This is a genomic window from Bradyrhizobium sp. USDA 3311 (assembly GCF_054062495.1).
Genome location: NZ_JBSSFI010000001.1, coordinates 1,759,458 through 1,873,959, shown reverse-complemented (window position 1 = coordinate 1,873,959; position 114,502 = coordinate 1,759,458). Strand labels below are relative to the sequence as shown.

The 114,502-nt window shown below is 65.2% G+C and carries 102 protein-coding genes (2 of these 102 only partly in view); 48 read left to right on the top strand and 54 right to left on the bottom strand.

Annotation, left to right across the window (positions count from 1 at the left end; translation table 11 throughout):
- The 3 genes from ACVWW6_RS08850 to ACVWW6_RS08840 all read right to left on the bottom strand — a co-directional run.
- Positions 1-28 carry the beginning of a trehalose-6-phosphate synthase gene (locus ACVWW6_RS08850; protein WP_028175323.1) on the bottom strand. Its footprint begins 1,436 nt before the window's first position, so the window shows 28 of its 1,464 coding nt (coding positions 1-28); it begins with the start codon at positions 26-28; its stop codon lies beyond the left edge, outside the window.
- Positions 29-260: 232 nt separating this feature from the next.
- Entirely contained in the window at positions 261-1,082 is an 822-nt protein-coding gene (gene otsB / locus ACVWW6_RS08845; RefSeq protein ID WP_456680542.1) for a trehalose-phosphatase, read from the bottom strand.
- Positions 1,083-1,085: 3 nt separating this feature from the next.
- A complete protein-coding gene (locus ACVWW6_RS08840) occupies positions 1,086-2,570 on the bottom strand; it encodes an MFS transporter (protein ID WP_404525135.1) in 1,485 nt (494 codons plus the stop codon).
- Between the two features lie 182 nt (positions 2,571-2,752).
- Between ACVWW6_RS08840 and ACVWW6_RS08835 the strand changes: the two genes are divergently transcribed.
- Positions 2,753-3,112, top strand: coding sequence for a DUF3175 domain-containing protein (locus tag ACVWW6_RS08835; protein ID WP_456680541.1), 360 nt, complete (start codon positions 2,753-2,755; stop codon positions 3,110-3,112).
- A gap of 181 nt (positions 3,113-3,293) precedes the next feature.
- Here the strand turns inward: ACVWW6_RS08835 and ACVWW6_RS08830 are convergent, their stop codons facing one another.
- Both ACVWW6_RS08830 and ACVWW6_RS08825 read right to left on the bottom strand, forming a co-directional pair.
- Positions 3,294-5,327 carry a methyl-accepting chemotaxis protein gene (locus ACVWW6_RS08830; RefSeq protein WP_456680540.1) on the bottom strand — a complete coding sequence of 678 codons (2,034 nt, stop codon included), beginning with the start codon at positions 5,325-5,327 and terminating at the stop codon, positions 3,294-3,296.
- Between the two features lie 364 nt (positions 5,328-5,691).
- Complete coding sequence (locus ACVWW6_RS08825; protein ID WP_456680539.1) at positions 5,692-7,731, bottom strand: methyl-accepting chemotaxis protein; 2,040 nt, start codon at positions 7,729-7,731, stop codon at positions 5,692-5,694.
- 282 nt (positions 7,732-8,013) lie between these two features.
- Between ACVWW6_RS08825 and ACVWW6_RS08820 the strand changes: the two genes are divergently transcribed.
- Together ACVWW6_RS08820 and ACVWW6_RS08815 are read left to right on the top strand one after the other, a co-directional pair.
- A complete protein-coding gene (locus ACVWW6_RS08820; RefSeq protein WP_011083160.1) occupies positions 8,014-9,180 on the top strand; it encodes an FIST N-terminal domain-containing protein in 1,167 nt (388 codons plus the stop codon).
- 5 nt (positions 9,181-9,185) lie between these two features.
- Positions 9,186-10,535, top strand: a complete 1,350-nt coding sequence (locus tag ACVWW6_RS08815; RefSeq protein WP_456683138.1) for a hybrid sensor histidine kinase/response regulator — start codon at positions 9,186-9,188, stop codon at positions 10,533-10,535.
- A gap of 182 nt (positions 10,536-10,717) precedes the next feature.
- Here the strand turns inward: ACVWW6_RS08815 and ACVWW6_RS08810 are convergent, their stop codons facing one another.
- From ACVWW6_RS08810 to ACVWW6_RS08785, 6 genes are all read right to left on the bottom strand, one after another.
- The gene (locus ACVWW6_RS08810; RefSeq protein ID WP_049832585.1) at positions 10,718-11,413 is read right to left on the bottom strand and encodes a response regulator; all 696 of its coding nucleotides are present in this window, start codon (positions 11,411-11,413) and stop codon (positions 10,718-10,720) included.
- On the bottom strand, positions 11,413-11,541 hold the full coding sequence (locus tag ACVWW6_RS08805) for a hypothetical protein (protein WP_271556299.1): 129 nt from the start codon (positions 11,539-11,541) through the stop codon (positions 11,413-11,415). Before ACVWW6_RS08805 ends, ACVWW6_RS08810 begins: the two co-directional genes overlap by 1 nt.
- On the bottom strand, positions 11,538-12,221 hold the full coding sequence (locus tag ACVWW6_RS08800) for a response regulator transcription factor (RefSeq protein WP_011083163.1): 684 nt from the start codon (positions 12,219-12,221) through the stop codon (positions 11,538-11,540). The genes ACVWW6_RS08805 and ACVWW6_RS08800 overlap by 4 nt, the downstream gene beginning before the upstream one ends.
- Before the next feature lie 138 nt (positions 12,222-12,359).
- Positions 12,360-13,532 (bottom strand): c-type cytochrome, encoded by a 1,173-nt coding sequence (locus ACVWW6_RS08795; protein ID WP_038967450.1) that lies wholly within the window; start codon positions 13,530-13,532, stop codon positions 12,360-12,362.
- Positions 13,533-13,663: 131 nt separating this feature from the next.
- On the bottom strand, positions 13,664-15,379 hold the full coding sequence (locus tag ACVWW6_RS08790; protein WP_404525128.1) for a PQQ-dependent methanol/ethanol family dehydrogenase: 1,716 nt from the start codon (positions 15,377-15,379) through the stop codon (positions 13,664-13,666).
- Between the two features lie 405 nt (positions 15,380-15,784).
- Entirely contained in the window at positions 15,785-16,234 is a 450-nt protein-coding gene (locus ACVWW6_RS08785; RefSeq protein ID WP_028175650.1) for an SRPBCC family protein, read from the bottom strand.
- A 593-nt stretch (positions 16,235-16,827) separates the two neighbouring features.
- Here ACVWW6_RS08785 and ACVWW6_RS08780 point away from each other — a divergent pair.
- The 4 genes from ACVWW6_RS08780 (at position 16,828) to ACVWW6_RS08765 (ending at position 22,000) form a co-directional block, all read left to right on the top strand.
- Positions 16,828-17,313, top strand: a complete 486-nt coding sequence (locus tag ACVWW6_RS08780) for a (2Fe-2S)-binding protein (protein WP_028175651.1) — start codon at positions 16,828-16,830, stop codon at positions 17,311-17,313.
- An 84-nt stretch (positions 17,314-17,397) separates the two neighbouring features.
- Positions 17,398-19,740 (top strand): xanthine dehydrogenase family protein molybdopterin-binding subunit, encoded by a 2,343-nt coding sequence (locus ACVWW6_RS08775; RefSeq protein WP_011083168.1) that lies wholly within the window; start codon positions 17,398-17,400, stop codon positions 19,738-19,740.
- A gap of 139 nt (positions 19,741-19,879) precedes the next feature.
- Entirely contained in the window at positions 19,880-20,680 is an 801-nt protein-coding gene (locus tag ACVWW6_RS08770; RefSeq protein WP_011083169.1) for an FAD binding domain-containing protein, read from the top strand.
- Positions 20,681-20,887: 207 nt separating this feature from the next.
- Positions 20,888-22,000: a CaiB/BaiF CoA transferase family protein gene (locus tag ACVWW6_RS08765; RefSeq protein WP_456680538.1), complete on the top strand. Its 1,113-nt coding sequence runs from the start codon at positions 20,888-20,890 to the stop codon at positions 21,998-22,000.
- Positions 22,001-22,244: 244 nt separating this feature from the next.
- Here ACVWW6_RS08765 and hppD read toward each other — a convergent pair whose 3' ends face one another.
- Positions 22,245-23,363, bottom strand: coding sequence for a 4-hydroxyphenylpyruvate dioxygenase (gene hppD, locus ACVWW6_RS08760; protein ID WP_456680537.1), 1,119 nt, complete (start codon positions 23,361-23,363; stop codon positions 22,245-22,247).
- A 121-nt stretch (positions 23,364-23,484) separates the two neighbouring features.
- Between hppD and ACVWW6_RS08755 the strand changes: the two genes are divergently transcribed.
- Both ACVWW6_RS08755 and ACVWW6_RS08750 read left to right on the top strand, forming a co-directional pair.
- Positions 23,485-23,964, top strand: coding sequence for an Lrp/AsnC family transcriptional regulator (locus ACVWW6_RS08755; RefSeq protein ID WP_038967454.1), 480 nt, complete (start codon positions 23,485-23,487; stop codon positions 23,962-23,964).
- Between the two features lie 71 nt (positions 23,965-24,035).
- Positions 24,036-24,347: a DUF1272 domain-containing protein gene (locus ACVWW6_RS08750; RefSeq protein ID WP_011083173.1), complete on the top strand. Its 312-nt coding sequence runs from the start codon at positions 24,036-24,038 to the stop codon at positions 24,345-24,347.
- 96 nt (positions 24,348-24,443) lie between these two features.
- Here the strand turns inward: ACVWW6_RS08750 and fahA are convergent, their stop codons facing one another.
- From fahA to ACVWW6_RS08725, 5 genes are all read right to left on the bottom strand, one after another.
- The gene (gene fahA, locus ACVWW6_RS08745; protein WP_456680536.1) at positions 24,444-25,715 is read right to left on the bottom strand and encodes a fumarylacetoacetase; all 1,272 of its coding nucleotides are present in this window, start codon (positions 25,713-25,715) and stop codon (positions 24,444-24,446) included.
- Positions 25,716-25,856: 141 nt separating this feature from the next.
- Positions 25,857-27,203 (bottom strand): homogentisate 1,2-dioxygenase, encoded by a 1,347-nt coding sequence (gene hmgA / locus ACVWW6_RS08740; protein ID WP_456680535.1) that lies wholly within the window; start codon positions 27,201-27,203, stop codon positions 25,857-25,859.
- Between the two features lie 2 nt (positions 27,204-27,205).
- Positions 27,206-28,162: an MBL fold metallo-hydrolase gene (locus tag ACVWW6_RS08735; protein WP_456680534.1), complete on the bottom strand. Its 957-nt coding sequence runs from the start codon at positions 28,160-28,162 to the stop codon at positions 27,206-27,208.
- A 23-nt stretch (positions 28,163-28,185) separates the two neighbouring features.
- On the bottom strand, positions 28,186-28,413 hold the full coding sequence (locus ACVWW6_RS08730) for a DUF2783 domain-containing protein (RefSeq protein WP_060909790.1): 228 nt from the start codon (positions 28,411-28,413) through the stop codon (positions 28,186-28,188).
- An 8-nt stretch (positions 28,414-28,421) separates the two neighbouring features.
- Complete coding sequence (locus ACVWW6_RS08725; protein ID WP_456680533.1) at positions 28,422-30,050, bottom strand: FAD-dependent oxidoreductase; 1,629 nt, start codon at positions 30,048-30,050, stop codon at positions 28,422-28,424.
- Positions 30,051-30,160: 110 nt separating this feature from the next.
- On the opposite strand from ACVWW6_RS08725, the gene ACVWW6_RS08720 reads away from it, so the two are divergent.
- A complete protein-coding gene (locus ACVWW6_RS08720; RefSeq protein WP_038967447.1) occupies positions 30,161-30,703 on the top strand; it encodes a MarR family winged helix-turn-helix transcriptional regulator in 543 nt (180 codons plus the stop codon).
- Between the two features lie 216 nt (positions 30,704-30,919).
- Here ACVWW6_RS08720 and ACVWW6_RS08715 read toward each other — a convergent pair whose 3' ends face one another.
- Positions 30,920-31,219 carry a hypothetical protein gene (locus ACVWW6_RS08715; protein WP_404525116.1) on the bottom strand — a complete coding sequence of 100 codons (300 nt, stop codon included), beginning with the start codon at positions 31,217-31,219 and terminating at the stop codon, positions 30,920-30,922.
- A gap of 510 nt (positions 31,220-31,729) precedes the next feature.
- Between ACVWW6_RS08715 and ACVWW6_RS08710 the strand changes: the two genes are divergently transcribed.
- Positions 31,730-32,092, top strand: coding sequence for a hypothetical protein (locus ACVWW6_RS08710; RefSeq protein WP_060909787.1), 363 nt, complete (start codon positions 31,730-31,732; stop codon positions 32,090-32,092).
- A 29-nt stretch (positions 32,093-32,121) separates the two neighbouring features.
- A complete protein-coding gene (locus ACVWW6_RS08705; protein WP_028175664.1) occupies positions 32,122-32,583 on the top strand; it encodes a MaoC/PaaZ C-terminal domain-containing protein in 462 nt (153 codons plus the stop codon).
- Between the two features lie 416 nt (positions 32,584-32,999).
- Here the strand turns inward: ACVWW6_RS08705 and ACVWW6_RS08700 are convergent, their stop codons facing one another.
- A complete protein-coding gene (locus ACVWW6_RS08700; RefSeq protein WP_456680532.1) occupies positions 33,000-33,806 on the bottom strand; it encodes an N-acyl homoserine lactonase family protein in 807 nt (268 codons plus the stop codon).
- Positions 33,807-34,213: 407 nt separating this feature from the next.
- On the opposite strand from ACVWW6_RS08700, the gene ACVWW6_RS08695 reads away from it, so the two are divergent.
- From ACVWW6_RS08695 to ACVWW6_RS08680, 4 genes are all read left to right on the top strand, one after another.
- On the top strand, positions 34,214-35,737 hold the full coding sequence (locus tag ACVWW6_RS08695; protein WP_456680531.1) for a caspase family protein: 1,524 nt from the start codon (positions 34,214-34,216) through the stop codon (positions 35,735-35,737).
- Between the two features lie 146 nt (positions 35,738-35,883).
- Positions 35,884-36,555, top strand: coding sequence for an OmpA family protein (locus ACVWW6_RS08690; protein ID WP_028175667.1), 672 nt, complete (start codon positions 35,884-35,886; stop codon positions 36,553-36,555).
- 158 nt (positions 36,556-36,713) lie between these two features.
- On the top strand, positions 36,714-37,643 hold the full coding sequence (locus ACVWW6_RS08685; RefSeq protein ID WP_456680530.1) for an efflux RND transporter periplasmic adaptor subunit: 930 nt from the start codon (positions 36,714-36,716) through the stop codon (positions 37,641-37,643).
- Positions 37,643-40,786, top strand: a complete 3,144-nt coding sequence (locus ACVWW6_RS08680) for an efflux RND transporter permease subunit (protein WP_161532678.1) — start codon at positions 37,643-37,645, stop codon at positions 40,784-40,786. The genes ACVWW6_RS08685 and ACVWW6_RS08680 overlap by 1 nt, the downstream gene beginning before the upstream one ends.
- A 15-nt stretch (positions 40,787-40,801) precedes the next feature.
- Here ACVWW6_RS08680 and ACVWW6_RS08675 read toward each other — a convergent pair whose 3' ends face one another.
- The gene (locus ACVWW6_RS08675; RefSeq protein WP_028175670.1) at positions 40,802-41,476 is read right to left on the bottom strand and encodes a Crp/Fnr family transcriptional regulator; all 675 of its coding nucleotides are present in this window, start codon (positions 41,474-41,476) and stop codon (positions 40,802-40,804) included.
- A 236-nt stretch (positions 41,477-41,712) separates the two neighbouring features.
- Between ACVWW6_RS08675 and ACVWW6_RS08670 the strand changes: the two genes are divergently transcribed.
- From ACVWW6_RS08670 to ACVWW6_RS08660, 3 genes are all read left to right on the top strand, one after another.
- Entirely contained in the window at positions 41,713-43,776 is a 2,064-nt protein-coding gene (locus ACVWW6_RS08670; RefSeq protein WP_456680529.1) for an AsmA family protein, read from the top strand.
- Between the two features lie 248 nt (positions 43,777-44,024).
- Positions 44,025-46,472: an adenylate/guanylate cyclase domain-containing protein gene (locus ACVWW6_RS08665; protein WP_390894469.1), complete on the top strand. Its 2,448-nt coding sequence runs from the start codon at positions 44,025-44,027 to the stop codon at positions 46,470-46,472.
- 391 nt (positions 46,473-46,863) lie between these two features.
- On the top strand, positions 46,864-47,730 hold the full coding sequence (locus ACVWW6_RS08660; protein ID WP_370205217.1) for a hypothetical protein: 867 nt from the start codon (positions 46,864-46,866) through the stop codon (positions 47,728-47,730).
- Here ACVWW6_RS08660 and ACVWW6_RS08655 read toward each other — a convergent pair whose 3' ends face one another.
- A complete protein-coding gene (locus ACVWW6_RS08655) occupies positions 47,731-49,002 on the bottom strand; it encodes a Spy/CpxP family protein refolding chaperone (RefSeq protein ID WP_456680528.1) in 1,272 nt (423 codons plus the stop codon).
- 136 nt (positions 49,003-49,138) lie between these two features.
- Positions 49,139-50,164 carry a LysM peptidoglycan-binding domain-containing protein gene (locus ACVWW6_RS08650; RefSeq protein ID WP_304549528.1) on the bottom strand — a complete coding sequence of 342 codons (1,026 nt, stop codon included), beginning with the start codon at positions 50,162-50,164 and terminating at the stop codon, positions 49,139-49,141.
- Here ACVWW6_RS08650 and ACVWW6_RS08645 point away from each other — a divergent pair.
- The 6 genes from ACVWW6_RS08645 to ACVWW6_RS08620 all read left to right on the top strand — a co-directional run bounded on the left by ACVWW6_RS08645 (position 50,139) and on the right by ACVWW6_RS08620 (position 56,715).
- Positions 50,139-50,309, top strand: coding sequence for a hypothetical protein (locus ACVWW6_RS08645; protein ID WP_304549529.1), 171 nt, complete (start codon positions 50,139-50,141; stop codon positions 50,307-50,309). The two genes, ACVWW6_RS08650 and ACVWW6_RS08645, sit on opposite strands and share 26 nt — an antisense overlap.
- A gap of 40 nt (positions 50,310-50,349) precedes the next feature.
- Complete coding sequence (locus tag ACVWW6_RS08640) at positions 50,350-51,042, top strand: hypothetical protein (RefSeq protein ID WP_404525091.1); 693 nt, start codon at positions 50,350-50,352, stop codon at positions 51,040-51,042.
- Between the two features lie 233 nt (positions 51,043-51,275).
- Positions 51,276-53,939 (top strand): bifunctional diguanylate cyclase/phosphodiesterase, encoded by a 2,664-nt coding sequence (locus ACVWW6_RS08635; protein WP_456680527.1) that lies wholly within the window; start codon positions 51,276-51,278, stop codon positions 53,937-53,939.
- A gap of 279 nt (positions 53,940-54,218) precedes the next feature.
- Positions 54,219-54,497, top strand: a complete 279-nt coding sequence (gene rpsU / locus ACVWW6_RS08630; protein ID WP_011083197.1) for a 30S ribosomal protein S21 — start codon at positions 54,219-54,221, stop codon at positions 54,495-54,497.
- A gap of 103 nt (positions 54,498-54,600) precedes the next feature.
- A complete protein-coding gene (locus ACVWW6_RS08625; protein WP_038967442.1) occupies positions 54,601-54,861 on the top strand; it encodes a hypothetical protein in 261 nt (86 codons plus the stop codon).
- Positions 54,862-55,020: 159 nt separating this feature from the next.
- On the top strand, positions 55,021-56,715 hold the full coding sequence (locus tag ACVWW6_RS08620; protein ID WP_456680526.1) for a GMC family oxidoreductase: 1,695 nt from the start codon (positions 55,021-55,023) through the stop codon (positions 56,713-56,715).
- Positions 56,716-56,835: 120 nt separating this feature from the next.
- Here the strand turns inward: ACVWW6_RS08620 and ACVWW6_RS08615 are convergent, their stop codons facing one another.
- On the bottom strand, positions 56,836-56,958 hold the full coding sequence (locus tag ACVWW6_RS08615; RefSeq protein ID WP_256380414.1) for a hypothetical protein: 123 nt from the start codon (positions 56,956-56,958) through the stop codon (positions 56,836-56,838).
- Positions 56,959-57,270: 312 nt separating this feature from the next.
- Here ACVWW6_RS08615 and ACVWW6_RS08610 point away from each other — a divergent pair, with 312 nt between their 5' ends.
- The 4 genes from ACVWW6_RS08610 (at position 57,271) to ACVWW6_RS08595 (ending at position 60,014) form a co-directional block, all read left to right on the top strand.
- Complete coding sequence (locus ACVWW6_RS08610; protein WP_156149861.1) at positions 57,271-57,408, top strand: hypothetical protein; 138 nt, start codon at positions 57,271-57,273, stop codon at positions 57,406-57,408.
- A gap of 134 nt (positions 57,409-57,542) precedes the next feature.
- Positions 57,543-58,661 carry a lactonase family protein gene (locus tag ACVWW6_RS08605; protein ID WP_456680525.1) on the top strand — a complete coding sequence of 373 codons (1,119 nt, stop codon included), beginning with the start codon at positions 57,543-57,545 and terminating at the stop codon, positions 58,659-58,661.
- Positions 58,662-58,729: 68 nt separating this feature from the next.
- The gene (locus tag ACVWW6_RS08600; RefSeq protein WP_165448133.1) at positions 58,730-58,900 is read left to right on the top strand and encodes a hypothetical protein; all 171 of its coding nucleotides are present in this window, start codon (positions 58,730-58,732) and stop codon (positions 58,898-58,900) included.
- 223 nt (positions 58,901-59,123) lie between these two features.
- Complete coding sequence (locus ACVWW6_RS08595) at positions 59,124-60,014, top strand: efflux RND transporter periplasmic adaptor subunit (protein WP_028175680.1); 891 nt, start codon at positions 59,124-59,126, stop codon at positions 60,012-60,014.
- A gap of 236 nt (positions 60,015-60,250) precedes the next feature.
- Here the strand turns inward: ACVWW6_RS08595 and ACVWW6_RS08590 are convergent, their stop codons facing one another.
- A complete protein-coding gene (locus ACVWW6_RS08590) occupies positions 60,251-61,099 on the bottom strand; it encodes a caspase family protein (RefSeq protein ID WP_011083202.1) in 849 nt (282 codons plus the stop codon).
- A 422-nt stretch (positions 61,100-61,521) separates the two neighbouring features.
- Here ACVWW6_RS08590 and ACVWW6_RS08585 point away from each other — a divergent pair, with 422 nt between their 5' ends.
- From ACVWW6_RS08585 to ACVWW6_RS08575, 3 genes are all read left to right on the top strand, one after another.
- Positions 61,522-63,249 (top strand): hypothetical protein, encoded by a 1,728-nt coding sequence (locus ACVWW6_RS08585; protein WP_456680524.1) that lies wholly within the window; start codon positions 61,522-61,524, stop codon positions 63,247-63,249.
- A 149-nt stretch (positions 63,250-63,398) separates the two neighbouring features.
- On the top strand, positions 63,399-64,121 hold the full coding sequence (locus ACVWW6_RS08580; RefSeq protein ID WP_011083204.1) for a thermonuclease family protein: 723 nt from the start codon (positions 63,399-63,401) through the stop codon (positions 64,119-64,121).
- A 103-nt stretch (positions 64,122-64,224) separates the two neighbouring features.
- Entirely contained in the window at positions 64,225-65,412 is a 1,188-nt protein-coding gene (locus ACVWW6_RS08575) for a pyridoxal-phosphate-dependent aminotransferase family protein (RefSeq protein ID WP_456680523.1), read from the top strand.
- Positions 65,413-65,680: 268 nt separating this feature from the next.
- On the opposite strand, the gene ACVWW6_RS08570 is transcribed toward ACVWW6_RS08575, so the two are convergent.
- Together ACVWW6_RS08570 and ACVWW6_RS08565 are read right to left on the bottom strand one after the other, a co-directional pair.
- On the bottom strand, positions 65,681-66,790 hold the full coding sequence (locus ACVWW6_RS08570; RefSeq protein ID WP_456680522.1) for a hypothetical protein: 1,110 nt from the start codon (positions 66,788-66,790) through the stop codon (positions 65,681-65,683).
- On the bottom strand, positions 66,790-68,226 hold the full coding sequence (locus ACVWW6_RS08565) for an MBOAT family O-acyltransferase (RefSeq protein ID WP_456680521.1): 1,437 nt from the start codon (positions 68,224-68,226) through the stop codon (positions 66,790-66,792). The genes ACVWW6_RS08570 and ACVWW6_RS08565 overlap by 1 nt, the downstream gene beginning before the upstream one ends.
- Before the next feature lie 337 nt (positions 68,227-68,563).
- Here ACVWW6_RS08565 and ACVWW6_RS08560 point away from each other — a divergent pair, with 337 nt between their 5' ends.
- Positions 68,564-70,669, top strand: a complete 2,106-nt coding sequence (locus tag ACVWW6_RS08560; protein ID WP_456680520.1) for a S9 family peptidase — start codon at positions 68,564-68,566, stop codon at positions 70,667-70,669.
- Positions 70,670-70,715: 46 nt separating this feature from the next.
- Here ACVWW6_RS08560 and ACVWW6_RS08555 read toward each other — a convergent pair whose 3' ends face one another.
- From ACVWW6_RS08555 to ACVWW6_RS08535, 5 genes are all read right to left on the bottom strand, one after another.
- Positions 70,716-71,435, bottom strand: coding sequence for a ribonuclease activity regulator RraA (locus ACVWW6_RS08555; protein WP_011083209.1), 720 nt, complete (start codon positions 71,433-71,435; stop codon positions 70,716-70,718).
- 99 nt (positions 71,436-71,534) lie between these two features.
- Entirely contained in the window at positions 71,535-73,274 is a 1,740-nt protein-coding gene (araD, locus tag ACVWW6_RS08550) for an L-arabinonate dehydratase (protein ID WP_456680519.1), read from the bottom strand.
- The gene (locus ACVWW6_RS08545; RefSeq protein WP_060909772.1) at positions 73,271-74,134 is read right to left on the bottom strand and encodes an ABC transporter permease; all 864 of its coding nucleotides are present in this window, start codon (positions 74,132-74,134) and stop codon (positions 73,271-73,273) included. Before ACVWW6_RS08545 ends, araD begins: the two co-directional genes overlap by 4 nt.
- Positions 74,135-74,146: 12 nt before the next feature.
- Positions 74,147-74,908, bottom strand: a complete 762-nt coding sequence (locus ACVWW6_RS08540; RefSeq protein ID WP_161532693.1) for an ABC transporter ATP-binding protein — start codon at positions 74,906-74,908, stop codon at positions 74,147-74,149.
- Positions 74,908-75,927 (bottom strand): ABC transporter substrate-binding protein, encoded by a 1,020-nt coding sequence (locus ACVWW6_RS08535; protein WP_456680518.1) that lies wholly within the window; start codon positions 75,925-75,927, stop codon positions 74,908-74,910. The genes ACVWW6_RS08540 and ACVWW6_RS08535 overlap by 1 nt, the downstream gene beginning before the upstream one ends.
- Positions 75,928-76,021: 94 nt before the next feature.
- On the opposite strand from ACVWW6_RS08535, the gene ACVWW6_RS08530 reads away from it, so the two are divergent.
- Positions 76,022-76,750: a GntR family transcriptional regulator gene (locus ACVWW6_RS08530; RefSeq protein WP_456680517.1), complete on the top strand. Its 729-nt coding sequence runs from the start codon at positions 76,022-76,024 to the stop codon at positions 76,748-76,750.
- Here the strand turns inward: ACVWW6_RS08530 and ACVWW6_RS08525 are convergent, their stop codons facing one another.
- Positions 76,751-78,922, bottom strand: coding sequence for a HAMP domain-containing methyl-accepting chemotaxis protein (locus ACVWW6_RS08525; RefSeq protein ID WP_456680516.1), 2,172 nt, complete (start codon positions 78,920-78,922; stop codon positions 76,751-76,753). It abuts the gene before it with no gap.
- Between the two features lie 393 nt (positions 78,923-79,315).
- On the opposite strand from ACVWW6_RS08525, the gene ACVWW6_RS08520 reads away from it, so the two are divergent.
- Complete coding sequence (locus ACVWW6_RS08520; RefSeq protein ID WP_456680515.1) at positions 79,316-79,735, top strand: response regulator; 420 nt, start codon at positions 79,316-79,318, stop codon at positions 79,733-79,735.
- Complete coding sequence (locus tag ACVWW6_RS08515) at positions 79,713-83,309, top strand: PAS domain S-box protein (RefSeq protein WP_011083217.1); 3,597 nt, start codon at positions 79,713-79,715, stop codon at positions 83,307-83,309. Before ACVWW6_RS08520 ends, ACVWW6_RS08515 begins: the two co-directional genes overlap by 23 nt.
- A gap of 112 nt (positions 83,310-83,421) precedes the next feature.
- On the opposite strand, the gene ACVWW6_RS08510 is transcribed toward ACVWW6_RS08515, so the two are convergent.
- The gene (locus ACVWW6_RS08510) at positions 83,422-84,057 is read right to left on the bottom strand and encodes a response regulator transcription factor (RefSeq protein WP_011083218.1); all 636 of its coding nucleotides are present in this window, start codon (positions 84,055-84,057) and stop codon (positions 83,422-83,424) included.
- A gap of 166 nt (positions 84,058-84,223) precedes the next feature.
- On the opposite strand from ACVWW6_RS08510, the gene ACVWW6_RS08505 reads away from it, so the two are divergent.
- Positions 84,224-84,529: a hypothetical protein gene (locus ACVWW6_RS08505; RefSeq protein ID WP_028175690.1), complete on the top strand. Its 306-nt coding sequence runs from the start codon at positions 84,224-84,226 to the stop codon at positions 84,527-84,529.
- Between the two features lie 52 nt (positions 84,530-84,581).
- Here the strand turns inward: ACVWW6_RS08505 and ACVWW6_RS08500 are convergent, their stop codons facing one another.
- From ACVWW6_RS08500 to ACVWW6_RS08470, 7 genes are all read right to left on the bottom strand, one after another.
- A complete protein-coding gene (locus ACVWW6_RS08500) occupies positions 84,582-85,085 on the bottom strand; it encodes a response regulator (RefSeq protein ID WP_011083220.1) in 504 nt (167 codons plus the stop codon).
- 141 nt (positions 85,086-85,226) lie between these two features.
- Positions 85,227-85,544, bottom strand: coding sequence for a hypothetical protein (locus ACVWW6_RS08495; protein ID WP_011083221.1), 318 nt, complete (start codon positions 85,542-85,544; stop codon positions 85,227-85,229).
- A gap of 2 nt (positions 85,545-85,546) precedes the next feature.
- Positions 85,547-86,425, bottom strand: a complete 879-nt coding sequence (locus ACVWW6_RS08490) for a CheR family methyltransferase (protein WP_011083222.1) — start codon at positions 86,423-86,425, stop codon at positions 85,547-85,549.
- A 61-nt stretch (positions 86,426-86,486) separates the two neighbouring features.
- The gene (locus tag ACVWW6_RS08485) at positions 86,487-86,873 is read right to left on the bottom strand and encodes a response regulator (RefSeq protein ID WP_028143851.1); all 387 of its coding nucleotides are present in this window, start codon (positions 86,871-86,873) and stop codon (positions 86,487-86,489) included.
- A gap of 31 nt (positions 86,874-86,904) precedes the next feature.
- Positions 86,905-87,378: a chemotaxis protein CheW gene (locus ACVWW6_RS08480; RefSeq protein ID WP_011083224.1), complete on the bottom strand. Its 474-nt coding sequence runs from the start codon at positions 87,376-87,378 to the stop codon at positions 86,905-86,907.
- A gap of 81 nt (positions 87,379-87,459) precedes the next feature.
- Positions 87,460-90,306, bottom strand: coding sequence for a hybrid sensor histidine kinase/response regulator (locus tag ACVWW6_RS08475; RefSeq protein ID WP_456680514.1), 2,847 nt, complete (start codon positions 90,304-90,306; stop codon positions 87,460-87,462).
- Positions 90,307-90,715: 409 nt separating this feature from the next.
- Positions 90,716-91,195 (bottom strand): response regulator, encoded by a 480-nt coding sequence (locus ACVWW6_RS08470; protein WP_456683137.1) that lies wholly within the window; start codon positions 91,193-91,195, stop codon positions 90,716-90,718.
- A gap of 444 nt (positions 91,196-91,639) precedes the next feature.
- On the opposite strand from ACVWW6_RS08470, the gene ACVWW6_RS08465 reads away from it, so the two are divergent.
- The 4 genes from ACVWW6_RS08465 (at position 91,640) to ACVWW6_RS08450 (ending at position 94,121) form a co-directional block, all read left to right on the top strand.
- Entirely contained in the window at positions 91,640-92,350 is a 711-nt protein-coding gene (locus ACVWW6_RS08465; protein ID WP_211434417.1) for a Crp/Fnr family transcriptional regulator, read from the top strand.
- A 192-nt stretch (positions 92,351-92,542) separates the two neighbouring features.
- Entirely contained in the window at positions 92,543-93,241 is a 699-nt protein-coding gene (locus ACVWW6_RS08460; protein WP_456683136.1) for a Crp/Fnr family transcriptional regulator, read from the top strand.
- Positions 93,242-93,397: 156 nt separating this feature from the next.
- Positions 93,398-93,775 carry an Hpt domain-containing protein gene (locus ACVWW6_RS08455; RefSeq protein ID WP_456680513.1) on the top strand — a complete coding sequence of 126 codons (378 nt, stop codon included), beginning with the start codon at positions 93,398-93,400 and terminating at the stop codon, positions 93,773-93,775.
- Positions 93,776-93,872: 97 nt separating this feature from the next.
- Complete coding sequence (locus ACVWW6_RS08450; protein WP_060909763.1) at positions 93,873-94,121, top strand: hypothetical protein; 249 nt, start codon at positions 93,873-93,875, stop codon at positions 94,119-94,121.
- Positions 94,122-94,176: 55 nt separating this feature from the next.
- Here ACVWW6_RS08450 and ACVWW6_RS08445 read toward each other — a convergent pair whose 3' ends face one another.
- The gene (locus ACVWW6_RS08445) at positions 94,177-94,800 is read right to left on the bottom strand and encodes a LuxR C-terminal-related transcriptional regulator (RefSeq protein WP_456680512.1); all 624 of its coding nucleotides are present in this window, start codon (positions 94,798-94,800) and stop codon (positions 94,177-94,179) included.
- Between the two features lie 341 nt (positions 94,801-95,141).
- Here ACVWW6_RS08445 and ACVWW6_RS08440 point away from each other — a divergent pair, with 341 nt between their 5' ends.
- Together ACVWW6_RS08440 and ACVWW6_RS08435 are read left to right on the top strand one after the other, a co-directional pair.
- Positions 95,142-96,305: a hypothetical protein gene (locus ACVWW6_RS08440; RefSeq protein ID WP_456680511.1), complete on the top strand. Its 1,164-nt coding sequence runs from the start codon at positions 95,142-95,144 to the stop codon at positions 96,303-96,305.
- Between the two features lie 334 nt (positions 96,306-96,639).
- Entirely contained in the window at positions 96,640-97,065 is a 426-nt protein-coding gene (locus ACVWW6_RS08435) for a hypothetical protein (protein WP_456680510.1), read from the top strand.
- Positions 97,066-97,077: 12 nt separating this feature from the next.
- Here ACVWW6_RS08435 and ACVWW6_RS08430 read toward each other — a convergent pair whose 3' ends face one another.
- Positions 97,078-97,296 (bottom strand): hypothetical protein, encoded by a 219-nt coding sequence (locus tag ACVWW6_RS08430; RefSeq protein ID WP_131234228.1) that lies wholly within the window; start codon positions 97,294-97,296, stop codon positions 97,078-97,080.
- Between the two features lie 52 nt (positions 97,297-97,348).
- On the opposite strand from ACVWW6_RS08430, the gene ACVWW6_RS08425 reads away from it, so the two are divergent.
- Positions 97,349-98,557: an EAL domain-containing response regulator gene (locus ACVWW6_RS08425; RefSeq protein WP_028174835.1), complete on the top strand. Its 1,209-nt coding sequence runs from the start codon at positions 97,349-97,351 to the stop codon at positions 98,555-98,557.
- 158 nt (positions 98,558-98,715) lie between these two features.
- On the opposite strand, the gene ACVWW6_RS08420 is transcribed toward ACVWW6_RS08425, so the two are convergent.
- The gene (locus ACVWW6_RS08420) at positions 98,716-99,576 is read right to left on the bottom strand and encodes a DMT family transporter (RefSeq protein ID WP_456680509.1); all 861 of its coding nucleotides are present in this window, start codon (positions 99,574-99,576) and stop codon (positions 98,716-98,718) included.
- Positions 99,577-99,738: 162 nt separating this feature from the next.
- Here ACVWW6_RS08420 and ACVWW6_RS08415 point away from each other — a divergent pair, with 162 nt between their 5' ends.
- Positions 99,739-101,097 carry an aminotransferase-like domain-containing protein gene (locus tag ACVWW6_RS08415; RefSeq protein WP_456680508.1) on the top strand — a complete coding sequence of 453 codons (1,359 nt, stop codon included), beginning with the start codon at positions 99,739-99,741 and terminating at the stop codon, positions 101,095-101,097.
- A gap of 105 nt (positions 101,098-101,202) precedes the next feature.
- Here the strand turns inward: ACVWW6_RS08415 and ACVWW6_RS08410 are convergent, their stop codons facing one another.
- Entirely contained in the window at positions 101,203-101,808 is a 606-nt protein-coding gene (locus tag ACVWW6_RS08410) for a GDYXXLXY domain-containing protein (protein WP_028174838.1), read from the bottom strand.
- Positions 101,805-103,076 carry a DUF2157 domain-containing protein gene (locus ACVWW6_RS08405; protein ID WP_456680507.1) on the bottom strand — a complete coding sequence of 424 codons (1,272 nt, stop codon included), beginning with the start codon at positions 103,074-103,076 and terminating at the stop codon, positions 101,805-101,807. Before ACVWW6_RS08405 ends, ACVWW6_RS08410 begins: the two co-directional genes overlap by 4 nt.
- 397 nt (positions 103,077-103,473) lie before the next feature.
- On the opposite strand from ACVWW6_RS08405, the gene ACVWW6_RS08400 reads away from it, so the two are divergent.
- Together ACVWW6_RS08400 and ACVWW6_RS08395 are read left to right on the top strand one after the other, a co-directional pair.
- Positions 103,474-104,025, top strand: coding sequence for a Bug family tripartite tricarboxylate transporter substrate binding protein (locus ACVWW6_RS08400; protein WP_456680506.1), 552 nt, complete (start codon positions 103,474-103,476; stop codon positions 104,023-104,025).
- A complete protein-coding gene (locus ACVWW6_RS08395) occupies positions 103,952-104,578 on the top strand; it encodes a Bug family tripartite tricarboxylate transporter substrate binding protein (RefSeq protein WP_456680505.1) in 627 nt (208 codons plus the stop codon). Before ACVWW6_RS08400 ends, ACVWW6_RS08395 begins: the two co-directional genes overlap by 74 nt.
- Before the next feature lie 78 nt (positions 104,579-104,656).
- Here ACVWW6_RS08395 and ACVWW6_RS08390 read toward each other — a convergent pair whose 3' ends face one another.
- The gene (locus tag ACVWW6_RS08390) at positions 104,657-105,637 is read right to left on the bottom strand and encodes a Bug family tripartite tricarboxylate transporter substrate binding protein (RefSeq protein ID WP_028174841.1); all 981 of its coding nucleotides are present in this window, start codon (positions 105,635-105,637) and stop codon (positions 104,657-104,659) included.
- A 79-nt stretch (positions 105,638-105,716) separates the two neighbouring features.
- On the bottom strand, positions 105,717-107,357 hold the full coding sequence (locus ACVWW6_RS08385) for an FAD-dependent oxidoreductase (RefSeq protein WP_456680504.1): 1,641 nt from the start codon (positions 107,355-107,357) through the stop codon (positions 105,717-105,719).
- 117 nt (positions 107,358-107,474) lie between these two features.
- On the opposite strand from ACVWW6_RS08385, the gene ACVWW6_RS08380 reads away from it, so the two are divergent.
- The gene (locus ACVWW6_RS08380; protein WP_456680503.1) at positions 107,475-108,368 is read left to right on the top strand and encodes a LysR family transcriptional regulator; all 894 of its coding nucleotides are present in this window, start codon (positions 107,475-107,477) and stop codon (positions 108,366-108,368) included.
- 21 nt (positions 108,369-108,389) lie between these two features.
- Here the strand turns inward: ACVWW6_RS08380 and ACVWW6_RS08375 are convergent, their stop codons facing one another.
- The 7 genes from ACVWW6_RS08375 to ACVWW6_RS08345 form a co-directional block, all read right to left on the bottom strand.
- On the bottom strand, positions 108,390-109,265 hold the full coding sequence (locus ACVWW6_RS08375; RefSeq protein WP_060909755.1) for an ABC transporter permease: 876 nt from the start codon (positions 109,263-109,265) through the stop codon (positions 108,390-108,392).
- Entirely contained in the window at positions 109,262-110,047 is a 786-nt protein-coding gene (locus tag ACVWW6_RS08370; protein ID WP_456683135.1) for an ABC transporter ATP-binding protein, read from the bottom strand. Before ACVWW6_RS08370 ends, ACVWW6_RS08375 begins: the two co-directional genes overlap by 4 nt.
- A gap of 44 nt (positions 110,048-110,091) precedes the next feature.
- Positions 110,092-111,141, bottom strand: coding sequence for an ABC transporter substrate-binding protein (locus ACVWW6_RS08365; RefSeq protein ID WP_456680502.1), 1,050 nt, complete (start codon positions 111,139-111,141; stop codon positions 110,092-110,094).
- Positions 111,141-112,280, bottom strand: coding sequence for a 3-isopropylmalate dehydrogenase (leuB, locus tag ACVWW6_RS08360; protein ID WP_456680501.1), 1,140 nt, complete (start codon positions 112,278-112,280; stop codon positions 111,141-111,143). Before leuB ends, ACVWW6_RS08365 begins: the two co-directional genes overlap by 1 nt.
- Positions 112,277-112,912: a 3-isopropylmalate dehydratase small subunit gene (gene leuD, locus ACVWW6_RS08355; RefSeq protein ID WP_456680500.1), complete on the bottom strand. Its 636-nt coding sequence runs from the start codon at positions 112,910-112,912 to the stop codon at positions 112,277-112,279. Before leuD ends, leuB begins: the two co-directional genes overlap by 4 nt.
- A complete protein-coding gene (gene leuC / locus ACVWW6_RS08350; RefSeq protein WP_456683134.1) occupies positions 112,913-114,346 on the bottom strand; it encodes a 3-isopropylmalate dehydratase large subunit in 1,434 nt (477 codons plus the stop codon). It abuts the gene before it with no gap.
- Between the two features lie 152 nt (positions 114,347-114,498).
- Positions 114,499-114,502: the 3' end of a LysR family transcriptional regulator gene (locus ACVWW6_RS08345; protein WP_456680499.1), read on the bottom strand. The gene runs 950 nt beyond the window's last position; the window shows 4 of its 954 coding nt (coding positions 951-954); its start codon lies beyond the right edge, outside the window; it ends in the stop codon at positions 114,499-114,501.

Genomic DNA, 114,502 nt, shown 5'->3' with positions numbered 1-114,502 from the left:
CACGATTCGAAACGACGACTAAGTTCACAGGTCGTCCCCTCCTGTTCATTCCACCCCGTTTAACTGGCGTTCATCAATATGGTTCCTGTCATCATTTCCACGAAATGAAACCAAAGTCAGGCGCGCACGTTGGAACTGGTTTCGCTTGCGGAACCTACTGCAAAGACAGTCATTTTGGTACTATTGCACGGCATGCATCGCTGCACGCTAGGGCGCTGCGCCGACGGCCTTTATGTCTGCAGCGTGGCGCTGCCTTTGTTTCACCTCGGATCGAGCAGGCGCGCGAGAAACGCGCGCACATCGCTCGGCGCATCGAAGTGACCATTCACACCCATGGCACGGCGGCCCACCGAAAAAGCGAGCCCGTTCATGTCAGGCATGATCGCGAACACGGTCTCGTCGGTGACGTCGTCGCCGATGAACAGTGGACGCCGTCCCCTGAACGGTTCGTGCTTCATCAACTCGTGCACGCCGGTCGCCTTGGTGAAGCCGGAATGCTTGATCTCGCAGACGAACTTTCCGGGCAGCACCTCGATCGGCGCATTGGGCAGATCGGCGCGGATCAGCGAGACAGCCTCGAAGATCGCCTTCTCCGCATGCGGTGCGAGGCGATAGTGCAGCGCGAGCGAATAGCCCTTGTCCTCGAGCAGAATGCCCGGACTGAGCTTTGCGATCGCAGCGAGCCGCCGCTTCAACTCCTTGTCCAGCGGCGGCGCGTGCACATCATCCGCTTCATTGTCCACCGACAGCCGCATCTCCGCGCCGTGGCCGGCGACGGCGCGATAGACGTCGGGCGCGAAGATCAAGTCGATGTCGTTGAGCGAGCGGCCGCTGACCAGCGCCAACGCCCCGGAGGTGCGTTCCACCAGCCGCTTGAGCGTCTCCGACAGGCCCGGCGGCACCCACACTTCGCGCGGCGTCGGCATCAGGTCGAGCAGCGTGCCGTCGATGTCGAGCAGGATCGCGGTCTCGTCGAGATGTGGCACGAGCGCATGCGGCACCGGCACCGTTTCCGGCACATCGTCGTCAACGGGCATGGTGCGCTTCTGGTCCACTGCCATTTCCGCAAATTCCGATTTCATAGTCTACTCCATAAAGGCCAGCGGCCGCGCTATTTGTTCGAGCGATTTGCGTTCCGCGGAGACGGCGTAGCGCCACGCCACGATCGCGGCCGCGATCATGAGGAATGCCCCCAGCAAATAGCCGGCGAACACGCTTGTGCGTGATCCCGTGTCGATCAGCGCGCCGAACAGCGCCGGGCCGATGACGCCGCCAATACCGGTGCCGACCGCGTAAAACACCGCGATCGCCAGCGCGCGGACTTCCAAAGGAAACGTCTCGCTGACCGTGAGATAGGCCGCGCTCGCGGCGGGCGAGGCAAAGAAGAAGATCACCATCCAGGCGATGGTCTGTCCTTGCGCACTGAGCGCCCCGATCGAGAACAGATAGCCCGACAGCGCCAACAGCAGGCCCGACGCGCCATAGGTGAACATGATCATCGCGCGCCGTCCGAGCGTGTCGAACAGGCGGCCGAGCAGCAGCGGGCCGAGGAAATTGCCGGCGGCGAAGGGAAGCAGATACCATCCGACATGATCGGCGCTGATGCCGTAGAAATCGGTCAGCACCAGCGCGAAGGTGAAGAAGATGGCGTTGTAGAAGAAAGCCTGCGCGCCCATCAGGACGAGGCCGACCAGCGCGCGCTGGCGATAGACCGTGAACAGCGTGTGCATGACCTCGCGAATCGGCGTGTGATCGCGCATCTTCAGCCGGATCCTGGTGAAGCGTCGGTCGCTCGCATCCTGGTCGTGTCCGATCACCGAACGCTCGATCTCGTCGACGATGGCGTGGGCCTGATCGGGCCGCCCGTGGATCATCAGCCAGCGCGGACTTTCCGGGATCCACATCCGCATCAACAGCACGACGAGGCCGATGCTCGCGCCGATGAGATAAGCGAGGCGCCAGCCGAGATCGGGGCCGATCAAGGCGGGATCCAGCAGAACGATGGCCGCCACCGCGCCCATGGCCGCGCCGATCCAGAAGCTGCCGTTGATGACGAGATCGGTCCAGCCGCGATAGCGCGCCGGCACCAGCTCCTGGATGGTCGAATTGATCGCGGTATATTCGCCGCCGATGCCGGCGCCGGTGAGAAAACGAAACAGCGCGTAGCTCGCGATATCCCACGACAGTGCGGTCGCAGCGGTCGCGGAGAGATAAAGCGCGAGCGTGATGAAGAACAGTTTCTTGCGGCCGATGCGGTCGGTCAGCCAACCGAAACCGAGCGCGCCGAGCACCGCGCCGGCGAGATAGGCTGAATTGGCAATGCCGAGATCGAGATTGGAGAATTGCAACGAGGGACTTTGCTTCAGCGCGCCGGAAAGCGCACCGGCGAGTGTCACCTCGAGCCCGTCGAGGATCCAGGTGATGCCGAGCGCCAGCACGACCCGGGTGTGAAAGCCGCTCCACGGCAGCGCGTCGAGACGTGAGGGAATGCTGGTCTCGATGATGCGATCGGTCGCGACCACCGAGACAGCAGGTCCATAATTCAGCGCTTGGCTTTGCTGCAATTCCATCGCGTTGCTGGGTCTGACCAATAGAAGCGACCCCGGTTCACATGATGTGGCCAGGGGCGAACCGATCATCGGGGTGCGGCATTCCGCCTGCCACCTGCGACAACGTCTGCGGCAAGCGCCGGTTCCAGCAGGAACGGCCTCCAACGCCGTCCGTTTCCGAAGGAGCCGCAGGGAGTTGACGCATGGCTCACGTCAGAAAGACGACACATTCTCGCAAAACAGCTGCGCGCAGCAGGAAGACCAGCGTGCGCAAGAGCGCGAAACGCGCGACATCGAAGCGCTGGTCGCAACGTGTGACCAAGGAGAGCGACGCGCTCGATCTCAAGCGCGGCGTATTCACGCTCACGAGTCCGAAGAAGATCGCAGCCTCGCTGAAGCGCTCGGCCGAGCACAGTTCGCGCCGCAAGACCGGCACCTATCGTTCGGCGCTGTCGATGCTGACGTTCTATATCAACCGTGCCGGCAAGACGCTGCCGAAAACACAGCGAGCGCGGCTGGAGCAGGCGAAGGTGGAATTGAAGTGGGCGTTTGGAAGAGCGTGAGGCTTAGACGGCACAGCGAAAAATCAGCCGTCGTCCTGGACAAGCGAGCGGAGCGAGCGCTGATCCAGGACCCATTACCACAGGACGTGGTTTGGCGAAGACTTGTGGTTGCCGGTCTTCGCCCAACTGGCTCCCGGGATAATGGGTCCTGGCTTTCGCCAGGACGACAGCGGAGAGAGCGCTACGCCGCCCGGATGTTCCCCATGAACCGGTCGAGCTCGGCGCGGAGGCGGGTGCTTTCGCTGGAGAGGGTCTTGGCCGAATTCAACACCTCCTCCGAGGCCGAGCCGGTTTCGGCGGCGCCGCGATTGACCTCGCCGATGTCGGTGGCTGCAGCGTGGGTGCCCTGGGCGACCGTCTGGACACTGCGCGCGATCTCCTGCGTCGCGGCGCCCTGCTGCTCCACCGCGCTCGCGATCGACGTCGAGATCGACGAGATCTGGCCGATGGTGGCGCCGATCTCCTTGATCGCGGCGACCGACTCGGCGGTGGCGCCCTGCATGCCCGTGATGTGGGAGGAAATCTCGTCGGTGGCCTTCGCCGTCTGGCTGGCCAGTGACTTCACTTCGCTCGCGACCACCGCAAAGCCGCGGCCGGCTTCACCGGCGCGCGCCGCCTCGATGGTGGCATTGAGCGCCAGCAGGTTGGTCTGCTCGGCGATCGCCGTGATGAGCTTGACCACTTCGCCGATCTGCTGGGCGGCGTGCGAGAGCTTGCCGATGCGGCCGTCGGTCTCCTTGGCCTGCACCACGGCGGCCTCGGCAATGCGGCTGGAATCGCGCACCTGGCGGCCGATCTCCTCGACCGAGGCCGAGAGCTCTTCCGTCGCGGTGGCGACCGACTGCATGTTGCTGGAGGCCTGCTCCGAGACGCCGGCGACCTGGCTCGACAGGCTCTGCGTGGTCTCGGCGGTACGGGTCAGCGTGGACGCGGCCGATTCGAGCTGCACGGCCGAGGCCGAGACGTTGGAGACGATGGCGCCGACCGCGCTCTCGAAATCGTCGGCAAAGCGGATCAGCTCGGAGCGGCGGGCGGTGGCCAGTTCCTTGTTCTGGGCTTCGCTGGCAGCGGCATCGCGCTCGGCCTTGGCGACGGCCTGAACCTTGAACTCCTCGACCGCGCCGGCCATCTCGCCGATCTCGTCCTTGCGGCCGAGGCCCGGCAGCACGACGTCGAAATTGCCCGAGGCGAGCTCGCGCATCGCCTTGCACATCGCGATCATCGGACGCGAGATGCCGTTGCCGAGCATCAGGGCGAGCACGGCGCCGATCGCCAGGCCGCCCAGCGCCAGCATCAGCATCAGCCGTTCGGTCTCTCCGATCGTTGCATTGGCGCTGGCCTCGATGCGCTGCTGATCGGCGGTCAGGTCCGATCGCAGCTCACTCGAAAGCTTGAGGATGGACGCGGCCGTCTTGGTCATCTCGCCGTTCGACTTGACGATGACCTTCACGTTCTCGGTCAGCTTGGCAAAGGAGGTGCGGTACTGCTTCAGCAGGTTGCTGATCTCGGTGACGCGGTCGGTGATCTTCTGGTCGTTGGCATAGATCGAGACCAGGAGGGTCTCCAGGAACTTGATGCGGGCGATCACGCCGTCGGCGGTCTTCGGTTCGGGCTTGGCGACGAAGGCGCCGACAGAGGTGGAGACCGCAAGATATTGCGAGGTGACGTCCTTGGCCGTGGTCTGGACCGAGGCGAGCCCGGCGAGCGCCGCGGTATCGGCAAGGTCGTCGAACTTGAAGCGAATCTTGTTGCCGACGCTGTTGAGCTCATCGGCCGCGATCTTGTTGTTCTCGCGCGTCAGGGTGATGATCTCACCGAATACTTTCGTAAAGCGCTGGAACTCCGCCTCGAGCTTGCCGACCTGCTCGCGGCGCGCGGCGCCGGTCGTGGCGGACGTCGATTTGGCGATCGCCGCTTTCAGATTCTCTTCGGCCGCCTTGGCCGCGGTCTCGTCGTCTGTCGCGCCGGTCAACGTATAGGCCCGCGCCAGCCCCTGATAGGCGATCAGCTCGCGGTCGACGGTTCGCGCGAGATCCGCTTCCGCCACGCTGGTCCGGTAGGAGGCCACGGCGGCCTGGATCCGCTCGAAGCCGAAATAGGCGAAAGCCATGCTGACCGCGAGGATGGCCAGCACCGCCACGAAGCCGAGGACGATTTTTGCGCGAAAACGCAAGGTTGGCAGTTTCGATGTGTTCGGCTTGGATTTGACGGACATTCCCCCACCCCATTCCATTCGCGGAAAACCAGGCGCAGCCCGGAAGCAGCCCGCTTCCCGACTCGTGTGCACGGTAATTGGCAAAGGATAAGCGGCGGTAAATTTGCGGCGTCGCAACTTGCGGTTCGGTGACGCGGGCAAATGTTAAGGCGCGCTTTCTCGCGCCGCTACAAATTGAAGGCCGGCGCCAATCTCCGCTGTCGTCCCGGACGAGCGAGCGGAGCGAGCGCTGATCCAGACCCATTACCACAGGGCGTGGTTTGGCGATGACTTGTGGTTGCCGGTCTTTGCCCAGCTGGCTCTCGGGGTAATGGGTCCTGGCTTTCGCCAGGACGACGGTGGAGAGAGGGGAGAAGTCCGAGCCTCACGCCGCCCGGATATTCCCCATGAAGCGGTCGAGCTCGGCGCGAAGGCGGGTGCTTTCGCTGGAGAGGGTCTTGGCCGAATTCAACACCTCCTCCGAGGCCGAGCCGGTCTCGGCGGCGCCGCGGTTGACCTCGCCGATGTCGGTGGCTGCGGTCTGGGTGCCCTGGGCGACCGTCTGGACGCTGCGCGCGATCTCCTGCGTCGCGGCGCCCTGCTGCTCCACCGCGCTCGCGATCGACGTCGAGATCGACGAGATCTGGCCGATGGTGGCGCCGATCTCCTTGATCGCGGCGACCGACTCGGCGGTGGCGCCCTGCATGCCCGTGATGTGGGAGGAAATCTCGTCGGTGGCCTTCGCCGTCTGGCTGGCCAGCGACTTCACTTCGCTGGCGACCACCGCAAAGCCGCGGCCGGCTTCACCGGCGCGCGCCGCCTCGATGGTCGCATTGAGCGCCAGCAGGTTGGTCTGCTCGGCGATTGCCGTGATGAGCTTGACCACCTCGCCGATCTGCTGGGCAGCATGCGAGAGCTTGCCGATGCGGCCGTCGGTCTCCTTGGCCTGCACCACCGCAGCTTCCGCAATGCGGCTGGAATCGCGCACCTGGCGACCGATCTCCTCGACCGAGGCCGAGAGCTCTTCCGTCGCGGTGGCGACCGACTGCATGTTACTGGAGGCCTGCTCGGAGACGCCGGCGACCTGGCTCGACAGGCTCTGCGTGGTCTCGGCGGTACGGGTCAGCGTGGACGCCGCCGATTCGAGCTGCACGGCCGAGGCCGAGACGTTGGAGACGATGGCGCCGACGGCGCTCTCGAAATCGTCGGCAAAGCGAATCAGCTCGGAGCGGCGGGCGGTGGCCAGTTCCTTGTTCTGGGCTTCGCTGGCAGCGGCATCGCGCTCGGCCTTGGCGACGGCCTGAACCTTGAACTCCTCGACCGCGCCGGCCATCTCGCCGATCTCGTCCTTGCGGCCGAGGCCCGGCAGCACGACGTCGAAATTGCCCGAGGCGAGCTCGCGCATCGCCTTGCACATCGCGATCATCGGACGCGAGATGCCGGTGCCGAGCAGGAAGGCGAGGATCGCACCTAACAGCGTGCCGCCGACGGCCAGCATCAGCACCAGTTGCTCGGTCTGCCCGATGGTCGCTTCCGATTCCGTATCCAGCCGCTGCTGCTCGGCGACGAGGTCCGCCTTCATGGCGGTCGCGCCTTGCAGGATCGCACCAGCCGAGCCGCTCATCTCGGTCACGAGCTCATCGACCATCTTGGCGTTGGCGATCAGCTTCTCCAGCGCGTCGCGATAGGCCGCGAGCAGCACCTTCGCATCCTTCAAGCCGGCGACGATCTTGTCGTCCATGGAATAGACCGCGCCCAGCGAGTTCTCGACGAACTTCAGTCGCGCCAGCGCGCTTGTCGCCACCGCCTGATCGGAGTTGAGGATGAAATTGCTCGCGGCCGAACTCGCAGTCTGGAACTGGGCATTGACCTGCTTGGTGCCGAACTCGATCGCCTGCGCCTCTGCGTCGGAGGCGTTGTTGCCGATGTCGTCGAGCTTGTACTTCAGGAGGTTGGCGTTGCGCTGGAGCTGGTTCTGGACCAGCAGGGCGCTGTCGCGCTTGGCCTGCAGGATCTTTGCAAACGTCGCGGAGAAGTTGGAGAACTCCTTGGCGAGCTTGTTGAGACTCTCCTGCCGCGCCGGCCGCTTGGCGCCCTTGATCGCCTGGTCGATGGCGTTCTTCAGGCTGGCCTCGGCTTCCAGCGCCGCCTTGGCGTCATCTTCCTTGCCGGTGACGACGAAGTAGCGGGCGGACGAACGATAGGCGAGCAGCTCGCGGTCGATGTTGCGGGCGAGGTCGGCCTCCGAAACGCTGGTGCGGTAGGACCCGACCCCGGAGGAGACCCGCTCGAAGCCGAAATAGGCGAAAGCCATGCTGCCGGCGGAGATCACCAGCACTGCGGCAAAGCCCAGGATGATTTTGGCGCGGAACCTGAGGGTCGGAAATATGGTGCGCTTAGATGGCGACGCGATACGCCCGGACATTCCCACCCCCAACCTTATGTTCTTGCAACGATCACGCGGCCCGGAAGCAGCCCTTTCCGAACGCGTGCGGAAAATTAAGGCAGAAACGTCAAGGGGTGGTAAATCCGTCCGGCCTGCACCCCGGGTGGAGAGAGTTTCCGGCCCCTCGCGCGCGTCCAGCCTTGCCGGGCCGAGGGCGCCGTGTTGCGGCTAACCGGAAAACGCCTTATTCTTTGAACACTTGTCGGGCACTTATCAGGCACTTGGCGTTAGACCAGGCTGGTCCTCGAGGGGAGAAACGGAGTGGGGCAAACCGATTTTCGGTTTGGCGGTGCGTCTGGCGTTGCCGTTGCCAAATCGAAGGCTGCGAGCGTCGATGAAGCCGTGGCCGAGCTCGCCGCCCAGCTCCCATCCGACGAGCTGGCGCTGATCCTGGTCTTCCTCTCGCCCAGCTACGACCCTCATCACTTCATCGCCGAGATCACCCGGCAATTCGACGAGACTCAGGTCTGCGGTTGCACGACCGCGGGCGAGCTCGCCCCTGACGGCTGGGACGAGAACAGCGTCGTGGCGCTGGCGTTCAGCCGCGCCGACTTCTCGGCCGCGGTGCGGCCCATTCTCAACCTCGACAGCTTCCGCGTCGAGGACGGCCGCAGGATCGGCGGCGAGCTCCGGCACGAGCTGTTGCGGATCACCCCGCAAGTCGATCGCGGCAATCCCTTCGGCCTGGTGTTGATCGACGGCCTGTGCCGCCGCGAGGAGGCGGTGATGTCCGCGATCTATGCCTCGCTCGACGACATCCCGGTCGTCGGCGGGTCCGCAGGCGACGGGATGCGCTTCGAGAAGACCTGGGTGTTCTGCGACGGCAAGGCACACACCAACGCCGCCCTCCTGATCCTGTTGAACACCTCGCTGCCGTTCCGGGCTTTCAAGTGCGACAATTTCGAGCCGAGCCCGCAGAAGATGGTGGTCACCGAAGCCGACATCGAAAATCGAACGGTCAGGGAGCTGAACGCGGAGCCCGCGGCCGAGGAATATTCGCGCATGGTCGGGATCCTGGACGCCAAGCTCGATCCATTTTCCTTCGCGTCCCACCCCGTGCTGGTGCGCGTCGGCGGCGCCTATTACGCGCGGTCGATCCAGCGCGTCGAGCCGGACGGATCCTTACATTTCTTCTGCGCCATCGACGAGGGCATGGTGCTGACGGCGGCGACGTCGCGCAGCCTGGTCGGCTCGACCCGCGACACCTTCGCCGAGATCCGGGACCAGATCGGAGACGTCTCGCTCTATATCGGCTTCGAGTGCCTGCTGCGCCGGCTCGACGCCGAGCAGCATCAGCTCGCCCGCGACATGTCCGACCTGTACCGGCAGAACCGTGTCGTCGGCTTTCATACCTATGGCGAGCAGTTCGGCTCCATGCATGTGAACCAGACCTTCACCGGCGTTGCGATCGGAAGGCGCCCGTCGTGACGGACATGTTGCAGGGCCCTGATACGGTCGACCAGCTGCGGCGCGAGGCGGCGAAGCTGAAGAAGATCAATGCCGCGCTGATGTCGCGCGTCGAACGCTCGATGGACCAGCAGCTCAACGCCTTTTCATTGTTCGAAACCGCCATTGCGCTTGACCACAAGGTTCGCGACCGGACTCATCAGTTGCGCGAGGCGCTGCATTCGGTCGAGCGCGCCAATGAAGGGCTCTACCGCGCCAAGCAGCAGGCCGAAGCCGCAAGCTCGCTGAAATCATCGGTGCTGATCTCGGTGACCCACGACCTGTTGCAGCCGCTGAACGCGGCGCGCCTGACGCTGTCGGCGCTGACCGAGATGATGGAATCGCAGGAGGCGGGCCTGCTCATCGACCAGGCCGACCGCTCGCTGCTGATGCTGGAGGATTTGCTGCGGTCGCTGCTGGAGATCGCAAAGCTCGACGCCGGCGCGCTCAAGCCCGACGTGCGCGCGATTGCGCTGGCGCCCCTGTTCGAACAGCTCCGCAACGAATTCGAGCCGGTCGCGGCGCGGCAGGGTCTTTCCCTGCGCATCCGCACCTCGCCGCGCGCGGTCAGGTCGGATGCGATGATGCTGCGGCGGATCCTGCAGAACCTGCTTGCCAATGCCATCCGCTATACCCGCAACGGCGGCGTCGTCATGGGATGCCGGCTGAGAGGCGACCACATCTGCATCCAGGTCTCCGACACCGGGCCTGGAATTGCACAGGCGCAGCAGCAGGCAATCTTCCGCGAATTCCAGCGCGGCGAGGCGACCGCGACCGACCAGGCCGGCTTCGGGCTCGGCCTCTCCATCGTCCGCCGTTTCGCAACCGTGCTCGGGCACGAGGTGCGGCTGTCGTCGCAGGTCGGCCGGGGATCGACCTTCACCCTGGAGCTTGAGCCCGCCGACCTCGCCGAGGTCAGCGACGAGGTGCACGAGGTCAAGCTCGCCGAGCGGCGCTATAGCGGGCTCGAAGGCGCCAAGATCCTGCTGATCGAGAACGACCCGAACGGCTCGGAGGCGATGGCCGCGCTGCTGGAAGGATGGGGCTGCGACGTCGCGACCACGCGCTCGGCCGCGGATGCGCTGCTGCGCCTCAGCGAGCTCGGCGGCGCACCCGATGCCGTGATCGCCGACCTCCATCTCGATCACGGCGAGAGCGGCTTGTCGGCCATCGCCGACGTCCGCCAGCATCTGAAGCTCGACACGCCGGCCATGATCATCACCGCCGATTACTCCGAAAAGGCCGCGAAGGACGCGAGCCGCCACGGCCTCGAAGTGCTGAAGAAGCCGATCAAGCCCGCCGAGATGCGGGCGCTGCTGTCGTTCCTGCTGAGCTAGCCCGCGCGGATGGCCTTCGCCCCCGCCTGCGGGGCAAGCGCGCATGGCTCCCAACAAAAATGGCGAAAACAACCCCATGCACAGTAGCGGTAATATCTTACGTTTCTTCAAGGCAATGATTTACAACCGAAAACAGAAACAGAGCGCTCTCAATCTGGAGGGCAAACCAGGCGCGGATCGCCTCACTGCTGGTCCGGCCGTGGCCGCTCGCGCTCGGCCGCGGTGCCCCCGCCTGCCAGCGTCGCGAAATCGATCCTGGACATTTCGACGATGGCCTTGGTGCGGCTGATCACGTTGAGCTTGCGCAGGATGTCGGAGACGTGGACCTTCACCGTGGTCTCCGAGATCTTCAGCTCAAAGGCGATCTGCTTGTTTTGCAGCCCGCGCTTGAGCATTTCGAGCACGCGCAATTGCTGCGGCGTCAGCTCGTGCAGGCGCTTCAGGAGATCCTGCGCGGGGCCGGCCGCGCGCTGCGGGCGGACCTGCCCGCGATACGCGGCGGGAACACAGACCGCGCCGCGCAGCACCTCGCCGATCGATTGCGCCAGATCCTGCTTGGACGACGATTTGAGGATGTAGCCGGACACGCCGAGCGACAATGCGCCGGAGATGATCTGCCGATCCTGATATCCGGATACGATGACGACGGGAATTTTGGGGAACGCCTTGCGGATGCGGATGATGCCCGAAAGACCCGTGGTGCCCGGCATCGACAGATCGAGCAGGATCAGGTCGAGCTCGGTGGTCGCCGCGACCTGCTCCAGCGCGCCGTCGATCGAGGTCGCCTGAAGAATATCGGCCGCGGGCGCCACCATCCGGAGCGCGCCCTCGAGCGCCTCGCGAAACAGCGGATGGTCCTCGACGATCAGAAATCGCATCACGTATGAGCCATTCTGAAGACCTTGCCCAAGATGCCGCCGGGGCCGACGTTGAATTGCACATGCTGAGAATGGCTCAGCAGGGCCGCGCCGGCTTGATCCAGGTCAAGGACGACAGCGCGCGTCATTGCGGCCTGCCGCGATCGACCCGTGCATGAGGCCGGCTGCGCGGATCGGGCAGCTCCATCTTGCCGATCTCGATGATCGCCTTGTTGCGGCTGAACAGGCCGAGCTTGCGCAGGATCTCGGTGATATGCGCCTTCACCGTGGATTCGGCGAGCTGAAGCTCCTGGGCGATCTGCCGGTTCGGATAGCCGCGACGCAGGAGGTCGAGCACGCGAAGCTGCTGCGGCGTGAGCTCGCGCAGCTTGACCTCGAGCGCCTTGCTGGCATCGGCCCGCCGCCGCGGCGTCGCCACGAAATCCTTCGGCACCGACACCGATCCGCTCAGCACACCCTCGATCGATTGCGCCAGCTCACGCTTCGACGTCGACTTGGGCAGATAGCCGGCGGCGCCCAGCGCCAACGCCTCGCGGACGACGTGCTGATCCTCCTCGCTCGACACGATAGCGACGGGCAGGCGCGGATAGGCCTCGCGCAAGCGCAGGAAGCCGGAGAAGCCGGTCGCATCCGGCAGCGAGAGGTCGAGCAGCGCGAGGTCGATGCCCTCCCCGGCCGACAGGATATGCAGGGCATCCCCGATCGACATCGCTTCGAAGATCCGCGCCTCCGGCAAGGCCAGCCGCACCGCATTGCCGAGCGCCTCGCGAAACAGCGGATGATCGTCGATGATCAGGAAGCTGGTCATGGGGCCTTCCCAACACTGCACCGCACCCGCATCGACCGCAGCAGCGGAAGCGGCACATCCATGCGATAGCCGTCCGGCGCCGGGATGATGCCGGACGGACGCTACCACATCCTCCCGATCGCGTTCGGTCAAGATCGTTCAGTCGTTCGATTCGGACTGGACCGTCAGCAGGAAGGAAAAGATGTGGTCGAACTGCTCGTCGGTGAAGACCTCTTTCCAGGCCGGCATGCCCTTGGTCGGCCGTCCCTCATGCACGGTCGTCCAGAACTTCTCGCGCATCTCGTCGCCGTAGCGGTGACGCAGCAGCCGCAGGTCGATCTTCCGCTCGCTCTGGATCGCGTCGGGGCCGTGGCAGTGCGCACAGGTTCCGTTGAAGATCTCCTTGCCCGAGCCGACGGCCTCGGCGGCCGGCGCGGCCGCGTCCCCCTTGGTCTCGGTCGCCACCACATTGGCGGTCTGCGTCACGCCGGGTCCGGTCCCGGTCGTCGTTCCCGCCGGCATCGCCTGGGTCGCACCGAAGCGCGCCGGCTGGCCGGTCGGCAGGCCATATTTCACCGCGAGCGCGCCGATCGTGCCCTGAAGCTGCGGCAGGACGGCATCGACGCGATCACGCAGCTCGGTGGACGTCTTCGCAAAGCCGATCGCCGCATCCCATGACAGGCCTTCGCCCTCGGTGAGCTGGATCTGATAGCGATCGCCGTAACTGGTCTTGTTCAGCCAGCCGGCGACCGGCCCCCAGATGAAGGCGACGTCGGCCTTGCCCTGATCGAGCGCCTGCATACCTTGCTCGGGCGACAGCACCGTCACCTTCTGGATATCGTCGCGGCTCGCGAGCAGGTTCTGCGGCGTGCTGGCGAACTGCACGGCGACGCGCTTGCCCTTGAGGCCGTCGATGCCATCGAGCGCCTGCCCCTTGGCGGCCACGAGGGCATAGCCCTGCTTCGCGAACGCGTTGGAGAAGATCACGGCCGGTCCCATGAAATCCTCGGACCGCGGCAGCCCGATCATGGCGTCGCATTGCTTGCCGAGCAGGGTGACGCGCACGGTGCGCTTGCCGAAATAGGATTTGTACCAGTCATAGGCGATCGGCCGGCCGAGCGCCTGCGCCAGGGCCTGCCCGATCTCGACATAGAAGCCCGGTTGCGACGGACTATCGCTCGAGAATGGAAGATTGGTCGGATCGGCGCAGAGGCGGAGCGGCTGCGCCTCGTCTGCGCGCAGCGAGACCGGAACGATCAGCGCGGCACATGTGAGCAGGCCTGCGATGGCGCGATTTCGGCTCGCACCGATGCCAGAATGATTCGGACGCATCCTCGTCTCCCATAGCTTTGTTGAGCCGGAGCTCGTTGAGCCAAGCGCAGCGGCACCAGGCATCGGCCGATGCCGCAACCAAAGTCTGGAAAAAGCGCGCGCGTATCCCGCAGGGATACGCGCGCGAGTGGTCACTGGACGGAGAACACGAAGAGCGAACCGCCCTCGGGAGCTGCGGCCGTCATCTTCTTTCCTACCTCGCCCAGGAACGCAGGCAGCGCAGCCGTGCGGCCGACGACGATGGCGACATATTGCTTGCCGTCGACCTGGTAGGTCACCGGACCTGCGCCGATGCCGGAGCCGAGATTCCTGCTCCACAACACCTTGCCGGACTTCGCATCGATGGCGCGGAAATCGCCATGGATGTTGCCGGCAAACACGAGGCCACCGCCGGTGGTCAGCGTGCCGCCGTTGAACGGCAGGTCTTCCTTGATCGACCAGACCTTCTTCTGCGCGACCGGATCCCAGGCCACGAGCTCGCCGAGGAAACCGCCGGGGCCTTCCTTGGTCGGGAATTCGGCGCCGAGATAGAACACACCGCGCTTGTAGGCGACGTCGGAGACCGACCAGTCCATGCAGACATTGTTGGACGGGATGTAGACGAGGCCGGTCTGCGGGTTGAACGACATCGGCTGCCAGTTCTTGCCGCCGATCAGGTTCGGGCAGATGTCCTTGGCGGGATGGTTCGGCCCGGGACGCTTGTCGGGATCCTCGACCGCGCGCATCGTGGCGATGTCCCACTTCTTGGCCCAGTTGGAGAACACGTATTTCTCCGCCGAAAGCACCTTGCCGGTCTCGCGATTGGCGACGAAGAAGTAGCCGTTGCGATCCGCCTTCATCAGCGCCGGCACGGTGCTGCCGCCGATCTTCAGATCCGCGAGCACGGCTTCGTTGACGCCGTCATAGTCCCAGGCATCGGCCGGCGTGGTCTGGATGTGCCACTTGATCTTGCCGGTGTTGGGATCGAACGCCACCGTCGAGGCGGTGTAGAGGTTGGTCAGCTTGCCGAAATTGCCATCGCCGGTCGAGCGTACCGCCGTGTTCCAGGGGCCGGGATTGCTGGTACCCCAATAGACCGTGTCGGTCTTCGGATCGTAGGAGCCGACCAGCCAGGCCGCACCGCCGCCATGCTGGGCGGAGTCGCCCTTCCAGGTGTCGCCGCCGGGCTCATCCGGCGACGGAACGGTGTAGGTCTGCCAGAGCTGCTTGCCGGTGTTGATGTCGAAGGCCTGGAGCGAGCCGCGCACGCCGTACTCGCCGCCGCCGAAACCGGTGATGACCTTGTCGCGCACGACGAGCGGCGGCGAGGTGATGACCGAACCCTGCTTGTAATCGACCACCTTCGCCGTCCAGAGCGCCTTGCCGGTCGCGGCATCGAGCGCCGTCAGCTTGCCGTCGAGGCGGCCGACGAAGATCTTGCCGTCGGCATAGGAGACGCCGCGATTGTTCACGTCGCAGCAGGCGTATTGCAGCACGTCCTCGGGAATATCGGGTTCGTAGGTCCATTTGCGCACGCCGGTGGCGGCATCGAGCGCATAGACGTATTTCGGGCCCCAGGAGCTCGAAACGTAGAGCGTGTTGCCGACGACGATCGGCGAGGATTCGTTCGAACGGAGCGAGGCCAGCGAGAACGAATAGGCGAGCGTCAGCTTGCCGGCGTTCTCGGTGTTGATCTGCTTCAGCGGGCTGAAGCGCGTGTTGCCGTAGTCGTGGCCGGCAACGGCCCACTGGTTCGAGTCGGATTGCGCCTTGAGCAGGGAGTCGTTGGCGCGAACGCCCGACGTAGCGGTGGCCAGCATCGCAACCATCGAGATGCCAGCCAAGAAGCCCTTCGTTCCAAAGGTCATGTATTCCCTCCACGATGTTGTTGTGCACGCCATGTTAGGCGCCTGAGCGCGCCGCGCCCGTGATGCGCAGTTCGTCTGCGAGCCATCGTTCGAAATTACAGCATCGCCTTGTCGCGCTTAGTATAGGCGGAAGGTAGTAGTGCAAATCATTGGCGGCTTCTGCCGCTCATCTCGTTGTCCGGGCTTGCGTCTTGCCCTTATTTTACAGCTCGAAAAGCGCCATCGGATTTGGGCAGCATCGCGCCGTAATCCGCTTCGTCCGCCCAATCAGCGCAGTAGGTTGGGCAAAGCGAAGCGTGCCCACCTCTTCTCTCGCAATCGTGGATTGGTTAAGTGGTGGGCACGGCGCAAGAGCGCCTTTGCCACCCTACAAGTTCGCGTCAGGCGCCGAGGACGACGTGCTGATCACGATGATGGCGCTACCACAGCCGCGAAGCTTTCGAAGAAATTCGCGGCAAGCTTTCGCGACGTCGAGTCGATCAGCCGCGAGCCGAGCTGTGCGAGCTTGCCGCCGATCTGCGCGTCGGCCTCGTAGTGCAGGACGGTGACGCCAGGCGATTCTTCTTCCAGCCTGACCTTCGCGCCGCCCTTGGCAAAGCCGGCGACGCCGCCGGCGCCTTCGCCGACGATGCGGTAGCCGTTGGGCGCATCGATATCGGTCAGCGTCACCTTGCCGCTGAACGTCGCCTTCACCGGGCCGACCTTCAGCACCACGGTCGCAATCATCTCCGTCGGCGATGCCATCTCCAGCGATTGGCAGCCGGGAATGCAGCGCCTGAGAATATCGGGATCGTTGAGCGCGGCCCACACATTGGCTTTCGACGCTGGGATACGCTGACTGTCGTTCATCTGCATCGCTTCCACCCCTTTTGACCGTTGCTTGTATGGCACGACTAGGGCGGCGCCCGGCTGCGATCAATCGCCAGGAAGTACTAGGGGTGCTTTTTCTGGCGTCTCATTCACTCAATGCCACTCTGCGGCCCGATGGATTCCGGGCTCCCTCGCTCCGCTCGGGCCCCGGAGTGACGGAATGGACTGTCCGGCGAGGAACGTCAAGGTCAACATCAATGGAATCAATGACTTAACCTGCCGCCGTCTACTACCAAGATCGCGATTACAACGGCGTGGGCGCGTGCTCCTATTCGCAACAACGAACACGACATCAAAGGGAGAAACGACGCGCCAAGGGCGCCGACATCCAGGGCCAGCGCCTCGCGCCGGCGGCTGAACCCAGCCGCCATCGACGAAGCGGAGATCGTTTTCGAAAGCTCCCTGCAAGGTCGCGCCACGCACTGGCGGCGGCACGGAACATCGTGGCCGAATCGCGCACCTGCGACAACCGCCAGGATGACCTTTCCATGACGCGCAGTCCCCAAAATCCCAGTTGCAAAGTTCCGTTCGCGCTGTCTCTAATTGGAATAACTACAAACATTCGGGAGGACTTCACCGTGTCTACAGTCAAACTGACAGTGAACGGCAAGGCCGTTGCTGTCGACGTCGAGGATCGCACGCTGCTGGTCCATCTCCTGCGCGATCACCTCAACCTCACCGGCACCCATGTCGGCTGCGACACCAGCCAGTGCGGTGCCTGCGTCGTGCACATGGACGGCCGCGCGGTGAAATCCTGCACCATGCTGGCGGGACAGGCCGACGGCGCCAGCGTCACCACCATCGAGGGCATCGCCAAGGGCGACGAGCTGCATCCGATGCAGGCCGCCTTCCGCGACAATCACGGCCTGCAGTGCGGCTATTGCACGCCGGGCATGATCATGTCCGCGATCGACATCGTGCACCGCCATGGTGGCGAGCTCGACGAGGCCACCGTCCGCCAGGAGCTCGAAGGCAATATCTGCCGCTGCACCGGCTACCACAACATCGTCAAGGCCGTGCTGGATGCAGCCGGACGCATGAAGGTTGCGCAGGCGGCCGAGTAAGGCCGCCCGCCTCGAACAAAGACCACCACTTGCTGCTTTCGATGGAAAGCGCAGTCAAAATAATTCCGGTCGGGAGGACCAGACATGGGTGTTGAAGGCATCGGCGCGCGAGTCGTGCGCAAGGAAGACAAGCGTTTCATTACCGGCAAGGGCCGCTACGTCGACGACATCAAATTGGTGGGCATGACCCATGCCCATTTCATCAGAAGCCCGCACGCGCACGCCAAGGTCAAGAAGATCGACTCTTCCGCCGCGCTGAAGATGCCGGGCGTGGTCGCGGTGCTCACGGGGCAGCAGATCGTCGACGACAAGGTCGGCAACCTGATTTGCGGCTGGGCCATCACCTCCAAGGACGGCAGCCCGATGAAGATGGGCGCATGGCCGGCGATGGCGCCGGAGACGGTGCGCTTCGTCGGTCAGGCCGTCGCGGTCGTGATCGCCGACAGCAAGAACCTGGCGCGCGACGCGGCGGAAGCTGTCGTCGTCGATTACGAGGAACTTCCCGCGGTCGCCGACGTCCACGCCGCGATCAAGGCCGGCGCGCCGCAGCTTCATCCCGAGGCTCCCGGCAACCAGGTCTATGACTGGGTGATCGGCGACGAGGGCGCCACCGATGCGGCCTTCGCCAAGGCCGCCAATGTCGTGAAGCTCGACGTCACCAACAACCGCCTCGCGCCGAACGCGATGGAGCCGCGCGCGGCGATCGCCGATTACGACGCCGCGGAGGAGCATTTCACGCTCTACACGACGTCGCAGAACCCGCACGTCGCCCGCCTCGTGCTGTCGGCGTTCTACAACATCGCGCCCGAACACAAGCTGCGGGTGATCGCGCCCGACGTCGGCGGCGGCTTCGGCTCCAAGATCTTCATCTATCCGGAGGAGATGGTGGCGCTGTGGGCCTCGAAGAAGGTCGGCCGTCCCGTGAAATGGACCGGCGACCGCACCGAGGCCTTCCTCACCGACGCGCATGGCCGCGACCATGTGACCCATGCCGAGATGGCGTTCGACGCCAGCAACAAGATCACCGGCCTCAAGGTGAAGACCTACGCCAATTTCGGCGCCTACATGTCGCTGTTCTCCTCGTCGGTACCGACCTATCTCTACGCGACGCTGCTGTCGGGCCAGTACAACATCCCGGCGATCCATGCCGAGGTGATCGGGGTCTACACCAACACCACGCCGGTCGACGCCTATCGTGGCGCGGGCCGCCCCGAGGCGAGCTATTTGATCGAACGGCTGATGGAGACGGCGGCGCGGCAGTTGAAGGTCGATCCGGCCGCGCTGCGCCGGACCAACTTCATCACCCAGTTCCCGCACCAGACGCCCGTGATCATGGCCTATGACACCGGCGACTTTAACGCTTCGCTCGACGCCGCGATGAAGGCGATCGACTATGCCGGCTTCGCCGCGCGCAAGGCCAAGGCCAAGGCGGACGGCAAGCTGCGCGGCATCGGCGTGTCCTGCTACATCGAGGCCTGCGGCATCGCACCGTCGAAGGCCGTCGGCAGCCTGGGGGCGGGCGTCGGCCTTTGGGAATCCGCCGAGGTGCGCGTCAACCCGGTCGGCACCATCGAGATCCTCACGGGCTCGCACAGCCACGGCCAGGGTCACGAGACGACGTTCTGCCAGCTCGTGGCGGAGCGCCTGGGGGTTCCCATCAGCCAGGTCTCGATCGTTCATGGCGACACCGACAAGGTGCAGTTCGGCATGGGCACCTACGGCTCGCGCTCGGCGGCCGTCGGCCTCACCGCGATCCTGAAGGCCATGGAGAAGATGGAGTCCAAGGCCAAGAAGATCGCCGCGCATGCGCTGGAAGCGTCGGAAGCCGACATCGTCATCGAGAACGGCGAGTTCAAGGTGACGGGCACCGACAAGGCGATCGCCTTCCCGATGGTCGCGCTCGCAGCCTACACCGCGCACAATCTACCTGACGGGATGGAGCCGGGCCTGAAGGAGAGCGCCTTCTACGATCCGACCAACTTCACCTTCCCGGCCGGTACCTATATCTGCGAACTCGAGGTCGATCCCGGCACCGGCAAGACCTCCTTCGTCAACTTCGTCGCGGCCGACGATTTCGGCCGGCTGATCAACCCGATGATCGTCGAGGGCCAGGTCCACGGCGGCCTGGTTCAAGGCATCGGACAGGCGCTGCTCGAGCACGCGATCTACGACGCCAACGGCCAGCCGGTCACGGCCTCGTTCATGGACTATGCCATGCCGCGCGCCGACGATGTGCCCTCGTTCAACCTCTCCCACACCACGACGCTGTGCCCGGGCAATCCGCTCGGCATCAAGGGTTGCGGTGAGGCCGGCGCGATCGGGGCGTCAGCGGCCGTGATCAACGCGATCACGGATGCGATCGGCAAGAACAATCTGGAAATGCCCGCAACCCCTGATCGGGTGTGGCGCACGATCCACGCGGCTTAACCGCCTCATCATCGTCATTCCGGGGCGACGCGAAGCGTCGAACCCGGAATCTGGAGCCACGAATTAAACCTCGAGATTCCGGGTCTGCGCCTGCGGCGCATCCCGGAATGACAGAGAAAAGATTTCAGGAGCAACCAAGATGTACCAGACCACCTATCATCGCGCCTCCTCGGTCGACGAAGCCGCCAGCCTGTTCGGCAAGAGCAGCGAGGCGAAATTCCTGTCCGGCGGCCAGACGCTGCTGCCGGTGATGAAGCAGCGCCTCGCCAGCCCGTCCGACGTGATCGACCTCGGCAAGATCAAGGACATGATCGGCATCGAGGCCGCCGGCGACACGCTGACCATCAAGGCCGCCACGCCGCATTACGACGTGGCGACCAGCGATGCCGCGAAGAAGGCGATCCCCGCGCTCGCCTATCTCGCGTCGCTGATCGGCGACCCCGCCGTGCGCTACCGCGGCACGATCGGCGGCTCGCTCGCCAACAACGACCCTGCCGCGGATTATCCGGCCGCGACGCTGGCGCTCGGTGCCACCGTGAAGACCAACAAGCGTTCGATCTCGGCGGAGGATTTCTTCAAGGGCCTGTTCACGACGGCGCTCGAGGACGGCGAGATCATCACCGCCGTGTCGTTCCCGGTTCCGGGAAAAGCGGGCTACGCGAAATTCCCGCATCCGGCCTCGCGCTTTGCGCTGACCGGCGTGTTCGTCGCGCAGACGAAGTCGGGCGATGTCCGCGTTGCCGCCACGGGCGCCTCGCAGAGCGGCGTGGTGCGCATTCCCGCCATCGAAGCCGCGCTCAAGGCCAACTGGTCGCCGTCGGCGATCGACAGCGTGACTATTTCGGCGAGCGGACTTCTGTCCGACATCCACGGCACGTCGGAGTATCGTGCGAACCTCATCAAGGTGATGGCGCAGCGTGCGGTGGCCGCCGCAGGCTGACGATCCCGCTCTAGCGACTGAACACAAATTTTCCGCGGCGCGCAGAAATGCGCGCCGCTTTTATTATGCGCCCATGCATGAAAACCGCTTGCCTCGCTGGCGGGAAGGCGAGAAAAGTTAATCAGCCGATTAACTCGCCCCCAAGAGCAACGTCGGAGGCGTTTGCCGGATCACCGGCACTTGCCTGCGACCCGAGGAAACAACAACGTGCTCGACAAATCAGCCCCCACCTCGTCCGTCCGCGCCTCCGGCCCGCTCTCGGGCTTCCGCATCGTCGAATTCGCCGGCATCGGGCCCGGCCCGTTCGCCTGCATGATGCTGGCCGACATGGGTGCCGACGTCGTCACGCTCGACCGGGTCGGCGCCAAGAAGAGCATGAAGTCGGTGGCGGGCCGCGGCCGCAAGGTGATCGAGCTTGACCTCAAGGACAAGGCGGCGATCGCACAGGTGCTCGACCTGCTTGCGAGCGCCGATGCGCTGGTCGAAGGTTTTCGTCCCGGCGTGATGGAGCGGCTCGGACTGGGCCCCGACGTGGTGCTCGCGCGCAACCCAAAGCTCGTCTACGGCCGCATGACCGGCTGGGGCCAGGAAGGCCCGCTCGCGAATGCCGCCGGCCACGACATCAACTACATCTCCATCACCGGCGCGCTCGCCGCGATCGGCACGAAGGAGGCGCCGGTGCCGCCGCTCAACCTGGTCGGCGATTTCGGCGGCGGTGCACTCTATCTCGTCGTCGGCGTGCTCGCGGCCTTGCTCGAAGCCTCGAGGTCGGGCAAGGGCCAGGTGGTCGATGCCGCGATGTGCGACGGCGCCGCATCGCTGATGTCGTTCTTCTTCGACATGACCACGATCGGCCGCTGGACCGAAGGGCGCAACCAGAACTTCCTCGACGGCGGCGCGCATTTCTACGGCGTCTACGAATGCGCCTGCGGCCATTTCGTCTCGATCGGCTCGATCGAGCCGCAGTTCTACGCGCTGCTGCGCCAGCACGCGGGCCTGACCGACGCCGATTTCGACGCGCAGATGGACCGCAAGGCCTGGCCGGCGCTGAAGGAAAAGCTGAAAGCCGTGTTCAAGAGCAAGACGCGCGAGGACTGGTGCAAGATCATGGAAGGCACCGACATCTGCTTCGCGCCGGTGCTGACCATGTCGGAGGCCACGCAACATCCGCACATGGTCACCCGACAGGTGTTCGTCGAGCGCCACGGCGTGAAACAACCTGCGCCCGCACCAAGGTTCTCACGGACGCCATCAGCGGTGCGTGAGCCGGAGGGCGCGGAGATCGCGGCGGTGACGAAGGCGTGGCAGGCGGCGAAATAATCTCCGCCGTCGCAACACGCTCCGCTGTCGTCCCGGACAAGCGCAGCTCTCGACAACGCGTAGCTTTGCCTAGAGCGGAGCGCTGATCCGGGATCCATAACCACAGGCCGTTGTGGTTACGGGACTCGGAGTTACCGCTTTCGCGCCGCAACTCCTCCCTGTGGCTATGGGTCCCGGATCTGCGCTTGCGCTTGTCCGGGACGACACCTGTTATGAGGCGGCAAATGCAGGCAACAGCGAGAGCCTACGCCGCGTCATCCACCTTCAGCACCCCGCGCCGGATCTGGTCCTCCTCGATCGATTCGAACAGGGCCTTGAAGTTGCCCTCGCCGAAGCCGTCATCGCCCTTGCGCTGGATGAACTCGAAGAAGATCGGGCCGATCGCGTTGGCCGAGAAGATCTGGAGCAGCACCTTGGTCTGGCCGCCGTCCACCACGCCTTCGCCGTCGATCAGGATGCCGTTCTTCTGAAGCCGTGCGATGTCCTCGCCATGCTTCGGCAGGCGCGCGTCGATCCGCGCGAAATAGGTCTCGGGCGGCGAGGGCATGAAGGGCAGGCCGGCTTCACGCAGGCCTTCGATGGTCTGGTGGATGTCGCGGCAGCCGCAGGCGATGTGCTGGATGCCTTCGCCGCGATAGATCTTCAGATATTCCTCGATCTGGCCGGAATCGCCGGCGTCCTCGTTGATCGGAATCCGGATCTTGCCGTCGGGGCTGGTCAGCGCACGCGAGAACAGGCCGGAGGCACGGCCCTCGATGTCGAAGAAGCGGATCTGGCGGAAGTTGAACAGCCTTTCGTAGAAGCCGGTCCAGACATCCATGCGGCCGCGATGGACGTTGTGGGTGAGGTGGTCGAGATAGAACAGGCCGGCACCGACCGGCTTGGCATCGCGCGCGCCCAGCCACTCGTACTCGGAATCATAGGCCGAGCCCTTGGCGCCGTAGCGATCGACGAAATAGAGCAGGCTGCCGCCGATGCCCTTGATCGCGGGCACGTCGAGCGCCTTCTGCGCGGATGACACGTTGGCGGGCTCTGCGCCGAGCGCAATCGCGCGGTCGTAGGCCGCCTTCGCATCGACGACGCGAAACGCCATCGACGGCGCACAGGGACCGTGCGCGGCGACGAAATCGTAGCCGTGGGTGCCGGGCTCCTCGTTGACGAGATAGTTGATGTCGCCCTGGCGATAGACCGTGATCGCCTTGGTCCTGTGGCGCGCGACGGGCACATAGCCCATCAGCTTGAACAGCGCGTGCAGCTGTTCCGGATTGGGATGCGCATATTCGACGAACTCGAAGCCGTCGGTGCCCATCGGATTGTCGGCGCTGATCGTGGCCGGCGGTGCATCGTGCGGAAACGGACCCATGCTGCTCTCCCAAATGGCTGCTGGCAGGAACTATCCTTCATGGGACGCGCAAGGGGCGTGCAAACGGGACGACATTTGGCTATCATATGCACGATCCGTGCATCAAATGGACAAAGCCCGCATGATTTCGGTGGACGCCTTCGACCTCAGGATTCTCGGCGCGCTCCAGGACGACGGCCGCCTCACCAACCAGGAGCTTGCGGAGCTCGCAGGTCTCTCGGCCTCGCAATGCTCGCGGCGGCGGATGCGGCTCGAGGAGGAGAAGGTGATCGCGGGCTATCACGCCGATCTCTCCAGCGAGGCGCTCGGCTTCGGCGTGATCGCCTTCATCCAGGTGGGGCTCGCGACCCACTCGCCGGACAATTCCAAGCGCTTCCGCGCGCTGGTGAACCGCATCGACGAGATCCAGGAGGCCTACTCGCTGACGGGCGATGCCGATTACGTGCTGAAAGCCGTGCTGCGCGACCTGAAGGGCCTCTCCAACCTCGTCAACGACGTGTTGATGCCGCACCAGAGCGTGGCGCATGTGCGCTCCTCGATCGTGCTGGACCGGCTGAAGGAAAGCTCGAAGCTGCCGCTGAAGGAGCTGAAGGCTGGCTGAAATCGAGGGAACTACGGCATTCGCGCGTCACGCGCCGTCTGCGATGATCCGGCCGATCCGGAGATTCGACCATGGCCCTCCAGCTTCGACCGAACTGCGAATATTGCGACCGCGACCTGCCGCCTGACGCAACGGATGCGCGGATCTGCTCCTATGAATGCACGTTCTGTGCGGACTGCGTCGAGACCAAGCTCTCCAACGTCTGCCCGAACTGCGGCGGCGGCTTCGCCCCGCGCCCGATCCGCCCCACGCAGGAATGGCGGCCGGGCGTGTGCACGACCAGGCAGGCGCCGTCGGACAAGCGGGTGCATCTGAAATACAGCGTGGAGGACGTCGCGGCACATTGCGCGCGGATACGCGACGTGCCGCCGGAGAGGCGTTGAATTTCTAACTCGTCGTTCCGGGGCGCGCGAAGCGCGAACCCGGAACCTCGAGATTCCGGGTTCGATGCTTCGCATCGCCCCGGAATGACGACCATCTCACTCCGCCGGCAAAATCGTCCCCTCGACCTGGCCGAACCCGACGCGATAGCCGGCGCCCTGGCACCAACCCCGCATGACGAGGCTGTCGCCGTCCTCCAGGAACGAGCGCTTGATGCCGCCGGGGAGTTCGACCGGCTCGGTGCCGTTCCAGCTGATCTCGAGCAGGCTGCCGCGCTGGTTCTTCTCCGGGCCGGAGATGGTGCCGCTCCCTAAGAGATCGCCGACATTCATGGCGCAGCCAGAGGAGGCGTGGTGCATCAGCTGCTGCACCGAGGACCAGTACATGTATTTGAAATTGGTGCGGCTGATGCTGGTGGGCGCGTTGGCGCCGCCGGGCCGCAGCGAGACGTCGAGCTCGATGCTGTAGTTCTGCGGCCTGGCCTGCTTGAGATAATCGAGCGGCACCGGCTCCTGCTCCGGCCCCTTCAGCCGGAACGGCTCCAGCGCCTCGCGCGTCACCACCCACGGGCTGATCGAGGTCGCAAACGCCTTTGCCAGGAACGGACCGAGCGGCACGTACTCCCATTGCTGGATGTCGCGCGCGCTCCAGTCGTTGAGCAGCACGAAGCCGAAGATCATCTCTTCGGCCTGTTGCTCGGTGAGCATGCCGCCCATGGCTGAGGGCTGGCCGACCACCACGCCCATCTCCAACTCGAAATCGAGCCGCTTGCAGGGACCAAAGCTCGGCACGTCGACATTCGGCGGCTTCAACTGCCCGCGCGGGCGCTTCACGTTGGTACCTGACACCACGACCGTGGACGCGCGGCCGTTATAGGCGATCGGCATATGCAGCCAGTTCGGCTGCAACGCATTGTCCTTGCCGCGGAACATCACGCCGACATTGGTGGCGTGCTCCCTGGACGAATAGAAATCGGTGTAGCCGGAGACCGCGAACGGCATGTGCAGCTTGGCGTCGCGCATCGGCACCAGGGCCTGCTTGCGCAGCTCCTCATTGTCGCGCAGCTCCGGATGATCCGCGCGCAGGAGCTCGCTGATCCGCGCCCGCGTCCTTGCCCAGACCTTCGGCCCCAGCGCCATGAACGGATTGAGCGAGGCGCCCGAGAACACGCCGAGCGCGCCGACATCGAGACGCGAGTCCTGCTCGAGCTCCCAGAGATCGAGCACGTAATTGCCGATCGCAACGCCAACCCGCGGCGTCGGGCTGGCCGCGGTCGAGAACACGCCATAGGGCAGGTTCTGGATCGGGAAGTCGGAGGCCGGATCGACGTCGATGAAGGAGCGGAGGCTGGGATCGTTGGGGTGGGGCATTGGTTTCCTGCCGGATGTTCTGAGACGGTTTCTCCTCCGTCATTCCGGGGCGCGCGGAGCGCGAGCCCGGAATCCATAACCACGATCGTGAGTATGGATCCCGGGCCTGCGCCTCTGGCGCATCCCGGAATGACGAAGTCACTACGGCCTGTTCGGATCGAACCGCTTCTCCAGACCCTTCCAGCAATCCGCGTAATCGTCCTGAAGCGTGGACGCGTTCGCGGCATGCGCGGTGACGCGCTGCGGGTAGCGGGTCTCGAACATGAAGGCCATGGTGCCGGTCAGCTTCACCGGCTTCAATTCGCCGTTGCTGGCGTGCTCGAAGGCGTCACGATCCGGGCCGTGCGGCAGCATGCAATTGTGCAGGCTCATGCCGCCGGGGACGAAGCCCTGCGGCTTGGCGTCGTAGACGCCGTAGATCAGACCCATGAACTCGCTCATGATGTTCATGTGGTACCAGGGCGGCCGGAAGGTGTTGTCGGCGACCATCCAGCGCTCCGGGAAGATCACGAAATCGATGTTCGCGGTGCCCGCGGTCTCCGACGGCGAGGTCAGCACCGTGAAGATCGACGGATCGGGATGGTCGAAGCCGATCGCGCCGACCGGCGAGAAGGTGCGCAGATCGTATTTATAGGGCGCGTAATTGCCGTGCCAGGCGACGACATCGATCGGCGAATGCGGCAAGGTCGTCTTGAACAGCGCACCGCCCCATTTCACGTAGAGCTCGGTCGGCGTGTCCTTGTCCTCGTAGTTCGCGACCGGCGTCAGGAAGTCGCGCGCATTGGCGAGGCAGTTGGCACCGATCGGCCCGCGCTCCGGCAGCGTGAAGGCGCCGCCGTAGTTCTCGCAGAGATAACCGCGCGCCGGCCCGTTCGGAATCTCGACGCGGAATTTTACGCCGCGCGGGATCACCACGATCTCGCCGGGCTCGGCGTCGATGCGGCCGAACTCGGTGACGAGGCGCAGGTTCCCCTGCTGGAGCACGAACATCAGCTCGCCGTCGGCATTGTAGAAATGCTGGTCCACCATCGACTTGGTGATGAGATAGACATGCGCGGCCATGCCGGCCTGCGTATTGACGTCGCCGGCCGTCGTCATGGTCTGCACGCCCTGAACGAAGGTGACATCCTCCTGCGGCACCGGCGTCGGGTCCCAGCGCATCTGAGCGATGGGCAGATCGTATTCATGGCACGGCGCCGAGCGCCACAGGCCGGCATCGGCCTTCTCGAAGCGGCCCGAATGCTTCACCGAGGGGCGGATGCGGTAGAGCCAGGAGCGCTCATTGCTGCCGCGCGGCGCGGTGAAGGGCGAGCCCGACAGCTGCTCGGCATAGAGCCCGTAGGCGCAGCGCTGCGGCGAGTTGCGCCCGATCGGCAGCGCGCCCGGCAGCGCCTCCGTCTCAAAGCTGTTGCCGAAGCCGGACATGTAGCCCGGCGTGACCTGGGCCGAGCTGCGGATGATCTGGTCAGGCGAGGTATTGATGTTCATGACTATCCTCCTCCTTGCAAGGCGGTCCACATCTCCTGGTCGCGCTTGTCGGTCCAGATCACGGGGTCGTCGATCCCCGACGCTTCGTCATAGGCGCGCGACACGTTGAACGGCAGGCAGTGCTCGTAGATGGCGAAGCTCGAAAACTTCGGATCCATCACCTCGCGCGTCGCCGCCATCGATTCCTTCAGCGTGCGTCCTCTGGCGACCGAGATTTCGGCGGCGCCATAGAGCGAGGTGACGAAGTCCCGCGTCATCGCGATGGCCTCGCGCACGGTGGCTGTGCCCTTCAGCGCATCGCCGCGCCCCGGCGCGATCGCCTTGGGATTGAAGTTGCGGATCTCGTTCAGCGTCAGCGGCCATTCGCGCAAATGCGCATCGCCGCAATAGCAGGCCGAGTGGTACTCGATGAGATCGCCGGAGAACATCACTTCGGCATCCGGCACCCAGGCGACGATGTCGCCCGAGGTGTGGCCCGCGCCGAGCTGCATCAGCCGCACTTCACGCTTGCCGAGATAGATCGACATCTCGCCTTCGAAGGTCAGCGTCGGCCAGGTCAGGCCGGGAATGCTTTGCGCATCCTGGAACAGGCGCGGGAAGCGGCCGTATTCGGAATCCCAATCCTGCTTGCCGCGCTCCTCGATGAGACGATAGGTCTCCTGCGAGGCGACGATACCTTGCGCCTTGTAGGCGGAGGCCCCCAGCACGCGCACGGCGTGATAGTGCGACAGCACGACATATTTGATCGGCTTGTCGGTGACGGTGCGGACGCGCTCGATCACCTTGTTCGCCATCGCGGGCGTTGCCTGCGCGTCGAACACGAGGCAGCCGTCGTCGCCGACGATCACGGCCGTGTTCGGATCGCCCTCCGCGGTAAAAGCATAGAGATCGGCGCCGATCTCGGAGAAGGTGATCTTCTTCTCGGCGAGATCGCCGGTGGACGCGAAGTTCTTCGCCATCAATTCATCCTTAGGTCACAGGGTTATTGTTGTTGCTGTTGTTGCTGCTGCTGGCCGTCGATCATGCGGCGCTTGGCGAGCCCGATCGCTTCCCGCAGCACATCGATGTCGCCGATATGGTTGGCGAGGATCAGCACCAATGCCGCGTCGAAATCGGCGCTCTGCTCCTCCGTGAGGCCGCGATGCGCCTCGACGATGGCGCGAAAGGCGTCGTCCGGGCGTGCGAAGTTGGAACTGGTGGACAGCGGCATACCAAACCTCAATTCAAGCCTTCGGCGCGCGACAGCGCCGCAGCAATGGTCTCGCGCGTCGGATGACGGAACCGCGCAGCAACGTAACCATCGGGCCTGAGCAGATAGGCAGCACCCGCGTCGGCGTCGTAGCGCCTTGCGACGAGGCCCGAGGGATCAGCAAGGCCGCCCTCGCCGCCGATGCGGATATCCTTCACGCCTTCGGGCACGCCGAGCTCCGTGCCATTGCTGAACGACAGCAAGGTGAAGTCTGTTCCGCCCTTGCGGAATGCATCCGTCAGATAGGCCTGCTCACCCGCGCTTGTGGCAACCGGCGCATCCAACATGGAACAGCCGGGCCGCGGGCCAGCGCCCCACATATCCGCATCGGGCGACGACAGCGACGTATCATAGCTGCACGGCACCGAGAGCCGGCCGCCATTGACCATGCGCTTGCCGAATTCGGTCTCCTTAGCGAGCGACAGCACCGCCTTGCGCAGCCGCGCCTCCTGGTGCGAGTTCGGCGCCATGAAATCGGTCGAGCGGGTGGATTCGCGGATGTTCTCGTCGGCCGCCATGCTGCGCTCGACGTGGTAGCTCTCCAGCAGGCTCGCGGGCGAGGTGCCGCGCAGGACGCGGTCGAGCTTCCAGGACAGGTTTTCCGCGTCCTCGAGCCCTGAATTGGCGCCGCGCGCACCGAAGGGCGAGACCTGATGCGCGGAGTCGCCGGCAAAGATCACGCGACCATGGATGAAGCGGTCCATGCGCCGGCACTGGAATTTGTAGAGCGAGATCCACTCGAACTCGAACTTGTCGTGGCCCAGCATGCGCGCAATCCGCGGCCGCACGTTTTCCGGCTTCTTCTCGACGACGGGATCGGCGTAGCGATTGAGCTGGAGGTCGATGCGCCAGACATCGTCGGGCTGCCGGTGCAGCAGCGCCGAGCGTCCCGCATGGAACGGCGGATCGAACCAGAACCAGCGCTCGGTCGGGAATTCCGCCGTCATCTTGACGTCGGCGATCAGGAACTGGTCCTCGAACACCTGGCCGGCGAACTCGGCGCCAACCATCTGCCGCAGCGACGACCGCGCGCCGTCGCAGGCGACGACATATTGCGCGTGCAGGCGGTAGGCGCCCTCCGGCGTCTCGATCGTCAGCGCGACGGAATCGTTGCGCTGCTCGAGCGCGGTCACCTTGTTGCGCCAGCGCAGGTCGACCTCAGGCAGATCGCTGATGCGATCGACCAGATAGGCCTCGGCGTAATATTGCTGGAGATTGATGAAGGCCGGCCGCTTGTGACCGTCTTCCGGCAGCAGGTTGAACTGGTAGAGCTGGGACTCGCCATGGAAGATGCGACCGACGCTCCACACCACGCCCTTCCCGACCATGCGGTCGCCGACGCCAAGCCGGTCCCAGTACTCCAGCGAGCGCTTCGAGAAGCAGATCGCGCGCGAGCCTTCGCCGATGCGGTCGGCATCATCCAGAAGGACGACGCTCTGGCCGCGCTGCGCGAGGTCGATCGCCAGCGACAGTCCGACCGGGCCCGCGCCGACAACCACAACCGGATGCTCGGCCGGGCTTTGCCCGGGACGGTCCTGATCGGGGTGGCGGCGATAGCCGAATTGGGTCTTGGTCTGATGCACATTGACCTGCGCCATGCGCTAACCTCGGCTCTGGTCAGGAGAGGGCTGATCTGCTAGATAGTCTCACGTGCAACTATTTTGGACCGGAGCCGGCCGGCCGTCAACTGGAATTCGGAGCGCAAGCCTTGGCGAGGACATCCAGCGATGCGGCGCTGCAGAGACAAGAGGCGGGCGAGGCGTCGCCGCGGCAAAAAACGCGGCTCGATCTGTTCAAGTTCGTGCCGTTCCGCCTCAACCGGCTTGCCGCGGAGGTGAGTTCCGCGCTCGCGGTCGAATATCAGGAGCGTCACGGCCTCGACATTCCGGCCTGGCGCGTGATCGCGACGCTCGGTTTCCGCAACGATGCCTGTAGCGCGCAGTACATCTCGCAATGCACCCGCACGCACAAATCGACCATCAGCCGCGCCGTCACCATGCTGTTGCATGAGGGACTAATCGAGCGCGTCGAGAACGAAGCCGACCGCCGCGAATTCCGCCTGCAACTGACGAAGAAGGGCCGCGCGCTCTACGAAGAGCTGTTCCCGCAATTGCTGCGGCGTGAGGACGAGATCCTCGCCTGCCTCTCGGCGCAGGAGCGCAAGCAGCTCTCGGCTCTGCTCGGCAAGATCGAGCAGAGTCTCGACCTGATCCAGACCAGCGAAGAGGCGGATGCCAAGCAGGCGTATTAGGGTGCGGAATAGACGCTCCAGCATGTAGTTGCTGAGCCGTCTTTGTCGCGACTTTCCGCTCGGCCGACGGCGGCCCGATGCCGAAGCGACGACGCGGTCAAGACAACTGCGCTTGGCGGCGTCGGCACATTGCGGCCGGTCAGGACCGCCGCGCGGCCGATGCGGCTCACAGAACCTCAATACTCTAACGCTACGCCCGCAACTCTCAGCGGAGCCTCAGAGATCGATGCCGACCGCGATGTTACGGCCCTTCAATTCGGCAAAGGTTAGTGTGTGCGCGTACAGCTTTGTGAATGCTTCATCCTTTGCCAATGCCTCCTGCACCTTTCCGTACACTTCCCAACTGGAATAGCGCGTAGCGATAAGAAACTCCCCAGCCCACGTACCAGTGTGAAATCGGGAAAGTCGAAGAAATTCAGCGCCGTGCTTTTCGAAGATTGCCTTCGCCTGCTTGGCGGTCTTGATCATTTCCTCAGGTTTGTCGCTCTTGAAGCGTGTGAATTGTACAATAGCCATGACCTAGTCCCTCCATTGACCCTCCCATGGGTAAGTCTAGGAGTGGCCGCGGAGGTTCACAGGAAGCCCCTATGATGCGAGGTCCGGGTGTTGGGCAAAAACGCCGGTCGAGAGCCGTGCGGCCAAAGACCGGTCTAGGGTGCAGCGAACCCATGCGGCTTCCCGAACCTCTTCGCGTCGGGCCACAAGGAGCTGTCTCCGCATTTCAGAGAGACGCGCACGACAAAATTCGCGGTACAGAAAATCGAATATCGAGGGCATGGTCAAACCCCCTTGTTTGATCTTCGCTATGCACGTCCCACTTGCACTAGCTCTTGGTGTGCAACAGGCGAACTAGAACACACGAGGCTACCAAACTTTGTCGGATACTTCGCGACGTTCGGCCTCACCCCAATTTGTGAACCTCCCTTAGCCGAAAGATACCTACTCACAAGCGGTTACAGTTCGCCCGGAGGCACCATGGGGCGGCACTGCACAGCGTTGATCAAACGCGGGATTTCGCAAATCGCCATGAGCGCGGCTATCGCGATGGTGATGTCGCCGGCGCCGGCGCCGGGGCGCGATCTCGACGGACGCTACAGGAATTCACCACTTCTCGAATGGTTTGAGAGTTTGGCAAGCGGCAAAGGCCTCTGCTGTTCGCACGCCGACGGTCATGCCGTCGAAGACGTAGACTGGGAAGCCAGAGACGGCCACTACCGTGTGCGACTGCCGAAAACCGCCGACTCCAAAGTGATGATCTGGGTCGATGTGCCTGACGATGCCATCATCACCGTACCGAACAAAGTCGGACGCACCATGGTCTGGCCGATCTACAACGACCTCTATCCGGAGATATCGATCCGGTGCTTCTTGCCAGGGAGCATGACCTAGATTGGCGGGCGCTTGTAAAGGATTGACCGATGACCAGCGGCTATTTTGAAGACACCGAGATTGGCGATAGCCGCAAGGCCGGCCCCTATTTTGTCTCCAAGGACGAAATTATTCAGTTCGCCAAGCAATATGACGCACGGCCCTTCCACATCGATGAGGAAGCTGCTGCGCGCTCAGTTTTTGCGGGACTGACGGCATCCGGTGCCCACACGTTCGCGATCTTCATCTCGCTAACGAGCAAACTACAGCCTCCGCTCCGTGTCCTTGCCGGGCTCGGCTGGGATGAGGTGAGGCTGCCGAACGCGGTACGCCCCGGAGACCACCTCGATCTTGAATCGATCGTTCTGGAGAAGCGCGAGTCGAGGTCGAGCTCCGATAGGGGAATCCTTCGCAACCAAATCCACTTGCGCAACCAAAGACGCGAGACGGTGCTACAGTGCATCGGCAATGTTCTCGTTGCGAGGCGACCGGATGCGAAAGCATCGATGTAAGCCATTCAATAAGCTGCCGTCGGTTGGTTTCGCTCTGATGTCTCTTGTGCGTCACAAGGCGACATTCCGGGTTCGGGGCTGGGTGTCCGCTTTACCCTAGAAAGCAAACATCCCGGATTTACGAAGTACACGCCCCTGCATTCCTGACGACTAGTTGACCCTCATGGCGAGGAGGCGCGACGCGCGGCGCCGTCCAAAACTCAATCGTCGTCCCGGACAAGCAGTGCTCTAGACAACGCGAAGCGTTGTCTAGAGCGAAGCGCAGATCCGGGATCCATAACCACAGGACGCAGTGATCACGAAGACTCGCGGTTGCAGTGTCGCGCCAAACTCTTCCCTGGGATTATGGGTCCCGGATCTACGCGCGCTTTGGGCGCGCTTGTCCGGGACGACGAGCGTGGGGCAGGTCTCAACCGCTATTTCACGAACGACCGCGACGGCGGCAAATGCAGCGCCCAGGCGTCGACCTTGTCGCTCGCACGCGGATAGATCTCCGTCACGATCGGATCGTGGCCGGGGATGAATCTGTCAGGATGGCCGGCGAGGCGCTCGATCGTCTCCCAACCTGCCGCCATGTCACCGACATTGTAGACGATCGGGAACGGGCTGCGGCGCTGGAGATTGGCGTAGTAGTGCGCGGCGTCGGACGCCAGCACCACCGGCCCGCGCGCGGTCTCGACCTTGACCACCTGCAAGCCGTCCGAATGGCCGCCGACACGGTGCACGGTGATTCCGGGCGCGATCTCGCCGTCGCCGGAATAGAAATTGACGCGCTCGCCATAGACATGGCGCACCATCTGCGTGACGTGCTCGACCGAGAACGGATGTCGCAGCAGTCCGTTGCACATGCAGCGGCCGGTCGCGTAGGCCATCTCGCGCTCCTGGAGATGGAAGCGCGCGTTCGGGAAGCGGTCGAGATTGCCGGCATGGTCGTAATGCAAATGCGTCACGATGATGTCGCGAATCGCCGACGCCTTGACGCCAAAGCGCTCCAGCGCATCGACCGGATTGAGCGTCAGCTTGCGCGCGCGTGCGCTCGCCTCCTCGGCATTGAAGCCGGTATCGACCAGGATGTCGCGGCCGCCGCCGCGGATCAGCCAGACGAAGTAGTCGAGGTCCTGCGCCGCGCTGTCATGCGGATCCGGCGCCAGGAAGTTCATGCTGGGAGTGCGCGGCGACATGGTCGCATAGCGCAGTGCGTAGATTTCGTAGGCGTTTCCCATGATTTTTCTTTTGGTCTTGCTTCTTGTGTGGACCTTCGGGGAGGTACGAGCGCACCAAGCCATTGTCCGCCGGAAAGGTCAAACGCCATGCGTGATGCGCGGAGGCCCCCTCCAATGTGAGACCAATCACATTTTCGGCGCCAAGATTCCCCTAAAAAAGACTCCCCTAACAGGGGTGCCCCGAGATGGGCGCTGCAATGCCCAACCGGATCGCGTCGAGCACGACCATGATGGCCCGTTTATTCCCCTCGCGGCGCGCCCCTGCGTTGCGGTCAATCGTCGCGATAATGCCGAATCTCCAAGCGGTTGACGCCCCCTCTCCCCGGTTTGATAATGCACATTGCGTAAGTTAAGGTCGCCGCGGCGCAAGCTGGGAACGGCGCCCTTTTGGCTGGACCGCGCTGATTATGAAAATTCGCTTCCTTTTCCTTCTTGCCTTGCTCGTTTCGCTCGTCCCGACCGCACCGTCGCTTGCGGCCGGCGACCGTTATGCGCTGGTCATCGGCAACGCCAAATATCCGGATGCAGACGCCCCGCTGAAGGAGCCGCTCAACGACGCACGTGACGTCGCCGACGAGCTCAAGCGCGACGGCTTTTCGGTCGAGATCGGCGAGAACCTGACCGGCGACGGCATGCGCCGCGCCTTCGACAAGCTCTACGGCAAGATCAAGCCGGGCTCGGTGGCGCTGGTGTTTTTCAGCGGTTTCGGCATCCAGTCGGCGCGCCAGAGCTACATGCTGCCGATCGACGCGCAAATCTGGACCGAATCCGACGTGCGCCGCGACGGTTTCAGCCTGGAAGCCGTCCTCGGCGAGCTCAACACCCGCGGCGCCGGCGTCAAGATCGCGCTGATCGATGCCTCCAGGCGTAACCCGTTCGAGCGCCGGTTCCGCAGCTTCTCGGCCGGCCTGACCCCGGTCATCGCGCCGAACGGAACGCTGGTGATGTATTCGGCGGCGCTGGCCTCGGTGGTGTCGGACGCCGGCGGCGAGCACAGCCTGTTCGTCCAGGAACTGCTGAAGGAAATCCGCGTCCCCGACCTGATGGCCGAGGAGACGCTGAACCGCACCAAGATGGGCGTCACCCGCGCCTCGCGCGGCGAGCAGGTGCCGTGGATATCCTCTTCATTGGCCGAGGATTTCTCGTTCATTCCGGGAGCCGGCGGATCGCGTCCGACAATGGCGCCGCCGCCCGCGCCCCCCGCGCCGCCACCCGTCGTCGCCAATAACCCGCCGCCGGCACCACCGGCGCCGCCATCACCGCCTCCGCCGCCGAAGCCGGCCGACACGGCGGCCGCACCGGCTCCCGCGCCCGTCCCGGCCCCATCACCGAAGCCCCAGGTCGAGGCCGCCTTACCCCCGCCGCCGCCGGTGAAACCGGCCGACCCCGCTCCCGCGCCGAACGCGGACGCCGGGCCTAGCGCGGCCGCCCTCGCGGAGGACCCCACCATCAAGGGCCTGACGGCCAAGATCGCGGCCAATCCTGACGACGTGAACGCGCTGTACCGCCGCGGCCAGGTCTATGCCAGCAAGGGCGCCTACAACCTCGCCATCAAGGATTTCGACGACACGCTCCGGATCAACTCGAAGGACGTCGAGGCGCTCAACAACCGCTGCTGGACCCGCACGGTGGTCGGCGATCTCCAGGGCGCGCTGAAGGATTGCAACGAAGCGCTGCGGCTGCGTCCGAACTTCGTCGATGCGCTGGACAGCCGGGGGCTGGTCAATCTGAAATCGGGAGCGGTGAAGAACGCGATCGCCGATTTCGATGCGGCCCTGAGGATCAATCCCCGCCTCACCTCCTCGCTGTACGGACGGGGCATTGCGAAGCAGCGCAACGGCTCCGCCCAGGAAGGGGCGCTGGATATTGCCAATGCCAAGGCGATGGATCCGAACATCGTTCAGGAATTCGCAAGCTACGGAGTACGCTAGTATTTTTTTGAATTGAGGCGACCGACGCCTCGAACCTCGGCGGCCCAGGCAAGACTAATGGACGGATGCCGCAGGCGGCCTTTCCCGGGGGGCCTATTGCAGGAATTTTGGAACCACGCAGCTCGGCTGCGCAGGAGGGACTGGCAATGAGATCGGCTGCAAAAGGACTTACCGCAATCCTGTCCATCATGGCCATTGGTGCCGCGCTGTCGCTGCCGGCCTCCCCCGCATTCGCCGGCGACGACGGCAACAGCAAAAACGTCACCGAGGACGAGATCGTCCGCGCGCTGGCGCCGCCGCAGAAGAAGCCGCTGACCCGCGGCCTCTCGATCGCGCCGCAGGCCGACCCCGCGCCGAGCGCATCGGAGACCAAGCTGATCCAGTCCGTGCGCGGCCGCTCGACGCGCTCGCTGTCGTCGACCGAGCGCGAGGAAATCGCGTCAGTCGCCAAGGACAAGCCGAACATCGATCTCGAGATCACCTTCGACTACAACTCCGCCAACATCAGCACCAAGTCGCTGGCTTCGGTGCAGGCGCTCGGTCGCGCGCTGACCAGCCCCGACCTGAAGGGCTCGACCTTCGTGGTCGCCGGCCACACCGACGCCGCCGGTGGCGAGAGCTACAACCAGGACCTGTCTGAACGCCGCGCGGATGCGATCAAGCGCTACCTCGTCGAGAAGTACAGCATCTCCGCGACCGACCTCGTCACCGTCGGTTACGGCAAGAGCAAGCTGAAGGACCCGAGCCAGCCAATGGCCGAGGTCAACCGCCGCGTGCAGGTCGTCAACATGGAAAACAAGACCACCGCATCGAAGTGAGCACGACGCAATCCGTTGAAGTGACCGTGCGTGATGTGGTGTAAAGTCTCGCTTCCAAAGCGCGTCCCGCAGCCTTGCGGGACGCCGCTTTGTTTCAGGGAAACGCTCTCAGCAGGCCTCGTGCGGATGGCCGTGAGCCAGGCCAGGACAATCCGGCGATGAACGTCTCCGACTATCTCAAGCCTGCCGGAACCGTGGCGTTCATCGTCGCGCTCGGCATCGGCTATTATCTGTTCGAGCATCGGCGTCGCCCCGAGGCGAAGGAAACGCCGGGCGAGGCGCTCGTCATCGTGACGAAGTCGACCAATGCCTGCTTCTCCGACCTCGTCCGGGTGACCGGCTTTTTCGTGCCGCGCCGCGAGGCCGTTGTCGTCGCCGACCAGGAAGGCTCCCGGGTCACCGAACTCTTCGTCACCGAAGGCACCATGGTCACCGACAACCAGGAGCTGGCGCGCCTGACGGCGCCGCCGCAGATCCCGGGCCAGCCGCAGCGGCCCGGCCCGCAAGGCCCGATCTCGCTGAAGGCGCCGGCGCCGGGCCTCGTCACCGAAGTTCGCACCATCGTCGGCGCGCCGGCCTCGCCGCAGGCCGGCCCGATGTTCCGCATCGCCGTCAACAACGAGATCGAGCTCGACGCCCAGGTCCCGGCCGTGCACATGCCCAAGCTCAGCGCCGGCGCGACCGTGCGCATCAGCCGCGACGACGCGCCCGATCTGATCGGCCGGGTGCGGCTGGTTGCGCCCGAAATCGACCGCGCCACCCAGCTCGGCCGCGTCCGCATCAGCGTCACCAACAATCCCTCGCTGAAGGTCGGCGTGTTCGCCCGCGCCTCGATCGACGCCAAGCGAAGCTGCGGCGTCGCGGTGCCCAAGACCGCGATCGACCATCTCACCGTGCAGGTCGTCAAGGGCAACACGATCGAGACGCGCAAGGTGCGGGTCGGGCTGTCGTCCGACACCGCGACGGAAATCCTGGATGGGCTCGACGTCGGCGAAATCGTCGTGGCCGACGCCGGCTCTTCACTGCATGACGGCGACCAGATCAAGACCATGTTCGCCGATGAACTCGATCGCACGCGGGTACGCTGATGGCTCTCAATATCTCGGCATGGTCGATCCGGAATCCGCTGCCGTCGGTCGTCTTTTCGATCATCCTGCTGATCCTCGGCTGGACCTCCTTCGCCAAGCTCGCGGTGACGCGGCTGCCCTCGGCCGACATTCCCGTGATCTCGGTCGCGGTGTCGCAGTTCGGTGCGGCGCCCGCCGAGCTCGAATCCCAGGTCACCAAGACCATTGAAGACGCGGTCTCCGGCGTCGAGGGCGTGCGGCACATCACCTCCTCGATCACCGACGGCCTGTCGCTGACCACCATCCAGTTCGCGCTGGAGACCAACACCGACCGCGCGCTCAACGACGTCAAGGACGCGGTGACGCGGGTGCGCTCCAACCTGCCGCAGAACGTCACCGAACCCCTGATCCAGCGCGTCGACGTCATCGGCCTGCCGATCGTGACCTATGCGGCGATCTCGCCCGGCAAGACGCCGGAGCAGCTCTCCTATTTCGTCGACGACGTGGTCAAGCGCGCGCTCCAGGGCGTGCGCGGCGTCGCCCAGGTCGAGCGCATCGGCGGTGTCGAGCGCGAGATCCTGGTCTCGCTCGATCCCGACCGCCTTCAGGCGATGGGCCTGACCGCCGTCAATGTCAGCCAGAGCCTGCGCGGCACCAATGTCGACGTCGCCGGCGGCCGCGCCGAGATCGGCAAGAACGACCAGGCGATCCGCACCCTGGCCGGCGCCAAGACGCTGAGCGACCTCGCCGGCACCATGGTCCCGCTGTTCGGCGGCGGCGAGGTCCGGCTCGACGATCTCGGCACCGTCACCGACACCATCGCCGACCGCCGCACCTTCGCCCGCTTCAACGGCGAGCCGGTGGTCGCGCTCGGCATCAAGCGCTCCAAGGGCGCCAGCGACGTGAAGGTCGCCGACGCCGTGCAGAAGCGCATCGACGCGCTCAAGGCCGCCTATCCCGACGTCGACCTCAAGCTGATCGACACCTCGGTCGAATACACCAACGGCAATTACGAAGCGGCGATCTCGACCCTGTTCGAGGGCGCCATCCTCGCCGTCGTCATCGTGCTATTGTTCCTGCGCGATCTGCGCGCCACCATCATCGCCGCGATCTCGCTGCCGCTGTCGATCTTCCCGGCATTCTGGGCGATGGACCTCCTCGGCTTCTCGCTCAACCTCGTCAGCTTCCTCGCCATCACGCTGTCGACGGGTATTCTTGTCGACGACGCCATCGTCGAGATCGAGAACATCGTGCGGCACATGAACATGGGCAAATCGCCCTATCGTGCCGCGCTGGAAGCCGCCGACGAGATCGGCCTCGCGGTGATCGCGATCTCGCTCACCATCATCGCAATCTTCGCCCCCGCGAGCTTCATGTCGGGCATCGCCGGACAGTTCTTCAAGCAGTTCGGCATCACCGTCTCGGTGCAGGTGTTCTTCTCGCTGCTCGCGGCGCGCTTCGTCACGCCGGTGCTGGCCGCCTACTTCCTCAAACACGGCCATCACGAGGAGCCGCCGCCCGGGCGCGTGCTGCGGTCCTATCACCGGATCGTGGCCTGGTCGGTGAAGCACTATTTCATCACGGTGCTCATCGGCTTCGGCATCTTCGCCGCCTCGATCTGGAGCATCACGCTGCTGCCGCAGGGCTTCCTGCCGGCGCAGGACAGCGCGCGCTCGCTGCTTGCCCTCGAGCTGCCGCCGGGCACCCAGCTCGCCTACACCGAAAAGGTCACCGAGGACATCGTCGCGCGGCTGCGCAAGCGGCCCGAGGTGAAGAGCATCTTCGTCGACGGCGGGCGCGTCCCACCCGGCACCCAGGAAGTCCGGCGCGCCGCCCTCATCATCAACTATACGCCCAAGGGCGATCGCGACATCACCCAGCGCGAGCTGGAATTCTCGATCAGCCAGGAGCTGGAGAACATTCCCGACATCCGCTTCTGGTTCCTCGACGAAAACGGCCTGCGCGCGATCTCGCTGGTCGTGACCGGCGTCGACGCCAACATCGTCAACAACGTCGCCAGCGAGCTCGCGACGCAGATGAAGCGGATCCCGACCATCTCCAACGTGATCTCGGAAACCACGCTGGAGCGGCCCGAGCTGCGCATCGAGCCGCGCGCCGATCTCGCCGCACGCCTCGGTGTCTCCACAGAAAGCCTGTCGCAGACCATCCGCGTCGCCACCATCGGCGACGTCGGGCCTGCGCTTGCCAAATTCGACGTCGGCGACCGCCTGGTGCCGATCCGGGTGCAGCTCGAGGACGCCGCGCGCGGCAACCTCAAGACGCTCGAACAGTTGCGCGTGCCGCTCGGTGAGCACGGCGAGAAGGGCGGCGTGCCGCTCTCGGTCATCGCCGACGTCAAGCTCGACCAGGGTCCGACCAGCATCAACCGTTACGACCGGGACCGCCAGGCCACCGTTGCCGCCGACCTCGTCGGCTCCGCGGCGCTCGGCGATGCCACCAAGAAGATCAACGAGCTGCCGGTGATGAAGAGCCTGCCGAAGGGCGTGAAGGTCTCACCGTCCGGCGACGCTGAAAGCCTGAACGAGCTGTCCGACGGTTTCGCCACCGCGATCACCGCGGGCCTGATGATGGTCTATGCCGTGCTGGTGCTGCTGTTCGGCACCTTCCTGCAGCCGATCACCATCCTGTTCTCGCTGCCGCTGTCGATCGGCGGCGCCATCGCGGCCCTGCTCGTCACCGGCAAGCAGCTCACCACGCCGGTCTGGATCGGCATCCTGATGCTGATGGGCATCGTCACCAAGAACGCGATCATGCTGGTGGAGTTCGCCATCGAGGCGATCCGCGACGGCAAGCCGCGCGACGAAGCCATGATCGACGCCGGCATGAAGCGCGCCCGCCCGATCGTGATGACCACGATCGCGATGGCCGCCGGCATGATGCCGAGCGCGCTCGCGGTCGGCGCGGGCGGCGAATTCCGCTCGCCGATGGCGCTCGCGGTGATCGGCGGCCTGATCTTCTCGACCATCCTGTCGCTGGTGTTCGTGCCCGCGATGTTCATGGTGATGGACGATCTCGGCGCCCTGATCTGGCGCTTCGGCAAGCGGCTGATCGTGCACAGCGAGGATACCGAGGCCCCCGGTCATCACGAAGCTTCGCCGGCACAGCCGGCACCGAAGAGCATCGTGCATCCGGCGGCGGAGTAAGGTTCGCGAGAGCCCCTACTCGTTCCGCGCGATCGCCGTCAGCTTGGTCATGTTCCTCAGCAGGATACGGCCACGCTGGAGATCGAGGATCGCGTCCTTGCGCCAGGCCTGAAGCTGGCGGTTGACGCTTTCGCGGGCGGCGCCGACGAAGACGCCGAGCTGCTCCTGCGAGATGTGCACCTCCGAGCCGAAATCGGCGGCGAGCGCGCAGAGCCGCCGCGCGAGGCGAACCGGCAGCGGCTGCAGCATGGACTCTTCCATGCGCTCGCTCTGCCAGCGGATGCGCTGGCACAGCAGCGCGATGATCTTGATCGCGACCTTCGGCTCGCGCTCGAGGAAGGAGAGAAAGTCTTCGCGCCGCAGCACGAACAATTCGCTGGCTTCGCCCGCGGTCGCGTCCGCGGTGCGGTTCTGGCCGTCCAGCACCGCGACCTCGCCGAACAGGTCGCCCGGCCCCATGAAATTCAGCGTCAGCCGGCTGCCGTCGGCGGCGCCGGTCTCGATACGGACCTGGCCGCGGCGCATGCCGAACAGCGCGTCTCCGGCATCGCCCTTCTGGAACAGCACCTCGCCATTCGCCAGATGCTGGGTGTGGCAGAGATTGGACAGCCGCTGGAGCTCGTCTGCGCCGAGATCGGCGAACATCGGGTTCATCTTCAGGATGACCGCAAATTCGGCCTGCTTGCTCATTTCAACTTCCTTGTGAATTTACTTGTCAATTTCGCTGGCAAATCGGCTGGAACCATCAACGTCCAGAATCGCGTAAAACCGCGCCGGAGAAGTGTGTCATAAGTCACATAACTTTGCAGCACCCCCTGACTATTTTTGACCGCTTGGAGCGGCTTCCCGTCCCGGGATAAACTCACGCGCATAGGACGGGTGAGCGGCCGGATTCGGCACCGTTCGTCCGTCGTTGGAAAGTCGACATGAGAGCAGTGAAATTCGCCGGCGCCGCGGTCGCCGCTGTCGTCATCGTGATCGCGCTTCTCCTCGTGGTCGGGATCCCATCGGGCTTCCTGACCTCGACGATTGCGTCGCGGGTCGAGAGCGCGACGGGCTATCGCCTGTCGATCGACGGCACCACCAGGATCAGCCTGTGGCCGACGCTGAACGTCACCTTGAACGATCTCACGCTTCAGAATCCGAAGGACCGCAGCGGCATTACGCGCCTCACCGTCGACAGCGTGCAGGCCGACATGTCGCTCTCCAGCGTCTGGTCGGGCCACCCGAAGATCAGCGAGCTCATCGTCACCCGCCCCGTGCTCTACCAGCCGCTGCTGCGTGAGCGCCTGCCGAATGCCGGCGCCTCGTCGAAGCCGCTCGCGCTCGACACGGACGGCGCGACCATCGATCGCGTCAAGGTCACCGACGGCGAGGTCGCATTCGCGCGCGTGCGCGATCGCGTCGAGAGCCGCATCAGCGCCATCAATGCCGATGCCGTCGTTGGCCGCGACCGCAACGTCAGCATCACCGGCACCGCGCGCGTCGGCGAGCACCCGACCAAGTTCGACATCAAGGCGACCACGCCCGCGCCGCCAACCGACCGGCCGACGATCCCGGTGGAGTTCGCCATCGACATGCCTGATGTGCTGAAGTCCCGGCTCGCAGGTCACGCCGAGATGCGGCTGAGCGGCGATCTCGTGATGATCAACGGCGTAAACGGCACGCTCGGCGACGGCGCGTTCAACGGCTGGGCCTCGGTCGACATCGCGAGCAAGCCTCTGGTCAAGGTCGATCTCGACTTCCAGCGGCTCACGATTCCGCTGGCGAAATCGCCGGACGGTGCGTCCGGACAGCCCTGGAGCAATGTGCCGATCGACGTGTCCGGGCTCAATTATGTCGATGCACAAATCAGGATCTCCGCGAACGACGCCGTGATCGGCGATGCGCGTCTTGCGCCGCTGGCGCTCGATGCGAAGCTCGCCGGCGGCGTGCTGAAGGCCGGCACCGCCAATCTCGGCGCCTATGGCGGCCAGGTCTCCGGCGAAGTGATCCTGGATGCGACCAGCGGCGCGCCGAGCTTTGCCATGCATTCCGACCTCGTCGGCGTGCGCGCGCTGCCCCTGCTCCAGGGCCTTGCCGAGTTCGACCGGATCGACGGCAAGCTGCAAGCCAAGCTCGCATTGCGCAGCGCCGGCACCAGCCAGCGCGCCCTGATGGCGAACATGCAGGGCACGGCCTTCGTCAATTTCCAGGACGGCGCCATCCGCGGCATCAACGTCGCGCAGATGATCCGCTCGCTGACATCGGGCACGCTGTCCGGCTGGCAAGACAACCAGAACAGCAGCCAGGACCAGAGCACGGATTTGTCGCAGCTCTCGGCCTCCTTCCGCATCGACAAGGGACAGGCGGTGACGACCGATCTCAACCTGATCGGGCCGCTGGTGCGCGTGACCGGCGCCGGCACCATCGCGCTCGACACCAAGATGTTGGGCTTTCGCGTCGAGCCGAAGCTGGTGATGACCACCGAGGGCCAGGGCCGCGCCTCCGAGCCGGTCGGCTTCGGCATCCCCGTGATGATCCAGGGCAGCTGGTCGCAGCCGCGGATCTACCCTGACATGGCCGGCATGCTCGACAATCCCGACGCCGCCTACGCCAAGCTGCGCGAGATGGGCAAGGGCCTGTTCGGGCCTGATGGCGCCGGGCTCGGCAATATCCTGGGCAGCCTTGGTCTCGGCGGCACGACCGCGCCGGGTGGCGGCAATGCAGGCAGCAACGCCAATCCGCAAACCCAGCAGCCGGGACAGAACAATCTGCTCGGCGGCCCGCTGGGCGAGGCGCTCGGCAATCTGATCCAGCAGGGACTTTCCAGCGGAGCTGCAACCGGCACTGGCACCGGCCGCAGCCGCAGCCTGCCCGCGACGCCATCCACACCGGCACCGCAGGCCTCGCCCGCGCCGGCGCCCCCGGCCCCGGACGAGCCGCCGGTGGCGCAGCAGGACAGCCAGCCCATGAACGACGTGTTGCGGCAGCTCTTTAATAATCGGTGATTGGCGGACCAACGGGCTGGACTCCACGCCAATCCCTTACATCGGCCCGGCCTTTCCCTGCTTCCTCCGAACGGATGAGCCTGCGACAATTCACCACCCTTTAGGCCCGACCCGGCGTCCACTTCGGGTAACCACGCCGGCCGGTCCTCCGGTCCCCGGGACGTCCCTTGGCCCAAATTGTGATAGAAGGGCGGCTGGGCCTGTACGGCCCGTAGCGCCGGCGTCGATGGCGGCGCAAGAGGATCCGGATGGCGGGAGCGAACGACAAGACACGGTTTCTGCGCGAGGGCCTGTTCGCCAAATACGTCGTCTCCCTCGTCGGCCTCGTCGTGTTCGTCCTCGCCGTCAGCGGCGCGATGGAGACCTGGATCTCCTATCGCGCCACCAAGACACAGCTGACCGACGGGCTGGAGGACAAGGCGCAGGCCGCGGCCCGGCGGGTGGAACAGTCGATCTCCGAGCTCGAGCGCCAGATCAGCTGGGTGACCCGCGCGAGCCAGGACACCCTCGAGAAGCGCCGCGCCGACTACGCCCAGCTCCTGCACCAGGTCGCGGTGGTCAACCAGCTGTTCCAGCTCAACGGCGACGGCCGCGAGGTGCTGCGCGTCTCGCGCCAGTCGACCACGACCGGCGGCAATGCCGACCTCTCCCGCGACATGCGCTTCACCGACACCGTCGCCCGCGGCGTCAGCTACGCGCCGGCCTGGTTCTCCGACAGGACTCCGTTGATGTCGATCTCGGTGGCGCATTCCGGCTTCAACGCCGGCGTCACGGTCGCTGAGATCGATCTCAGCTTCCTCTCCGAATTGCTGTCCGACGCCCAGGTCGGCAAGGCGGCCTTTGCCTATGTGGTCGATCCGCGCGGCCGCGTGCTGGCGACGTCCTCGAAAGGACCCGATGTCGGCAAGGACCTCTCCAAGCTGCCGCAAGTGGCTGCCGCGATTTCGCCCGGCCGCGGGCCCGACACGTCGGGCACCGACTTCAACGGCTATTCGGTGCTGACCGCCGCGAGCACCGTACCGAAGCTCGGCTGGAGCGTGCTGTTCGAGCAGCCGACCACGCAGGCCTTGACGCCGATCCGCGATCAGCTGGTGCGCATCGCGCTCTTGATCGGCATGGGCCTGATGGTCGCGATCCTCGCCGGCACGCTGCTCGCCCGCCGCATGATCATTCCGATCACGGCGCTGCGCGACGGCGCGCACAAGCTCGGCGAAGGCGATTTCAGCCACCGCATCGACGTGCACACCTCCGACGAGCTGGAAGATCTCGCCGGCCAGTTCAACCGCATGGCCACCCAAATCCAGGAGACCTATTCGAACCTGGAGACCAAGGTCGAGGAGCGCACCCGCGATCTCGCGCAATCGATCAACGAGCTCAAGGTGCTGGAAGAGGTCGGCCGCGCCGTCGCCTCCTCGCTCGATCTCAACGCGGTGCTGCCGACGATCGCCGCCCGCGCGATCGAGATCACCCATGCCGATGCGGTGCTGATCTACGGCTTCGACGCCGGGACGCGTCGCTTCAACCTGGTCGAATCCAACGGCATCGACAAATCGGCTGACGGCGCCCATGTCACGATCGACGAAGGCGACAACATCCTGAGCGATGCCGCCGGTAGCGGCGAGCCGATCGCGCTTGCCGATCTCGACCATGCGGCCGAGCAGCCGCTGCGCGACGTCGCGATCGAGGCCGGCTTCCACTCCGTGCTGGTGGTGCCGCTGGTTGACCAGCAGGGCACGCTCGGCTCACTCGTTGTTTTGCGCCGTGCCGGCGGCGAGTTCGCCGCCAGCATCATCGGCCTGATGCGGACCTTCGCGAACCAGGCGGTGCTGGCGATGCGCAATGCGCGCCTGTTCACCGAGGTCGATCACAAGAGCCACGCGCTGGAAGCGGCGCACGAGACCGTGCGCGCCCAGGCGGACAAGCTGCGCGTGCAGACCGAGCAGCTCAAGGACTGGAATAAGTCGCTGGAGGAGCGCGTCGAGAAGCAGCTCGGCGAGATCGAGCGCATCCGCAAGCTCGAGCGGTTCCTGGCACCGCAGGTCGCGCAGTTGATCGCCTCCTCCGACAGCCCCGAGGGGCTGCTCACCAGCCAGCGCCGCGAGGTCACGGTCGTGTTCTGCGACCTGCGCGGCTTCACCGCGTTCACGGAAGCGACCGAGCCGGAAGAGGCGATGAACGTGCTGCGCGAATATCACGCGGCGCTCGGCACGCTGATCTTCAAGTATGAGGGCACGCTCGACAAATATGCCGGCGACGGCGTGATGATCCTGTTCAATGCACCGATTCAATTCGAGGACCACACCCAGCGCGCCGTGAAGATGGCGGTGGAGATGCGCGACACCATCGGCCCGCTGACCGAGCGCTGGCGCAATCGCGGGCATAGCCTCGGCTTCGGCATCGGCATTGCCCTCGGCTATGCGACGCTCGGCCAGGTCGGCTTCGAGCAGCGGCTGGAATATGCCGCGATCGGCAGCGTCACCAACCTCGCCTCCCGCCTCTGCGGCGAGGCCAAAGCCAACCAGATCGTGGTCAGCCGCCGCGTCTACGGCATGGTCGAACCCTGGGTGGAGGCGCGCGCACTCGACGACCTCGTGCTCAAGGGATTCAATCATCCCGTGCTGGCGATGGAGATATTGAGCTGGCGCGAGGAAGTGGAGAACGTGGTGGATGCCGCGGCGGCGCGCAGGCGGGGGTAGCCCTCGCTCTCAGCCGCACGCTCGCTGCGTTCCCTCCCCCCTTGCGGCAGGGCAATCGCATTTAAGGCCGTTGCTCTGCGGCCCACGAGACGCCCGCCTTTGGCGGGCCCTCAGGATGAGGACGGAGTTCGCGGCAGCAATTTCGACCGGCAAGGATGCCGCTTAGCCTCATCCTGAGGAGACCGCGGAGCGGTCGTCTCGAAGGACGAGGCGCGCGCTCAGGCCCTGCCAAAAGTCATATGCGATTGCCCTGCCGCAAGGGGGGAGGGTGCGCAGTGGAGCAAGCCGCACCGTCGTCGCGACTCTTGCGACGACACTACGAACCACATCCCTCCAACCCGCGACTAACGATCGCCTCAACGACGAGGCACACTCCGGATGGGAGACGATCGTGTCGCTTGGCTTGCCTTCGCGCGCCTATGACTTGCAGATGCTGGACCGTCCGACTGAGCGTGCGCGCGACCACGGCTGGGTCTATGGCTTGCCGCCGGGCATCACATCCGAGCAATGGCCGCTCGATCCCGTCACCGGCTATCCGCTGATGCACGGGTTTACGCTTCTGCTGCCTGACGATTATCGCGTGCATGGCGAAGACATCGTCGCGGTGTCGTTCTTCGCCACCGCGCCCGATCACAATGACGGCGGCGCGCCCGATGATCCTGAAATCCGCGAGACGGTGCTGGCGCTCCCCTCGCATCCGCGCCTGTCGCGCATGACTGACATTCTCGATTACGAATATGCTGCGCTGCTGCTGACCAAGGCGGAATATGACGGCGCTTTCGCGACGCCGCCGGCGCCGCTTGCGCTGGCGACGGCCGACCGGCCGCGCTGGCTGGATGTCGGCGGCGCCTGCGCCTTCTTCGAGGCCGCCGCGCCCTACGCCAGGAAGATGTTCGCCGCGCCGCCGCGCGCCGATCTCGCCGAGACCCGCGCGATCGCCTTGACGCCGCGCGCGAGCGATCCCAATGCCGGCAAGGGCCCGCAGGACGAGCACGTCCGCCAGAACCCACCGACCGGCTATCAGCCCTATTACTATTATGTCGGCGGCGTGCCGAGCCGCGACAATTTTCGCCTGCACGATTGGAGCAAGGACCACGCCCACAACCATCTCGGCGGCACCATGCGGCCGTGCCAGGCGGTGCCGGAGATGAGCCCGTTCTACATCGAGTTCGAGGAATATTTCGGCGGCTACAATTTCGGCGGCGGCAATGCGCAGCTCGACTTCAAGGAGATGAAGTTCGACTGGGCGTGCGGATAGTCACGCCCCCCGCTTCGGTCCGATCGCCTCGAAGCCGGCCTTCTGCTCGTCGCTCAGGTCCGCCTCGAAATCGTCGAGCGCATCGGCAACGCCGTTCACCGCTTGCAGCATCGTCTCCAGCCGTGCCTTCACGGCCGTGAGGCGGCCTTGCGGTGTCGCGGCGGGCTTGGCCGGGCAGGCGCTCAGCGTCTCTATGGTGCGCAGCGTGGTGTCCTGGAGCACGTCGAGCCGGGCGCGGCCGATGTCGTCGAGGCGAAGCGTGGACGCGATGTCGGCCACGGGCCATTGCTGCTGCACGAGCTGCTCGTACTGGCGCTGCAGCTGGGTGTCATAGCGAGGATCGCTGTCCGCCGCGCAGGCGCTTGCTGCCTGCGCATCCTTGTGCTGGCCCGCTGCAAGCGCGGCGAGACGCTCTTGCCCCAGCGCGTCGAATTTCTTCTTCTGGTTCGCGTCGAGCAGATCGACAAATTTGGCGAGCTGCGGCGCTATCGCGTCCGTTGCCTTGATCATGGCCTCCAGGCGCTCGCGCATCAGGCCGAGGCGCTCCGATGCGGTCGCAGGCACCTGCGCCGGGCAGGTCGCGCGAATGCTGTTGCGCGCCGCCGTCCAGGCGGCACTGAGATCATCGAGCGCGGTGCGCTGCAATTCGTTCGGCTGCACGGCGGCAGCAATGCGATCCGCGGGGAAGCCGGCGGGATCGCTGACGTCACAGATGTTTTGCGCCGACGGAATCCTGCGCGCAAACCGGCCTTGCGGCGCGGCGTAGGCGGCAAGCTCCTTGGCCGCATAGGGCGAGAACAGCGCGGCGTAGATGTCGCCGTAGCCGTAGAGCGAGATGCTGGTCGTATCGCCGAGGATGACGGCATTGGCGAGATCGTCATGGGCGAACGGCCAGAACACCGGACCGGCCCAGCCATAGCTGCCGTCGGGGTGGCGCCACCAGCCCTGCGGGCGGCGGCCGCCATGCCAGCCCGACAGCGCCGCTTGCGCCGTGAGCACCGCGCGCAGGATGGCGGGATTGGGCGGTTGCCGGCTCTCGACGCCGCGGGGATCCTGCGACCGCAACGCGGCGGAGCGGTATCCGCCGCCTCGCACCGCCATGCGGGCATGACGCAGGCGCGACAGGCCGATCACGTGGCCGACGGCGAACCGCGCGACGCCGAGCGGCCCGCCGCGCAGCCCGAACTGCGCTTCGGCCCTGTTCGGCAGCAGCACCGCCAGAACGACAAGGGCGGCGCCCGCCAGCACGGGGCCCATCCGTGATCCCGACATGATCGCTGACCTGACCACCTTGGCCCTCCTCCAGCGCCAAGCGCGCACCACCTCGCATCACATGACGCGCGGGGGAACCAAAGGTTCCGGGAGTACGACGGTCAAAGCGTCGCGGCGGCGAGAAGAAGCGCCGCGCTCATTCCGCCTTTTGCGGCAGCACGAGAGTCTGGCCGGGATAGATCAGGTTCGGGTTGTGGATCTTCGCGCGGTTGGCGTTGAAGATCACGGCGTAGCGGGCGCCGTCGCCGTAAGCGAGCCGGCTGAGCGCCCACAGGCTGTCGCCGCGGGAGATCACCCGACTGCCGCCCGCCTCCGCCGGTGTGCCGCTGAGGGCGTCGCCCGGCGACGCCGATGCGACCGTCGTGGCGGCAGGCGCTCGCGCCATGCTGCCCCTAGATTTCGTCGCGCCCATCATTCTGGGCCGCGCCGCGGGCCTGTCCGATGCCGACGGCAGGGATGCCACGACATCCGATCTCGCGTCCGGCGTCGCGGCCCGCTTCGTTTCCAGTTTGGCGGCGGGCGGTGCAACGCGCGCCGGCGGCGGCGCCGCCTCCGCGATCGTCACCGGCATGGTGCGGCTGGACTGCGTGACGGTGCCATCCGGCGCCCTGGCGCGCAGGGTCAGCTCGTAGCTGCCGGCGGGAAGTTGCGGCGGCGTCATGACGAACTGGCCCGACGCATCGGCCACGACCGAATCAAGCGGCTGGCCGTCGCGCAGCAGCTCGACCTTTGCGCCCGGCGTGGCCTGGCCCGCGATCACCGCCGCTTCGCCATGGTCGTCGATGCGCGCGACGTCGAACCGGGGACCGGCGTCGGTCGCGGCCACCGGCGGCTTGACCGGCACGAGATCAGCCAGCGCCGTGACCTGCTTCTGCGTCTCGGCCAGTGGACCCGCAGGCTTCGGCGCGGCGGCGGACGCGGGCGGCGCGCCGGCCGCGAGCTTCGGTTCTTCGGGCGTCGGCGCTGCCTTGGTCTCGGGATTAGGTTCGGTCTTGATTTCGGCGTTGGCTCCGACCTTGGCCTCAGGCTTGGCCGCGACGGCGATCTCGGTGCTCGTCCCGCCCGGCAACAGGCGGCGCAGCTCGGTGGGGCCGATCACCAGCACGGTGCCGACCACCGCGAGCAGGCAGAATGCAATGAAAGCCTTGGAAGCGGTCATCATCAGAAAGCAGACCCTTGCTGGCAAATCGGCCGATGACGGCAAGTTGCTCCGATTTGGCTACGGCAGCAAGACGGTCGAAGGGATTACCGCCCTCCGTTCCCACCCGCTACGGATGAACCGGCGCGGCCCCGTCGGCGTCAAATGATCGAGGCCGCATCGCGGCCTATTTTTTGAGGATTTTTCCCGTGACTGCATTCTGCCGCCCCGCGCCATGGCTGGCGCTTGCCGTGATGCTCGCCGCCACCCCCGCACTTGCCGCCTCGGGCCCGCCGCCGGACTACATCCTCACCGACAATGCCGATCTCGCCTTCACCTCGCCCGACGGCGCCACCCGGATCGAGCAGTACATGAAGGACAGCAAGGATTTCGACGTCAAATGGCAGGCCTGGGCGAGGAACGGCGAGCGGATGACGGAGCTGAAGCCCGAGCAGGGCTATGGCGCCGGCTTCCGCTTCACCAGCGACTCGCAATGGCTGGTGCGGATGCAGAAGACCGGCTCGGGCGAGCAGGATCTGTTTCTCTACCATGTCGAGAACGGCGCCTTCGTGAGCGCGACGAAGAAGTCGCTCAGTGACCTCGCCTGGGCCTATTTCCACAGCCGGCCGGACACGAAGAACATGAAGCTCGACTACCACATCTCGGCCAATCTGATGAAGGGCACCGAAGATGCTTATCGCTGGCTCGGCGTTGACTGGCCCAACAACCGCTACCTCCTGATCTCGCTGTCGGGCGAAATGGACAAGCATCCGAAGAACGTCGCCGTGAAGGGACTGGCCGACTGGAGATGCCGTTATGACCTCAAGACCGGCAAGTTCGACGTGCCGGCGATGTTCGCCAAGGGCAACGCGGAGGCGCTGAACTGGGAGATCCGCCGGTGAGATGTGGCCTCCGCCGACCCTGGGCGGCTGCGCTCAAACAAAAACGCGAAAACAACCCCAAGCACAGTAGAACCGCAGGGCGGGGCGGCGAGGCGTAACTTGCCTTGCGGACTGGCTTTCCGCCAGCCGGGGCGCCAACCTCCCGATTCCGTTCCGATTCATATTTTCGTAACCCTCACTGGTAACGGGGTCTTGTCGGTTTTGCTGCATCTTGCATCCCACGGGAGGGCTGGATGGGCACATCGATCCGATGGACCGCGCGGATGCGCGCGCTGCTGCGCCGTTGGCGCGGGGCGCCGCTGACATGGCTGATCGTCGGCGGCTTCGTGCTGATGGCTGCAACCGCCATCGGCACCGCGCTCACCGTCGATCGCTTCCGGCAGAATGCGATCGAGAGCGGCCGCGACAGCCTGGAGAGTGCCGTCCGCCTGCTGGCCCGCCATTTCGACCGCGAGTTCGCGGATTTCGCGGTGCTCCAGAAGAGCGTCATCGCCGAGCTCGAAAGCCACGGCATCGCCTCCACCGACGTCTTCCGCAGCGAGATGGGCACCCTCGCCATGCACGAGGCGTTGCGCGCAAAAGCCAGCGGCTGGTCCGACGTCGCCGGCGCCAATGTGTTCGACGCCAACGGCGCGCTCATCAACTCGTCGCGGCGCTGGCCGGTCGCCGACATCTCGGTCGCCGACCGCGGCTATTTCAACCGCCTCAAATCCGACCCGACCTCGCAGGAGGAGATCGAGGTCGTGCCCGGACGGTTCGGCAACGGACCGGCGATCGTGTTCGCGCGGCGCGTCTCCGGCCCCCATGGCGAATTCCTCGGCATGGTCTCGCGCGCGATCACGCCCGACCAGCTCGAATCCTTCTTTGCCTCGACGGGGCTCGGCGACGATTCCTCGATCGCGATGCACCACCAGAACGGCCAGCTGCTTGCGCGCATTCCGCATGTCGACGCGATGATCGGGCAGAACTACCACACCGGCTCCCCCGAGCAGAAAGCCGTGTTCGAGCGCACCTTCGTCACGATGCAGCTCGCGAGCCCGATCGACGGCAAGGACCGCATCGTCGCCTCCCGCCTCCTGACCGGCGCGCCGCTGGTGATCGTTGCGACCAGGTCGCTGGACGCGACGCTCGCCACCTGGCGCACGCAAACGAAATTCTTCGTCACCGTGGCCGTGCTGTCGATCGGCCTGCTCGTCCTGACGCTGTTCCTGATCTTCCGCCAGATGACCCGCCGGCTCTCGCTGGAGAAGCAGCGGCTCGACACCGCGCTGAACACCATGACGCAGGGCCTTCTGATGTTCGACCAGGACGAGCGGCTGATCGTCTGCAACCGGCGCTACATCGAGATGTACCACCTGTCCGCCGACGTGGTGAAGCCCGGGGCCTATTTCCGCGACGTCATCCAGCATCGCCACGACACCGGGTCGTTCGACGGCGACGTCGATTCCTATTGCGACGGCATTTTGAGCAGTGTCGGACGGACCCAGAGCGCGATCGTCGAGACCGCCGACAGCCGCCTGATCGAGATCAAGAACCAGCCCGGCGCCGCCGGCGGCTGGCTTGCCACCCATGACGACGTCACCGAGCGCATCCGCGCCGACGAACGCATCGCGCATATGGCGCATTACGACGCGCTGACCGACCTGCCCAATCGCGTGCTGATGCGCGGCCATCTGGAACGCCGCGTGGCGGAGCTTGCCGAGGGCAAGCCGTTCGCGATCCTCTATATCGACGTCGACGAGTTCAAGGGCGTCAACGATTCGCTCGGACACGAGGTCGGCGACGAGCTGCTGCGCCAGGTCGCGAACCGCCTGCGCGCCTGCGTCAGCGGCAACGACCTCGTCGCGCGGCTGGGCGGCGACGAATTCGCCATCGTCAAGGCCGGCACCAGCGACCAGGCCGAGCTGACGGCGCTGGCGGAAACGATCCTCAACGCATTGCGTGCGCCCGTGAACTGCAAGGGCCAGGAGGTTCCGACCGATGCCAGCATCGGCATCGCGATCGCGCCCGACCACGGCGACAATCTCGACGACCTGCTCAAGCGCGCCGACCTGGCGATGTATGCCGCCAAATCCGAGGGCCGCCGCACCTTCCGCGTCTTCGTGCCCGAATACGACGCCAAGGCGCGGCTGCGCCGGCAGCTGGAGCTCGATCTGCGGCAGGCGCTCGCGCGCGGCGAGTTCGAGGTGCACTATCAGCCGCTGGTCGACCTCGCGGCCAATGTCGTGACCGGCTGCGAGGCGCTGCTGCGCTGGCACCATCCGGAGCGCGGCATGGTCTCGCCCGCCGACTTCATTCCGGTCGCGGAAGACACCGGACTGATCGGCGAGATCGGCGAATGGGTGCTCAAGCAGGCCTGCACGGAGGCGGCCTCCTGGCCGGGCGATATCCACATCGCCGTCAACGTCTCGCCGGTGCAGTTCCGCTCCAAGACGCTGGCGCTCAAGGTCGCCGCCGCGCTTGCCGAATCGGGCCTGGCGCCCGGGCGGCTCGAGCTCGAGGTCACCGAAACCGTCCTCATTCGCGACGACGAGGAGGCGCTGACGATCCTCCAGCAGTTGCGCGAGCTCGGCGTGCGCATCGCGCTCGACGATTTCGGCACCGGCTATTCGTCGCTGAGCTATCTGCACCGCTTCCCCTTCGACAAGATCAAGATCGACCGCAGCTTCATCAGCGACATCGGCGAGCCCGAGGACTCCTCTCCGATCGTCCAGGCCGTGGTGCACATGGCCGCCGCCCGCCGCATGGCGACGACGGCCGAAGGCGTCGAGACCGAGGCGCAGCGCGAGGTGCTGCGCCAGCTCGGATGCAGCCAGATGCAGGGCTGGCTGTTCAGCCCGGCCGTCCCGGCCGCGAAGCTGAAGCGGTTGCTGTCGGCGCAGGCGGCCGCGGCTTAAGCGCCGTTTGCGCAGGCGATGACGGTGAAAACACCTCTCGCGCGGCCCGGAATAGGCTTCAGGTGGCGAATTGACGCGCACGGCGGCCTTATCGATTGACACGGCGGCCCGGGAGTGTTCACGTCGTCCCCGAACTGTATCGCGGCGACAAGCAGCTCGCGTGTTCGAGGCCGGCGCTGAAGATCGCCGTCACTGTCATCCTCACGATCGCAATGAAGCTCCTGCGCAATCGGCTGCGTGCAGGACTGCCGTATTTCGCAGCCGGACGAGGAGACACAATTGCAGGTACTTGTTCGCGACAACAATGTCGACCAGGCGCTTCGTGTCCTGAAGAAGAAGATGCAGCGCGAGGGCGTGTTTCGGGAAATGAAACAGCGGCGCTCCTATGAGAAGCCGTCGGAGAGAAAGACGCGCGAAAAATCCGAGGCCATTCGCCGCGCCCGCAAGCTCGCTCGCAAGCAGGCGATCAGGGAAGGCTTGCTGCCGGCGCCGCCGAAAAAGAAGCTTCCGGAGCGCAAGCCGCCGCTGCCGCAGACCGCTGCCAGGCCCGCGGGCTGAAACGGCGGCACGACAACACCGTGAGACCGACCGGGCAATGAGAACAGGCCGGCATCGTTGCTGAGCATCTTGTATCCGGGAAGATGGTCCATATCTCATCGGCATGATGAAGCTCACACTCGTCCAGGACCAGGCTATCCAGGCGCTCATGGCAGGCATCGTCGGCGCCGAGACGTTCGATCGCGTCTTCGCGGGCATCCGCTTCGACAATATCGAGGGCACGATGCTCTACGCATTCGCCGGGAACGCGGAGGTCGCGTCCGACATCGAGGACAGCTACTCGCCCTACATCGCCGCGGTCGCATCGCAGGTGCTGGACAAGCAGGTGGACGTCGTCATCGTGATGCCGAAAGTGCTGCAATAGGGTTCATCGAGCGAGACGGCGCACACCCGCCGTCCGTCTCGCCCCGCGGCATCGTCCCACCCTGCAGACCTCATGGCGCCACCAACAAAAGCCGTGGCGTGACCTCGAAATAAATCCGCGCTAACCTCTTGAGCACAAGAACAAGAGGAAACGCCAATCGTGTACGACTACATTATCGTGGGCGGCGGCTCGGCGGGGTCCGTGCTGGCCCACCGGCTCTCCGCAAAGAGTGCCAACAAGGTCCTGCTCTGCGAAGCCGGACAGGACACACCACCCGGCAACGAGCCGGCCGAGATCAGGGACAGCTATCCGGGCACGGCCTATTTCGATCCGCGCTTCCACTGGACGGAATTGAAGGTCACGACGCAGGTCGTCAGCCACAACAATCCGAACGAAGCGCGTCCGCCCTTGCGCAAATACGAGCAGGCGCGCGTGCTCGGCGGCGGCTCGTCGATCAACGGCCAGATGGCCAACCGCGGCGCGCCGACCGACTACGACGAATGGGATGCGCGCGGCGCCGAGGGGTGGACGTGGAACGACGTGCTGCCGTTCTTCAAGAAGGTCGAGCGCGACCTCGATTTCGACGGCCCGTATCACGGCAAGGACGGCCGGATCCCGGTGCGCCGGATTCCGCGGGAGCACTGGACACGGCATTCGCAGGCCTTCGCCGATGCCTTCCAGCAGGCCGGTCATCAATTCGTGGCGGACCAGAACGGCGAGTTCGTCGACGGCTATTTCGCGGTGACGCACTCCAACCAGGCCGAGCAGCGCGTCTCCGCCGCGATGGGCTATCTCGATCGCGACACCCGCAAGCGCGCCAACCTCACGATCTCCACCAACACGCAAGTTCGGGAGCTGCTGTTCGAAGGCACGCAATGCGTCGGCGTGAAGGCCAGGGTCGACGGGCGGGAGCAGGAATTCCGCGGACGCGAGATCATTCTCTCCAGCGGCGCCATCCATTCGCCGGCGCATCTGCTCCGCGCCGGTATCGGCCCGGTCGGCCACCTCAAGGACATGGGGATTCCCGTGCTGACGGGCTTGCCGGGCGTCGGCCAGCGCCTGATGGATCATCCCTCGATTTCGCTGTCGTCCTTTGTCCGCCGCGGCGCGCGCATGAACGAGCATACCAGGCGCCACATGCAGCTTGGCCTGCGTTATTCGTCCGGGCTGTCAGGGGTGCCGAAGGGCGACATGTTCGTCGTCGTGCTCAGCAAATCGGCCTGGCACGCGGTCGGCGCGCAAATCGGCTCGCTGCTGACCTTCGTCAACAAGACCTATTCCGAGACCGGACAGGTCAAGCTTGCCTCGCGCGACCCTTCCGCAGAGCCGATCGTCGAGTTCAACCTGCTGTCGGACCGGCGCGACCTCGATCGGCTGATGAGCGGCTTCCGCAAGATGGCGGCGGTGCAGATGAGCGAAATCGTCAGGAAGGTGACGGACAAGCCGTTCCCGGCCGCCTATACCGACAAGGTCCGCAAGATCGGCGTGGTCAACACCGGGAACAAGATCCTGACCAGAGTCGCGGCGGCGCTCATGGACGGGCCGGCGGCGCTGCGTCACTATCTGATCGACAATTTCGTGGTCGAAGGCTTCACCTTCGATGACGTGATCAACGACGACGAGGCGCTTGAAGCCTTCGTGCGCAAGGCGACCATCGGCGTGTGGCACGCCTCGTGCTCATGCCGCATGGGCCGGGCCGACGATCCGATGGCGGTGGTCGACAACCAGGGCCGCGTCAGGGGTGTCCAGGGTCTGCGGGTCGTCGACGCCTCGATCTTCCCGGTGGTGCCATGCGCCAACACCAACTTTCCGGTGCTGATGTCGGCAGAGAAGATCGCTGCAACCATGCAGTGAGCGATCCCGGCGGGACGAGGTCCGGAAGCGGAGGCGAGTCCAAACCGGACCTCGGACCGCAGACGTCGCCCTCGGGCGAAGCCGGCGATCGGGGAACAGCATCCCGGTCGGGACGAAAGTTCACATCAGCCGTTTGGCCGCGTGCACTTCGACGAACTCGGCGTCGGGATGCGTGACGATGGTGGCGAACATGATGCCGCTGATGATCAGCGACCAGGCGGTGTCCCAATAAATCCAAAACACGTGCCAGCCTCCGTTTTGGCGTCCTCCGCCCGCGAGATCAGGGGTAACGGCGGGAAGGGGGCTGCCGTTCCCTAGCGATCATGTGGCCCTGCGGCCTGAGATGGAGCAGAGGAAGCGCAGCGCTGTTCAAGTTTGTCGGAGAGACCTTGCGATCGGTTTAACCGGTGTGGCGCTTTGCCACGACATCCTCATCCCGCGGACCCTTTCATCCCCTTGGGCTGTGAACGAGTTCATAGAGGCGCGGCCGTTTGCAGTGCACGATGGTTCGCACGCGCCCCGGCGCATCGAACATTCGACCGACGGATTTTCGCCATGCGCAAACGACTCGTCGCCTGGACCATCCTGACCTCGGCATTGCTCGCGGTCGTCGTGTGGACCGTGCTCGGGCCGCCCGACCATCCCGCCGGCCCGAATCTGCACTTCCGCAACCTGACGGCCGCGGTGCGGTAGCCGGCCTTCGGCGCGACGCAACCGATACCATTTCGGCATCGATCGATCTCATTTGGAATTTGGTGCGGCGAGGCGCCTGCCGCTATCCTCTGCGACAAAACGACAATGCCGCACTGGCCCCGAGGAGAACGCCCATGCCGAGACCGACACGCTGCGTCGCATCCAAAACGCCCCGCGCTGCGATCGCCACCACCCTCGCCTTCCTTGCCCTCATTTCGGGAGTTCGCGCCGGCATGGCCGAGACCTTTGCCTATGTCGGCAATGCCGACAGCAACGACATCAGCGTGTTCAAGCTGTCCGAAAGCGGCGAGATGACACCGGTGCAGACCGCCGCCTTCACGGGCGTCGAAAAGCCGGGCTCCTCGACGCCGCTCGCGATCACACCCGACCACCGCGTGCTCATTGCCGGCGTCCGCTCGCAGCCGTTCCAGGCGGTAAGTTTTGCGATCGACCCCAAGACGGGCCAGCTCAGCCATGTCGGCAACGGGCCGCTCGCCGACAGCATGGCGAACATCGCAACCGACCGCGGCGGCAAGGTCCTGTTCAGCGCCTCCTATGGCGGCAACAAGGTCGCGCTGAATCCGCTTTCCGCGAACGGCGTCGTGGGCGAGCCGAAGCAGGTGATCCCGACCGGGCTGAACGCGCACGCCTTCCTGCCCTCGCCCGACAACCGCTTCGTGTTCGCGACCAATCTCGGCTCCGACCAGGTGCTGAGCTTCGCGTTCGACGCCACGACCGGTACGCTCACGCCGAGCGATCCGCCGAACTACAAGGTGCCGGAAAAATCGGGGCCGCGGCACTTCGTGTTCCATCCGAACGGCAAGTTCGTCTATCTCATCCACGAACTGAACGGCGATGTCGCTGCTTTCACCTATGAGGCCAAGAGCGGCGCATGGGACGAGATCCAGCGCACCACCGCACTGGGTTTTAATGGGAAACCCTGGGCCGCCGACATCCACATCACCCCGGACGGGCGCTTCCTCTACGCCTCCGAGCGCACGACCAATACGCTCACCGCCTACAAGGTCGATGCGGCCAGCGGCAAGCTGACCACGGTCGGCAGCGTGCCGACCGAGAAGCAGCCGCGCGGCTTCAACATCGATCCGTCCAGCCGCTACCTCGCCGCGGTCGGCGAGCTGTCCGACGGCATGACGATCTATGCCATCGACCAGAGCAGCGGCGCGCTCAGCAAGCTGAAATCCTACCCCACCGGCAAGAAGCCGAACTGGGTGGAGTTCCTGAGCCTGCCGTGAGGGGCCGCGGCCGGCCTAAGTAATCATCCGTAATTTCAAAGTCCGGGGCTTTTCATCATATGACGGTCATGGACCGTCATATTGTCTTCAAGTGCCCCCAGACCGGCATGAACGTGCAGCATCGGCTTGGCGACGAGCCGGCCGACCGCACGCACGTGTCCGTACCCTGCCCGGCCTGCACGCGACTGCATCTGATCGACCGTTCCTCCGGCAAGCTGCTCGGCGATCGCCGAAGCTGACCGGCAGCCAGGCAGAACCGTCGCACCCTATCTCGAACCACGAGCTGTGCGGCCGCCGCGCCCTGCCCGGCGGCGAGCGAACCTGTTCTCCAATCCCGCGACTAATCAAAGACTTGCCGCGGCAGCCCGGGCGGCGCGGCATCCCGCTTTGGGACAACGCTGCCGTAGTCCTTGCCGCTGCCATCTGCTATCGATTGGAGGCATAGCCCCCGTGGAATTTCCGATGCGCCATTTGCCCCGTGCCGCTGTTCGAGCCCTGTTTCCCGCAACCATCGCCGCAGTGCTCGTCTTCGGCCAATATCCGGCCGGAGCCGCCGATGACGACGCGCCCAAGGGGCCGGCCGTCACGGTGCTGAAGGTCGCAAAATCCTGCTTCTCCGACATCGTCGAGGCCACCGGCACAATCATCGCGCGCGAGGAGACCTCGGTGCGGCCCGAACGTCCTGGCCTGAAGGTAACGGAAGTGCTGGCGGAAGCCGGCGAGACCACCACCGCCGGCCAGGTGCTGGCGCGCCTCGCGCTGCCCGAAGGCGGCACGCTTCAGGTCACCGCGCCGGTCGCGGGTGTGATCGCCACCTCGACCGCGCAGATCGGCAACCTCGCCTCGGCCAAGGGCGAGGCACTGTTCACGATCGTGGCGCGCAGCGAATACGATCTCGTCGGCCTCGTGGCGACGACCGACATGCGCAAGCTCGCAGTCAATCAGCAGGCGACCGTGCGTATCGCCGGCGCCGGCGACATCGACGGCAAGGTGCGCCGCATCGGGCCGACCGTCGAGCCGAACATCCAGCAGGGCATGGTCTATATCGGCATCTCCTCGCAGAAGCGGCTGCTGCTGAATGCGAGCGGGCGCGCGCTGATCAAGACCGGGCAGAGCTGCAACGTCGCGGTGCCGCTGACCTCCGTGCAATATTCGTCCGCCGGCACCGTGGTGCAGGTGATCCGCCGCAACCGCGTCGAGACCAAGCGCGTCGAGATCGGCTTGATGTCGGGCGGCAATATCGAGGTCCGCGACGGCCTCAACGAAGGCGACGTCGTCGTCGCCCGCGCCGGCGCGCTGCTCCGCGAAGGCGATCCCGTGCGCCCGGTGATGGCCGCGGAAGCGGCGAAGTAGCAGCCACGATCGTCATTGCGAGGAGCTCTTGCGACGAAGCAATCCAGAGTCTTTCCGCGGAAAGATTCTGGATTGCTTCGCTGCGCTCGCAATGACGGTGTAGGGGCAGATGTGCGTTACACACGCGTATCGTAGGCTGGATTAGCCGAAGGCGTAATCCACCTCTTTGCTTTCCGCTCTGAGAGAGAAGCGGCGGATTACGCTTCGCTAATCCACCCTACAATCGCCGGGAAAAACTAGCCGCCGGCTTCGCCGAAATGGACGTCTTCGAGCAGCGAGGAGGAGACGGTCGGGACCTGGTCGCCTTCGGAGGCGCGGGAGATGGCGACGCGGGTCTTGTTGAAGGCGCTTTCGGCGCTGCCCTGCGCAGCGAGGTTGCCGAGCAACTCGCTCACCAGCACGCTGTGCTCGCCCTTGCCGTCGTCGACGACCTTGCCGGGCGAAGCGGAGGAGAGGATCAGCGCATTGTCGGGCGCGCTGATCGGCGCGAGGCCGTGGCTGTAGGAGCGGAAGCGGCGCTCGTAGGGGTTACGGCGGGAGGCATCGACAACGACGAGCTTGGCCTTGGCGCCCTGCTCCTTCATCATGTCGAGCACGCCGTCGATGGAGACGCCCTGGCGGCGGACGTCGCTTTCCTTCCAGATCACGGCGTCGATCGGCAGCATGTAGCTCTGGCGGCCGGCCTGCACGCCGTAGCCGCCGAAGAACAGCATGACGACGGTGTCGCGCTTGATCCGGGACTTCAGGCGGTTGACGGCGCGGACCATGTCGTCCTTGGTCGCGTCCTCCACCATGTCGACGTCAAAGCCGTTCTTGCGCAGGGTCGAGGACAGCGCGCGGGCGTCGTTGATCGACTGCGTCAGCGGCGCGTTGGCGTCGGGATAATGTCCATTGCCGATGACGAGCGCGAGCCGGGAGGCCTGGCCGATCGACCCGGTGACCTGGTCGGTCGTAACAGCCTTGGCGGCATCGAGCGCGCGCATGTTGAGGGCAGCATGGGCGCCGATCACGAGCGAGACCGTGCCGATGAGGGCTGCGGCCACCGCAATCGTGCGTCGGGAAATGTCGAGCTGCCTTACATTCATCTCGCTTCATTCCTGTCAGTGCCAAAGACCGGCCACGCGCGCGCATACAGGTTGAGTAGCGCGATAGCGTCTTTAGGTTTGAGGGATTGGCCGGGGGAGTGCCCCCGAATTGCGCGCAATTTGCGGCGCCGCACCAAACAAACCTTTAACGGGATATAGGGTGCCCCGCAATAGATTGCCCAAAATTTGAGCTAAGCCGCTGAAGATGTTAGTTAATTACCTGACCTGGATTTCTCCGTTTTTGGTATCCCCGTAGCCTTCCGGGCTCTGATCATGCAGCCCTCGTGCCGACTTTTTCCGTGACTGCCATCACATTTGTTTTTCCTGCGAATCCGGGTAGCTTTTTCAAAGACTTGCAGGGGTGGTGCGCAGATGGGAGCGCACCGGCCGTCCCCGACCAAGGCCCCGCGACCAGGTATTTCATGAGCTTTCATTATTTTGCCGGCGCCGCCTGCCGGGCGCTGACGGCGCGGAAGGACGGCCCCTCGCTTTACGACGTCTGCGATCCCGTATTGTCAGGCCCCGCCAGCGGCGATCCGCATCTGGCCAAATTCTACAAGACCGCGCTCGGCAATCCCGCGCTGCGGGTGCTGCTCCGGCGGGCCGGGCTGCCCGAGTTGCGCAACGAGGCCAAGCTCACCCGGCTGCGCGAGGCACTCACCCGCGCCCGCGACGAGGCCGAGCCGGACTGGGCGGCGGTCGGCGAGCCCGTCGCCGAACTCGTCGACAGCATCACGCTCGACCATCCGAAGCCGCCGCCGGCGCTGTTCGTCGGCGCCATGCCGCAGGCTTCACAGATCGACGGCGTGATCCGCGACTGCGCGCAGCATCTGCTCGGCTCGTACCGCAAGAACGGTTTCCTGCCGACCTATGCCGCCTTCAACCTGATCGGCGACCCTGATTTCCGCGGACGCGAGCTGACCATGGCGCTCACCGGGTTGAACGCGCGCGGCTACAAGAACTCCTCACTGCTGTTCAATCTCGCCCGCGTCTTCATCGCGCGCTCGAAGGCAGCCGCCGTGGTCAATCCGCCCTGGACCGGCATCGCCGAGCCGATGTGGGAGCCGGTGCAGATCCGCCACCGCTCGGCCTATTACGATGCGTTCTTCATTGAAGCGCTGCTCAGCTTCGTCGAGACCGGGCTCGCTTCACCGGCCGACAAGACGGCGGCAGAGCGCGCCATCGCCGACATGGTCGATTTCTGCGTCAACATCAGCCGCGAGGAGGTCGAGGGCACCGACGGTGCGCGCTTCAACGTCATCACCGCGCTCGCGCCCGCACCGCATCCGCGCTTTTCCCGCTTCTTCGCCCAGATCAAGCAGGATCTCGGCTTCGGCGTCTATGTGCCGGACTGCGACACCACGGCCTGCTCGATCTCGGCGGCGACGCAGGCGGGCTGCACTGATCCGATCATCGACCAGCCGCTGCTGGATTTCTACAGCAGTTACCAGGTGCGCGCCGGCGTCAACGAGCCGCGCGTGACCGTGCCGCTCAATGACAATATCGACTACGAGGGCGGGGTCGCGACCTGGATCGACAATCTCAGGGGCGAACGGCCCTACGGCAACGATCTCGATCCGACGCTCAATCTCGACATTCTAGAGGTCAGCTTCCGCAACCTCGTGCGCTGGAAGATTCTGGAGACGCCGGCCCGGCTTGCGACCGTGCATCGCATCATCGGCTTCCAGAAGCGGCTCGCGGCCAGCGGCGCCTTCGCCAATCCGCGCTCGCACATCTATTACCTGCCGGAACTCTACAGCGCCTATTTCGGCCGCTGCTATGCCGCCTTCCTCGCGCTGCCGCTGGCGGCGCAGGCGACGATCGATCCGGACGGCGACTTCGATTTCATCCGCCACCGCGTGCTCTCCTACGTCAAGGGCGAGCTGATGGCCGCCGAGATGAACGTGTTCGACGCGGCACTCGCCCTGATCGCGCTCGGCCATCTCGGCGCCGACCCGCGGGCCTTCGCGCCGGCGCTGAATGTCATCGTCGCGAGTCTGGGCGAAGGCGGCCGCCGCGGCCCGTTCGGCGCCTATGAATGGAACAAGATGAAGACACCGACGCGGATCCTGGTGGGCGGACCGGAGGTGACGTCGGCGTTCGTGCTGATGGCGCTGGCGGTGGCGAAGCGGGCGATGGCGCGGGGGTAACGTGTCTTCCCCCTCCAGGGGAGGGTAAGTGGCGTCCACGACAATGACGGGAAGTTGAAAGCTTAATCGTTAGGCAAGCGCTGGCCGGGCGGCCAAAAGCCGACCACAATTGCGCGGCTTATCGAGATTTTCCTGAACACTGGACCGGCATGTTGCGAAAATTCCTGCTTGCGCTGTCTTTGCTCGCCCCGACGCTCGCCCAGGCCGCCGACATCACCGGCACCGCAAAGGTCCGCGACGGCGATTCCGTCGTGATCGGCAACACGAGGGTCCGGCTCGGCGGCATCGACGCGCCGTCGTCCGACCAGCTCTGCCTCAACACCCATACCGAGCGCTGGACCTGCGGGATCGCGGCACGCGACGAGCTCGCCAAATACACCGAGGGCAAGAACTGGGTCTGTCATGCCCGCGCGATCGACCGGCGCGGCCGCACCGTGGCGCGCTGCGAGGTCGGCGGCGAGGACATCCAGAAATGGCTGGTGCGCAGCGGCTGGGCGCTGTCCTACACCCGCGTTTCGCACGATTACGACGCCGACGAGGCTGCCGCGCGTGAGGCTAAGGCCGGCATGTGGCAGGGCGCCTTCATTGCGCCCTGGGACTGGCGCGTGCGCAACAAGAAGACGACGATATTGGGCGCCACCAAGCCGCCGGAGGGAGCGCATGCCGTGCTGCTCGCTTCGGCCTCGGGGCCGGTCGCGCCCTCGCCGGACTGCACCATCAAGGGCAACGTCAACACCGCCGGCGAGTGCATCTATCACCAGCCGACCAGCCGCTGGTACACCCAGATCAAGATGAAGATCAGCAAGGGCACCCGCTGGTTCTGCTCGGTGGAGGAGGCGGAAGCCGCCGGCTGCCGCGAGACCAAACGATAACCCAGCCCTGCATTTTGCGTGCTTTTCTTGGCTTCCAGCAGCGCGTAAAAGTACGACTCGAGCGACCCACCAGCCTGTCCTCCAGCAACAAGGACCAACAGCAATGACCGTTCGCGCGGGCCGGGAATTTCTGGCCATCCCCGGGCCCACCACGATGCCCGACGAGGTGCTGCGGGCGATGCATCGTCCGGCGATCGACATCTACTCCAAGGAGATGCTCGACCTGACGGAGAGCCTGCTCAGTGACATCTCGAAACTGTTTGCGACCAGGGGCAAGTCCTACATCTACATCGCCAACGGTCATGGCGCCTGGGAAGCCGCGCTGAGCAACGTGTTGTCGCGCGGCGACAAGGTGCTGGTGCTGGAGAGCGGCCGCTTCGCGATCGGCTGGGGCAATGCGGCAGCGCTGATGGGCGCCGAGGTCGAGGTGCTCAAGGGCGACTGGCGTCGCGCGGTGCGGCCGCACGAGGTCGAGGAGCGCCTGCGCCGCGACAAGGAGCACAGGATCAAGGCCGTCGTCGTCGTCCAGGTCGATACTGCCTCGGGCGTGCAGAACGACATCGAAGCGATCGGCAAGGCGATCAAGGCGAGCGGTCATCCCGCGCTGTATATGGTCGACACCGTCGCCTCGCTCGGCTGCATGCCGTTCGAGATGGACAAATGGGGCGTGGACGTCGCGATGTCCGGCTCGCAGAAGGGCCTGATGACGCCGCCCGGCCTCGGCTTCGTCTCCGCCAATGCGCGCGCGCTCGAGGTGCACAAGAAGGCGAACATGTCGACGCCCTATTGGAGCTGGAGCGAGCGCGAGGGCACCGAGAATTATCGCAAATATGCCGGCACCGCGCCGGTGCATCTGCTGTTCGCGCTGCGCAAGGCGATCGACCTGCTGCACGAGGAAGGGCTTGAAAACGCCTTCCGCCGCCACAGCCTGCTCGGCGAAGCCGCGCGCCGCGCGGTATCCGCCTGGACGGAGGGCCAGGTGCTCGGCTTCAACATCGCCGAAGCCGGCGAGCGCTCCAACACCGTGACCACGGTGACCATGAGCAACGGCCATGATCCCGCAGTGCTGCAACGCTATTGCAAGGACAAGTGCGGCGTGGTGCTCGGCACCGGCATCGGCGACCTCTCCGGACAAGCCTTCCGCATCGCCCATATGGGCCACATCAACGCGCCGATGCTGCTCGGCACGCTGGGGGTGGTCGAGATCGGCCTCAACGCGCTGAAGATCCCGCACGGCAAGGGCGGGCTGGAGGCGGCGGTCGCGTATCTCGGCGAAGAGGTGGCGGCGTAGGCGCAAGCCACCGCTGTCGTCCCGGCGAAGGCCGGGACCCATACCGCGTGATCTATCAGTGACGCACGGTGCGCGTACCACGAGAAGACTCTTTAACTACGAGTCTTCGCCAAATTCCTCCCTGGGGTTATGGGTCCCGGCCTTCGCCGGGACGACAGCGGGGTTTTTGGCTACTGCTGACCATCACAGCTGCAGTCTTGTAGCCCGGGTGAGCGAAGCGACACCCGGGATCTGCGCAAGGTCCCGCATATCGCTTCGCTCTTGCGGGCTACGGCTGCGACACGCGATACGCCTCGACCTGCGCCTTCAGCTCCTCCAGCGACGCGAGCGGCGCCTTCGGATCGACCCGGTATTCCCTGCTCGCCAGCCATTTCAACACCATCGCGTCCACGGCCGGCGAATGGTGGATGACGTCGCCGTAATTGTTGAGGTCGTGGGTCACCGCCTTGATCGCGCGGAAATCGTGGAGGCGCACGTTGGCAAGCTGCGTCAGGCGCTGCGCGATGCGGGCCGTGAGATCGGTGACGATGGTCAGCGTCGCCGGTGAGGCATCGCGCATCGCGACGAATTGCAGGATCGAATAGGGCGGGAAGTAGACGTCGAAGGTCACGTCCGGATGGCGCGTGATCAGGCTGGCGGCGTCACGCTCGAAATGCCTGATCATGGCGTCACGCTCGTAGCCCTCGCCGAGAAAGCTGCTGCGCACCGGATCGGTGATATAGGCGAAGGCGGCGCGTGTCCTCTCGGCGTTGTAGGCGCGCGCGACGTCGAAATCCCGTGGCAGCGCGTAGATGTCGTCGACGTCGGACAGCGCGAACTTGACGGGGAGAAACGGCGCCGCACGGCTCAGCGGCTCCCGCAGCGGCGGGACAGACCGCAGCAGCGCGAACAGGGATTCCTTCGCCATCGGCGCGCTGAACAGATAGGCCGCGATCCCCTTGGCCGTCCTCCGATAAAGATCGACGGACAGATAGGGATCGGCCTCGATGCCGGCCGCATCGACAAAGCTGAAATCGTCCATCGCCCAGATCACGCGCCGGGCGCCGCGATCGATCGCCTGCTCCAGCACAAAGCCCTGCTGGCGCGAATTGGATCCGGTCATCGCCAGCTTGAGCGAACGGACGCCGAGCGCGCGGTCGATGTCGCTCTGGCGGAAATGGATCGCGAGCGAGGTGCCGATGAAGGCGGTGTCGAACGACTGGCTGCGGATCAGCCCGGCATTCTGCATGCGCGTGTCGTCGGAATAGAACGGCGCGACGAGGCGCGACGGGCGGAACAGTTGCAGGGGATCGACGGCAAAGGTGAGCGCCGCGGCGCCCAGCACGCACGCGACGCTCGCAAGGAGAAGGCGCATCACGCTGGTGAACGATCCCCGCATTAGAACCGGAAGTAGATGAATTCGCTGTGGCTCTGGATGCCCAGAAGCCCGAATGCCAGCACGAGCGATGCACCATAGAGGAACAGCGGCCGCATGCGCCCTGCCCGCAAGCTTTCGCCGACCCTGCGATTGCCGTGATCGTAGCCCATGATTCCTTGCGTGTTCGGCGCCAGCCACACCAGCGCCGCATAGATCGCGACCTGCACCAGCGCCGCGATCTCCTCGCGGCCGAGGACGATGTTCAAGGGATCAGCCATGGCACTGATGATCCGCAACGCCCAATCGACCCGCTCGGCGCGGAAGAACACCCAGGCGACGACGACGGCGAGGAAGGTCAGCACGGCGCCAAGGATGCGGACCGGGCGCGCATGAAGCGTCGGGATGGTCTGCACCAGCGCGCTGAAGGCGTGATTGACGCAGAGATAGGCGCCGTGCAGCGCGCCCCACACCACGAATGTCCAGGCCGCGCCGTGCCAGAGCCCGCCGAGCAGCATCGTGATCAGCAAATTGACATAGCGCAGCACGTGGCCGCGGCGGTTGCCGCCGAGCGGGATGTAGAGATAGTCGCGCAGGAATTGCGACAACGTCATGTGCCAGCGGCGCCAGAACTCGACGATGCTCGCAGCCTTGTACGGCGAGTTGAAGTTGACGGGCAGGAAGATGCCGAACATCAGGGAAATCCCGATCGCCATGTCGGAATAGCCGGAGAAGTCGAAATAGAGCTGGAACGTGTAGGCGAGCGCACCACACCAAGCCTGGTCGAAGCTCGGCGAGCGCGCGTCGAAGGCGAGCGCGACCAGGGGCTGGATGCCGTCGGCAAGGCAGGTCTTCTTGAACAGGCCGATGGCGAAGATGATGATTCCGCACAGGATCAGATGCGCGTGCGGCTGCTTGGACTCCTCCCGCTCGAATTGCGGGATCATGTCCTTGTGGTGGAGGATCGGCCCCGCGATCAGATGCGGGAAATAGGTCACGAACAGCGCGTAATGCGGCAAGGCATAACGCGCGACCTGGCCGCGATAGGCATCGACCAGGAACGCAATCTGGGTGAACGTGTAGAAGGAGATGCCGACCGGCAGCAGGATGTGGACCGCGACATGCGTGCCGAGCAGCGCATTGAGATTGTCGGCAGCGAAGCCCGCATATTTGAAGATGCCGAGCACGAGGAGATCGCCGGCGACACCAAGGGCAAGTGCCGCCCGGCGCTGCGTTGGCATGAGCTCCGCTGCAATCAGGAGATGGCCGACACCGTAGTTGAAGGCGATCGACGCCAGCAGCAGCGCGACAAACTGCCAATTGCCGATGGCATAGAAGGCGAGCGAGGCGGCCGCCAGCCAGATCACTGGAGTCAGATTGCTGCGCCGCCCGAGCCAGAAGTACCCGGCCAGCGCAGCCGGCAGGAACAGCAGGATGAACGGGTAGGAATTGAACAGCATCAGGCTGGACCGGCGGCGGGGTACTGCCCCTAAAGCATACACGGGGGCGATCAACAACCCGGCGACTTGGCGCAGTCCTTTGTCCGGTCCTTGGCGCAGCGACGCTGGCAATCCGCGGAATCGGGACGATATAAGGTGGGACACGCTGTGCTAATTTCCCCTCTCCCCGTTCTTACGGGGAGACGGTCGGGGTGAGGGGCCTCTCTCCACACGCGAGATGGTCGAGAGACCTGTACCCCCTCACCCGGATTGCATCTCCGATGCAATCCGACCTCTCCCCGCAGGCGGGGAGAGGTAAGGAAGAGGCGCCGTACGGACGTGAGATGATGAGGATCGAGTGACCCAGATCAAGACACCTTCCCAGCCCCCCGTCGCCCCGCGCCGGCCGCACAGCTTTACCCGGCACGGCATCACCGTGACCGACGACTATGCCTGGCTGAAGGACGAGAAATGGCAGGAGGTGCTGCGCGACCCCGGGGTGATCGACCCCGGCATCCGCAAATATCTGGACGAAGAGAACGTCTACACCGAGAGCCTGCTCGGCCATACTGCGGCGCTGCAGAAGACGCTGGTGCGCGAGATGCGCGGGCGGATCAAGGAGGACGATTCCAGCGTGCCGTCGCCGGACGGCCAGTTCGCCTATTTCCGCAGGTTTCGCGAGGGCGGGCAGCACGAGCTGTTCGGCCGCATGCCGCGCGAGGGCGGCGACGGCCATATCGTGCTCGACGGCGATGCGCTCGCCAAGGACCACAAATATTTCAAGTTCGGCGGCAGCCGGCATTCGCCCGATCACAAGCTGCAGGCCTGGAGCGCCGACACCAAAGGCTCCGAATATTTTTCGATCCGCGTGCGCGACTGGGCGACGGGGAAGGACTTTGACGACCTCGTCGAGGAGACCGACGGCGGCATCGTCTGGAGCAAGGACGCGAAAAGCTTCTTCTATGTGAAGCTCGACGACAATCACCGGCCGATGCAGGTGTGGCGGCACCGGCTGGGGACGAAACAGGCCGACGACACGCTCGTCTATGAGGAGCAGGATTCCGGCTGGTTCACCCATCTGCACGAGAGCACCAGCGGCCGCTTCTGCGTGATCGCGGGCGGCGATCACGAGACCTCCGAGCAGCGGCTGATCGATCTCGAAAGCCCTGATACGCCGCCGCGGCTGGTCGCGGCGCGTGAGGAAGGCGTGCAATATTCGCTGGCCGATCGCGGCGATCAGCTCTTCATCCTCACCAATGCCGATGACGCCATCGACTTCAAGATCGTCACCGCACCGCTTGGCTCGCCCGAACGGAAGAACTGGCGCGATCTGATCCCGTATCGTCCGGGGATCTACATCATCGACCTCGATCTCTATGCCGGCCATCTGGTGCGGCTGGAGCGCGCCAATGCGCTGCCGGCGATCGTGATCCGCGATCTCGCATCGAACGAGGAGCATGCCATCGCCTTCGACGAAGCCGCCTATTCGCTCGACACGATGGGCTCCTACGAGTTCGAGACAACGAACTTGCGTTTCGCCTATTCGTCGATGACGACTCCGTCGGAGGTCTATGATTACGACATGGCCAAGCGCACGCGGACCTTGCGCAAGCGCCAGGAGATCCCGTCCGGCCACAATGCGAGCGACTACGTCACCACGCGCATCATGGCGAAGGCGCAGGACGGCGCCGAGGTGCCGGTCTCGATCCTCCATCGCCATGGGCTGAAGCTCGACGGATCGGCACCGCTCCTGCTCTACGGCTACGGCTCCTATGGCATGGCGATGCCGGCCTCGTTCAACGCCAACCGCCTGTCGCTGGTCGATCGCGGCTTCGTCTATGCCATCGCCCACATCCGCGGCGGTGCCGACAAGGGCTGGGGCTGGTACCTCGACGGCAAGCGCGAGAAGAAGACGAATTCGTTCGACGATTTCGCCGCCAGCGCCCGCGCGCTGATCGACGCAAAATACACCAGCGCAAAGCGCATCGTCGGCCATGGCGGCTCGGCCGGCGGCATGCTGATGGGAGCGGTGGCAAACCGCGCCGGCGAGCTGTTCGCCGGCATCGTCGCCGAAGTGCCGTTCGTCGACGTGCTCAACACCATGCTCGACGACACGCTGCCGCTGACGCCGCCGGAATGGCCGGAATGGGGCAACCCGATCGAGAGCGAAAAGGATTTTCGCACCATCCTGTCCTACTCGCCCTACGACAATGTCGCCGCGAAGGACTATCCGGCCATCCTGGCGATGGGCGGATTGACCGATCCGCGCGTCACCTACTGGGAGCCCGCCAAATGGATCGCGCGCCTGCGCGCCACCATGCGCGGCGGCGGCCCGGTGCTGCTGCGCACCAACATGGGCGCCGGCCACGGCGGCGCTTCGGGACGATTTGATCGTCTGGACGAGGTGGCGATCGTCTATGCGTTCGCGCTGTGGGCGGCGGGAATGGCGGAGGCCGGGGTGTAGCCCCATCGTCGTCCTGGCGAAAGCCAGGACGACGATGGAGTGTAAACTACCTGCCGTTCTTCTTCCGCCATTCCGCGAAGTCGGTGAGCGTCTGCGGATCGGTGGCAGGATAGAGACCGAAGATACCGCGCCCCTTGCCGACCTCCTCGGTGACGAAGTCCTCGAACGCGGTCATCTCGAACGTCTCGTTGGCGATATCGTCGGCAAGATGCGCGGGGATCACGATGACGCCGTCGGCATCGCCGAGGATGACGTCGCCGGGAAACACCGGCGCATCGCCGCAGCCGATCGGCACGTTGATCTCGATCGCCTGATGCAGCGTGAGATTCGTCGGTGCACTCGGACGATGGTGGTAGGCGGGGATGCCGAGCTTGGCGATCTCGGCGGAATCGCGAAAGCCGCCGTCGGTGACGACGCCGGCGACGCCGCGCTTCATCAGCCGCGTCACCAGGATCGCACCGGCGGAAGCCGCGCGCGCATCCTTGCGGCTGTCCATCACCAGCACGCTGCCTGCCGGGCAGTCCTCGACCGCCTTGCGCTGCGGATGCGAGCGGTCCTTGAAGACGTCGATGGTGTTGAGGTCCTCGCGCGCCGGCATGTAGCGCAGCGTGAAGGCCTCGCCGACCATGGTCGGCTGGTCAGGACCGAGCGGGTGCACATCCTGGATCATCTGGATGCGCAGGCCGCGCTTGAACAGCGCGGTGGCGACGGTGGCGGTGGAGACGGATTTGAGCTTGTTGCGGGTGGCTTCGCTGAGTTTTGTCATTGGCGCTTTCTTTCTCGTTCGTCATTCCGGGGCGCGCCACTTGGCGCGAACCCGGAATCTCGAGGTTCCGGGTTCGCTTCGCGCCCCGGAACGACGGTGTTAGTAGATCGACGGCTCGCCTATCGGCGCGCCGAAATCGGTCTCGAGGAAGTCGAAGTCGCAGCCGTCATTGGCCTGCTTGATGTGCTTGGTGAACATCCAGCCATAGCCGCGCTCGAAGCGGCGCTCGGGCTGCTTCCAGGCGGCGCGGCGTTTTTCGAGCTCGGCTTCGCTCACATCGAGATTGATGGTCCGCGCGGCGACGTCGAGGGTGATGCGGTCACCGTTCTGCACCAGGGCCAGCGGGCCGCCGATGTAGGACTCCGGTGCAACGTGCAGGATGCAGGCGCCGTAGCTGGTGCCGCTCATGCGCGCGTCCGAGATGCGCACCATGTCGCGCACGCCCTGCTTCACGAGCTTGGTCGGGATCGGCAGCATGCCCCATTCCGGCATGCCAGGTCCGCCCTGCGGCCCCGCATTGCTCAGGATCAGGATGTGGTCCTCGGTGACGTCGAGATTGGGATCGTCGACCGCCTTCTTCATCGACGGATAATCGTCGAACACCAGCGCGGGTCCGGTGTGCTTGAGGAAGCGCGGCGCGCAGGCGGAGGGCTTGATGACGCAGCCGTCGGGCGCGAGGTTGCCCTTGAGCACGGCAAGCGCGCCTTCCTTGTAGATGGGATTGTCGACCGAGCGGATCACGTCGTCATTGTGCACCTCGGCATGCGCGATGTTCTCAGCCACCGTCTGGCCGGTGACGGTGATGCAGTCGAGATGCAGATGCGGCTTGATCTGGCCCATCAGCGCCGGCAGGCCGCCGGCATAGAAGAAGTCCTCCATCAGATAGGCATCGCCGCTCGGCCGCACGTTGGCGATGACAGGCACCTTGCGGCTCGCGATCTCGAAATCGTCGAGACCGATGTCCTGGCCGGCACGGCGGGCCTGTGCGATCAGATGGATGATCGCGTTGGTCGAGCAGCCCATCGCCATCGCGACCGCGATCGCGTTCTCGAACGCCTTGCGGGTCTGGATCACCTTCGGCGTCAGATCCTCCCACACCATCTCGACGATGCGGCGGCCACATTCACTGGCCATGCGGATGTGGTTGGCGTCCGCCGCCGGAATCGAGGAGGCGCCCGGCAGCGTCATGCCGATGGCCTCGGCGATCGCGGTCATGGTCGACGCTGTGCCCATGGTCATGCAGGTGCCGTAGCTGCGGGCGATGCCGGCCTCGATGTCGAGCCAATCCTTGTCGGAGATCTTTCCGGCGCGGCGCTCGTCCCAGTATTTCCAGCCGTCCGAGCCGGAGCCCAGCGTCTTGCCCTTCCAGTTGCCGCGCAGCATGGGACCTGCCGGCAGATAGATCGCCGGGATGTTCATCGAGGTCGCGCCCAGCAGCAGCGCGGGCGTGGTCTTGTCGCAGCCGCCCATCAGCACCACGCCGTCGACGGGATGGCTGCGCAGCAGCTCCTCGGCGTCCATGGCGAGCAGATTGCGGTAGAGCATGGTGGTCGGCTTGAGCAGCGATTCCGACAGCGACAGCGCCGGCAGCTCCAGCGGCAGGCCGCCGGCCATCAGGATGCCGCGCTTGACGTCGTCGACGCGCGACTTGAAGTGCATGTGACAGGGCTGCGCGTCCGACCAGGTGTTGAGGATCGCGATGATCGGACGGTCCTTCCACTCCTCGGGGGCGTAGCCCATCTGCATGGTGCGGGAGCGGTGGCCGAACGAGCGGAGATCGTCGGGCGCGAACCAGCGCGCGCTGCGGAGCTGGTCGGGTGTTTTCTTCTTCTTGGTCATGATTGAGTGCCCCATTTCTGGACCGTGTTCCGCTCGATGGCGCGGAAGATCAGGTTCTCGACAAAGAGCCCGATGATAATCACCGTCAAGAGGCCTGCGAAGACGGCGGGTATGTCGAGGAGGTTGCGGTTCTCGAAGATGAACCAGCCGAGCCCGCCTTGGCCCGAGGACACGCCGAACACCAGCTCGGCCGCGATCAGCGTGCGCCAGGCGAAGGCCCAGCCGATCTTGAGGCCGGTGAGGATCGAGCCGAAGGCGGCGGGGATCAGGATTTTCGCCACATAAGGCAGCCCGCGCAGGCCGTAATTGCGCCCGACCATGCGCAGCGTGTTGGACACACTCTTGAAACCGGAATGGGTGTTGAGCGCGACCGGCCACAGCACCGAATGGATCAGCACGAAAACGAGGCTGCCGTTGCCGAGTCCGAACCAGATCAGCGCCAGCGGTAACAGCGCGATCGCCGGCAGCGGATTGAACATCGCCGTGACGGTCTCGAGGAAATCGGTGCCGATGCGGGTCGAGATCGCAAGCACGGTGAAGATCGCGGCGAGCACGATGCCGGCCGAATAGCCCATGAACAGGACCTTCAGCGAGGCCCAAGCCCGCATTGGAATCGTGCCGTCCTTCACGCGCTCATACATCGTGACGATCGTGTCGTGGAGCGTCGGAAACAGCAGCGGATTGTCGAGGGCGACGCCGTAGGCCTCCCAGACTGCCGCCAGGAACAGAATGATGACGGTCTTGCGGACAAAGCCGTCGTTCCACAACAGCTCGGCCACGCTCAGCTTGCGCTCGACCTCGGCAGCGCCGCTGGCAGCAGCGACCGACGCGTCACGCAGCAATATTCTCGCTTCGCCCATGTCGAGGCTCCCTCAATGCGCGGTGGCTTCGGCGGCGAACAGGAGATCGTGGATCTCCTTCTCCAGCCGGCCGGCGCTGCCGTCCGCACTCGAGACCTTGTCGACATCGACCACCTCGGCCTTGACGCGGCCGGGATGCGGCGACAGCAGGAGGATGCGGTTGCCGATGCGGATCGCTTCCGCGATCGAATGGGTCACGAACAGCACGGTGAATTTGGTCTCGCTCCAGAGCTGGAGCAGCTCGTCCTGGCAGGTCCGGCGCGTCAGCGCGTCCAGCGCCGCGAACGGCTCGTCCATCAGCAGGATGTCCGGCTCCATCGCCATGCCGCGCGCGATCGCGACGCGCTGCTTCATGCCGCCGGACAGCGTGTGCGGATAGGCATCGACCACGCGGGTGAGGCCGACCTTCTCGATATAGGCCCGCGCGCGGGCCTCGGCGTCCTTACGCGGCAGCTTTCGCGCCGTCAGCAACGGAAACATCACGTTGGCGAGCACCGTCTTCCACGGCAGCAGCTGGTCGAACTCCTGGAAGATCATCATGCGGTCGGCGCCCGGGCCGTGGATCTCGCGACCGTTGATGCTCATGCGGCCTTCGCTCGGGCTCATGTAGCCGCCGACGGCCTTGAGCAGGGTCGACTTGCCGCAGCCGGACGGTCCGAGCAGCACGAAGCGGTCGGACCTGTCGACGGTGAAGCTCACCCTCTCGGTGGCGGTGACGACAGCGCTTGAGGTCTTGTAGCGCAGCGTCACTCCGTTGACGTCGAGCAGCGCCATCAGTTGCCCTTCAGGTCGTGCGCGACGGGGAGATAATAGTCGGTCCAGGCCTTGGGCTGATTCTTCAGCGTGCCGGTCTTGTAGAGATGGGCGGCGAATTTCATCGTACCCTGCGGCTCGAGATTCCACTCCATCATGCCGGGCTCCTTCAGCAGATCGAGCAGCTCCTCCGCCGAGGTCTTGTCGCCGGTGATCTCCTTGTAGATCTCGACGGCCTGCCTGGTGTCGCTGCGGATCAGGTCCTGCGCTTCCTTGGTGGCGTCGCGCACCGCCTGGATGATCTTGGGATTGGCGTCGGCGAATTTGGTCGTAGTGAAGAACTGGGCCTGGCTGAGCGGGCCGCCCATTACGTCAGGCGAGTTCAGCACGACATGCGCGCCCGGCACGTTCTTCAGCTCCAGGAACGTGAAGGGCGGGATCGAGAAGTGGGTGTGCACCTCGTGCTTGGAATTGGCGAGCGCCGCATAGGCGTCGGGATGGCCGAGCTGCACGGTGTTGGCGTCGAGCTTGGACCATTGATCGGCGCCGAAGGCCTCGGCGGCCGCGATCTGAAGCACGATCGCCTGGGTCGAGACTTTCACCGTCGGCACCGCGATCTTGTCGCCGGGGCCGAAATCCCTGATCGACTTGATGTTGGCGTCGCGGCTGATCAGCGTCATCGGCTGCGCCGAGGTCGCGACGATGCCCTTCACGCCGCCGCGGGTACGGTCCCACAGCAACAGCAGATTGCCGGTGCCGGTGTTGAGGATGTCGACGCCGCCCGCGAGCAGCGCATCGGTCTGGGCGCCGCCGCCGGAGAAGGTGACCCATTTGGTCCTGACGCCGGGCACACCGAGGCTGGCGGCATGCTTCTCGATCAGCTTCTGCTTCTCCATGATGTGGCTCGGCATGTAGAAAATGCCGGGCTGGCGCGACAGCGAGATCTCGGACTTCTGCTGTGCATGCGCCGCGGACACCGAGAGGGCGGTTGCGGCGATCAGGGCGGCAGCCGCAAGCTTGCTACGAAGATGCATCATCATTGTTGTGTGTTTCCTCCGGCCAGCGTCGAGCTGCGTTGACCCTGCTGATGCACTAATATATTAGTGCATCAAAGGCAAGCCCGCGGGACCCGACATGGACGCAGCCCACACCGCGCCGCGCGCGGCCACAAAAACCGCTTCAAGTCCCGCCAACCGGCTCGACCGCGCCCGCCAGGCCGCACCGCAGGTGTTCGAGCGGCTGCGCAACGCAATCATCGCCCTGGAGCTGCCGCCGGGCGCGCCGCTGTCCCGCGCCGAGCTCGCCGGCCAGTTCGGCGTCAGCTCGACGCCGGTGCGCGATGCCTTGATGCGGCTCGAGGAAGAAGGCCTGGTCGACGTGTTTCCGCAGCACGCGACCGTGGTCAGCCGGATCGACATCGGCCGCGCCCAGCAGGCGCATTTCCTGCGCCAGGCACTGGAGCTCGAGATCGTCCGGCTGCTCGCGGAACAGCATGACGACGCCCTGATCATCCGCCTCGACCACGCCATCGCACTCCAGCAGCAATTCGCGAAGGCCGGCGACTTCGAGGCGTTCATGGCCGGCGACAACGACTTCCACGCCCAGCTCTACGCCGCCGCCGGCAAGCAGGAGCTGTGGGCACTGGTGCGCAGCCGCAGCGGCCATATCGACCGGCTGCGCCGGCTGCATCTGCCCTCACCGGGCAAGGCCCAGAATATCGTGCGCCACCACAGGCTGATCACCCGCGCGATCGAGGCCGGGGACGCCGATGCCGCGCAACAGCATCTGCGCAAGCATCTGTCGGGCACGCTGAGCGAGCTCGACAAGATCCGGAGCCACCACCCGGAGTACCTGACGGACTAGTCAGGCGGCGTTGCGCCGGTCCGGCCCGCGATAATCGGCATCGTCGCTGTTGCGGCGGTCCATCGGACCAGTGCGCAGCCTGACGAAGAAGGCCTGGACCTCGGTGGCGAGGCGTTCGGCCGCTCCCGAAACGTGGTTCGCGGCGCCCATCACGTCGTCGGCCGAGCGGTTGGTTTCCGCGATGGCGCCGGAGACGGTCCCGATGCTGGTTGCGAGCGTCTGCGTGCCCGACGCCGCCATCTGGACGTTCTGCGAGATCTCCCGCGTCGCGGCGCCCTGCTCCTCCACGGCGCTGGCAATCGCCGCGGTCACCTCGTCGATCCGGCGCATGGCGGTTGCGACCTCCTTGACGGAGGCGACCGCGCTGCCGGTCGAGTTCTGGATCGCGGCAATGTGCTGAGCGATGTCCTGCGTCGCATTGCGGGTCTGGTCGGCCAGCGCCTTGACCTCGGAGGCCACGACCGCAAAGCCGCGGCCGGCCTCGCCGGCGCGCGCGGCCTCGATGGTGGCGTTGAGCGCCAAAAGGTTGGTCTGGCCCGCGATCGCCTGGATCAAGTCGACCACCGAGCTGATGCTCTGGGCGGCGTGCGCGAGGCCTTCGATCTCGGCCTCGGAGCGCGCGGTCACCTCGCCCGCCGACCGCACGGTCTTGTTCGACAGTTCGATCTGCCGGCCGATCTCGACGATGGAGCTCGCGAGCTGCTCGGCCGCCGCGGCGACGGTCTGGACGTTGACCGCGGTCTGTTCGGATGCGGTCGCTGCGGACGCGGCCTGGCTCGTCGCATGGTTGGCGATGCCGCCGAGGCTCTCTGCGGTCTGCCGCATGGTGCCGGCGTTCTCGCCGACCAGCGCGAGCAGGTCGCGCGAGGTCCCGCGAAATTCCTCGACCGCGTCCTCCATGTTGCGGTTGGCCGCTTCGCGCGCCTCCGCCTCGCGCGCGAGAGACGCCGCCGCCTGCTGCTGGGCGATGACGTTGTCGCGGAACTTCGCCACCGCCTGCGAGACCACTCCGATCTCGTCGCCGCGCCCGGCCGTCTTGAATTCGACACTGGTGTCGCCCCCGGACAGGCGCGCGGAATCGCCCACCAGCTCGACGATCGGACGGGTGATGGAGCGCGCAACCAGGATCGCAATCGTTGTCCCGAGCGCAAGCCCCGCGGCGAGCAGGATCCATTGCAGCAGCAGCAACCTCTCGACCGCGTCGGCCACGCTGCGGGCGTCCTCGGCGAGCTTCGACTGCTGGTCGCTCTTGAGTCCGCCGGAGCGCTTGCCATCGGTGTCCTTGCGACCGTCGAGCAGATCGAGGATGCGGGCCGCGCGCGGCGCGGCCTCGGTGGACAGGATGAAGACCGGCATGTTCCATTGCGGCGTCCGGCGGATCGCGAAGATCTTCTGCGGCAGCGGGGTGAAGGCCTCGTTCGCCCTGGCGATGGCCCGGTAAGCGGACGCCTGCCTTTCGGTGAGCAGATCCGCCTGGGTGCCGACCGATGCGAGCGCGGCCCTGAAGGTCGCCAGCGGCTTTTCGAACTTGTCACGGTCGGCCGCCTCGCCCGAGGCGACGTAGAGCCGCAATTGCGATCCCGCCGCGGCGAGATTGCCGCGCACGTCGGCGAAGGTCTTGAGCAGGCGCTTGCGCTGGGGCGTCGCCTCCAGCGCCTCCTCCTCGTCGATCATCGAGGTGATCTCGGCGAACATGGTCGCGATCAGCGGCGCGGCCTCCTTGGCCAGGAGCTCGCTCGCCGGATAGGCCGACGGGGTGAAGGCGGCGAGCTCGGCCTTGTCCTGGGCCTGGCGGAACTCCGCGATCAGCGCCCTGGCTTCGCTCCAGTTGGTCTTGTTCTGCGGGTTGGAAGACCCCTCCGCCATGCGGTCGACCGCGGCGGCGGTGCGATCCAGGTCGGCCCAGACCGCCGCCCGGTCACGCTTGCCCTGCGCATCGCCGGTCAGCAGATAGCCGCGCAGCACCGAGAGCGTGGAGTAGAGATTGCCGACGAGCTCCGTGCTTGCGACTGCGACCGGCGCTCGCAGATCCACGACCGTCTTGATCCGCGACGAGATGTCCGAGACGGCGGCGACGGTGTAGATCACGGTCGCGGCGAGCAGAATGCAGATCAGCGCAAAGCCGCCGAGCAGCCGGGTCCGAATTCCGGTGTTCGCAATCGATTTGAACATGAGGGGGTCTCGTGCTGATGGCCGGTTGGAAGGGCCGGCCTGGTCGGATGCCAGAATGCAAAATGAAATGCGCGAAATACTGATACGAGGACTATCGGAGATTGTAGTCAGCGGCCTTTAATCCATAGTGAAGGCTCGGGTTCCGTACAACTACGGCGAGAGAAATATCTGCCGATGCTAAAACGGGTTACGATGTTTGGAACCAGGCCCGACCTCAAATGCACGCAAGAGTGCGTATGAAGTGCAAGGAATTGCCTCCCGGCGCGCCAGGAAAGGCAATCGCGGCAGACGCGAGGCGCTTGCGGGGCGGATAGAATCCGCGCAACAATTTCGTATTTGATGCCTTGATTTGCGGTCACTGGAACGTCCCAGCCGACCCGGAGGAATTCAGACGTGGCCAACATCCTGATCGTGGATGACGACCCGGCCGTGCAGATCACGATCCGGCTGCTTCTGGAGAGAGCCGGTCATCACGTCACCGTCGCCGGCGACGGCCACAAGGGACTTGCGCTGTTCGAGGCCAGCCCGTTCGACCTCTTGTTTCTCGACATCTTCATGCCCGGCATGGACGGGCTGGAGACGATTCGCCACATCCGGGCGCTAGCCCCGGCGATTCCGATCATCGTCATTTCCGGCCGATCGATCACGCCGGACGCCCATGCGGAGCCGGATTTCCTGAAGATGGCGACCAAGCTCGGTGCAGTGGCAAGCCTTCAGAAGCCGTTCCGGGCAGACGCGCTGCTCGCCGCGGTGAGCGGCTGCCTCGACGCGGGCAAGCCGGAGGGGCCCGATGTCAGTACCGGCCGCCGATGACGAGGGCGTCTCCTCTGCTGCAGGCCAGAACACGCACGGTCATCCGGGAACCCCTGCGAATATCTCCATGACCCTCGCAACCCGGCTGGCCATCGCGATGATCCTGCTGGTGGCGGCTACCGTGACCGCCGTCGGCTGGCTGGGCTATCGCAACATCACACAAGCCGTCATTCCGCGGGTGCTGGAGCGGGTCGAAGCCCAGTCACGCCTGCTGGCCACCAATCTTGAATCCTACGTTGCCGGCGTTCGCGGCGATTTGGTCGGCTATCGCTCCGCCGCGGCAATCAACGGTCTGATCCGGGCCCACCTCGGCGGAGGAATTGACGCTCTTGACGGCGTCTCGGAGCAGACCTGGCGCGAGCGTATCGCGGCGCGGCTCGCGGCCGAGATCGAGGCCAAGCCCAGCTATGGACAGTTTCGAATCATCGGTCTTGACGACGACCAGCGCGAGCTGGTCCGCGTCGATCGCTCCGGCCCGAACGGAGCAGTACGAGTTGCCCCCGACAGCGAACTGGAGCGCAAGAGCGAACGAACCTACTTTCAGGAAACGATACGACTGGCGCCGGGCGAGATTTATGTGTCGCCCATCGAACTCGCGACCCGCCAGGGGGGAACCACGGCCTTGCACACTCCGACCCTGCGGGCCGCGACGCCGCTGTTCACGCCCGACGGCAAGCCGTTCGGCATCATCATCGCCAATATCGACATGCGTCCGGTACTCGACCGCATTCGCTCGACGACGAGCTCGGGAGGCGAGATCTACGTCGTGAATGCGCGCGGCGACTATCTGGTTCATCCCGATCAGACGCGAGAATTCGGCTCGTTGCGCGCCCCCCCCACCAACTGGCGCAGTGATTTTCCATTTTTCTCAGCCCTGGCAGGCTCGCCGGGAGTATCCACGCAGCTCGCGACCGATGGATCGGGCCGGCCGAGCGGCGCGGCGATCGCGCCTGCGCTGCTTGCGAGCAAGGAATGGGTCGCAATCATCGTGACCATTCCCCCGGCCGTCTTTGGCCGCGTGCCGGCCGCCATTCAAAAAACGTCTTTGCTCGTCGGCTTGCTTGCCGTCCTCGCCGCGGCTTCGCTCGCGGTGCTGCTGGCGCGCTCCCTGACTCGCCCGATCGGGCGCCTGACCGCGGCCGTGGAGGCCATCGGCAGCGGACGGCCAGCGGACATTCCCGTCGATGCAAGCGGCGAGACGGGCGTGCTGGCGCGGGCCTTTGCCCACATGGTCGAGGAGATGAAGGCAAAGACGTCGGCACTGGAGCACGAGGTCGAGGAGCGGCGTCGCACCGAGGCCGTCCGCGACCAGCTCGCCGTCCGCGAAAGCCTGTTCAGCGCGGCGGTCCAATCCTCCGACGATTCGATCGTCCTGCAAACGCTCGACGGCATCATCATCGGCTGGAACGCGGCAGCCGAACGCCTCTACGGCTATTCGGCCGAGGAAGCGATCGGACAGCCGACGTCGATCCTGCTTCCGCCGGATCGCCGCGAGGAGGGCAAGGACTATCTTCGGCGGATTGCGAGGGGTGAGCGGATCGAACATTTCGAAACCGTGCGCCTGCGCAAGGATGGCAGCCCGGTCGAAATCTCGGTGAGCCTCTCACCGATCAGGGGCCCCTCCGGCGAGATCATCGGCGCCTCGGGCTCGGCGCGCAGCCTCACCGAGGCGCGACGGACCGAGCGGGCGCTACAGCAGCAGCTCGAGGAGCGGCGGCAGCTTTTCGACGCCTCGCAGGACCTGATCATGATCATGGACTCGCAGGGCCATATCGCGCAGATCAGCCCGAGCTGCGAGGCCATTCTCGGCTACCGGCCCGACGACATGATCGGCTACAGCGGCGCCGATTTCATCCACCCGGCCCATCTCGAACAATCGCGCGAGGAAATGCGCGCACTCAGGCGCGGCGGGCACCCGAAGCTCGCCGACACCCGCTGCCTCCACAGGGACGGACGCGAGATCTGGCTGTCCTGGCTCGGCAACTGGTCCGATCAGGCCAAGCGCTACTTCTTCGTCGGGCGCGACATGACCGAGGCAAGGCTGGCCGAGGAGTCCTTGCGCGAAAGCGAGCAGCTGGCCCGCAACATCGTCGAGACCGCGCTCGACGCCTTCGTCCAGACCGACGACCGCAGCATCATCCTGAACTGGAGCTCGCGGGCCGAAGAGCTGTTCGGCTGGCGCCGCGACGAAGCGCTGGGCAGGAATGCGATCGACCTCATCGTCGCCACAGGTGAGCGCGAGAGGGTCAAGGCGGGTCTCGCACGCTTCCTCGATTCCGGAGACGGTCAGACGCTCAATCGCCGCCGCGAGCTGGTCTGCTGCCGCCGTGACGGCAAGGAATTCAAGGCCGAACTGAGCGTCACGGCGCTGAAGCGCCGCGAAGGCATTCTGTTCAACGTCTTCTACCGCGACCTCACCGACAAGATCGCGTCCGAGGAACGCATCCGCCATGCGGAGAAGATGGAGGCGGTCGGCCAGCTCACCGGCGGCGTGGCGCACGACTTCAACAACATCCTCACCGTGATCACCGGGACGATCGAAATCCTCAGCGACGCAGTGGCCAAGGAGCCCGAGCTTGCGGCGATCACCCGGATGATCGACGAGGCCGCCGGCCGCGGCGCCGAGCTGACCCAGCACCTGCTCGCGTTCGCGCGCAAGCAGCCGCTCCAGCCGCGCGAGGTCGACATCAACTCGCTGATCGTCGACACCGCAAAGCTGCTGCGGCCGACGCTGGGCGAGCAGATCCAGATCGAATCCGTGTTCGAGGAGGAGAGCTGCGTTGCGATCGTCGATCCCAACCAGCTCACCACCGCGATCCTCAACCTCGCGCTCAACGCCCGCGACGCCATGCCCGGCGGCGGCAAGCTGATCGTGGAGACGGGCGCCGCCTATCTCGACGAGGTCTATGCCAGCGTCAACGACGTCCGGCCCGGGCACTACGTGCTGATCGCCGTGAGCGACACCGGAACCGGCATTCCGTCCAACATGCTGACCAGGGTGTTCGATCCCTTCTTCACCTCGAAGGGACCGGGCAAGGGCACCGGGCTCGGGCTTTCGATGGTCTACGGCTTCATCAAGCAGTCCGCGGGCCACATCAAGATCTACAGCGAGGAAGGCCACGGCACCACGATCAAGATGTACCTGCCGCCGGGCAAGACGGCGACGGCGGTCGGCGACGGTGTGATCCCCGCGACGATCGAGGGCGGACACGAGACGATCCTGGTGGTCGAGGACGACCGGCTGGTGCGCGACTACGTGCTGGCGCAGCTGCATGCGCTGGGCTACGTCACCTTGCAGGCTGCGAACGCCGCGGAAGCGCTCGCGATCGTCGCCGCCGGAAAGCCTTTCGACCTCCTGTTCACCGACGTCATCATGCCCGGCAGGATGAACGGACGGCAGCTCGCCGACGAGCTGATGAAGACGCGCCCCGATCTCAGGGTGGTCTACACGTCAGGCTATACCGAGAATGCGATCATCCATCACGGCCGGCTGGATTCGGGCGTTCTGCTGCTCGCAAAGCCCTACCGCAAATCGGATCTCGCGCGGATCATCCGCAAGGCGCTGCTGGGGTGAGGCTTGGGAGTCATTCCGGACGCGCGTAGCGCGATCCGGAATCTCGAGATTCCGGGTTCGATGCTCCGCATCGCCCCGGAATGACGAAGAAATGTCCGCGATGCAACCGACCCTACGACGCGCGCTGCGCCGCGGTCATCACGATCCGGATCAGGTCGGCGGCATTGCGCGCACCGAGCTTCTTCATGATGTTGGCGCGGTGGTCCTCGATGGTGCGCGGGCTGATGCCGAGAGTGCGGCCGGCTTCCTTGTTGGAAGCGCCGGCGGCGAACTGCTCGAGCACCTCGCGTTCGCGCCGCGTCAACGGCTCGCGTCCGGGGAAATGCAGCGAGCCGAATTTCGGCGCTGCGTTCTCCGCCTGCCTGCGTGCATAGGCGCCGATCGCCTCGTCGAGGCGGCCGACGATCTCGCTGCCGCGGAACGGCTTCTCGATGAAGTCGAGCGCGCCGCTCTTGATGGCGCCCACCGCCATTGTGATGTCGCCCTGCCCGGAGATCATGAAGATCGGCGCCGGATAATCCTCACCGTGCAGCTCCTTCAGAATGTCGAGACCCGACTTTCCGGGAATGTGCACGTCGAGCAGGATCGCAGCCGGTGTGCGGTTTCGCGCGACGGAGAGCAGCGCTGCGCCGTCCGCAAAACAGATCACCTCATAGCCCGCCGCCTTCAACACCATCGACAAGGTGTCGCGAACAGCCGGGTCGTCGTCGACTACGAAGATTTCACCGCGAGAGGTTTGTTCGGCCATGTGCCATGTCCAATTGGCATTAGAGTCCATTCGGCATTGAGGACTCGCGTCCGCGCCAACCGTTATGGCGTTCGGCGCGGATTCGGCCCACCCGTATTTGTACGGGACATAGACTTAACGCACAAGTAGCGGCATGGCGCCTAATTGCGGGGGACGGAGAATATCCATGCTAAATTTGGCCAGCACGCCACCTCTCGTCACGACGCCCGAGGCCGACAGCCGTCAGTTGATTGCGGCCGACCTTCGCTGCCTGATCGCGCAGATCGAGAGCAGCATGCGCCTGATCGACGCAGCCATGATCGATGCAGGCCCGGAGCAGGACGACAACGGCGATCAGGCCGGTTCCGCCGACATTTTCGTGCTCGACGACGTCACGCCGCGCTATGCCACGGCGAGTGCCGCCCTCAACGTCTGCCGGGCGGGCCTTGGCCACGCCCTGCAATACCTGTCGGATTCCGGCGACCCGGTGTAGGTCGCGATCTGCGCGGCGGCGGCTGCGTCCGAATGCATGGCAGCTCCGCGCGTCAGGTGCGGTGCCGTTCCACGATCGCGTCGCTGGCGACACCACCCCAGGTGTGGATCGCCGGCAGCCCCATCGCGGTCTTGCCGAGGTTGGCGAGGCTGATGCGCAGGGCCGCCAGATCGAGCGGCTTCGGCAGGCCCTGGAGCTGGATCCCGACGGAGCGGGCGAAGCTGCGGGCGGCGCTGCGGCGCTTGCCGTCCATGCCGCTGATGACGATCACGGCACCGGCGAATTTCGCGTTCGCCATCTCGCGCAACACGTCGATGCCGTCGCCATCCTCCAGCACGAGATCGAGCGTCACGCAGTCGAAGCGCGCGGCGCGGAGCTTCTCGATCGCTTCCGCCACGGACGGCGCCACGGTGACTTCGTGGCCGGCCTGCTTGGCGGCGACCGTGATCAGGCTGCGCTGCGTGGCGTCGTCATCGACCACCAGGAGCTGGAGCGCACGCCGCTCGGCGACGTCGGGCAGGTTCGATGGCACGGGGGAGAGGGAACTTCTGGGCATTGCCGTATTCCTGAGATTGAGACAGGCAATGGATACACGGCGCGCGCTTAGGCCACGTAAAGCCGCCGCGGCAAATTCGCCCGGATGTTTCAGCAAATGTAAAGCAACGTGGCGGAAAGCGCCGGCGCCGCCACGCTCCGGTCAGGCTGCCGCGTCGTGGCCGCCGGCCGCGCCGCGCTTCTTCCGGTTCTTGCCGCGCAGGAACTGGATGTCCATTTCGGCGCCGTTGACGCGCACCAGCTCGCAGCGGCGGTAGGCTAGGCCGGTGGACGACAACAGCAGGAAGAACTCTTTCAGGTTCAGCCCCTGGATCGAGCCTTCAACCGTGAGGATGGCGTCGGTGTCGGAAATGGCGTTGAGCTTGCAGTCACGGCGCCAGGTGCCGTCGATGGCCATGATGCAGACATCATAGCCGCGACTGAAGGTGACGCGCTCCGCGCCTTTTCCATCCTCGGCCATGCCTATCGTCCCGCCATCACCGCCATGCGCGGCGCCACGCCGGCGAGAGCCGGCTTGGCCACGGCTGCACGCGGATCGTTCGGCTTGTAGAGGCCGCGCCGGTCGGGAATCGGCCTGAACGTATCCGTCAGTCCGACCACGGTTTCGGCGGCACCCAGCACGAGGAAGCCATCGGGCTCGATCTGGCGCGCCAGGCGGTTGAAGATGTTGATCTTGGTGTCCTGGTCGAAATAGATCAGCACGTTGCGGCAGAAGATGACGTCGAACGTACCGAGCTGGGCGAAGTCGTGCAGCAGGTTGAGCTGGCGGTGCTGGATCATCGCCCGCAATTCGGGATTGATCTGCCAGGTCTCGCCGGTCTGCTTGAAATATTTCACCAGCATCTGGATCGGCAGGCCGCGCTGCACCTCGAACTGGCTGTAGACGCCGGCTCTGGCCTTCTCCAGCACCTCCTGCGACAGGTCGGTCGCGATGATCTCGACGCGCCAGCCGGTGAGGGCCGCACCCATCTCCTTCAGGCACATCGCCAGCGAATAGGGCTCCTGCCCGGTCGAACCGGCGGCGCACCAGATCCGCACGCTGCGGCGGCCGGCGCGCGCCTTGATGATCTCGGGCATGATGGTGTCGCGGAAATGATCGAACGGGACCTTGTCGCGGAAGAAGAAGGTCTCGTTGGTGGTCATGGCTTCGACCACGTCGGTGATGAGCGCGCGCGAGCCACCCTGCAGCTTCTGCACGAGCTCGGGGATGCCGGAGAGCCCGGCCTTGCGGGCGAGCGGCAAGAGGCGGCTTTCGATCAGATACTGCTTGTCTGCGGACAGATCGAGACCTGAATTGTCCTTCAGGAACTTGCGCAGATACTCATACTCGGTCGGGGTCACAGATGGCCTCTCGAAAGCTGTACTGAAAACACTCTGGCCGGAACACTCGGGCCAGACACACTCAGACCATGGCTTGTCCGACCGGGATCAAGCCGACTTCAGCGAACTTGTCGGCGATAATGTCTTTGTCGAAGGGCTTCATGATGTATTCGTTCGCGCCGCCGCTGAGCGCCTGGGCGATATGGGCCACGTTGTTCTCGGTGGTGCAGAACACGACCTTCGGCTGGTCGCCGCCGGGCAGGCGGCGCATGTGGCCCATGAACTCGAAGCCGTCCATCACGGGCATGTTCCAGTCGAGCAGCACCGCATCGGGCAGTTGCCGCTGGCAGATCTCGAGCGCCTTCGAGCCGTCCTCGGCTTCGGTGACCTGGAATTCCAGGCCTTCCAGGATGCGGCGCGCGATCTTGCGCACGACGCTGGAATCATCGACCACCAAACAGGTCTTCATTTTGGTTCTCCGGCTTCGATGTTTCGTTGGTTCACGCAGCCATTTGCACTTTGGTTTCGAGCTCGAGGACGCGATCGACGTCGAGGACGACCATGAGCTGACCGTCGAGGCGGTGGACACCGCCGGCGAGCTTGGCCATGCGGGGGTCGAGGTTGACGGGGTTTTCTTCCTTGCCGTCCTCGGGCAGGCGCAGCACCTCGCCGATCTGGTCGATCAGCAGGCCATAGGATTCGCCGCGCAGGTCGACACCGACCGCCATCGGCACCTTGCCGTCCTCGGGCCTCGGCAGGCCGAGGCGGGCGCGCATGTCGACCACGGTGACGATGCGGCCGCGCAGGTTGAGGACGCCGGCGATCTCGCGGGAGGACAGCGGAACGCGGGTGACGCGCTCGGGCATGAACACGTCCTGGACGCGGGAGATCGGCAGGCCGAACAGCTGGCCGCCGATCATCGCGGTGACGTATTCGACCATGGCGCCTTCGGTGGACTGGGTCTTGTTGGCCATCAGCGTATCTCCTGATCCCGCTTTTTCGTTTTGAGCATGATCTCGTCGGAAAACCGCTTCACACTTTTCCGGATCATGCTCTTACGCCGCTGCCCGGCTCAGCTCGGAGGCGCCGGCGGCGCCCGCGGTCTGCTCCTTCAGCGCCGCGATCAGACCGGGACGGTCGAACTTGGCGACATAGTCGTGGAAGCCGGCCTGACGGCCGCGCTCGATCGCCGCCGGCGACACCAGCGCGGACAGGCCGATGATCGGCATCGCGCCGAGATTGTTGTCGGAGCGGATCACCTCGGCGAACTCGAACCCGTTCATGTCGGGCATCTCGATGTCGGTCAGGACCACGTCGAAGCTCTGGGCGCGCAGCGCGGCCAGGCCCTCCTGCGCGGTCGGCGCGGTGCGGACGCGGTAACCGGCCGCCTTCAGGACGGGGGCCAGCATGTTGCGGAAGAACGCGGAGTCGTCGACCAGCAGCACCGACTGCGAGTGCATCGACGGCTTCATCTCCTTGCGGGTGAACCAGTCGGCGAACGCCATCGGCAGGAAGTGGCCGACGTCGATCACCTCGGTGGCCTGCCCCTTGATCACGGCCGAGCCCAGGATGCCCTGGCTGGAGCCGCCGACCTCGATGTTGAGGCGTTCCTCGACGATGTCGATGATCTCGTCGACGACGAGGCCCATGGAGCGGCCGTCGTCGGCGAACACCAGGATCGGCTGGGCGCCCTGGCTCGCAACGGTGACGCTCTCCATGGCGACGAGCGGCATCAGCTGCTCGCGGTACTGCACCATGTAGCGGCCGTTGCTGAACTCGATCTTGTCGGCGGGGAGCTCCTCCAGGCGCGTAACGAGCCCAAGCGGGACCGCCTTGGGCTGCGACGAGCCGGCGCGGAACACCAGCAGCGAAGTGGTCTGCTCGCCCGATCCGATGTGATGCGCCCCGTTCTCGTCGCCCATGTCATGGGCCGAGGAGCCGGCGGCACCGAGCGCCTTGGCAATGCCGTTGGGGTCGATGATCATGATGACGGCGCCATCGCCCAGAATGGTGTTGCCGGAGAACATGTCGATGTGACGCAGCTTCGTCGACATCGGCTTGACCACGATTTCTTCGGTGTGGAAGACGCCGTCGACGACGATGCCGAAGGTCTGGCTGCCAACCTGCGTCACCACGATAAAACCGTTCTCGGGATCGCTGGCCGCGCCGTCGTCGATCTTGAGCAGCTTCTTCAAATGGATCAGCGGCAGCAACTTGTTGCGCAGACGAAGAACAGCGGTGTCCTTGATGCGCTCGATGCGGTGCTCGCTGTTGGCGCGGGCCCGGACCAGCTCGACGACGGAGAGCTGCGGGATCGCGAAGCGGTCGCCGGCGGCTTCCACGATCAGCGCGGAGACGATGGCCAAGGTCAGCGGGATCTTGATGGTGACGCTTGAGCCCTCGCCGGCCACCGACTTGATGTCGATGGTGCCGCCGATCTGGTCGATATTGGTGCGCACCACGTCCATGCCGACGCCGCGCCCCGACACCGAGGTGATGGCGGCCGCGGTCGAGAAGCCCGGCGCGAAGATGAACTTGTGGATCTGGGCTTCGCTCATCTTCTCGAGCTCGGCCTCGGTGACGAGACCCGAGGAAATGGCCTTGGCCTTGATCCTCTCGGTGTTGAGGCCGCGGCCGTTGTCGGCGATGCAGATGATGATGTGGCCGCCCTCGTGATAGGCGGAGAGGCGGATGGTGCCCTGCTCGCCCTTGCCGGCCGCGAGGCGCTCAGCGGGGGTCTCCAGGCCATGGTCGGCGGAGTTGCGCACCATGTGGGTGAGCGGGTCCTTGATCAGGTCGAGCACCTGACGGTCGAGCTCGGTGTCGGCGCCGTGCATCTCCAGCTCGATCTGCTTGCCGAGTTCGCTCGACAGGTCGCGGACGATGCGGGGCAGCTTCTGCCAGGCATTGCCGATCGGCTGCATGCGCGTCTTCATGACGCCTTCCTGCAGCTCGGCGGTGACGTTGGAGAGGCGCTGCAACGGCACCTTGAACTCGGTGTCCTCGTTGCGGCGGGAGATCTCCAGCAGCTGGTTGCGGGTCAAGACCAGCTCGGAGACCATGGTCATCAGATGCTCCAGCGTATCCACGTTGACGCGGATCGACTGGTTGGCGATGCGGTCGCCCTCGGAGGCGCCCTCGTCGGCCATCGACTTCTTCGGCGCGGCCTTCTCCTTGGCGGCAGGCTTCGCAGCTTCCTTGGCAGCCTCTTTGGCAACAGGGGCCGGAGCCGGCGCGGGCTCAGCCTTGACCTCGGCCTTGGCAACGGGTGCGGGGATTGGGGCTTCGATCGCGGTCTCGCGGAAGGCGCGCTCGAGCTCGTCCAGCGACACCTCGCCCGGGCGCAGCGGGCGCTCCAGGGTCTGATCGATCAGTGAACCCGTGGTCATGTCCTTGGCCGGCGCAGCGGCCGGAGCTTCCGGCACCAGCGGCGGGGCGTCAGCAACAGCAGTAGCGCTGCCAGCCGCCGGCATCGGCTGCGCCGAGCCTGACGCGATCGGCGAAGCCGACGCTGACATTGCCGCCATGCCCTGCTCGACCATCGCTTCCAGCTTGTCGATGAGATCGCGGTCGGTGCCCTCCGGCTCGGCTTCGGTCGCCTCGAGGCCGGCGAGGATCTCCTTGATGCGGTCGATCGAGGACAGGATCACCGTCACCGCCTGCCCCGTCACCGGCATGCCGTCACGGAACTTGCCCATCAGCGTCTCGCCGGCATGCGCCAGCGCTTCCAGTCGCGGCAACCCGAGGAAGCCGCACGTCCCCTTGATGGTGTGGACCAGGCGGAAGATGTTATCCAGGATCTTGGCGTTGTTCGGCTCCTGCTCGAACTTCACCAGCTGATTGTCGACGGTGTCCAGGCTCTCGCTGGTCTCCGTCAAGAACTCCCGCAACAGATCATCCATGAGCTACGCCTTATTGAGCTGGACTTCGACGCCTGAGCCACGCTTGGCATCGACGGAGGTCCCCGTCTGGATCGTTAGACATCCCCTTTCACGGTCCCGTTAATTTCATCCTCCGTGCTAATACGGATATTGAAGAGAAGTTTGCGGTTCGGTCACATGCGGCAACGCTTCTCGGTAAAACCGGCACCGAACCGTCGCGAAAAGAAGCGTTAGGTAAACGCGCCGATAACGGCGCGACGACGCGCGCGAAAAAATCCTGGTCGTGAAGGACGATATGCACGGCCCACGTGAAATCGAAGCCGATCGGGAGCGCTCTCGCGACCGTCGCGGCGTGCCCTGCCGGGATCCGCAAGGCCCGCGTTTGTGGTAAACAGACGCTTACCCCGCCGCTACGACGGCCTGCGCTGCGCTAACCCAGGCGCGCGGCCGAGGCAACGTCGTCGGAGCGGTGCTCCGCGAGGCAATCGTTGATGGCGGCGAGCAGAGCGTGCGGCGTGAACGGCTTGCGCAGACAGCGTGCCGCGCCGAGCTCGAGCGCCATCCGGAGGAAATCGGGAGCGGGTGAATTCAGATTTGCGAAAGCGTAGCCGGACATCGCGATCAACGGAATGGTGGGCGCCCGCTCGTGGAACACCCTGATCGATTCGAAGCCGCGCATGTGCGGCATGAAGATGTCGATGATCATCAGATCGAACTGTTCGTGTTCGAGAGCGCGCAGTCCGACCTCTCCTCCTTCGGCAATCGTCACCCGAAAATGGTTTCGCTGAAGATAGACCTCGATGGCCATGCACACCATCGGGTCGTCGTCGACAACGAGAATATGGCGCAGACTTTCTGTCCCCGTTTGAGCTTCCCGTTTCGGCGATTCAATAATTGAACCGTGGGGCACGCCTTTCTCCTCTGGTTGGGATCGAAGAACTGACGGTCGCGAACGTCTTTGGCGAAGCCAGGAGGACGGAAACGACGGACGCGAAATCTGCAGCCATGCGGCGTCATGAATCGGCGCGATGTCCGGTCGCTGTAACCACTCGTCCAATAGACGAGGCTGCGCGGACTGACCGGTGTCCGATCGCCGCGCGGATGCAGTGCTCCCGGCTCATGAAGGCCCCCCTGCCACTTTTTCCTGCGCACCCTCACAGGACTGGCGCGAAGGTTCTCGAGCGAATCAGCGCGCTGTACTTATTTCCGCCGCAAATGCGGCAGCCTGTCTGCCCTCTAACGGGTATATGGACAGCACCACAACCTGTACAATATGCTTTTGTTGCCGTGCAACTGAACGACGCAACAGGGCGCTGCATCGATCTTAGGTCGAACGCGCCGGAATTGATCCTGAATGACCACGAGCGGCTTCCCGCCCAATCAGTTGCTGCAAATGCTCGATGCGGCAGATTTCGACCTGCTGCGCCCCCATCTCGCGACAGTCGAAATGGTCAGGGAATCTGTCTTGGGCGAGGCGGGCGCCGCGTTGCGATACGTCTACTTCCCGCACGGCGGGTCCATTTCGATCACGCTGGGCTTGTCCGAAGGACAAATGATCGAGATCGCAATGCTGGGGCGCGACAGCGTCGTGGGCAGTGGCGCGGCGCTTGCCGACGGCATCGCGCCGGCGGACGCGGTCGTGCTTTTCCCCGGCACGGCTTCCATGCTTGAAATCGCGGCTTTCCGGACGATCGCCGCCGCGAGCGTCCCGTTTCGAAATCTGATGGTGCGTCATGAGCAGGTCCTGCTCGCGCATGCGCAGCAATCGTTGCTCTGCAATACGCTGCACCCAGTCGAGGCCCGGCTGGCGCGCTGGCTCTTGCGCGCCCGCGACCTGTCCGACAGCGCGATCCTTCCGCTGACACAGGAGACGCTGGCACAGATGATGGGCGTGCGGCGCAACGCCATTTCTCTCGTCGCGCATGCACTGCAACGGGCCGGCATTATTCGCTACACCCGCGGGCAGATCGAAATCATCGACCTGCGCGCGCTGGAGACAACGTCCTGCGACTGCCATTCGGCGGTCAAGGCCACCCATTCACGCCTGCTCGGAGCGCCGCGGTGACGAGAAGTCGATGCGACCGTTCTGCATGCCGAGGTGCACACAGCGCCGCGAAGGTGACCGTCGCACTCGGACAACTTGTCCCAATTGCCTATATATCCCGACGGGAACATGATGGAGCTTGCCCGTGCCGGGATCCGCAAATTCGCTCTCGCAAGTCCCTGCCTGACGAGACGGGAGGCAGTTTTGGAAACGATGGTGCGTCCGTCCAACGGTTTCCTGTCCGCGCTCACGGCGGACGATTATGAGCTGATCCGCCCATATCTGCGCATGGTCGAGCTGCCGCACGAGGCCGTGCTGGTCGAGACCGGCGAGACGCTCAAGCGCGCGTTCTTTCCCCACCGCGGCGTCATCTCGCTGGTGGTGAACCTCGCCAAGGGCGAGCATGTGCAGGTCGCCATGATCGGCCGCGACAGCCTGCTCGGCACGCTCTCGACCATGGGCGATACTTGCGCGCTGAACACGGCAATCGTGCTGGTTCCCGGCGTCGCGTCGGTGATGGATCTCGACCGGCTGCGCATCGCGGCCGACCAGAGCGGCACCCTGCGGACGTTGCTCACGCGCCACGGGTTGGCGGTCTACGCTCAGGTCCAGCAGACCGCGGGCTGCAACGCCGCCCATCCGGTGGAATCGCGGCTGTCGCGCTGCCTGTTGCACACCCATGATCTGTCGGGCGACTACCGGCTGCTGCTGACCCAGGAGGCCATGGCGCAGATGATCGGCGCGCGGCGCAACAGTGTGTCGTTGGTCGCCAATACCTTGCAGCAGGCCAATTTCATCCACTACAGCCGCGGGCACATCCAGATCCTGAACCTGGACGGCCTGCGCCAGACCGCGTGCGAATGCTACGCAACGGTGAAAGCCCAGTACGACCGGCTGCTCGGCCAGCGCTGACCGGCGCCGTCGCGTGGTAAACCTGCGGCTAACGCCGGCCTGCAAACACCTGCCGTCCCGCTACCGGAACTGAAATTCAAATGCCGTAGACACGGGCCGGACCTCGCGACGGACGCGCCGCGCGACAAACGGACCGTGACCAAGGCAGGCAAAGCCATGTTTGAAATGACCGTTGCGCCTGCGCAGGCAGCGCTCGATGCCGAGCCCGCGCGCGAGCCGGGCGCGTATGCGGCGCTGGTGCGCGAGATCGGCGAGGACGGTGCCGGCGAAGTGCGCGCCGTGTTCTGGAGCGAGACCTGCGCGCGCCTGCAACTGTTCCGCACGCTCGCGCTCGCGCAGCACCACGCGAAGATCGCGCGCGAAGCGCATTCGCTGAAGAGCGCGGCCGGGACGTTCGGCTATGCCAGGCTCGCGGCGCTGGCGCTGCGGCTGGAGAAGACCGCGGAGACGCTCGGTGAGGCCGAATTCAGTGATCTGCTGGAGCGCATGGATGCCGCCTACGCCGCCGCGCGCGCGCAGGAGCCGCAGGCATAGCGAGACCGATGCAACCCCGCCGTACTTCTACGGTTTGGGATTTTCACAGATGGCTAATCATAGGTGGCGATAGTCGCGGGAAACCAGGAGGGTTTCCATGTTCACCTACGAGACAGTGGACCAGAAGGAGGTCCGTCGCTTCCGTATCGCGCAGTTCAACGGCCGGATGGCGACGGTGAAGGCTGGCGAGTCGACGGTGACCGGCTTCGTGCGCTCGGTGCTGGAGCAGGAATCGAGCACCCCTCCCCGCTGGACCATCACGATCATTCCGAACGCGCCGAAGGAAGAGATCAAGCCGCTGCGCCCCAGCTCGCGCGCGCGCGCCTTCTCCGAAGACTATTTCTGAACGCGATCGGCTTCTCCCGCCCCCGCGCCGCCACCGGCGGCGCAAGACAAGAACCTCAATCGATTGAATGCAGCAGCGCCGCGCGGACGAGGTCCGCGGTATTGCGCGCACCGAGCTTGCGCATCGCCTCGGCGCGATGGCTCTCAAACGTGCGCGGACTGATCTGCATCCGAAGCGCACCCTGCTTGTTCGAATAGCCCTCACTGATCAGCCGGAGCACCTCGCGCTCGCGCTTGGTCAGCCGCTTCTGGCCCGACAGGCCCAGGAGTTCGGGACTCGGCACGCGCTGCGGCTGCGGCGCACGGGCGATCTTCGCTTCGGCGTCCTCGATCCGGGGCGGGATCGGCGAGTCAACCTTGTGGGGGCCGGCAAGCTGCTTGACCAGGCCGCAAACGCGCTCGGTCTGCGTCAGCGCATTCTCCACCACCCGCTGCAAATAGGCACGGTCGCCCGTAGCCGGCGCGAGCTGATCGCTGTGATGCTTGATCTCGCCCATGTAGAGCAGGAGCGCAGTCAGGGGGCCGTTGAGCTCGCGGGCGATGGCAGCGGCCATTTCGTCTGCGGCCTTGGCGCGAGCGGCGTTCAGGCGGACGAAATCGAGCTCTTCAGCCGGAGCAGTGCTGCTTTCGTACCATTCCGACGGCCGCGAATCGGTAGCCGTATCGTTCTGTGACCCCATGTGACCTGTTTAGCGGAACCCGGGCCGATCTGTGGTTAACTTTTTGCTCCGTAAGACTACGGTAATTTTGGCAGTTTTGCGCTAAAATACCGGCGTCGGCACAATTTATGCTTGCGCGAAGCTTGCCTTGACCATGCAAGGGTTGAGAATTTCGCCCACTTCCTGGGCAGACGGGCCGAAGCCTCCTTAACCGCCGTCGCCCGGACGGTCCTCCGCCGCCCCCGGATTTTACGGATAAATTAACGGCGACTTGCTTCTCTAGAGCCCGATTGAGAGCGCGCAAATGCCTCCATGCATTGAGCCCGTAGGCTTGCTGGAATCGTTGCGGAAGATTGCGTGCCATGAACGAGATCGATCGGCTGACCGAATTCTTGCAGAGGCTGACGCCGCTGTCGCGCAGCTGTCTGCTCAGCGAGCTCGAACGGCTCGAGCTGTGCGGCATCGACATGCCGGGCTCGGCCGACGTCCAGGCCCGCCTGCGCGCCGAGTTTCGCAAGGACGGTTCGACCCAGGCGCGCGCCACCAGCCCCTCGCGTTATTTCTTCGCCCCGCTCGAGCTGCTGCTGATCGACGGCGCACCCGAGCATGCCAATATGGGGCGAATTTCGCGCAACACCCTCACCCCGATCTGGGAGTGGATCTGCCGCGATCTGCTGCCGACCATGGCGCGCGACTACATCAAGGCGATCAACGACCAGGTCGCCGCCAACAACCCGAAGGAAGTGCTGAAGGTCGCGTCGATCTTCCAAACCAAGGTCGTCAAGGTCCTCGAGAACACCCTCGCATCAGCGGAGAGCGCCGAGTTCGCCCGCGGCAAGCTCGCGCAATACACGGCTTCGCGCAACGCCTTCGACGACGTGAAGAAGATGCAGCAGGTGCTGCGCGCCGGCGCCGCGCTGCCGAAGTTCGACGAAAAGCTGCCCGAGAAGATCGCGAAATTCGACGACGGCCAGGTTGCCCAGATTACCGCGCAGCTCGATGCCTTCAAGAAGGCTCACCCCGAGGCGCTGCCCTTCGCGCTGGCGCTGGTGGCGCGGCGGCTGAAGACGTCCTGGCAATTGGTGCGCCTTGCCACCAAGGCCGCCGCGAGCAAGAGCGCGGCCGACGTCGCTGCCGCGCCCTATGCCTGCGTCGTTGCCATGGTGCTCGACCGGCTCGACGACAAGCGCCTCGCGCTCAGGATCGCTCTCCGGCACAACCGGGTGCTGGTCGCCCGCGACCTGCTCGCCGAAATCTACGACACCGAATATGCGCTCAAGGTCCGCATCGACGGCATCGAACATTGCGAATGGGGCGTCCGCCTCCAGCAATTGATGGACGCGATCGCGGCGCTGGTGGCCGCCGAGGTAAGCCGCTTCCCGGCCAATGTCGGACACATTCTCGGCTCGCGCCGGCTACGCAGTCACGATACGCTCGGCGGCAAGCTGTCCTACCTGGCGTGGAAGGGACGCGATGCCGTGCAGGACGGCGCGGCGGCGTTTCGCAAATTGATCGGGCAGACCTGACCTCCGGCAGCGCACTCAATGCGCGCGCGGCAGGCACAGGAAGCGATCGAGAAATCGCCCTGACAGCACGAACCTGAACCACCAATACAATATCCGCCGCGTCGTCATTGCTGCGATCCTCGACAGCCCACCACCGGCTGCCTGAAGCAATAGCGCAGGTGCAGCAAACCGCATGTGATCTGCTTCACACTTGCGCGGTCGCGGCCACGCATTGTCGCAGAACCGTCACGAGAAGAGGCGGAACATGCGCGCATCGCGCGAAAATGAGTTCTTCGGCCGTAGCTGCCGCTCTTATCCTCCGATGCACGGCATGAGCATTGGGAAGGAATCCGCGATGAGATCGAACCGACGGACATTGACGATGGCGGCCCTGCTTACGGGCGCGCTGGCGCTCACATCGACGACGATGGCACAGACGTCGCCGCCGCAAGGCAATGGCGCGCCGACCGCCGACAACGCGGTGCTGCTCACCGTCTTCTTCAAGCACGACCAGTCCCGCCCGCTCAACGAGCTGAATGCGCAGCTCGATAGGCAGGGATTCCACAAAGCGTTTCCGCCGCCCGGAATCGAGGTCGTGAGCTGGTACGTGATGATGGGCATCGGCCAGGTGATCACGCTGCGCCTGCCGGCTTCGCGGCTGCGCGAGGTCAATCGCGTCATCGAGGATACCGCGTGGGGCTCGTACCGCACCGAGTTCTATCCGACCTATGACTACAAGGCGGTCGGCATGGCCCAGCACGACAAAGCCACAGCCAATTGAGGCGAGCGTTATTCAATTGGGCGACACGCGAACGGCTTCGTCCAATTGCAGGACACCGGTCTTGATCTCGCCGCGGCCGCATCTTTCAAAAATCTCTCGCGATGACCGTGTCATGCGCCCGTCACGCACGGTCAGACGTAAAGATTCTTCGAAGAAGATCCGAACAATTTTAGGAATGATGAGGGCTTTAACGTTACCCAGATAATCCGACGATCGACTGAAGCCCTCCATATTTGAAACTGCTCCCATCGCTAACACCGTCGCGGAACGGGAGTGGTTTGCGATGAACGATCAAATTGTAGAACTCGCCGGCGGAAGGCCCAGAACCTTCGGACGGCGAAAGGTAACGCCGCGCGCTTGCGTCGCCGACGGCAAGCGCCATCTGCGTGCTTTCCTCGCCGAGGTGCTGGAGGATCTCGGCTTCGTCACGACCGAATGCGCCAGCGCGGAGGAGCTGCAAACCGTACTGACGCGCGAGCTGCCGGATCTGATCCTGCTCGGAATCGCCGCCGACGGCATCGAGCCCGGGACATTTCTGCAGACGCTGGTTCGCGAGGCATTCGACGGCAAGGTTCTCGCCGTCGGCGCCCGCGAGTCGATCATCGTCAGGGCCGTGCAGCAGGTCGGCGAGGAATATGGCCTTGCGATGCTGCCGCCGCTGACCACGCCCTTTGCCGCCGAGACGCTGCGCGAGCGCGTCGCGATGCTGCTGCCGGAGGAGCCGGCGCCGAGCCCGGCCGTGCATGTCGGCGAGGCCCTGCATGCCGGCTGGCTCGAGCTCTGGTATCAGCCCAAGATCGACGCGAGGACGCTGATCCGCAACGGCGCCGAGGCACTGGTGCGGATCCGCCACCCGACCTGGGGCGTGGTGCCGCCCGCCTATTTCATCCCCGAGGCGCACGATCCGCATCTGCGCGACCTGTCCGAATTCGTGATCGGGCGCGCCGTGCAGGACTGGCACTATCTGCTGGAGCACCAGAGCCCGGTCGATCTCTCGATCAACCTGCCGGCCTCGTATCTGAAGGAGCCGCAGGCCGTGCGCGATCTCTGCCGGCGCGTGCCGACGCATCCGGCCTTCGGCGGACTGACGATCGAGATCGACAGCGAGGAGGCGATCCGCGACCTCGATCACCTCGCCGAGGTGGCGCGCGAAGTGCGCCTGCACAATATCGGCCTGTCGATCGACAATCTCGGCGCCAACTGGCCGTCGCTGATGGACCGGGACAGGCTCCCCTTCATCAAGCTGAAGGCCGACCGGCACTTCGTCACCGGCAGCGGCAATGACCGCCTCAAGCGCACGGTGTGCCGCCACATCGTCGAGCTTGCGCAGGGCTACGGTGCGTGCGCGATCGCCGAAGGCGTCGAGAGCCGCGCCGACCTCGTCGCCGCGAACGAGCTCGGCTTCGACTTCGTGCAAGGCTTTCTGTTCGGCAAGCCGATGCCGCTGAAGAAGTTTGCCCGTTCGACGCTGACGAAGACGGTGATGGAGTGAGCGCGTTCGCGCCCGTGCATTGTCAATTGCTTCGAAGCGCTTCCGGCGTGCCACGCGCGGGCGTCGTGATCCCGCGCGCGTTCGCCGTGATGCAAGGCAATTCGGAGAACTACGCTGTTGCCGCGCGAACATCCGTCGGCTGCGGCAATGGGCTGGCGTCAGGCAAACCGCCGCGCGAAGAAGACGCAGACGACGACGAGCGCGGTCGCGGCGATCATGCTCCATGCGACCGGCTCATGCAGCAGGAAGCCGGCAAGCGCGAGACCGAAGAACGGCTGGAGCTGCTGCAACTGACCGACGCGCGCGATGCCGCCGATCGCAAGGCCGCGGTACCAGAAGATGAAGCCGACGAACATGCTGAAGATCGAGACGTAGGCGAGCCCGATCCAGGCCGGCGCACCGACGCCGCTCCATGTCGACGGCCAGGTCAGGATCGCGACCGGCACCATCAGCGGCACCGCAAGCAGCAGCGCCCAGGAGATCACCTGCCAGCCGCCGAGGCGGCGCGACAAAGCGGCGCCTTCGGCATAGCCGAGCCCGCACAGCACGATCGCGGCGACCATCAGCAGATCGCCGGCGAGTGACGCCGAGCCGTCGTTGGAGAGAGCAAAGCCGCCCACCGTGGCGCTGCCGAGGATCGCGAACAGCCAGAACAGCGGTCTTGGCCGCTCGCCGCCGCGCAGCACGGCGAAGATCGCGGTCGAGAGCGGCAAGAGGCCGATGAACACGATCGAATGCGCGGAGGTGATGTGCTGGAGCGCAAGCGCCGTCAGCAGGGGGAAGCCGACCACCACGCCGATCGAGACGATGGCGAGCGAGGCGAGATCCTTTCGCTGCGGCGGCGCCTGACGGAGCAGGCCGAGCACGGCCGCGCCTATCAGCGCGGCGATGACCGCGCGCGCCGACGTCAGGAACAGCGCGGAGAAGCCGCCGACCGCCACGCGCGTCGCCGGCAGCGAGCCGCTGAAGATGATGACGCCGAGAAGCCCGTTGCCCCAGCCGCTGCCCGCCGATTGCATGTCCGCCTCGTCTTCTTGGGCGGCGATACTTGGCCTTCACCGGTGGCAAGAACAGCCACAATCCAGTACAATCCGGCCAAACTGTATGGGTATGGAAGGCAGTACACCTTGGACAGCAGGGCGCTGACGAAAGGCCGGGGCGGCACCCGGACCGTTGATGTGATGAGCGCGATCCGCGCCAAGGTCGCGGGCCGCGCGCTCGGTGCCGGCGACCGCCTGCCGTCGATCCGCAGCCTTGCCGCGACGATGGGCGTTTCGCCCTCCACCGTCGTCGAGGCCTATGATCGCCTTGCCGCCGAAGGCCTGATCCGCCCCCGTCGTGGCTCCGGTTTCTACGTCTCGCCGACCGTCACGCCGCCCCTTGCGTTGACCGAGGTCGAGCCGCGCCGCGACCGGGAGGTCGATCCGTTCTGGGTTTCGCGGCAATCGCTCGATGCCGACGAAAGCGTGCTCAAACCCGGCTGCGGCTGGCTGCCGCCGGAGTGGATGCCGGAAGAGGCCCTGCGCCGCGCCGCTCGCGCGCTCGCCCGCACTGATGCGAGCGTATTGACCAATTACGGTTCGACATCCGGCTCCCTCGCCCTGCGCCGGCTGCTGCTGACGCGGCTCGCGGAAGACGCAATCGAGGCTTCGGCCGGCCAGTTGATGCTGACGGGTTCAGGCACGCAGGCAACCGACTTGATCTGCCGCTTCCTGCTGCGTCCCGGCGACACTGTGTTGGTGGACGATCCGTGCTACTTCAATTTTCGCGCGCTGCTGCGAGCGCATCAGGCCAGGATCGTCAGCGTGCCCTACACGCCGTCGGGTCCGGATGTCGCGCGCTTCGAGCAGATTCTCGCCGGCGAGCGGCCACGGCTCTACATCACCAATTCAGCGCTGCACAATCCGACCGGCGCGACGCTCTCGCTCCAGACCGCGCACCGGCTGTTGACCGCGTCCGCGGCGCACGACCTCACCATCGTCGAGGACGACATTTTTGGCGACTTCGAGCCGGAGCGCTCGCCGCGCCTGGCCGCACTCGACGGCCTCAATCGCGTGATCCGCATCGGCAGCTTCTCCAAGACGCTGTCGGCCTCGGTGCGCTGCGGCTACATCGCAGGGCGCGCCGACTGGATCGAGCATCTCGTCGATCTCCAGGTCGCAACCAGTTTTGGCGGCCCGAGCCCGGTCGCGACCGACATCATCGCCAGGGTGTTGGCCGGCGGCAGCTATCGCAAGCACATGGACGAGCTCAGGCAAAGGCTCACGCGCGCCCGGCGCGAGGTGGCACGCAAGCTCCAGGCGCTCGGCATCGAGCCCTGGCTGATGCCGCGCGGCGGCTTCTTCCTCTGGTGCCGTCTCCCGGATGGACAGGATGCCATCGCCGTTGCGCGCGCCGCGCTCGAAGAGGATGTCGTGCTCGCACCGGGCAACGTCTTCAGCGTGTCGCAGACGGCATCGCGCTTCATGCGGTTCAACGTGGCGCAGATGAGCGATCCGCGGATGTGGGACGTGATGCGACGAGCGTTGAAGGCCAAATGATCGGCGCCTAGGACGCTGGTTTGAGGTCGAGTCGAGTTCGGCCAACAGCGGTGCTCTCTCCGTTCCCTCCGTCGGGGCAGCAGACGAGTCTCATCTCATCGGGTCTTAGTACAACGGCTCCTCGTACACCGGCTCGCCGTCGAGCAGCAGGCGCTTGATCGCGGCGCGGCCTGAGGGCAGCACGGCGGCGACGACCCGCAGCTTCTGCTGGTTGCGGGCCTGCTCGAGCTTCTTGCCCTCGCCTTCGGGCACGAAATAACTTTCGAGACCGTATTTGATTGTGAGCTTGTCGCAGAAGGTGCGGCCGGGCGAACCGCAGGAATAGGGGACACGGCCGCGGATCAGCACTTCGGCCGCCGTGACCGCGACAGGCTCGGCGTGAACCGAGACGGCCTCGTAAAGCCCGTTGGCATTGGGCGCGAGCTTGACGAACACAACGGAATTGCGCTCGGCCGCCGGCTTGCCGGCAAGCGCGCCGGCCGGCAGTTGCGAGATGTCGTAGCGGAGCACGACATAGTCGCCGCGCAAGAGATCGCGGGGATCGACTGGCTGCGTCTGCAAGGTCACCTCACGGCCTTCGCGCAGGATCTGCATGCGATCGGCGACCATCAGGACCAGCAGCACGCATTGGACCAGGACGGCGACACCGAATAGCACAGCTTTCGGGATGCGCTGCCAGAGCCTGATGACGGAAGCGACCAGTTCCATCATCGCCCCGCCCTCGGCAGTGCGCGATTGAGCGCGGTTGCAAATGCGACGGCAACGACGCCGGCCGCCGCAAGGAAGGCCGAGCGGCGCAGCAGCGAGCCCTTCACCGCCCAGGTGATGCCGGCGATGACGCCGGCGATCCCGAGCCAGCCGGCCACGATCCGCGGACGCACATCATCGAGCATGCCGGAGACGACGAGGCTGAGCATGGCGCAGAGCAGCGCAGCGTAGGCGAACCAGGGCTCTCCGGCGGTGGATACCGGCCACAGCGGAGCTGCGAGCAGGGCGAGCCCGATTGAACATCCTGCAAGGATTTCACCTGCGCGCTTGGTGATCCCGGCGGACGCGAGAGCGAGGATCACACCCGCAGCCCCGCACAGGATCGCCCAAAGCGGCTGGGCTGGCGCACTGCCGGTCCGAAAGCGAATGATATCGTCGACCGTCGTCACCTCCAGGAACGCGACCACGGCCAGCGAAAACGCCCCGTAAATCGATAGAACGGTCCCGAGACGAAGCGCTCTCGGCGACGGCGCTGCGGCGATCGCGAGCCCGGCGCCGAACAGCAAGGCGGCGCCGTTCGCGAGCACGAATGACGGCTGAGCACCATCGAATTCGAAGCGAAGCGACGTCGCGATCCACCACGGCAGCACCGCGATCGCGACGAGGTGGGCCGCGACGCGGGAATTCCACGCAAACGCAAGAGCGGCGGCGAGGAGCCACACCGCCACGAACGGAAGATGCAGCGCGTCCGGCGCGTCGTAAGTCCGCATGCAGGTCCAGATGCAGGCGGCCACGAGGGCGACCGCAAGCGCGCCGCGCGATTCGGTCAGCAGCGCCGCTGCGAACGCGCCGATCGACCACAGCAGCATGCCGCCGGCAAAATCCTCGCCGAGATGGTACATCTGACCGACCAGGGCAATACCCGCGCCGAAGATGACCGCGCCGATGCTCGCGCAGAGATCGGCAAGAATCGTGCGCCCCTTCGCCGCGAACCACGCCCCAAGGCCCCCTGCGACGACCATGCCGGCAAGCAGGATTCCGAACCGCAGCAGCCGCGCGATCTCCGTCCAGTGCGCCGCGACGAAGGCGAGGAAAGCTGCTGCGATCAACAGGCCGCCAACGATGCCGACGACCACCGCGATGTTGACGCCGGGCGACAACGGCGGCAGCGCATTGCGGATCGAGACGGCGGCCGCTGGCGCGATCACGCCGTCCGCTTCCCATTGCGCCAGATCAGCTTCGAGGCGCTGCCGGTAGGTTTTGTCGAACATCGTCGTGAATCACCTCGCTCCCAGCCGGCCGGCGGGCTGCTGTTGGTCGGGCCGCGACGGTAGCAGGTTCAACCCGTCACTGCTGCGGTTGCGGCACATCGGGTTGTGGATTGCTGCGCAGTCAGCCGACAAGGCTCCGTTCGCGGATCGCCTGCGCACCCGCGAGAATGCCGCGCTGGAGCGCGCGTGCGGCCGGCGACAGATCGCGGCCGATGCGCCAGGAAGCTGCCCTCGCGGACGGTGCTGACAAACGGTCCCATAGCCTGAAGGCGATCTATCTTTTCATATTCTGCAAAAGAGATGCTCGGACTGCGCCAATGGTTTGAAGAGACTCAAGGCTGTAGCCTTCGGTCAACATGGCCGTAAACGGCCACGCTGCAACGGGGGGACTGCATCCATGGAATTCTTGGCGCAGCAGCGCGGCTATCATCAGACCTCGCGACAGGTGATCAACGACGCGGTCGAGCAGACCGGCGCGCGCAGCGGCCTGAGCGGTCGCCCCGTCGGGACGGTGAGGAGAGCGCTCCTGTGTCTCGTCGCCGCGACGACGCTGGCGCTCCAGGCCGGCGCCGCGGGGGCCCAGACGGCCGCGGAATCCTGGCCGAACCGCGCGATCACCTGGGTGGTGCCGTTCGGGGCTGGCGGCGTCACCGACCTCGTCTCGCGCAAGATCGCGGAGCTGCTGCGGACGCGGCTTGGGCAGCCGGTGGTGGTGGAGAACCGACCCGGCGCTGGCGGGACCATCGGGACAGAGTTCGTTGCCCGGGCCCAACCCGACGGCTACACCGTGCTCTACGCCTCCGGCGGGCCTATGACGATCCAGCCAAACCTGGGGCTGGCGAAGCTCAACTACGACCCGCTCAAGAGCTATATCCATGTCCGCCGGCGTGAGCTCGGCAAACCAGATCCTCGTCGCAACCTCGGCAGCGCCCTACAGCACGCTGGCTGAGTTCGTCGCCTACGCGAAGACCAACCCGGGCAAGGTCAACTTCGGCTCCCCCGGCCCCGGCACCGCCCAGCACCTCGCCGGCGAGATGTTCCAGGCGGCCGCCGGCATCAAGCTGACCCATGTGCCCTACAAGTCGGGCTCGAGCCAGATGACCGACATGATGTCGGGCATCCTGGACGTCTCCTTCGACTACCTCACCGTGCTCAGGCCGCTGATCGACACCGGCAAGGTCAAGGTGCTCGGCACCACCGGCACGGCGCGGCTGGCCGCGTTGCCCGACGCGCCGACGGTGCTCGAGGCCGGCTACCCGGACGCCGTCAGTGTCGGTTCGACCTGGGTCTCGGTCCCGGCCGGGACCGACCCGAGAATCGTGGGCAAGCTCTCTGAGGCGCTGGCCGCGGTGCTCGCCGACCCCGGCATCGTCGCGGACCTCGCCACCAACGGCCAAGTGTCGATTGCCGACAAGGGGTCGGCCGAGATGGGACCGTTCATCGTCGAGGAGACCGCACGCTACAAGCGGGTGATCGAGAGCGCGGGCATCGCCGCGCATTAGCTCAGGCGCACGGTTGCCGGCATCGCACACTCGAGGGAGCGGCCGTCGGCGTGGCGCCGACCGATCGTGATGCCAGTTCTAGTTCGCCTTGATGCCGGCTTCGCTGATGAGCTTGCCCCATTTCGCGCTTTCGCTTTGAATGAAGCGACCGAACTGCTCCGGCGACATTGGCGCGGGCTCTGCGCCGAGGGTCCTGATCTTCTCGGCCACGGACGGGTCCTTCAGGGCTTTCGTGAAAGCCTCGTTCAGCCTGGCGACGATGTCGGCGGACGTGCCGGCCGGCGCAACCAGCCCGAACCAGCCGACGGATTCGAAACCCGCAATGCCGCTCTCGGCCAGAGTCGGCACATCCGGCAGGGATGCAAGGCGGCGCGCTGAGGAAACGCCGATCGCGTTGAGCTTGCCTTCGAGGATCAGTTGCTTCGATGCGGGAATATCCAGCACAGCAAAGGGGACATGTCCTGCGAGGACGTCGACCGTCGCGGGCGCGGTCCCGCGATACGGGACCAGCTCCATGGCGATCCCGGTCCTCTGCGTAAACAGCGCGGCCGTCAGATGCATGGCCGTCGAATTGCCGCCATGTCCGATCGACAGCGCACCCGGCTTTGCCTTGGCGAGCGCGACCGTCTCCGCCGTCGTGTGCGCAGGTATGTTCGCGGAGGCGACGAGCACGAAGGGAATTTCCGCAAGCAGCGTGATCGGCGCGAGATCTTTCAGCTCGAACGGCATCGACGAATTGAGATGCGGGTTCACCGTCAGCGCGCCCGCCGGCGCGACGCCGAGCGTGTAGCCGTCGGGCTTGGCCTGCGCGACCGCGGCCATGCCGATGTTGCCTCCAGCGCCTGCGCGGTTCTCGATCACCAGGCTCTGCTTGAGCTCGGCGGTGACGAGCGGCTCGAGCGCACGGATCACGGTGTCGGCGCTGCCGCCGGGCGGGAAGGTCACGATGATCTTGATCAATTGCTCCGGATAGGCGGCTTTGCCCGCCGTCAGCGGCAGCACGGCGAAAGTCGCGACCGTCAGCACGGCCAGAATGCGGCGCCTTGCAACGTGAAACACGTTCCCCTCCTCGGTACGTTCTTGCTTGTGAACCACGACCGGGCCGCCTGCGCCGCCAGACCGTCCGCTTCAAGCCGCCTTACGCTGCAGCGCCGGTGATGCGCGCCAGCAAGCCTTGTGGATCCGCGGGCGCGACCTGCCCGCGCCAGGCGATGTGCTGGTCGGGCCGCGCCAGCACCAGCTTCTCGGCATAGGTGCCGTTCGCCTCATCGGGCGCGATGTCGACCAGCGCGAGCGGGATGCCGCGCTCCCTTGCGGCGGATTGCAGCCGCGCCACATCGATCGCCGGGTCGAACCGCAACAATGTGTAGCCGGCTCCGAATGCATCGTAGAGCGATCGTCCGTCGCGCAGGAACAGATGCGGCGCGCGGGCGCCCGGCACAGTGGAGGGCGTGAAGCTGCCCATCGCGTAAGCCGGCGGCGTTTCGCCGTCATAGGCAATGATCGGCGAGGCATCGTAGTAGTAGCCGAAATTGAGACCCGCGCAGCAATATTGCTGCACGTTGAGATCGTAAGCCGCCCTGGCCAGCGTTGCGCGCGCCGCCTGGCCGCGCGGCGTGTCGTCCTCGATCTCCGCGGACACGCCGCCGCGCTGCGCCATCATCTTCATCGCGTGGTCCATCGCGAAGCGCGACACCTGCTCGGTGATGGGCTGACGCTCCGCTTCATATGCGTCGAGGATCGAAGCCGGCGCCCACCCGTTCAGATGCGCCGCCAATTGCCAGCAGAGATCGACAGCGTCGGCAATGCCCGCATTCATGCCGTAGCCGGCATAGGGCATCCACAGATGCGCGGCGTCGCCACAGATGAAGACCCTGCGGTCGCGGAAGCGATCGGCCACGAGGCGACGCCCGACCCAATCCTCCTTGCTGAGGACGCGGTATTCGAAGCGCTCGTCGACGCCGAGGATGGCGCGGATCGCCCAGTCGCGATCGACCGAATCGAACTCGGGCTCGTCGAGCTTCAGATGATTGTGGATCAGCCAGCGGTCGTGGCCGTCGATCGCAACCGTCGTGCCCGAGCGTCGCGGGTTGAGCGAGAGCACCATCCAGGCCGGCTTGTGCGCGCCCATCAGCTCCTTGAGCTGCGGGGCTTCGATGAAGGTCGATTGCACGCGCTGGATCACCGGCGTGCCGGAGAGGCTCGCGCCGATCGATTTGCGAACCAGGGAACGGCTGCCGTCACAGCCGATCACGAAGGACGCTTCGATGCGAAGCGAGCTCCCGCTGTCGAGGTCGCGCGCCAGTGCGACCACATGGTCGTCGCCCTGTTCGATGTCAGTGATTTCCGTGCGCGCCAGAATGGTGATGCGCGCTTGAGCGGCCGCATGGCTGAACAGGATCGGCTCGAGGTAGACTTGGTTGATCCGGTGCGGCGGCTCGGGCGTCGGCCACCAGGTGTCGGGACCGCCGGTTGCGCTGTAACGGCGCGCGCGGGAGGGAATGTCGATGCGGCACAGCTCGATGCCGGTCGCCGTGGTCCGATAGGAGCAATCGTTCGGGAAGTCCGCCGGCAGGCCTGCGTCGCGCAGCTTTGCGGCGACGCCGAGCCGGCGGAAGACTTCCATCGAGCGCGCCGAGACGTGATTGCATTTGACGCTGGGCGGATCGCCGGCATGGCGGATCTCCGCGACGACGACGTCGATCCCGCGCGAGGCCAGATCCATCGCCGCGGTCAGTCCCACGGGCCCGGCGCCCACGACCAGCACCTGTGTCCTCATGCTCGCCTCCGCTCCCCTTGCCGTACGGCGGATTCTCCGACCGCGCGGCATGCATTTTATTGCAGACTCGCTTATGAGATAAGCCAGAAAGAACTCATCAATTCATGAGCCCTGCCTATGAATGTCACCTTGCGCCAATTGCGGGCCTTCACCGGCGTCTATCGCACCCGCAGCATCACGCGGGCCGCGCGCGAGCTCGGGATCACGCAGTCGGCGGCGAGCCTGTTGATCCAGCAGCTCGAATCCCAGCTCGGCGTCAAACTGTTCGATCGCTCCACGCGTTCGGTGCAGCCGACCTTGGCAGCCGACGAGGCGTTTCATTCCGCCGAACGGATGCTGGGCGATGCGCTGGGCCTGTCACGACGCATGCGCGACCTCGCGCAGGCGCGCGCCGGCCGCGTCGCGTTTCTGGCATCGGCCGGCGCCGCCTCGGCGCTGCTGCCCCTGGTGCTGGCGAAATTCCGTGCGGCCCATCCCGACATCGAGATCGACATGCGGGATGTCGCCGCCGACGATCTCGTTCCGCGCCTGATCGCAACCGACGCGGAGTTCGCCATCGGCAGCGTGGAAGGTGAATTCGCGGAGATGACGATCGAGACGCTGACCCGCGGGCGCCTGAGCGCGATTGGCCGGAGCACAGCCGACTTCGCCGCGCGGCGCGCGCTGACATGGGACGAACTGGCACAGCTCCCGACGATCGCGATGCGGCGCGAGACGCGGATCCGCATGCAGATCGATCAGGCGCTCGGCGCGCAGGGCAAGCACCTCAATCCAACCTATGAGGTGACGCTGATCAACACCGCGCTCGCCATGACCGCGCAGGGCCTCGGCCTCGCCATTCTCCCCGCGACGATGCTGCCGGCCGATCAGTTCCCGACGCTGATCGCAAGACCTCTGATCCGCCCGGCCATCACCCGGCCGGTGTCGCTGCTGCAGCGTCAGGGCCGGACGCTGTCGCCGGCCGCGCAGGCGTTCGTGGCGATGGCGCGGACGGTGCTGGCGGGTCCGTAATCAATGTAACCCCTGCTCGGGCTACTCCGCCAGATTGTGCTGCTGCCAGCGCAGCAGATAGGCCTGCAATCGCCAGATCAGCGCGGACAGCGCAACGCCGACCAGCATCAGCACGATGACGGCGACCATCATGCCCGAGGCCTCCGCGCGCGCTTCGGACTCGATGATCAGGCGTCCGATTCCGCGTTCCGCGCCGATGAACTCGCCGACGATCACGCCGATCAGGGCGAAGGAGATCGCAGGCGTCAGCGAGGCGAAGACCCAGGCCATGGTCGATGGGATGACCACCGTGCGGGTGATCTGCCACTCGCTGGCGCCGAGCAGCCGCGCCGCGTTGACAAAGCCCTCGTCGATCGAGCGCGCCCCCTCGAACGTGTTGAAGAAGACGAGGAAGACGACCACGATCCACGACGTCACGACCTTCGAGGTATCGCCGATGCCGAAGGCCAGCACGATGATCGGGGCCAGCGCGATGCGCGGGATCGAATTCACCGCGGTGATGAAAGGCTGGAAAATGGCGCTCAGTCGGTCCGAGCGGCCCAGCACGAGGCCCGCGGCGAAGCCGCTGCTGACGCCGGTCGCGAAGCCGAAGAAGGTGTTCTTCAGGGTGACGGCGGTCGCGATCCAGAGATTGTTCTCGGATCGCGCCATGCAGCGGGCGAATTCGCCATTGAACCAGCCGTTGAACACGCCGAGCTTGGACTTGAGACAGCTCAGGATCAGGAAATGCTCGAAGATGTCCGAGGGTTTTGACACGAAGTAGGGGTCGAGCAGATCAGGCACCAGCCAGGGAAGCCGGCCGTGCAGATCGTAACCCCATTGCCAGATCGACAGGAAGCAGGCGCAGATCGCCATTTGCCAGGCCAGGGTCCTGCCGGCGTTGCGCGCGCGTCTCATGGCTTGCGGCCCTTGATGAACTCTTCGCCGAGCGAGTGCCAGATCAGCTGGAACAGCTCGGCATAACGCGGCGTCTCCCGGATCTTCACCGCATTGCGTGGGCGGGCAAAATCCACATCGAAACTCTCCTTGATCCGGCCGGGCCGCGCGGAGAACAGAATGATGCGGTCTGCCAGCGTCAGGGCTTCGCCGAGATCATGGGTCACGAACAGCACGGTCTGCTGCTCGCGTTCCCAGATGCGAAGCAGCACGTCGTGCATGTCGATCTTGGTGTGGGTGTCGAGCGCGCCGAACGGCTCGTCCATCAGCAGGACCTGCGGCTCAACGACCAGCGTTCGCATCAAGGCGGCGCGCTGGCGCATGCCGCCCGACAATGCAGAAGGGTAGGCGTTGCCAAAGCCCTCCAGCCCGGCCTGCACCAGGCAGGCACGGACACGCTCCTTTCGCTCCGCCACCGGGACGCCCGCCAGCTCCAGGCCGTAGCCGATGTTGTCGGCGACTGTCCGCCAGGGAAACAGCGTATCGCGCTGGAACACGTAGCCGACGTCAGACGTCGCCCGTCCGGGGACAACAGGCGTTCCGTCGATCAGAATCTGACCGCTGGTCGGCTTGACCAGTGTCGCTATCATGTTGAGGACGGTGCTCTTGCCGGAGCCGGATGGCCCCAGCAGGGCGACGAATTCGCCGCGCCGGACATTGAAGGAGACGTCGCGCACCGCCTCGATGGCGGCGCCCGCCAGCTGGAAAGTCTTGCACAATCCGCGCACGTCGATGCGCCGCATCTCAGGCGGCGCGTCGGCGTGCGGCGCATGTAAGGCCTGCACGCTCAAGCCGGATAGGCCTTGCGTGCCGCTTCGATGAAGCTGGTGGTGACGACGTCGGCCATGGCGAGCGGCTTGATCCCGGTCATTTCACGGAACCAGACCTTCTGCCCGCGTGCAAAACTCTCCGCATCGATGACGCATTCGTAGTCGGTGACCTTCTTCATGATCCCAATGTCGAAAACATTCGCATCGCGCGACGTGCTCCCGACATAAGGCTCGATCGCATCGTAGATCTCTTCGGGGGAGTGCCCCTTGATCCACTGGGTCGCGCGCCACAGCGCCGTGACGAACGCCTGCATCTTCTGCGGGTCCTTGTCGATGGTCGACTGCAAGGTGAAATGAGACGTCACCGGGACCTTGCCGCCGATATACTTGGCCCAGACCGCCTCGTCGGTTCCGTCGAACAACAGCGCGCCCCAGCCCTGCTCGATCGAATCCTTCAGGATCGACGGCGAGTTGATGAGGACATCGACCTGTTTCGTTTTCAACGTCCCCATCATGGTGTCGACATTGCCGGTGCCGATCCAGGTCACCTTGTCGTCGAGCCCCATGGTTTCCAGGTAATAGGAGGCCCAGACGTGGTTGGTGCCACCAAGCGACGATACCGCAACGATCGGCTTGCGTCCGTCAGGCCGCTTCCACTTCGCCAGCGCCTCCAGCGTGGTGATGCCCTGATCGAACAGATCCTTGCGGATGATGAAGATCGCGGCGTTGCTGCGGGTATCGACCGGCATCAGCACGCGCGCGCCGCGGCCGTGATTGCTGAGCTGCATCGGGTGGGTGATGTCGCCGATGCCGATATCTCCCTGGGACGAAGCAATGATCTCACGGGTCTTCACGCCGCTGCCGCCCTGGATCAGCTTGCAGTCGAGGCCGGCCTCCCTGAAGAACCCGGCACGGTCGGCGACGAATTGGGACTGATACACCGGAATGGCCACCGGGTAGATCACGCGGCCCGACGGGGTATCCGCCCACGCCCGCCCCGCCGTCATGGAGACACCAGCGCCGGCGACAATCGTCAGCGCCGACCGTCTTGTGACCCGAGTTCTCATCACGCGTGCTCCCTCTCCTTGCCGGCCACCTTGTCGAGCGCGTTCAGCACCGCATCGCCCATCTCCTGGGTCGAAAGTCTTTTTGCGCCGGGTTCGGCGATATCGGCCGTTCTTGCGCCGGCGGCCAGGGCCGTATCCACGGCCTTCTCCAGCAGCGCGGCATCATCAGGCCGATGGAGGGTAATGCGCAACATCATTGCGACGCTGAGGATCGAGCCAAGTGGATTGGCGATGCCCTTGCCCGCAATGTCAGGCGCGCTGCCGTGAACCGGCTCATAGAGCGCCTTGCGACGTCCGAGCCGGTCCGGCGGCCCGAGCGAGACCGACGGCAGCATGCCGAGCGAGCCCGACGCCATCGCCGCGCAATCGGAGAGAATGTCTCCGAAGATATTGCAGGTCACCATGACGTCGAATTGCGAGGGTGCCCGCACGATCTGCATCGCGGCGTTGTCGACATAGAGATGCGTCAGCTCGACATCGGAAAACTCCGCTTCATGCAGCGCGGTGACCTCCTCGCGCCACAGCACACTGGTCTCAAGCACATTGGCCTTGTCGACGGAGCAGACCCGGCCCTTGCGCATCCGTGCCAGCTCGAACGCGGTTCGCGCCACCCGGCGGATCTGGCTGGTGGTGTATTGCTGGGTGTTGAAGCCGCGGCGCTGGCCATCGGGCAGCGTTTCGATGCCGCGCGGCTCGCCGAAATAGATGCCGCTGGTGAGCTCGCGGATGATGATGAAGTCGACGTCCTTCAGCACCGCGGCCTTGAGCGGCGCGGAGTCCGCCAGCGCCGGATTGGCGACGATGGGCCGGAGATTGGCATAGAGGTCGTATTTGCTGCGCAGCGACAAGAGGCTTCCCGCCTTGCGCGCGGCCGGTGGGACCTCCGTCGTCTCCGGGCCACCGGTCGCGCCCCAGAGGATCGCGTCGGCCTCCTCCATCGCCTCGACGGTGTCATCCGGCAGCACCTTGCCTGTCGCGAGATACGGGATCAGACCGTATTGCGCTTCGCGCAGAATCACCGGAGCGCCGCGCCGGTCCGAGAACCATTTGAGAATGCGATGGGACTGATCGGTCACTTCCGGACCGATGCCTTCACCACCGACCACGGCCACCTTGATCGTGTTCGAGAGCGTGTTCATGCCTGATGTCCTGCAAAGTGAATCCACGGCCGCGCAGTGCGGTCGGATGCCTGGAATCCGCGGATCTCTTGGTCGCGCCGCAAGGTCAGCGAAATTTCGTCGAGGCCTTCGAGCAGGCCCGCACGTCTGCGCGGATCGATCTCGAAGACGTGCCTTAACCCCGATGGCGAGGTGACCGTCTGCTCCTGCAGATCGACCGTGAGGCGTCCCGCGCCCTGGCTCGCTTCGATGTCGGCGGCGAGGCTGTCGATGATGGCCTTGTCCAGCACCACCGGCAGGATGCCGTTCTGGAAACAGTTGGCGAAGAAAATGTCGCCGAAGCCGGATCCGATGATGGCGCGGATACCCATCTCCTGCAGCGACCACACCGCCGCCTCGCGCGATGAGCCGCAGCCGAAATTCGGACCCGTGACCAAAATTTCCGCCGCGCGATACGGCTCGCGATTGAGGATGAACTCCGGATTGTCCGAGCCATCAGGCAGATAGCGGAGCGAGCCGAACGCCCATTTGCCGAGACTGCCGCGGACGGAATTTCCGATCATGCGATTGATGCTGATGATGACGTCCGTATCGACATTGGTGCGCATGATCGGCGCGGCAATCGCGGTCAACTTGGTAAAGGGATCCGCCATCTAGCGCTCCATGGTTCGGACATCGGCGATGGCGCCGGAGACCGCCGCCGCCGCGGCCATGGCCGGGCTCGCCAGGTGGGTGCGGGCACGCGGCCCTTGCCGGCCGATGAAATTCCGGTTCGACGTCGAGACCGAGCGCTGGCCGGGCGGCACGGTTTCGCCGTTCGCGGCGAGGCACATCGAGCATCCGGGCTCGCGCCATTCGAAGCCCGCGTCGATGAAGATCTTGTCGAGCCCTTCGACCACCGCATCGCGCTTGACGGTCTCCGAACCCGGCACGACCCAGGCGCGCACGCCGGGCGCGACCTTGCGGCCGCGCGCGACCTCGGCCGCGGCGCGCAGATCGCTGAGACGGCTGTTGGTGCAGGAGCCGATGAAGACCCAATCCACCGGCGTGCCGGCGATCGGCGCGCCCGGCGTCAGGCCCATATAGTCGAGCGCGATCTCGATCGCGCCGCGGCGCACCGGATCGGCAATGTCCCGGGGATCCGGGATGCGGCCATCGACACCGAGGACATGTTCGGGACTGGTGCCCCAGGTGATCTGCGGGATGATGGTTGCGACATCGATCGACACCTCGCGATCGAACATTGCGTCGCTGTCGCTCCGAAGCGTCCGCCACGCCGTGACGGCCCGCTCCCACATCTCACCTTGCGGCGCGTAGGGACGTCCCCGGACATAATCGAACGTCGTCTGGTCCGGCGCGATCAGCCCCATCTTGGCACCGAGTTCGACCGACAGATTGCAGATGGTGAGCCGCCCTTCGATCGGCATGTCCCTGATCGCGCTGCCGGCATATTCGACCGCATAGCCGGTGCCGCCGGCGGCGCCGACATGGCCGATCAAAGCGAGGATGAGATCTTTCGCCGTGACACCGAACGGCATGCGGCCGTCGAACGTCACGCGCATGGTTTTCGGCCGGCGCTGGATGATAGTCTGGGTCGCCAGCACATGCGTGAGCTCGCTGGAGCCGATGCCGAAGGCAAGCGCGCCGAGCCCGCCATGGGTGCAGGTGTGGCTGTCGCCGCAGACGATCAGGCAGCCGGGCAGGCTGAGACCGAGCTCCGGCCCGATGACATGGACGATGCCCTGCCCCGGCTGGTCGATGTCGAACAGCCGGATGCCGCTGGCGGATGTCTCGGTCCGCAACGCCGCCAGCAGCTCCTGCCCGGTCGTGATCGTGCCGGCGCGCCCGGACGCCGTGGAAATCGCATGATCGGGCGTGGCAAAAGTCAGCTCGGGATTGTGGACCGGGAGGTTGCGGCTCTTGAGGTCGATCAGGCCGCGGGAGCCGCCGAGATCGTGCAGCAGATGACGATCCACATGAAGCAGATCGGTGTCATCGCTGACATGGGCGATGACATGCTGGTCCCAGATTTTGGCCAGCAGCGTGCGACCACGCGTGTCCACGATCCGTCCTCCCCTGATCGGCATCTGATGTGCCGTAGTGCCGCCGATCATGCCGACCGAGGGCAATCCTGGGAAGCAGGATAGAAGCGCGTCCCGCAAATGTGCAGTGACGGTTTGGCAGGGTGCCATCGCGGCCGCGCGATGGCAGGCGATGGCAGGCGTTGACACGGGCGATGTCAG

Bases quoted from the DNA above. Each gene is read 5' to 3' on its own strand.
- ACVWW6_RS08465 (WP_211434417.1), top strand. From the start codon at position 91,640: ATGACCACGAGCGGCTTCCCGCCCAATCAGTTGCTGCAAATGCTCGAT.
- ACVWW6_RS08625 (WP_038967442.1), top strand. From the start codon at position 54,601: ATGATGAAGCTCACACTCGTCCAGGACCAGGCTATCCAGGCGCTCATG.
- ACVWW6_RS08410 (WP_028174838.1), bottom strand. From the start codon at position 101,808: ATGATGGAACTGGTCGCTTCCGTCATCAGGCTCTGGCAGCGCATCCCG.
- ACVWW6_RS08445 (WP_456680512.1), bottom strand. From the start codon at position 94,800: ATGGGGTCACAGAACGATACGGCTACCGATTCGCGGCCGTCGGAATGG.
- ACVWW6_RS08785 (WP_028175650.1), bottom strand. From the start codon at position 16,234: ATGCAGATGAACGACAGTCAGCGTATCCCAGCGTCGAAAGCCAATGTG.
- ACVWW6_RS08365 (WP_456680502.1), bottom strand. From the start codon at position 111,141: ATGAGAACTCGGGTCACAAGACGGTCGGCGCTGACGATTGTCGCCGGC.
- hmgA (WP_456680535.1), bottom strand. From the start codon at position 27,203: ATGAACATCAATACCTCGCCTGACCAGATCATCCGCAGCTCGGCCCAG.
- ACVWW6_RS08555 (WP_011083209.1), bottom strand. From the start codon at position 71,435: ATGACAAAACTCAGCGAAGCCACCCGCAACAAGCTCAAATCCGTCTCC.
- ACVWW6_RS08815 (WP_456683138.1), top strand. From the start codon at position 9,186: ATGTTGCAGGGCCCTGATACGGTCGACCAGCTGCGGCGCGAGGCGGCG.
- ACVWW6_RS08500 (WP_011083220.1), bottom strand. From the start codon at position 85,085: ATGCCCAGAAGTTCCCTCTCCCCCGTGCCATCGAACCTGCCCGACGTC.
- ACVWW6_RS08800 (WP_011083163.1), bottom strand. From the start codon at position 12,221: ATGACCAGCTTCCTGATCATCGACGATCATCCGCTGTTTCGCGAGGCG.
- ACVWW6_RS08375 (WP_060909755.1), bottom strand. From the start codon at position 109,265: ATGAGACGCGCGCGCAACGCCGGCAGGACCCTGGCCTGGCAAATGGCG.
- ACVWW6_RS08715 (WP_404525116.1), bottom strand. From the start codon at position 31,219: ATGGCTATTGTACAATTCACACGCTTCAAGAGCGACAAACCTGAGGAA.
- ACVWW6_RS08385 (WP_456680504.1), bottom strand. From the start codon at position 107,357: ATGAGGACACAGGTGCTGGTCGTGGGCGCCGGGCCCGTGGGACTGACC.
- ACVWW6_RS08545 (WP_060909772.1), bottom strand. From the start codon at position 74,134: ATGGGCGAAGCGAGAATATTGCTGCGTGACGCGTCGGTCGCTGCTGCC.
- ACVWW6_RS08810 (WP_049832585.1), bottom strand. From the start codon at position 11,413: ATGCGATTTCTGATCGTCGAGGACCATCCGCTGTTTCGCGAGGCGCTC.
- ACVWW6_RS08585 (WP_456680524.1), top strand. From the start codon at position 61,522: ATGAGCTTTCATTATTTTGCCGGCGCCGCCTGCCGGGCGCTGACGGCG.
- ACVWW6_RS08735 (WP_456680534.1), bottom strand. From the start codon at position 28,162: ATGGCGAAGAACTTCGCGTCCACCGGCGATCTCGCCGAGAAGAAGATC.
- ACVWW6_RS08495 (WP_011083221.1), bottom strand. From the start codon at position 85,544: ATGGCCGAGGATGGAAAAGGCGCGGAGCGCGTCACCTTCAGTCGCGGC.
- ACVWW6_RS08750 (WP_011083173.1), top strand. From the start codon at position 24,036: ATGGCCCTCCAGCTTCGACCGAACTGCGAATATTGCGACCGCGACCTG.
- ACVWW6_RS08840 (WP_404525135.1), bottom strand. From the start codon at position 2,570: ATGGAATTGCAGCAAAGCCAAGCGCTGAATTATGGACCTGCTGTCTCG.
- ACVWW6_RS08505 (WP_028175690.1), top strand. From the start codon at position 84,224: ATGCTAAATTTGGCCAGCACGCCACCTCTCGTCACGACGCCCGAGGCC.
- ACVWW6_RS08635 (WP_456680527.1), top strand. From the start codon at position 51,276: ATGGGCACATCGATCCGATGGACCGCGCGGATGCGCGCGCTGCTGCGC.
- ACVWW6_RS08675 (WP_028175670.1), bottom strand. From the start codon at position 41,476: ATGAGCAAGCAGGCCGAATTTGCGGTCATCCTGAAGATGAACCCGATG.
- ACVWW6_RS08655 (WP_456680528.1), bottom strand. From the start codon at position 49,002: ATGTCGGGATCACGGATGGGCCCCGTGCTGGCGGGCGCCGCCCTTGTC.
- ACVWW6_RS08665 (WP_390894469.1), top strand. From the start codon at position 44,025: ATGGCGGGAGCGAACGACAAGACACGGTTTCTGCGCGAGGGCCTGTTC.
- ACVWW6_RS08525 (WP_456680516.1), bottom strand. From the start codon at position 78,922: ATGTTCAAATCGATTGCGAACACCGGAATTCGGACCCGGCTGCTCGGC.
- ACVWW6_RS08685 (WP_456680530.1), top strand. From the start codon at position 36,714: ATGAACGTCTCCGACTATCTCAAGCCTGCCGGAACCGTGGCGTTCATC.
- ACVWW6_RS08695 (WP_456680531.1), top strand. From the start codon at position 34,214: ATGAAAATTCGCTTCCTTTTCCTTCTTGCCTTGCTCGTTTCGCTCGTC.
- ACVWW6_RS08835 (WP_456680541.1), top strand. From the start codon at position 2,753: ATGGCTCACGTCAGAAAGACGACACATTCTCGCAAAACAGCTGCGCGC.
- ACVWW6_RS08535 (WP_456680518.1), bottom strand. From the start codon at position 75,927: ATGATGATGCATCTTCGTAGCAAGCTTGCGGCTGCCGCCCTGATCGCC.
- ACVWW6_RS08605 (WP_456680525.1), top strand. From the start codon at position 57,543: ATGCCGAGACCGACACGCTGCGTCGCATCCAAAACGCCCCGCGCTGCG.
- ACVWW6_RS08805 (WP_271556299.1), bottom strand. From the start codon at position 11,541: ATGACGCGCGCTGTCGTCCTTGACCTGGATCAAGCCGGCGCGGCCCTG.
- ACVWW6_RS08825 (WP_456680539.1), bottom strand. From the start codon at position 7,731: ATGTCCGGGCGTATCGCGTCGCCATCTAAGCGCACCATATTTCCGACC.
- ACVWW6_RS08425 (WP_028174835.1), top strand. From the start codon at position 97,349: ATGAACGATCAAATTGTAGAACTCGCCGGCGGAAGGCCCAGAACCTTC.
- ACVWW6_RS08590 (WP_011083202.1), bottom strand. From the start codon at position 61,099: ATGAATGTAAGGCAGCTCGACATTTCCCGACGCACGATTGCGGTGGCC.
- ACVWW6_RS08405 (WP_456680507.1), bottom strand. From the start codon at position 103,076: ATGTTCGACAAAACCTACCGGCAGCGCCTCGAAGCTGATCTGGCGCAA.
- ACVWW6_RS08705 (WP_028175664.1), top strand. From the start codon at position 32,122: ATGACCAGCGGCTATTTTGAAGACACCGAGATTGGCGATAGCCGCAAG.
- ACVWW6_RS08575 (WP_456680523.1), top strand. From the start codon at position 64,225: ATGACCGTTCGCGCGGGCCGGGAATTTCTGGCCATCCCCGGGCCCACC.
- ACVWW6_RS08420 (WP_456680509.1), bottom strand. From the start codon at position 99,576: ATGCAATCGGCGGGCAGCGGCTGGGGCAACGGGCTTCTCGGCGTCATC.
- ACVWW6_RS08430 (WP_131234228.1), bottom strand. From the start codon at position 97,296: ATGGAGGGCTTCAGTCGATCGTCGGATTATCTGGGTAACGTTAAAGCC.
- ACVWW6_RS08370 (WP_456683135.1), bottom strand. From the start codon at position 110,047: ATGCGGCGCATCGACGTGCGCGGATTGTGCAAGACTTTCCAGCTGGCG.
- ACVWW6_RS08540 (WP_161532693.1), bottom strand. From the start codon at position 74,908: ATGGCGCTGCTCGACGTCAACGGAGTGACGCTGCGCTACAAGACCTCA.
- ACVWW6_RS08725 (WP_456680533.1), bottom strand. From the start codon at position 30,050: ATGGCGCAGGTCAATGTGCATCAGACCAAGACCCAATTCGGCTATCGC.
- ACVWW6_RS08795 (WP_038967450.1), bottom strand. From the start codon at position 13,532: ATGCGTCCGAATCATTCTGGCATCGGTGCGAGCCGAAATCGCGCCATC.
- ACVWW6_RS08770 (WP_011083169.1), top strand. From the start codon at position 19,880: ATGTACCAGACCACCTATCATCGCGCCTCCTCGGTCGACGAAGCCGCC.
- ACVWW6_RS08485 (WP_028143851.1), bottom strand. From the start codon at position 86,873: ATGAAGACCTGTTTGGTGGTCGATGATTCCAGCGTCGTGCGCAAGATC.
- leuD (WP_456680500.1), bottom strand. From the start codon at position 112,912: ATGGCGGATCCCTTTACCAAGTTGACCGCGATTGCCGCGCCGATCATG.
- ACVWW6_RS08480 (WP_011083224.1), bottom strand. From the start codon at position 87,378: ATGGCCAACAAGACCCAGTCCACCGAAGGCGCCATGGTCGAATACGTC.
- leuB (WP_456680501.1), bottom strand. From the start codon at position 112,280: ATGAACACGCTCTCGAACACGATCAAGGTGGCCGTGGTCGGTGGTGAA.
- ACVWW6_RS08790 (WP_404525128.1), bottom strand. From the start codon at position 15,379: ATGACCTTTGGAACGAAGGGCTTCTTGGCTGGCATCTCGATGGTTGCG.
- fahA (WP_456680536.1), bottom strand. From the start codon at position 25,715: ATGCCCCACCCCAACGATCCCAGCCTCCGCTCCTTCATCGACGTCGAT.
- ACVWW6_RS08380 (WP_456680503.1), top strand. From the start codon at position 107,475: ATGAATGTCACCTTGCGCCAATTGCGGGCCTTCACCGGCGTCTATCGC.
- ACVWW6_RS08580 (WP_011083204.1), top strand. From the start codon at position 63,399: ATGTTGCGAAAATTCCTGCTTGCGCTGTCTTTGCTCGCCCCGACGCTC.
- ACVWW6_RS08515 (WP_011083217.1), top strand. From the start codon at position 79,713: ATGTCAGTACCGGCCGCCGATGACGAGGGCGTCTCCTCTGCTGCAGGC.
- ACVWW6_RS08415 (WP_456680508.1), top strand. From the start codon at position 99,739: ATGAGCGCGATCCGCGCCAAGGTCGCGGGCCGCGCGCTCGGTGCCGGC.
- ACVWW6_RS08475 (WP_456680514.1), bottom strand. From the start codon at position 90,306: ATGGATGATCTGTTGCGGGAGTTCTTGACGGAGACCAGCGAGAGCCTG.
- ACVWW6_RS08395 (WP_456680505.1), top strand. From the start codon at position 103,952: ATGTCCGCCGGCGTGAGCTCGGCAAACCAGATCCTCGTCGCAACCTCG.
- ACVWW6_RS08450 (WP_060909763.1), top strand. From the start codon at position 93,873: ATGTTCACCTACGAGACAGTGGACCAGAAGGAGGTCCGTCGCTTCCGT.
- ACVWW6_RS08565 (WP_456680521.1), bottom strand. From the start codon at position 68,226: ATGCTGTTCAATTCCTACCCGTTCATCCTGCTGTTCCTGCCGGCTGCG.
- ACVWW6_RS08650 (WP_304549528.1), bottom strand. From the start codon at position 50,164: ATGATGACCGCTTCCAAGGCTTTCATTGCATTCTGCCTGCTCGCGGTG.
- ACVWW6_RS08570 (WP_456680522.1), bottom strand. From the start codon at position 66,790: ATGCGGGGATCGTTCACCAGCGTGATGCGCCTTCTCCTTGCGAGCGTC.
- ACVWW6_RS08530 (WP_456680517.1), top strand. From the start codon at position 76,022: ATGGACGCAGCCCACACCGCGCCGCGCGCGGCCACAAAAACCGCTTCA.
- ACVWW6_RS08755 (WP_038967454.1), top strand. From the start codon at position 23,485: ATGATTTCGGTGGACGCCTTCGACCTCAGGATTCTCGGCGCGCTCCAG.
- ACVWW6_RS08680 (WP_161532678.1), top strand. From the start codon at position 37,643: ATGGCTCTCAATATCTCGGCATGGTCGATCCGGAATCCGCTGCCGTCG.
- ACVWW6_RS08645 (WP_304549529.1), top strand. From the start codon at position 50,139: ATGAAAGCCTTGGAAGCGGTCATCATCAGAAAGCAGACCCTTGCTGGC.
- ACVWW6_RS08600 (WP_165448133.1), top strand. From the start codon at position 58,730: ATGGACCGTCATATTGTCTTCAAGTGCCCCCAGACCGGCATGAACGTG.
- ACVWW6_RS08455 (WP_456680513.1), top strand. From the start codon at position 93,398: ATGTTTGAAATGACCGTTGCGCCTGCGCAGGCAGCGCTCGATGCCGAG.
- ACVWW6_RS08700 (WP_456680532.1), bottom strand. From the start codon at position 33,806: ATGGGAAACGCCTACGAAATCTACGCACTGCGCTATGCGACCATGTCG.
- ACVWW6_RS08730 (WP_060909790.1), bottom strand. From the start codon at position 28,413: ATGCCGCTGTCCACCAGTTCCAACTTCGCACGCCCGGACGACGCCTTT.
- ACVWW6_RS08610 (WP_156149861.1), top strand. From the start codon at position 57,271: ATGCGCAAACGACTCGTCGCCTGGACCATCCTGACCTCGGCATTGCTC.
- ACVWW6_RS08440 (WP_456680511.1), top strand. From the start codon at position 95,142: ATGAACGAGATCGATCGGCTGACCGAATTCTTGCAGAGGCTGACGCCG.
- hppD (WP_456680537.1), bottom strand. From the start codon at position 23,363: ATGGGTCCGTTTCCGCACGATGCACCGCCGGCCACGATCAGCGCCGAC.
- ACVWW6_RS08435 (WP_456680510.1), top strand. From the start codon at position 96,640: ATGAGATCGAACCGACGGACATTGACGATGGCGGCCCTGCTTACGGGC.
- leuC (WP_456683134.1), bottom strand. From the start codon at position 114,346: ATGCCGATCAGGGGAGGACGGATCGTGGACACGCGTGGTCGCACGCTG.
- ACVWW6_RS08710 (WP_060909787.1), top strand. From the start codon at position 31,730: ATGAGCGCGGCTATCGCGATGGTGATGTCGCCGGCGCCGGCGCCGGGG.
- ACVWW6_RS08670 (WP_456680529.1), top strand. From the start codon at position 41,713: ATGAGAGCAGTGAAATTCGCCGGCGCCGCGGTCGCCGCTGTCGTCATC.
- araD (WP_456680519.1), bottom strand. From the start codon at position 73,274: ATGACCAAGAAGAAGAAAACACCCGACCAGCTCCGCAGCGCGCGCTGG.
- ACVWW6_RS08595 (WP_028175680.1), top strand. From the start codon at position 59,124: ATGCGCCATTTGCCCCGTGCCGCTGTTCGAGCCCTGTTTCCCGCAACC.
- ACVWW6_RS08400 (WP_456680506.1), top strand. From the start codon at position 103,474: ATGGAATTCTTGGCGCAGCAGCGCGGCTATCATCAGACCTCGCGACAG.
- ACVWW6_RS08460 (WP_456683136.1), top strand. From the start codon at position 92,543: ATGGTGCGTCCGTCCAACGGTTTCCTGTCCGCGCTCACGGCGGACGAT.
- ACVWW6_RS08510 (WP_011083218.1), bottom strand. From the start codon at position 84,057: ATGGCCGAACAAACCTCTCGCGGTGAAATCTTCGTAGTCGACGACGAC.
- ACVWW6_RS08830 (WP_456680540.1), bottom strand. From the start codon at position 5,327: ATGTCCGTCAAATCCAAGCCGAACACATCGAAACTGCCAACCTTGCGT.
- ACVWW6_RS08775 (WP_011083168.1), top strand. From the start codon at position 17,398: ATGGGTGTTGAAGGCATCGGCGCGCGAGTCGTGCGCAAGGAAGACAAG.
- ACVWW6_RS08690 (WP_028175667.1), top strand. From the start codon at position 35,884: ATGAGATCGGCTGCAAAAGGACTTACCGCAATCCTGTCCATCATGGCC.
- otsB (WP_456680542.1), bottom strand. From the start codon at position 1,082: ATGAAATCGGAATTTGCGGAAATGGCAGTGGACCAGAAGCGCACCATG.